This is a genomic window from Nonomuraea sp. NBC_00507 (assembly GCF_036013525.1).
Lineage (GTDB): Bacteria > Actinomycetota > Actinomycetes > Streptosporangiales > Streptosporangiaceae > Nonomuraea.
On the sequence record NZ_CP107853.1, the window covers coordinates 7076925 to 7189826 of the forward strand.

Here is a 112902-nt window from a genome sequence, read left to right on the forward strand (position 1 = left end):
AGTTGACCATCCCGTCCACGCCTTGGTCGCGGGCGTACGCCTCGGCCAGCCAGCCCGACGAGCCGGCCGTCAGCCGCTGCGCCGAGAAGAAGTCCTTCAGCTTCGGCGTGACCCCGGCCACCTGCTCGGCGCTGAGCGCGCCGTCGGCGTCCGACAGCGCCGCCGCCACGCCCACCAGGGCGGAGAAGCCCGAGTTGGAGGAGGCCGGGTTCGTCATGCCGAAGCTGAAGCGGCCGTCCTTGGCCGCCGCCGCGATGTCGGCCCACGTCACCGGCTTGCCGTCCCAGCCGAGCTCGGCCGCCTTGGCCGGCTTCAGCCCCAGCACCACAGGCGAGACCATGGTCTTGGTCTGGGTGGCCAGCTTGGCCTGCGCGCCGTCGATCAGCGACAGGTAGCGGTTGGAGGAGAACCAGATCGCGTCCACCCGTTCGGCGGCGCGGCCGCTCGCGACCTGCTCAGCGCCGTCGAGCGTGCCGGTGTAGGAGAGCCTCACCTTGACGCCGGCCTCCTGCTCGGCCCGGCGCAGCAGCGGCTCGAGGTCCTTGATCTCGCTGCCGGCCAGCACCCGCAGCACATCCGGGCCGTCAGCCGGCCCCTCGCCCTCGCCGCCGGCCCCGCACGCGGCCGCCAGCAGCAGCGCGACCGCGATCAGCGCCCGCCTCACTCGGAACCCTCCCTGGCCCGCTCCAGGTAGGTCTTGGCGTGGTCCAGCTCGGCCGACAGGCTGTCCACCGTGGTCGCCATGCTCTCGACCGCCTTCGCGCGGAAGGAGTCGATGAGGTCCATCGTGGCGTAGACGTTGTCGAACGCCTGCCGGAGCGTGTCCAGGTCCACAGTGGCCGAGGCCGCCTGGTTCTGGATCGCGCCCGCCTGCGTGCGCAGCATCTCACTGGTGGCCAGGATCAGGTCGCTGGTGGTGGCGTTCAGCGCGCTGATCTGGTCGAGCACCAGCTTCTGCCCGGCCAGCGCCTGCGCGACCGTCACCGCCGTGCGCAGCGCCGCCACCGTGGTCGTGGTGGCGCGGTTCACACCCTTGCTCAGCTCCAGGTTGTTCTTGCGCACCAGGTCCAGCGCCAGGTAGCCCTGCGCCGAGACGGCCAGCTGGGTGAGCAGGTCCTGGTGCTTCTGCCGCACCGCGAACAACGCGTCCGAGCGCAGCGCCGTGGCCCGCTGCTCGTCGGCCTGCGCGATCCGCTCCTCCAGGGCCGCGTCCATGGCCTGGGCCATGACGGCGTACTCCTGCAGGCGCGTCATCGCCTCCCACAGGTTCGCCTTCTCGCCCTCGATGGCCGCGTTGTCGCGCAGCAGCTCGTCCTGGCCGGACTTCAGCGCGCGGATGATGTCGTCGATGTGCTTCTGCGCGGAGTGGAACTTGGCGAAGTAGTCGCGCAGCCGGTCGCCGAACGGGATCAGCCCCAGCAGCTTGCGCGCCCCGCTCGCGGCCTGCTTCGGATCCAGGTCCACGACGGTACGGCGCAGCGCCACGAGGTCACCCGCGACCTTGGCCTGGGCGTCGGAGCCCTCACCCTTGGCCGCGTCGAGCGCGGCCACCGGCCGCTTGAGCATGCGGTTGGCCACCTGCGAGGCGGACCTGATCTCGGTGTCGCCCATCGAGGAGATGTCGTGCACCTTGCGGGAGAACTCCGGCGAGCGCGGGTCGAGCCCGCCGAGCTCCCCGGCGAACTCGCGCGCCTTGGCGGTCAGCTCGGCCGTGCGCTCGCCGGACATCGGCAGCATGCCTGCCGCCGTCTCGGCCGGCACCGGCGCGACCGGCGCGGGCGGCGTGAGCACCAGATCGGACAAAGGAACTCCTTGGTCAGGGCCGGGCGGCGTCGATGGTCGTGATCAGCTTGTCCAGCCGCTCGTACGCAGGCGGCTCGACGACGTCGACCAGGTCGGCCGCGGCCGGCGCCTTGGTCTTGGCCACCAGGTCGGCGAACGCCTGGGGGTCGGTGGTGCGAAAGCCGTACGCGGCCGCCAGGGCCAGCAGCTTCGGGTCCTTGGTCAGCAGCTCCCCGACCCGCGTGCCCTGCCCCGAGAGCGGAACCAGGGTGTGCTTGCTGAGCACGGTGGGCGACGGGTAGACCAGGCGCATGTCCGGCTTGATCGCGCCGTCGCCGGCGAAGACGTGCGCCAGATACTGCGCCTCGTAGACCACCAGCATCGGCGTCTTGCCGGCGCCCAGCGCCAGGTAGTCGTCGAACGACGCCTCGCTGGTCGACTCGGCGAAGCCCTGGTCGAGCACGGCCGGCGCGAGAAGGGGCGCAACCTTGGCGATCTGGGCGTCGGAGCTGATGACGTCATCGCCGTTGGCCACGTAACCGATCACCGACAGGTACATGGCGGCGGAGTTGGACGTGCGGATGTCGGTCGTGGTTAGCAGCACCCGTTTGCGAGCCTGGTAAGCCGAATTACCCGGAATTTGGTCCCATCGGGTGCCTTTGGCAACTAATTCCAGAAATTTCTTAATGTCGAGGGTTTGGTGGCCTTTGCCGGAATCGTGGAGCACGCCGGCCTTCGTCAGCAGCGCCGCGATCGGCTCGAACGTCGCCACCGCCATCGGCGAGTAGAACGGCGAGAACGTCGTCGTGGCCTTGCGGTCGCGCTTGATCCGCTCGGCCGCCGGAACGCTGGAGGGGAAGGCGAAGGCGTACCTGCTCAGGTCCACGTCGGTGACGATCTGCCGGGAACCGGCCGTGTCCACCTCGACGCGCAGGCCGTGCTCGGCGAAGGCCGCCTTGACCCGCGGATCGTCGAAGAACGGCTTCTTCTCCGACCCGATGACCCCCCGTACCAGGGCTAATTCCTGGCCCTTGTCCTCCCGGCCGCCCAGGAGGATCGCGACCACCGCCACCCCGGCCAGAACCACCGCCAGAATGACGCCGATCCAACGCTTCATCGCACCCCGTCTCGTGAAATATCCCCCATAACTGAAATTATGGAAGAGCGGCCGGGGGATGCGCGCGGGCGGAAAGCCGACCGTACGTCAGAATTCATGCGCCGTTCACGGAAGGCCGGGCCGTCCCGGTCGCTCCATCAGAAGATCGTTGACGTTCCGCGGCCACGCGCCTCTTGACGGTCAGCGCCTCCACGGTTAACACTCTCGCAACACCGATCACGCGCGGTGTGATGTTAGCGCTAACAATAAGGAGTCGCTGATGCGACGAGGTGCTCTGGCGTGCCTGGTGGCACTGGCCGCGACCACGCTGGTGGCGTTGCCCGCCCGGGCAGCGGCCGACGGTCCGGTGTTGTGGTACAAGCTCGACGAGCAGGCGGGAGCGGTGGCGGCGGACTCGTCCGGCAACGCCCGCCACGGCACGGTGCGCGGCACGCCAGGCTGGGGCGACGGGCTGACGTTCAACGGCGGCGACACCGACGTGAAGCTGCCGGACGACGTCATGAAGGGCATGGACTCGATCACCGTCTCCACGGACGTCCTCGTCGACCCCGCGCAGCGTACGCCGTACTTCATCTACGGGTTCGGCAACACCAGCGGCACGAGCGGCAATGGCTACCTGTTCGCGACCGGCAACCACCTGCGTGTCGCGGTGGCCAGCGGCAACTGGTCGACCGAGCAGAACACCCGCCTGTCGACCTCGTACAACCTGGCCCGCGGCGGCTGGAAGCACCTGGTCTACACCCAGACGGGCACCACCGGCGTCCTGTACGAGGACGGCGTGGAGATCGGCCGCAACGCCAACGTCACGATCACGCCGGGCTCCATCGGCGGCGGCACGACCACGGCCAACCATCTCGGCCGGTCGGTGTACTCGGCGGACCGGCTCTTCCAGGGCAAGCTGCGCGACTTCCGGATCTACGACCGGGCGATCAGCGCGGATGAGGTGAAGGCGCTGGCGCAGCCGACCGTCGCCGCCGCGATCGCGGCCGACAAGCAGGCCCTCACCCTCGGCGACACCAGCGCCGTCACCGCCGACCTGACGCTGCCGGCCGCCGCGCCCGGCGGCTCCAAGCTGACCTGGGCGACCAGTGACGCCTCGGTGGTCACCACTACCGGCAAGGTCACCCGGCCGGCGAACGGGCAGCCGCCCGCCACGGCCACGCTCACGGCCACCCTGGCCAGGGGCGCGCTCACCGACACCAAGACGTTCGACATCACGGTCATGCCCGAGCACGACGACGCGAAGATCGCGCAGGACGCCGCCGCCGCGCTGACGGTGCACGGCGCCGACGACGTACGCGGCAACCTCACGCTCCCCGTCACCGGCCAGAACGGCACCACGGTCTCCTGGGCCTCCGGCAAGCCGTCGGTCATCACGCCCACCGGAGAGGTCACCCGCCCGGCCCACGGCACCGGCGACGTCACGGTCACGCTGACCGCCACAGTCACCAAGAACGCCGCCACCGCCACCCGCGCGTTCACCGCCAAGGTGCGCGAACTGCCAGGTGAGCAGGACCTCAAGGGCTACCTGTTCAGCTACTTCACCGGCGAGGGGACCGCGGACGGCGAGCAGGTCTACTTCGCCCTCAGCCGCGGCAACGACCCGCTGCGCTGGCGCGAGCTCAACGGCGGCAAGCCCGTGCTCACCTCCACGCTGGGGGAGAAGGGCCTGCGCGACCCGTTCATCATCCGCTCGCCCGAGGGCGACAAGTTCTACCAGATCGCCACCGACCTGCGGATCTTCGGCAACGGCAACTGGGACGCAGCCCAGCGCACCGGCAGCAAGTCGATCATGGTGTGGGAGTCGACCGACCTGGTCAACTGGGGCGAGGGCCGGCTGGTGAAGGTCTCGCCCGACACCGCGGGCAACACCTGGGCGCCGGAGGCGTACTACGACGAGACCCTCGGCGCGTACGTCGTCTTCTGGGCCTCCAAGCTCTACGCCGCCGACGACCCGAACCACACGGGCAACACCTACAACCGGATGATGTACGCCACGACCCGCGACTTCCGCACCTTCAGCGAGCCCAAGGTGTGGGTGGACCCGGGCTACTCGGTGATCGACTCGACGGTCATCAAGCACGGCGGCACCTACTACCGCTACACCAAGGACGAGCGGAACAACTCCTCGACCACCCCGTGCAGCAAGTTCATCCTGGCCGAGACGTCCACCTCGCTGCTCAACACCACGTGGGACTTCCTTTCCGAGTGCATCGGCAAGGGCGCCATGAGCCAGGGCGAGGGCCCCACCATCTTCAAGTCCAACGACCAGGAGAAGTGGTACCTGTTCATCGACGAGTTCGGCGGGCGCGGCTACATCCCGTTCGAGTCGACGAACCTGGCCTCGGGCGCCTGGACGCCGTCGGCGAACTACTCGCTGCCCGCCAGGCCCCGCCACGGCACGGTCATCGGCGTCACGCAGGCCGAGTACGACCGGCTGCTGCGTGCCTACGCGCCCGGCCAGCTCGTCGAGAGCGCCGAGGAGGCCAAGGTCGTCACCGGCATCGGTGACGCGCCGATCCTGCCGGAGCAGGTGACCGCCACGTTCGCCGACGGCAGCACCGGCCCGGTCGCCGTCACCTGGGACGAGGTCCCGGCCTCCGCCTACGCCCAGGCGGGCACGTTCACCGTGCAGGGCACGCTGCCCGACGGCGCGTCGGTGCGGGCCAAGGCGACGGTGACCGTCTCGGCCGAGGGCGTGCCGGTGGAGAGCCTCACCGTCTCGCCCGCCGAGCTGCGGCTCGGCGTCGGCGTGAGCCGCCAGGTCAAGGCCGTCGTCGAGCCCGCGAACGCCACCGCCAGGCGGCTCACCTGGACCAGCGCCGACCCGTCCGTCGCGACGGTCAGTGCCACCGGCCTGGTGACCACGGTCAAGGCGGGCACGACCGAGATCACGGTCCGCACCGCCGACGGCTCCAAGACCGTCACCATCCCCGTCGAGGCCACCACCGAGATCCCCGCCGACCTGCTGCTGCACTACACCTTCGACGAGAAGGCCGGCACCGTCGTCCGCGACGCCTCCGGCCGCGGCAACGAAGGCTCCTACGAGCGCACCCCGGCCTGGAGCGACGGCGTGCACGGCGCGTCGTTCAAGATGGCGGGCGGCGCCGGCACGTCTGCGACCGCACCGTACGTCACCCTCCCGTACGGCGTGCTCAAGGACGTCTCCGACGTGACCGTGGCCTTCCACGTCAAATGGAACGCCTCCGCTACGGCCAACCAGTGGATCTACGGCCTCGGCCCGGACCGCAACAAGTACCTGTTCACCGGGCCCCGCAACGGCGCCGGCGTGCTGTTCTCGGCGATCACCACTGGCAGCTGGCAGGCGGAGTCGTCCATGCGGCACTCGGCGGCGCTGCCCGGCGGCGAGTGGAAGCACCTCGCGGTGACGCTCGACTCGGCCGCGAAGACGATGGTCATGTACCTCGACGGCGTCGAGATCGCCCGCGCGCCGAACATCACGGTCAAGCCGTCCGACCTCTATGACGCCGCCAAGACCTACGGCGGTTATATCGGCAGGTCGCTGTACGCCGAGGACCCGTACTTCGCCGGCGAGGTGGACGACTTCCGCGTCTACGGCCGCGCGCTGCCGGCCGCGGAGATCTACGAGCTCGGCGGCGACCCCGCCGCGATCATCGGCGTGACCCTGCCGCAGCTCAAGGTCGACGCCATCGTGGACGCCGACGGCGGCCGGATCACGCTGCCGCTGAAGGAGGGCAGCGACGTCACCAAGCTGGCGCCGCAGCTCACCCTCGCCCCCGGCGCCACCGTCAGCCCGGCCTCCGGCGCGGAGCGGGACTTCACCGAGCCCGTCACCTACACCGTGACCGGCGCGGACGGCACGAAACGGGAGTGGACGGTCACCGCGCTCGTCATGAAGAGCCCGGTGCTGCCCGGCCTGTACGCCGACCCCAACCTCGTGGTGTTCGGCGACCGCTTCTACCTGTATCCGACCACGGACGGCTTCGCGGGGTGGAGCGGGACCCAGTTCAAGGCGTTCTCCTCGACCGACCTGGTGCACTGGACCGACCACGGCGTCATCCTCGACCTGGGACCCGACGTGACATGGGCGGACAACAGCGCCTGGGCGCCGGCGATCGCCGAGAAGGACGGCAAATACTACTTCTACTTCAGCGGCGGCATGGCCACCGGCAACACGGCCAAGCACCTCGGGGTGGCCGTGGCGGACTCGCCGACGGGACCGTTCAGGGACGCGCTCGGCAAGCCGCTCGTCCCGGCCGGGACCTACTCCGGGCAGATGATCGACCCGTCCGTGTTCCAGGACGACGACGGGCAGCACTACCTGTACTGGGGGAACGGCAACTCCTACCAGGTGCCGCTGAACGCCGACATGGTCTCGTTCGACGCCGCGAAGGTGAAGACGTACAAGCCGGCCGGATACAACGAAGGCTCGTTCGTCATCAAGCGGGACGGCACCTACTACTTCATGTGGTCGGAGAACGACACCCGCAGCGAGGACTACCAGGTGGCCTACGCCACCGGCGAGACGCCGCTCGGCCCCTGGACCAAGCGCGGCGTCATCCTGCGCAAGAACCTCGCGCTCGGGATCAAGGGCACCGGCCACCACTCCGTGATCCGCGTGCCCGGCACCGATGACTGGTACATCGCCTACCACCGCTTCGCCATCCCCGGCGGCGACGGCACCCACCGGGAGACCACGATCGACCGGCTGGAGTTCGGCGACGACGGGCTGATCAAGCCCGTGACGCCGACGCTGGAGAGCATCGATCCCGTCGCGGTCGTGACCGCAGGGCCCGACGCCTCCGGCGCAGAAGGCTCACCGATCGCGCTGGCGGGCACGTTCTCCGGAGCGGGCACGCCCGCCTGGCGGTACGAGGCCGCCGACGGGGCCGAGGGCACCTGCTCCTTCGCCGACCCCGCCACGCCGCGCACCACGGTGACCTGCACGGACGAGGGCGTCTACCGGGTCACGCTCACCGCCGGGCGCAGCCGGGACACCGCGACCGTCACCGTCGCCAACGCCCGCCCCGCCATCACCCGCGTGTCGGGTCCGCAGGATCCCGTCGCGGCCGGTAAGACCGTGGAGCTGGCGGTCACGTCCAGCGACCCAGGGGTGGACACGCTCACCTGCGAGGTCGACTGGACGGACGGCGCCACCGGACCGTGCGCGGAGGGCCACGCCTATGCGAAGGCGGGCATCTACCAGCCGGTGGTCACGGTCGCCGACGGCGACGGCGGCACGGCCGTGGCGACGGCCGATCCCGTCGTGGTCTACGACCCGACGGCCGGGTTCGTCACCGGCGGCGGCTGGATCGGCTCGCCGGCGGGCGCGCAGCCCGGCAAGCCGGCGGCGACGGGCAAGGCCGTGTTCGGGTTCGTGTCGGCGTATCAGAAGGACGCCACCCGCCCGGCCGGACAGACCGCCTTCGCCTTCCCGGCGGGCGGCGTCACCTTCGTCGCCACCCGCTACGACTGGCTCGTAGTGACCGGCGGCGAGGTCCGCTACCGGGGCGTCGGCAAGGTCAACGGCAAGCCCGGGTACGCCTTCACGGTCACCGCCCTCGACGGGGCTGCCGACAGGTTCCAGATCAGGATCTGGAACGAGGCGAGCGGCGAGGTCCTCTACGACAACCGGGGCACCGACATCGGCGGCGGCGAGATCGTCGTCCATGAGAGGAGGTAAGGGCGGGGTAATGCGGTGAACGCGCTTTAATGCCGCCGCAATCGCGCCGACCGTGATCATGTAACAACCCGTGCGGACACTGGGTGCCATGAGCGATGCACCTCAGGTCATGAACCTACGTTCCGGACATGTCACCAAACAGGGCACCAAGCAAGGACGCTCGTGGCGGCGGGAGATCGCGGAGCTCGCCGCCCTGTTCCTCGCGGTGGGCCTGGCGCACCTGCTCGCGACGTTGCTCGGGCACGAGGACCCGGGGCCCGTCGTGCTGATCGGGCTCGGCGTGGCGTTGATCCTCGGAGCCGCGATCCACAAACGGATCGGCCGCCGCCCCGCACGCAGGAGCGCCGCGCTCCCGGTGGCCGAGGGAGCCGGCTCGCCGATGGCGTTGTGGCGCGTCCGCATGCGGGTGGTGGAGCGCCCGGGACGGCTGGCGACGGTGGCCGGCGCGTTCGGCCGGCTGGGCTGCAACATCCTGGCGTTGCACATCGCGCCGACCGGCAGCAGCGCCATCACGCCCGCCGGTTGTGACGCGCTCGACGAGTTCGTCATCGAGGCGCCCCGCGAGCTGGCGCTCGGCGTGCTCGCCCAGGCGCTGACCGACGCCGGCGGGCACGACGTCGTCCTCGTGCCCGCCCAGGTCAAGGACCTCACCGACCCCGGCGTGCAGGCGCTGGTCCTGGCCCAGCGGGTCAGCGCCGACCCCGACCGGCTGCCCGAGGCGATGGCCGAGCTTTTGCGGGTCTCACAGGTCGAGTGGCGGCGGCCCGGTGACACCGTGGACGAGGGCGCCGAGCTCAACACCACGATGGTGATCTCCGTCAACCCGGACCGGGCCCTGCTGATCAGACGGCCCGAACTGCCGTTCACCCCGACCGAGGCCGCCCGCGCAGCCGCCCTGACCGCAACCGCCCGCCAGGCCCGCTACACCCCCTCGCCCTGACCCACCACCGCCCCACCCCACCCGGCCGTCTCGCGCCCGCCCGGCCCGCCTGCGTTCGGTCGGGCGGCTGTGCCGAAGTGGGGCGGTGTGCGCCGGGTATCGGGCTGGCCAACATCCCGGCGTGGACGCGTATGCCCGGCCGGGTCCAGGCCCGAGATGGCCCGTGGGGCTATGAACGCGTGGGCAACTGGTCATCGTGAGTCGGTGAAGAAGGTCTGGAGGTGGCGGTTGACCGGTTCCGGGCAGTCCAGCTGAGGGGCGTGGCCACAGCCATCCAAGATCACGAGCTGTTCGTTCGGGAGCAGCTCGGCGAAACGGTGGGCGCGCTCGACAGGCTGGACGGTGTCCTGCTTGCCCCACAGCACCAGGGTCGGGGTATTGGTGGCGGGGAGGGCGCGTTCGGTCTGCGCCCAGTCCAGGCGGCGTTCCAGCAGGTAGGTGGCGCGGATGTTGTCATGGAAGGTCATCGGCGCCCACCACTCGTCCAGCAGTTGCTCGGTGACGCGCTGCTTGTTGACCATCATGCCCTCGGACAGGCTGCGGACGGTGGACTTGCCGGTGGACAGCTTGACGGCCAGCTCGCCGATGACGGGGATCTTCAGGGATTCCCACATCAAGGTCCCGGGCAGGTCCAGTCCGGTGGCGTCCAGCAGGGCGAGCTTGGTGACGCGGTCGGGATGGCGCTGGGCGAAAGCCAGGGCCCAGCCACCGCTCCAGGAGTTGCCCGCCAGGGCGGCCTGCCGTACCCGAAGGCTGTCCATGAACGCGCCGACGGCAGCCACCATGGCATCCAGGTCGAAGGCGAAGCCGGAGTCCTTCAGCTGGGTGTAGCCCTGGCCGGGAAGGTCGACCACGTACACGGTGTGGTCGCGGGCCAGCACGTCGAGTTGATCCTTCCAGCCGATGACCGAGGTGCCGCCGGGCGAGAGCAGGATCACCGGTGTGCCGGATCCGGCTTGGATGTAGTGGAAGCGGGCGATCGGGGTGTCGGCGTAGCGTGAGCCGGCCTGGGCCAGGTACGGCGAGCGGAATGCGCGGCCGTCCTCGGCCGGCTGCCAGCCGTACGCGCCGAACAGCAGTGCGGCGATCAGCAGCGCTAGCGCAGCCGCCGACCAGCGGCGCTAGCGCCGCTTGCGCGCCGGCTGGGCGGTGGCGCTCTGAGATGTGTTGTCCAGGCGAACCATGGTGACCCCTTGGCTTGGTCGGGGAGGTGTGCATACGTCTGGACGGGCGGGTGCGAGCAACCGTGACAGCCGCGGCACGTGATCCGGCTCACACAGAGAGGCCAGACGCACCTTCCCCTCGGGAGGCTGGAAGGATCAGCTCGATGGACTGGCCCGCGACCAGTCCACCGCCAAGTCAGTGCCGCGGCGAGTCATCGTCGAGGGCCGCCCCTTCGACCTCGATACCGCGGCCGTCCTCGCCGCGACGACCCCGTGACGTGCACGGATTGCGTGGAACCGGGACCGCGTCCGACCGACTGGTCGCGCCCGGCTGACCGGTCGGCCGGGGCAGGTCGCGATCGGGGCAGTAGCCAGGCGGGGATGAGGGCGATGAGAGCGAAGCCGACCGTCCACCAGAAGGTTTCGCCGAACGCGCCTTCCAGCGCGGCGGGGGTGCCGTTGCCAGCGGTGACCCGTTGGAGGACGACGGCCAGGACAGCGGTGCCCAACGAGCCGCCGACGCGCTGGACGACACTGGTCAGACCGGTGGCGCCGGGGATCTGGTCGGAACGCAGTCCGTGGTAGGCGCCGGCCATCATCGCCACGCCCGCCATGCCCAGTCCCATGCCCCGGACCAGCAGGGTGATGATCTGGAGCAGGTCGCCGGTGCCGGACAGGGCGAACGGGATCGTCGCCGCGACAGTGACGCCCAGCCCGACCAGGACCAGAGGGCGGGCGCCGATGTGGTCGGTGAGCCGCCCAGCGATCAGCAGCGACAGGGCGGTGCCCACCCCCTGGGGGGCGAGCATGAGCCCGGTCTCGACGGTCGTCAGGTCGTGGACCTGCTGGTAGTACAGCGGTAGCAGGAACATCGGCCCGAAGATCGAGGCTCCGGACAGGAACGTCAGGGTCGCCACAAGCGCGTACGAGCGGTGGCGGAAGAGCCGAAGATCGAGAAGGGAGGCGGTTCCGGTCCGCAGGGCGTGCCAGGCGAACGCCGCGACCAGGCTCACCCCGGCCACAAGGCTGATGATCGCCACGGTGCTGCCGAGGCCCCGGCCTTCCGCACCGTCCTCACCGCCGATCTGCGCGAGTCCGTACACCAGTGCGGCCAGGCCGGGTGACAGCAGGACGAGGCCCAGGACGTCCAGCGGCGGCCGGCCGTCCGGCCGGCCGGAGGGCATCGCGCGCCAGGCGAGCAGCAAGGCCAGACCGACCACCGGCACGTTGACGAAGAACACCCAGCGCCAGCCCGCACCGTCGATGAGCACGCCGCCCAGGATCGGCCCGATGATCGGTGCGAGCTGGCCCGGGATCGCCACCAGCGCCATGACCCGCCCGAACCGCGACGGCCCGGCGGCCTGAGCCAGGATCGTCTGCGCCAGCGGCAGGATCGTGCCGCCCGCCAGTCCCTGCATCACCCGAAAGGCGATCAGGCTCTCGATCGACCAGGCCAGGCCGCACAGCACCGATGCGACGACGAAGACCGACAGCGCCGACATCCACATCGCCTTCGCGCCGAAGCGCTGCACCGACCAGCCGGTGAGCGGGATCGCCATCGCCATGGCCAGCAGGTAGGCCGTGGCCACCCACTGCACCGTCGCCAGGGGCGCGTCGAACCGCCGCCCGAGTCCGTCGATGGCGACGCTGAGGATCGTGGTGTCCAGCAACGACGCCAGCGCGCCCACCACCACGACGCCGGCGAGCCTGAGCAGGGCGGGATCCAAGCGTGCGGGCCGGGCCGCCCGATTCGCCTCCGGGGTCACCGTCTCTGCTCCGGACGCCGCGCGTACGCTGGGGCGTGCTCGGGCCGGGGACCGAACGCGAGCAGCTTCGAGGGAATCTTCTTGAACGATGGGAAGTACCTGGCCAGGAAGACCAGCGGGCGCGGCGGCCTGGCGCCCTTGCCGGAGAAGGCGGGCACGAACATCGCGCGATGCAGCACCTGCTGGTAGCGCTGAACGAGCACAGTCGGCCACCAGCGACGCTTTTGCACCTTGGCCAGGTCAGCGGTGGAGAGCCGCCCAGCGCGCAGCGCTTCGATCAGAATCGTCGCGGCGGCGACCGCGTCCTGCACGGCGAGATTGATGCCCATACCGCCGGCTGGTGACATGGCGTGAGCGGCGTCACCGATGAGCAGCACACCCTCGGCATACCAGCGCTCCAGCCGGTTCAGCTTCACGTCGAGCAGATGCAGGTCGTCCATGCTCCGAAGGTGGTCCACTCGGTCGGCGAACTGCGGCAGCAGCCCGGCGATCCGCTCGCGGAAGCGTTCCACTCCCTCGGCCCGAAGCTGCGGGTCGGCGCCCTTCCTGGTGAAGTAGGCGATCTGGTAGTAGTCCTCCCGGGTGAAGCAGAGCGCGATCTGGTCACCTTTGAACTGTCCGTTGAGCCGCGCGATCTCGTCGCGTTCCTCCGGATGGCGGGGCAGCCGGAACCACCAGGTGTCGAAGGGCACCGGGAACTCGCGGGCCGCCATTCCCAGCTCATGGCGGATGGTCGAGTGCCGCCCGTCGCAGGCCACCGTCAAGTCGGCACGCAGCTCCAGATCACCGCAGCGCACACCGACGACCTTGCCGCCCTCCCTGAGCAGCCCGGTTACCGCCGTGTTCATCAGCAGGGTGAAAGACGGCTCTCGTGCGGCCTCCTCGGCCAGGAAGTTCAGCAGGTCCCACTGGGGCATCATCGCGACGTAGTTGTACGGCTCCGGCAGTCCGGCGATGTCGCTCAGTGCGATCCTGCTCCCGTCGGGCAGCGGGGCCTCCAGTTCTCCGAGGCGGCTCTGCGGCAGCCGGCGGAACTTCGCGCCCAGCCCGAGCTCGTCCATCAGCCGGATCGTCGAGGCGTGCACGGTGTCGCCGCGGAAGTCACGCAGGAAGTCGCCGTGTTTCTCCAGCACGGTCACCTCGATGCCGCCCCTGGCCAGCAGGAGCCCCAGCATCATTCCGGCCGGACCGCCGCCGGCGATGACAACGCTCATCTCGGGATCTCCTGGATGTGCTCGGGTCGGAAGCCGAAGGCGAGGAACCGCCCGGCCAGGTAGCGGGGGATGGCGGTGCGCTGGATCAGGAAGCGGGCCAGGGCGGGCAGCCGGCCGTCCTGGCGCTTGTCGTCGAAGGCCTGGCGCTGCAGGACTCCCTGCACCCGCTGGGTGAGGACGGTGGGCCACTCGCGGCGGTGCTCGACCGCGGCGAGGTGGGCGTCGTCGAGCGTGCCGTCCAGAAGCGGGCGGATGAGGATGTTGGCGGCAGCGATGGCGTCCTGGACCGCCAGGTTGATGCCCACCCCGCCGACCGGTGACATGGCGTGCGCGGCGTCGCCGATACACAACAGCCCGGGCTGGTGCCAGGTGTGCAGGCGGTTGACCCGCACCTCCAGGAAGCCCATCGCCTCGAAGGAGGCCAGTTCGCCGGTGCGGTCGGCGAACATCGGGGCCACCTCGGCCACGTCCCTGCGGAAGGCCTCGATGCCCTTGGCCTTCCAGGTGTCGAAGCCGCCCTTGCCGATGAGGTAGCCGCACTGCCAGAACTCGCCGCGGTCGATCGCGACCATGCCGCGGCCCCGGGCGAGCTGGAAGAGCAGGTTCTCCCGGTCACCGGCGTGTCTGGTCAGGCGGAACCAGATCACGTCGATGGGTGCGCCGAGCTCGTGCACCCGTATTCCGGCCGCCTGCCGTATCGCCGAATTGCGGCCGTCGGCGCCGACGACCAGATCCGCGTGGAACTCGCGCCCGTCGTCGCAACGGACCCCCACGACCTTGCCGACGCGGCGGATGACGTCGCGCACCGGGGTGCTCATGTGCAGGGTGAAATTCGGATATCGCAGGGCCTCCTCGGCGAGCAGATTGAGGAAGTCCCACTGCGGCACGAAGGCGATGTACGGAAATTTCACCTTCATCCCGGCGAACGCCTCGATGGGCGTCAGCCCGCCGTCGAGGGGCACGTTGAGCTTGGTGACCTTGCGATGGTCGAGCTGGTGGAAGCGCTCCGAAAGGCCCAGTTGGTCGAGCGCCTCGAGGGTGGAGGGATGCACGGTGTCGCCGCGGAAGTCGCGCAGGAAGTCCTTGTGCTTTTCGAGCACGGTGACCTCGATCCCGGCACGGGCCAGCAGCAGGCCGAGCATCATCCCAGCCGGACCTCCTCCGGCGATCACCACGCTCATGCGCCCTGCCTCGGCTGCGGGAGCAGCGCCTGCGCGGCGGCCCAGACTCGCGGCATGCCGAACTCGGCCACACCACGGAGCAGATCGCGCAGGGTCTCGTCGGTGGCCCCGGCCGACCTGGCCAGCTCGGCGTGCAGGCGCAGGGATTCGCCGAGCGTCTGGTAGAAGACGTCCACGACCAGGCAGGCGAGCGCGCGCTCGCGGACGCTGAGGTACGGGCGGGCCCAGCGCTGGGCGAACTGGTCCTCGGTGAAGGCGGCCAGGCCCGAGTCCACGTCCTCCAGGGCGCGTACGGCTCGCGCGAGCGGTCCGGTCAGCGGTGTGGGTTCGACGGGCTTGTCGTCCTGGGCCTGGGGTAGTCCGAGCTCGGTCAGGCGTTGGAGGGCGGTGACCACGATCGGGTAGCCCACGTAGGGCGCCAGGTGCCGGTAGAGCTCGCGGATCGCCTCGGAGTCGACCCCCTGGGCCAGGGCCATCTGAAGGTGCATGGCGAGGGGCAGGTCGAGGTGGGGGTGGCACAGGTCGGCGGTCAGGCAGATGAAGGCCTTCTCCCGCGTGGTCAGGTGGGGGAGGCCCCACAGGTTGTGGCCCGCGCCGACCGCGCACTGGGCGAAGACAGGGTCGAGCGCGGTCAGGGCCTCGGCTCCGGCGAGCTGGGTCATGGGGGTGCTCCGTTCAGGACAGTCCGAGCGCGCGCAGGCGCAGGCGGTCGAGGGTGTATTGGGGGACGATGCGGCCGAGCGTGCTCATCAGGCGTGACTTCTTGCCGACCGGGTAGCGGGAGCGGGGCTTGCGGGCGGCCAGGGCGTGCAGGACCGCCTGGGCGACCACGTCGGGGCTGGAGCCGGAACGCTCCTCCTCGAGCCCGGCTGTGGTCATGGTGCGGTAGGCGGTGCCGTACAGGCGCCTGCCCTCCTCACCGAGGGAGGCCAGGCGCGGTTCGACCTCGTCCTCCAGCTTGTCGACCGCGTCGGTGTGGATGGAGCCGGGTTCGATGAGGACTGCCGCCACGCCGTACGGCTTGAGCTCCATGCGCAGGGCGTCGTTCAGCGAGCGGATGGCGTGCTTGGAGGAGCACAGCGGCCCGCCGAAGGGCAACGTGATCCAGCTGCCCACCGAGCCGACCGTGATCACCCGCCCGCGTGAGGCCCGCAGCTTCGGCAGCATCGCCTGGGTGACCGCCACCTGGCCGAACACGTTGACCTCGTACTGCCAGCGCAACGCGTCCAGCGGGACGAACTCCACGGGCCCGGTGACGCCGATGCCGGCGTTGTTGACCAGGGCATCCAGGTGGCCCAGGCGCTCGGCGGCCGCGGCGATCTGGCGGGCGTCGGTCACGTCGAGAATGATCGGGGTGACGGTGGGGCCGAGCGCGGCGCCGTCGGCCTCCTTGCGAACTCCGGCGTGGACGTTGAAGCCCTCGCGGGCCAGCAGCAGCGCGGTGGCGCGCCCGATTCCGGTGGAGGCGCCGGTCACCAGGACGGTCTTCGACATGAAGGGCTCCCTAGGATTGTTGACATGTGGGCTCAGTAATAGGCACGCATCAGCTCGGTCGCCCACTCCGGCTGCACCGTCTCGCCCTGCGGGCCGAACTCGGTCATGTAGGGCTTGATGTCCAAGACCGGGCTGCCGTCGATGGCGTCCAGGCCGCGGACATGGATGTCCAGGCCGTCCACGGCAAGCAGTCGGCAGCGGGAGACGCCCAGCAGGTTCGGGCGGTTCTTGCCCCGCTGAGCGAAGATGCCGACCTTGGGCCAGTCCAGGTTGCCCCGAGGGTGACGGGCGGAGGTGTTGATCGAGGACGGGTCCACGAGATGGAACTGGAACACCACCTCCAGGTGCGAGAAGGCGTCCAGGCCGGCGAGCGCCTCCGGCGCGAAACGGGTCCCGTCGAGGCGGATCAGCGCCTTCTCGGTATTCCAGTCGTCGTCGAGCGCCTCAGCGCGTCCACCGACGACCGTTCCCACTGGCTGCACGACGATTCGTTCCATGTTGTCTTCCGTAGTCGAGTCAAGGTCATCGAGTGCCTTCTTCCCGGAGGCCGACGGCCGGCAGCAGCATCAGCGTCCGCCGAGCCGGGCCGACGCCCGCTGCATCACCGCGACGAGCAACTCGCGTCTTCTCTGCATGGCACGCAGCAGGTCCACCGGCACCGATCCACCACGCAAGAGGGCGCCGGACAGGATGTTGGACGGTCCGGCCGTGTCGCTACCTGACCAGCGACTGGATCGGGCGGGCCGCTCGCTCCTCGGCCTTGAGCAGGCGGTTCTCCTTGATGAGGAAGTAGATGAGTAGCCCGCTCATGATGAAGTGGCCGCCGGCGGTGTACAGGCCGGGGAAGTAGCCGCCCTTGATGATCGGAAAGACGAAGTGGGCGATGCCGTTGAGCAGGCCGGCGCCGAGGGCGTACCACCACAGGAAGAAGTTGGACACGCGGATCTGGTAGAGCGCGCCCGCGCCGGCGAAGAAGTACAGCGCGCCGAAACCGAAGACGAAGACGAGCAGGAACTCGTTCATCGGCCAGTCCCGAGGCGAGTCGAACAGCTCGACGATCTCGTGCGGGAAGCCGCCGGTGTACTCCTCGGCCATGTGGATGAGCTGGAAGCCCACCGCGCACAGGTAGACGGCGATCACCTTCCTGGATTTCACCGGGCGGGCGTAGCTGAAGGTCATCCAGCCGCTCCAGGCGAGCACGCTGGCCACCACGAGGACCATCGCGCCTTGAAGCGGGAGGGTGAGAAGCGCCCAGGCACAGAAGGCCGCGGCTAGGATCGCCATGATGGTCGCCGAGTAGGGTTCAGGTCGTTTGGTCATGGCTTGGACACTATGAAGATCGTGATGTGTGTCGCCTCTGTCACCTGACTGATGTGCATGCCGGTCACATCAGTCACCTGACGGAGGCGATGCCCCAAGGGCCATGGCTAGCGTCCCGCGACCGGGCCGCTACCTGGCCTGGCCCAGTACGCCACCGGAGACCGACTCGTGACGCGGCCCTTCACCGTGGAGGCGGCGGGGCATGCGGTACGCCGTCAGCGTGCTGCCCGCCGATCCAGTAGAGGTGCGGGTGACCTCCGGCGAGGCCGACACGGTCACGGTGGCGGCGGTCATGCCGAGCATGGGCCACGCCCTGCCGCCGGTCGGCACCGTCCAAGCCGATCCCGGCCACTTCGTCGCCGAGGAGAGGATGTTCGTCATGGACGGCGTGTGGGAGCTGTCTATCACCGTCTCCGGGGCTCAGGGACAGGAGACGATCAGCATCAGCACGGTAGTCGACCGGTGAACATCAGTCAGATGACGGAAGCGATCCTCGAGCGCCTCTGGCTAGCGTCGGCGCCATGAAGCTGATCAATGACCACTTGGCTGTCAAGGCCCGCGTGCTGCCCCCGACCGGCGACGGCTTTCTCATGCTAGCCGGCGAGGTCGGCTCCTGGCGTGGTCCCTTCGCGTCCCCTCCCGTTCAGCTGGCCGCCCACCTCAAGGCCCTGGCCGCGGGCAGCGAGGCGCGCGAGGGGAACGTGTTCCGCGCGGTCCTGCGGCCACCCGGCGAGGGCGACGAGCTGCTGGCAGCCCGGGGCATCCGGCCGGCCCGCTTCGACGTCGTCGTGCTGATCCGCACCGCGTCCGTGGAGGCGGCCCTGGAGTTGCGCGAGAGCGCCGCCTACAAGGAGCTCGCCCAGACGCTCCGCGCGGTCGCCCGCCGTACCCACGAGATCGTCGCGAGCAACGCCGGACGGCTCGGCGACGTGGACCACAGCCAGGACCATTGCTTCCTGTTCAACTACTTCTACGCCGACGACCGCGAGACCCTGCTGAAGGTATGGCAATACACCGCCGGGTGGTTCCAGGCCAAGACCGCGCTGCCCAACTCCGCGCTGATGCAACCGCTGGAGGGCGAGCCCGCCGACTACGGGCTCGTGAACCACGCCAGCTGGCCGAACTGGCGGACCTTCCTACCCAGCCTGATCTTCCGGCCCACCTTCCGCAGCTTCGTGCTGGCCAACTTCAAGGCCAACGGCATCGCCGCGCAGCCGATCATCTACCGCCAGGTGTGATCTACCCTCAGGTCAGTCCCGGGAGTCTGGTCAGCTCGGCACGCGAGGAGACGCCTAGCTTGGGAAAGGCCTTGTACAGATGAGAGGCGACCGTGCGCGGGCTCAGGAACAGCTGCGCGCCGATCTCGCGGTTCGAGGCGCCCGTGACGGCCAGCCGTACCACCTGGAGCTCCTGGGGGGTCAGCACGGCCAGTGGATCTCCGGCACGGGAGCGATCCGGTAGTAGGGAGAGCCCGGTGGCGCGCAGCTCGGCGGCCGCGCGGGCAGACCAAGGAGCCGCGCCGAGCCGGTCGAAGGCGTCCATGGCGGACTGGAGGTGGGTGCGTGCCTCGGCGCGGCTGTTGTGGCGGCGCAGCCACTCCCCGTAGACCAGGCGGGTGCGTGCCTCGTCGAAGGGTTGCTCGCCCTCGGCGTGCAGGGCCAGCGCCCTCTTGTACAGGCCCGGGGCGGCGCTGTCCGGAGCCACCAGCGCACGGAGTCGATGCAGGACGGCAAGCGGCCTGGCCCGCCCTGTGGCCCGCGCCCACTCCGCGTACCGGCGCAGCGGTTCCGTCGCGCGCTGGGGATTTCCCGCCCGCGCAGCGGCCTCGACGTAGTCGGGCCAGGCGTACCGCCAGAGGAAGGCGTGGCGTGTGGGCCCCGTCGCCGCCTGCTCGATCCGCTCGAGCACGGCCTCGTAGCGTCCCGCTCCGAGGTCGAGCATCAGCCGCGCGTACTCCGCCCAGTAAGCTCCCGGCATCCACCTGCGGTGGTCGGCGTCACGGATCGCCTGCTCGGCCATCGCCGCGCATTCCTCTTCCGCGCCGGCGACCGCGGACAGCCAGGCGTGCACGCCCGCCAGGTAGCTGCTCCACTGCGGCTGGCCGACGTCGGAGGCCAGGGCCAGGCCCGCGGCCACGGTGGCTCGCGCGGACCGGTGGTGTCCGCTGATGAGCTGGGCGATAGAGAAGATCGTCATGGCCTGGGGCATGCGTCCAAGTCGTCCCTCGGCCCGGCAGTCCTCGACGAGCCCGGTCGTGTCGTCCAGCATGCCGTCGTGATCGGCGCGGACGATGGCCTGGTAGGTGAGGATGAAGCGCACCTCGAACGGTATGCGATCAGACAGGTCCGGCATCGGGTAGGTCAGCGTGGTCACGGGGTCCCCCTCGAGGATCAGACGGAAGGCATGGTTGAACGTGCGCACGACAGCGGCCAGCCCGTCGCCGTCCGGGCACAGTTCCTCGGTACGGCGGGCCAACGCGAGCTGGTCGGGGTGCGTTGCACTGGCCCAGGTGTAGAAGCCCGCCATGCTCAGCAGCGACAACTTGGCAGTCATGTCGCCGACCGCCCCGGCTCCCTCGTGCAGCAGGCGAACACCCTCCAGGGGCCGGCCCGCCTCAATCTCCAGCTTCGCTCTCACCTGGGCCAGCTCGGCCAGCACGGCCACGGCCGGCGTTGTATCCTCCGCCAGCCGCCGCGCCCGGTCCACGAGTTCACGCGCGCGCTCCCATAAGCCCGCCTCGGCCGCGGCCTCGGCTGCGGCCGTCCACCGGCGCGTTGCCTCGGCGGGATCGGCCGACAGCTCGGCCGCCCGCGCGTAGGCCGCCGACACCGCCGTCTGCCCGCCGCGCTGCCGGGCGCGCAGCGCCAGGCACTCCATCTGGCCGGCCACCTCCTCGTCGGGCTGCAGGGTGACAGCAGCCAGGTGCCAGGCCCGCCGATCGTCGTCGACCGCCTCGGCCAGCGCCCGGTGCGCCGCCATCCGGGCGGCGAAGTCGCAGGCCAGCAGCACCGCGCTACGCACCAGCGGGTGGCGGAAGGCGACGCCCCCTGGGCCCACCCGGATCAGGCCGGCCCGTTCGGCTTCGGTGAAGTCGATCAGTGAGGCGCCGAGCAGGCTGACCGCCCGTGCGAGCACGCCCAGCTCGGCGCGGTCGTCGAGGGCCGCCACCAGCAGGCAGGAGCGGGTGGCCGCGGGTAGCGCCGCGATCCGGTCGCGGAAGCCGGTCAGCACCCGGTCGGTCACCAGCGTCGCCGTACCGAGGGAGAAGGACAGCGGGAGGAGGCCGCCCCTGCGCTGCTCGGCGGTGAGCATGCGGGGCAGCTCGATCAGCGCGAGCGGGTTGCCCCTGGCCTCGGCGACGAGCTGGTCGCGTACGGCCGGCGGCAGGTCAGCCGCCTGCTCGGCGAGAAGCCTCTGGGCGGCCTCGGCATCCAGCTCGCCCAGCCACAGCTCGGGCAGCCCCCGTGCGGGGAAGGTCCCGTCGCCCTCCCGCACGGCGAACAGGACAGCCACGGGCTCGGCATGCAGGCGGCGTGCGGCGAACAGCAGCGCGTCGGCCGACTCGCCGTCCAGCCACTGCGCATCGTCGACCAGGCAGACCACTGGGCCCGCCGCCGACAGCTCCACAAGGAGACTGAGCGTCGCCAGCCCGACGAGAAAGCGGTCCCCCCGGGTGGCGCCGCCGAGGCCGAGCGCGCCGCGTAACGCCTCCGCCTGTTGTGGTGGCAGCGCCTCGACATGATCGAGAACTGGGCAGAGCAATACGTGCAAGGCGGCGAACGGCAGGTCTGCCTCGGACTCGACACCGGTCACCCGCAGCACCCGCGCCCGCGCTTTCGCCGCGGCATAATCCAGGAGGCCCGACTTGCCGATGCCCGCCTCGCCACGCACCACCAGAGCGCCGGACCGGCCCTCCAGCAACTCGCCGATGACGGACTGCTCCGCTTGACGTCCGTACAACATGGCACTCCAACAACGCTTATCCGTCATGACGTGGGAAAAGGCTTCGCTCACCTTAGCGGCGCACCCTCTGGCGACGCCGTCCGACGTTCTCAGGTCGCGCTCGGTGTGGCGGCCGCGCGGGTGGGAGACAGGATTCGGTCGAGGTAGTCGGCCACGACCCGGGCGTCGTCGGTGCGCACGGCGATGTGGCCGTCGGGGCGGATCAGGACCAGGGTGCCGGGGCGAGCCCGGTAGAGCCGGGGTGCCTCCTGGCCGATGAGGGCTTGTGGGGAGCCGGTCCGGCCGGAGCCAGCGACCTGCAGGGCGCTGACGTGCGGGCCTTGGAGGGTGGCGAGGGGTTGGGTGGTCTCCGCGCCGAAACCCAGAAGGGTCCAGTGCGGACCGCGGGTGACGTCGAACAGGCGGAGCGGGGCGCCGTCGGGGGTGGTGCCGCGGGCGTCGGGCGCACGGTCACCAGCCTTGGGGCCGCGGCGCGGGCCGCCGGCCAGGGTGAGGGGCGAGTCGGGGTAGGCGATGTCGAGCTGGCTGGTCATGGCCAGCAGGCGGCTCATGACGGCAGGCCGCTTGATGAGCGGGAAGATCACATGATCGCGCAGGAACCGGCGCACGCCCTTGAGCGTGAAGACGGACTCGAAACCGCGGGAGCTGCCGGCAAGGACCTTGGCAGCGACAGGGATCCGCTCGGCGCCGTAGCTGTCCAGGATCGCCTCGGGCGCGCCGGCGAGGGCCGCGGCCAGCTTCCAGCCGAGGTTGTAGGCGTCCTGGATGCCGGTGTTCATGCCCTGGCCGCCCGCTGGGGAGTGCACGTGCGCGGCATCGCCGGCCAGGAAGACGCGGCCATACCGGTAGCTGCGGACCATCCGGGCGTTGAAGCGGTAACGCGACAGCCAGGTGGCCTCGCTCAGCGTCACGCCGGTGCGGCCGGACCGCTCGCCGAACAGCTCGCGGAAGAGCTTCAGCGTGGGCTCGGCAACCGCGCCGTCGGGGCCGGGAAGCACGCTGGCCTGGTACTGCCAGGCGCTGTCGGCGTTCGGCAGCGGCGCGACGGCCAGGTAGGAGCCGTCCTCGCCGAACCAGGCGTAGGAGGCGTCGCCGGCCAAGCCGTGGATCTTCACGTCGCCGACGAGGAAGACCTGGTCGGTGCGGGTGTGGCCGTCCATTGTCGTGCCGAGGAGGTGCCGGACGGTGCTGTGCCCGCCGTCGCTGCCGACCAGGTAGCGGGCCCGGACGGTCTGGCCGTTGGCCAGCGTGGCGGTGACGCCGCCGTCGTCTTGTGCGAAGGCGCTCAGCGCGGCGCCGTAGATCACCTGGCCGCCAAGGGCAGCCAGCCGGTCACGCAGGATCTGCTCCACGCGCCACTCGGGCAACATCACCAGGTCGGGGTACGGCACGCCCGGCCGTGGTCCCCCAGCGGTGGCGGTGGCCAGTTCCACGGCGAGCTCGTGTCCCTGGTAGACCCGCAGTGGCAAGCCCACGGTGCCGTTGGTCAGGATCTCATCGATCACGCCCAGGTCGTCCAGCACCTCCAGGCTGCGCGGCTGGAGCCCCTTGCCGCGCGATCCGATCGCGGGCGCCTGGCCGGCATCGACCAGCAGGTGATCGATGCCCCGGCGGGCGAGTTCGACGGACAACGTCAGACCGGTCGGGCCGGCGCCCGCTACCAGGACCTGAGTGGTGGTGCCGGTCGTCATCGGCGTTCCCTTCACCCGAAGCGATCTACTACATCGTAGTACTACGTTGTAGTACGACGCTGTAGTAGAGTCAAGGCGTGCCGAAGGAAAGTGATCGACGCGAACTGCTGGCCGACACCGCGATGCGGCTCATCGACGAGGTCGGCCTCGCCGGGGTGACCCACCGCGCCGTCGACGCGGCCGCCGGTGTCCCGGTCGGCACCACCTCCAACTACTTCCGCACCCGGGCCACCCTCTACGAGGCGATCGCCCACCGGATCCTGGACCAGCAGCTCGCCGCCCTGCAGGCCGCACCGGCGACGCCACCCGACCGCGAGAGCCTCGTCGACAGCCTCACCGCCGCCATCGACGACGGGACCGGCCCGGCACGCAACCGCTATCTGGCCCGGTTCGAGCTGTCCCTGGAGGCCGCGCGCAATCCCCGGCTGGCCGCCCTCATGCGCGAACTGCGCGCCGTGACCCTGCGCATCCGCGCCGCCCAGTTCCGCGCCATACATCCCGACGCGGCAGACGAGCAGCTCGACGCCCTCGGCTCCCTGCTGACCGGAGTGACCTTCGACCGCATCACCCTCGGCGTTCCCGGCATGGACACTCGGGCCCTCGTCCAGGCCCTGATAGCAGCGTTCCTGCCAGCAGAGGGCAGGAGTGAACCGTAGGACACCTCCGTAATCCGTCCCGGCGGGGGAGGGGCTGACAGTCGGGGGCAGCACCACTGAAAACCAGGCCAGCGGCGCAGCCGGCAGAAACGCACATCGGAAACGTGCTTTCCGTGTTTGGGTCGAGGCTCAGGTTGTCCCTGGCCCCCACATGTGCAAAAGGTACGTGTCCGAGGGGAGGGGCCTCGTGCGGTGGGCAGGGGCGAGGGGTCAGGAGCGTTCCTTGGTCCAGCGCTCCAGGCCCGGCGCGTCGATGGGCAGGGCGGCGGAGAGGATCTCCGCACCTGTCGCCGTGACCAGCAGGTCGTCCTCGATCCGCACCCCGATCCCGCGCAGCTCAGGCGGTACCGTGCGGTCGTGGGCGTGGAAGTACAGGCCGGGTTCGACCGTCAGCACCATGCCCGGCGTTATCAGGGCCCCGTGGTAGGCCTCCGGCCGGGAGCGGGCGCAGTCGTGCACGTCCAGTCCCAGATGGTGGCCGATGCCGCAGATCAGGTAGCGCCGATGGTGCTGACCCTGGTCGGACAGCGCCTCGTCCACCGAGACCGGCAGCAGCCCCCAGTCGTGCAGCCCCCGCGCGATGACCTCCATGGCGGCGTGGTGGAAATCGGTGAACGCCCGTCCCGGCGCGACCTGCGCCAGCCCGGCCCGGTGCGCTCGCTCCACCAGGTCGTGCACCTGCCGCTGGGCGGGCGAGAAGGCCCCCGACACGGGGAAGGTGCGGGTGACATCGGCGGTGTAGTGGCTGCGGACCTCCACCCCCATGTCGAGCAGCAGCAGCTCGCCCGCGCGCACCGGCCCGTCGCAGCGCACCCAGTGCAGGGTGGGCGCGTGCGGCCCGGCGCCCACGATGCTCGCGTAGCCGGGACCGTTGCCGTACGTCCTGGCGTACCGGTCGAACGTGCCCTGCAGCCAGCGCTCGCCCCCGCCCGCCACCGCCGCCGGAACCTCGGCGAGCACGGCCGCGAAGCCCTCGACGGTACGGTCGACCGCCTCGCGCAGCTGGGCGATCTCCCACTCGTCCTTGATCATGCGGAGCTCGGCCAGCGTCCGCGCCAGCTCCTCCGAACGCTCCTCCCATCCGGGACCCGCCACCAACGCGCCAGGGGGCGGCCCGGCGAAGGACGGCAGCGGACGCACCTCGATCCCAAGCGCGGCCGACCACTCCTCCAGCGACGGCGACGGGCCCACCCACAACTCGCCGTAAGCGGCGTCGGAGAAGAAACCCGGGTCGCCGGGGCGGGCCGGCGGCGGCAGGTACAAGGTGGCGTCACCGTCACGGACCACCGCCACCGCGTCCTCCACCGCGCAGCCGGTCAGCCAGAAGAAGTCGCTGTCCACGCGGAAGTCGTAGCCGGTGTCATTGCTGCGCACCGGCGCCCGGCCGGCCGCGACGACCACCGTCGCGCCGGGGAGCGCGGCGGCGAGGCGGGCCCGGTGGCCGGCGGCCGCCTCGGCGGCGCCCGGCACCAGGTCGGGGGTGCGGGCGGGGGTGTCCCAGCCCTGGGTGATGTACTCGGTGAACGCGGGGATCTCCGACAGTTTGGGCAGCCTGCCGTCACTCACCGGTGATTCCTCCTCCCATGTCGCGGACCAGCCCGGTCAGCCTGGCGAAGACGCGGTCCTCGCCGATGCCGTCGTGCTCATACTCGTTCGTCACCCACGCCTGCGCGTTGCCGACGCGGGCCGCCGTGTCCAGCTGCAGGCCGGAGTCGACGTACATGTCATCGAAGTAGACCGCGGCGGCCACCGGCACCTCGTTGGCGGCCAGCCGGTCCAGGTCGTACAGGCGTGGCCACTCCGCCCGCTCGGCGAGCAGCTCGACGGCGGCGCGGAAGGGCCGCAGTGCGCGGATCTCCTCGAACATCCAGGGATAGATCATCTCCCCGGTGAACAGCAGCGGCCTGGCCTCCTCGGCGAAGGCCGGATGCCGGGCCCGCTCCCGCTCCGCAGCCCACGCGGTCGCGCCCGTACCGGAGCCGTAGATGCTTTCCTGCAACGCCGCGAACAGCGGGTTGTCGGCGAACGACGTACGCGCCAGCACCTGGTGCAGGAACGTCTCCGGCAATCCCTCCGCTTCGTCCAGCAGCCAGTGCATCCGCTCGTAGCCCGGCTTCATGCCGAAGTCGAGACCGAGGGACTGCAGCCGCCGCACGGTCAGCACGTCGCCGTCCGGCAGCCGCACGTCACCCTCGGCCAGCCGGTCGGCGAGCCGGGCGACGGTCTCGGCGTGGTGCGGATAGCGGCGGTAGAACGCGGCGTTCTTGGCCGCCACCCGGGGATAGGTGCGCCGGTAGACCTCCACGGCGTCCGGCTCCAGCGCCGGCAGCCCGCCCGCCACGTAGCAGACGCTCAGCCCCTCCGGCGCCGCCGACAAGTACGTCAGCGTCAGGAAGCCGCCGTAACTCTGCCCCAGCGTCGACCAGCGTCTGCCGCCGAAGACGGTCTTCCGCAGGTGCTCGGCGTCGGCCACGATCGAGTCCGCGCGGAAGCAGGTCAGATAGCCGGCCCCTTCCCGGGCGCCGAGCGCGCTCATCACCCGCCCGTCGATCCGCGAGCTGCGGCCGGTGCCGCGCTGATCCAGCAGGATCACCCGGTACGTCTCCAATGCCTTGCCCAGCCACCCCGACGTACCCACCGGCCGCGGCCCCTTGCCGCCGGGCCCGCCCTGCAGGAACAGCAGGCACGGCAGGTCCTCGCGGTCGCGGTCCGGAGCCACCAGCTCCCGGGCGAACACCGTGATCGCGGCCCCCGGGTCCGACCAGTCGAGCGGCACCTCCACCACGTGGTCGCGCACCCGCATCCCGGGAATCGTGTACGTCGCGGTGATCAAGACTTCTCCCTCCTGCGGCGCTCCCACTCCGGGTTGATGCGGGGAATGGCCGCCAGCAGCGTCCTGGTGTACTCGTGGCGCGGGTCGCCGAACACCTGCCCGGTGTCGCCGAGCTCGACGATCCGCCCCTTGCTCATCACCGCCACCCGATGCGCGATCTGCCGGACGACCGCCAGGTCGTGGGCGATGAACACGTAGCTGAAGCCGCTCTCCCGCTGCAGCCGCCGCAGCAGCTCGATCACCTGCGCCTGCACCGACACGTCCAGCGCCGACACGGCCTCGTCGCAGATGACCAGCCTCGGGTTGACGGCCAGCGCGCGGCCGATGCCGATGCGCTGCGCCTGCCCGCCGGAGAACTGCGCCGGATACCGCAGCGAATGGTCCGGGTTCAGCCCAACCCGCTCCATCAGCTCCTTGGCGTGCGCTCGCCGGTTCCCGTTCGGCGCGATGCCCTGGTAGTCCAGCGGCGCCGTCAGGATCCGCTCCACCGTGTGGCGCGGGTTGAGGGAGGAGAACGGGTCCTGGAAGACGACCTGGACGCCGGCGCGGAAGTGGGCCAGCGCCGCCCCCTGGGCCCGGGTGACGTCCTCGCCCTCGAACTCCAGCGTGCCCGCGGTCGGCTCCATGAGCTTGGCGATCATGCGGGCGGTCGTGGACTTGCCGCTGCCCGACTCGCCCACCACGGCCAGCGTCTCGCCGGGCCGGACGTCGAAGCTCACCTGGTCGACGGCCATGAACTCGGCCTTCGCGCCCAGCGGGCCGCGCGAGACGAAGCGTTTGGTCAGGTCCCTCGCCCGCAACAACGTCATGCGGTCACCTCGTCGTCGATCGGGTCGTCGATGCGCGGGACGCTGTCCAGCAACATCCGCGTGTAGTCGTGGCGGGGCTCGGCGAACACCTGCTCGGCGGTGCCGTACTCGACCTGCTCGCCCTGCCGCATCACCAGCACGCGGGTGGCGATGGAGCTGATCACCGCCAGGTCGTGCGTGACGAACACCAGGCCCATGCCGCCGCTGCGGTCGGCGAGCAGGCGCAGGATCTGCGCCTGTACGGTCACGTCCAGCGCCGTGGTCGGCTCGTCGGCGATCAGCAGCGCCGGCGAGCACACCAGCGCCATCGCGATCATGACACGCTGCCGCTGCCCGCCCGAGAACTGGTGCGGGTAGAAGCCGGCACGCCGCTCCGGCTCCGGCAGCCCGACCTGCTCCAGCGCCGCGACCGCGACCTTCCTCGCCTCCTTCCTGGAACCGCCGCGGTGCTCGCGGTAGACCTCCTCGATCTGCAGGCCGACCGTGTAGTACGGGTTCAGCGACGACAGCGGATCCTGGAAGATCATCGACATGCGGTCGCCCCTCAAGCGCCGCAGATCCCGGTCCGGCCGCCCGAGCAGCTCCACGCCGTCCAGCCGCACGCTGCCACTCGCCCGGGCGCCCTTGGGTAGCAACCCCATGATCGCGAGGCTGGTCATCGACTTGCCGGAGCCGGACTCGCCGACGATGCCGAGGGTCTCGTCCCGGTCCAGGGTGAAGGACACGTCCTTGACCACGTCCACCGGCCCGCGCGTGGTCGGGAAGGTGACCGTCAGGTCCTCCACGACAAGCAGGTCGCTCATCTCGCCGCGATCCTCACTCTCGGGTCCAGCGCCGTGTACAGCAGATCCACCACCACGTTCCCGACCACCACGAAGAACGCCGCCAGCAACGTCACCGCCATGATCACCGGCTGGTCGTTCTTCGCGATGGAGTCGGCCGCCATCTTGCCGACCCCGTTCAGCCCGAACACCGTCTCGGTGATCAGCGCGCCGCCCAGCAGCGCCGCGAAGTCCATGCCGAAGATCGTGGCGATCGGCGTCAGCGCCGGCCGCAGCGCGTGCCTGCGCAGGGTCAGCGCCGGGTTCAGCCCCTTGGCCCGGGCCGTGCGCATGAAGTTCTCGGCCAGCGTGTCGATCACGTTGGCGCGGGTCAGCCGCGCGTACAGGCAGGCGTAGCCGGTGGCCAGCACGACCCACGGCATCAGGTACGACTGGAACCACACGACCGGGTCGTCGCCGAACGCCACGGCCTGCGGGAACGGCAGCACCTGCAGCTGCACCACCAGCACGTACTGCAGGGCCAGCGCCAGCACGTAGTTCGGGATACTGGAGCCGCCCAGCGCCAGCCCCATCGCCGCCCGGTCCCACCACGTGCCCTCCCTCACCGCGCTCACCAGGCCCGCGACGATCCCGACGAGCAGCCACAACACCGCCGCCCCGATCGCGACGGTCGCGCTGACCGGCAGCCGCTCCACCACCATGTCCCACACGGACTGGTTGGTCTGGAAGCTGTAGCCAAGGCACGGCGCCGCGCAGTGCACGAGGTTCGCACCCTCGCCGTAGTCCCGGCCGGCGAAGAGCCCGGCGAGGAACGACCCGAACTGCGTGATGAACGGCTCGTCCAGCCCCAGCACCGAGCGGATCTGGTCGATGCGCTCCGGCGTGCACGTCTTGCCGCAGATCATCACCGCCGGATCCGGCGACAGCGTGAAGAAGATGACGAACGTGAACAAGCACACCAGGAAAAGGATCACCACGACACCGGCGGCCCGCCCGGCCAGGTAACGCGCCATCACGAGGCCTCCCCGGCGTCCAAGGCGGCCCGCAGCCGGTCACCCAGCACCGTCAGCGACAACACGGTCAGGAACAGGAACGTGCCCGGGATCGCGAAGTACATCGGGTCCACGGCGTACCAGCCGACCGAGCTGGAGATCATCTGACCCCACGACGGCGTCGGCGGCGCCACCCCGACCCCCAGGAACGACAGGCCCGCCTCCGTGCCGACGTAACCGGGCACGGCGAGCGTGGTCATCACGATGAGGGAACTGCGCAGATTCGGAAGGATCTCCTTGAACACCAGCGCCGCGGTGGATGCGCCGGAGGCCCGCGCGGCCTCCACGAACTCCCTGGTCACCAGCGTCAGCGTCTGGCCGCGCACCACCCGCGCGAGGTACGGCCAGCCGAACCCGCTGATCACCACGACCAGCAGCACCTCCCGGTTGCCCTGCGGCAACGACGACAAGATCGCGATCATGAAGATGAGTGCGGGAAAGGCCATGAGGAAGTCCATGACCCGGCAGATCACCTGATCCACCCAGCCCTGGCGGAACCCGGCCAGCATGCCCAGCACCACCCCCAGCAGGGTGGTCAGCGCGGTGGCGGCCGCCGCGATCAGCAGCGACACGCGCGCGCCGTACGCGATGCGGGCCAGGATGTCGCGCCCGTTCTGCGGCTCGACACCCAGGGGATGCTCGGCGCTGATCCCGCCCAGCGCGCCGTGCGGCACCCCGCCCAGGTCGGTGTTGACGGCCGCGGTGTCGAAGTCGTTCGGGCCGTGCCCGGTGACGGCGCTGATCAACGGCGCGCAGACGGCCATCAGCACGATCAGGATCAGGAACGCGGCGCTGAGGACCGCGCCGCGGTCGCGCAGCAGCGCGCCCGCGACGCGGTGCGTGTGAGGGCGCGCAGAGGTTACGGCGGCCATCTACTTCGTCGGCTTCGCCAGTCCGACGGAGACCAGGTCGATGCCGGCGGAGTACGCGTTGGACAGGTACGCGCCCGCGATGTTGGCACCCGCGACGTTGACCACCTTCTCGTACGCCAGCGGCACCACCGGCGCCAGCTCCATGATCTGCTTGTCCAGCTCGCCGTAGGCGGCGTTGGCCTGCTGGACGTCCTGCATCGCGGCGATCTCGTCGATCCGCTCGTTGATCGCCTTGTCGTCGATCTGCGCGATGTTCGCGTTGCCCTTGGACGTGATGTTGCGGCCGTCGAACAGCGGCGGCAGGAACGTCGCACCCGACGCCCAGTCGGGGCACCAGCCGGTGACGGCGGCGTCGTTCTGCTGCGCCGGCGTGCCGATCACCTCGTAGAACGTCGACGTGTCGATGTTCTTGATCTTGACGTCGATCTTGACCTGCTTGAGCGCCTCCTGGATCGCCACCGCCACCGCCGCCATCTTCGGGGTCGTCCGGCTGTCCAGCGTCATGGTGAACCCGTCGGCCAGGCCCGCCTCGGCCAGCAGCTGCCTGGCCTTCTCGACGTCATAGGGGTACGGGTCGTAGTCCACCCGGCCCGCGACCGTGGGCGGCTGGATCGACGTGCCCTTCTGCGCCAGGGTGCCGCCGCCCATCCCCGCGACGATGGTGTCCTTGTTGATGGCGTGGTTGATCGCCTGGCGCACGCGCACGTCGCTCAGGTGCTTCTTCGTGGTGTTCAGGCCCATGTAGGTGGTGCAGCCGTTGAGCCCGGACAGCGTGCGCGCCTTGATCTGCGGCGTCTGCACCCGCGCCACCGTCTGCGCCTGGATGGACGCGGCGATGGCGTCGGCGTCGGCGCCCTGCCCGGCCAGCATGCGCTCGTCGATCGTCGCCAGGTCCAGCCCGAACGTCCACTCGAACGCGTCCGGCTTGGCCGCGCGCAGGCTGTCGGTCTCGCGCTTCCAGTACGGGTTGCGCACCAGCTTCAGCGACACGCCCCGCTGGTAGCTCGCCACCTTGTACGGCCCGCTCGCGATCGGCTTGGTGTCGAACGCCGCCGCCGCGCCGGTGCCCTTGGGGAACGGGGTGAAGTTGACCATCGCCAGCGCGCTCGGGAAGTCGGCGAACGGCTTCTTCAGGTGGAAGACGACCGTCTTGGCGTCGGGGGTCTCAATGGTGTCGAGATCCCCGGACAGGTAGGGGCCCTTGTAGTCCTTGGGCGCCTCCAGCAGCAGCCGCGCGTACGGCGAGCCGATCCCGGCCTCGGGGTCGAAGGCGCGCGAGAAGCCGAACTTCACCGCCTCGCTGGTGATCGGCGTGCCGTCCTCGAAGAACAGGTTGTCCTTGAGGGTGTACGTCCACGTCTTGGCGTTGTCGGACGGCTTTCCCGTGTCGGTCGCCAGGTCCGCCACGATCTTCGTGCTCTCGGCCCCCGGCCCCGCCCCGAACGTCGTCAGCCCCCGGTAGATGAGCCGGTAGAAGTTGTTCACACCGCCGTCCCAGCCGCGTGCCGGGTCCAGGTGCGAGAAGTCCGCGTTGGCCAGGAAGTGCACCGTGCCGCCGGTCGCCGCGGGCGCGCCGGGTCCGCCCGACGAGCCGGTGGCGGGAGCCCCGCCGCCCCCTCCGCAGGCGGTGAGCGCCAGCAGGACGGCCGTGGTGAGGCTCGCGAACGCCGCCGATCTCCTCATGTCACCTTCCCAGTAATGTGTGGCATTGCACTGGACCTTAGGTGTCAGGAAGGTGTTTGCCAAGGGTCAAGGGATCGACTTAAACAGAACGTAACCACGAAAACGGCCGCCCAGCTCTCGCCGGACGGCCGATGATCGAGTCTGCGGGGTTACCGTTCGATGAGGGTGACCTCGAGGGAGTAGAGGGAGGCGCGGTAGACGTGCGAGCCGTGCTCGACGGCGCGGCCCTGGTCGTCGTACGTGGTGCGGATCATGGTGAGCAGCGGGGCGCCGCGGCGCTCCTCCAGCAGCCGGGCCTCCGCCTGGGTGGCGGCCCGCGCCCCGATGCGCTGGTTGGCCACCCGCATCCGCACGCCGGCCCCGCGCAGCAGCTCGTACAGGCCGCGGTCCTCCAGGCCGGCGGCGGACAGCGGGGCCAGCCCCGGCGGCAGCCAGTTGTGCAGCACGGCCAGCGGCTCCCCGGCCGCGAAGCGCAGCCGCTCCACGTAGAGGATCTCGGCGCCGGTCTCCATGCCCAGGATGCGGGCGATCTCCTCCTCGGCCGGCCGCCGCTCCAGCGCCAGGACCTGCGTGGCCGGCTCCTGGCCCGCCCGGCGCAGGTCGTCGTACAGGCTCGTCAGCTCCACCGAGCGCTTGACCTGGCCGTGCACCACCTGCGTGCCGACGCCCCGCTTGCGGACGAGCAGGCCCTTGTCCACCAGGTATTGGATCGCCTGGCGGATCGTCGGCCTGGACAGGCCGAGCTTGTCGGCCAGCAGGATCTCGTTGTCCAGCCGGGCGCCGGGCGCCAGGTCGCCTCGCCGGATCGCCTCGGCGATCTGCTCGGCCACCTGGAAATAGAGCGGCACAGGGCTGGACCGGTCCAGGTCGATGGCGAGGTTCGCGGTCATGTGATCAGCTTAACCGGGGTCAGAATGTCCTGACAAACGGCTCCGACCCGCCCGCTGCCGCCGCGATCAGGGCCGCTAGGCTGGAAGCGAGATGGATGAGACACAGCTGCTCGACACCGCGACCGAGGCGGCCAGATCCGTCGGCCCCCGGCTCCGCAAGGCGTTCCGCTCCCGGCCCGAGGTGAGCACCAAGCGCGACTTCCACGACCCCGTCACCGAGCACGACCGGTCCGCCGAGGAGGCCATCCGCGCGGTCATCGAGGCGCGTGTGCCCGGCAGCGCGATCGTCGGCGAGGAAGTCGGCGCGACCGGCTCCGGCGACCTCACCTGGTATGTCGACCCCATCGACGGCACCGCCAACTTCGCGACCGGGCTGCCGTTCTTCTGCGTCTCCATCGCCGTCGCCGTGCGCGGCGAGCTGGTCGCGGGCGTCGTGTACGACCCGGTGCGCGAGGACGAGTTCACCGCCACCACCGCCGGCGCCTGGTGCAACGGCACCCCGATCCGCAGCCGCGGCGCGCGCGCCGACCGCGAGGCGATGCTCCTGTGCGCCTACCCCACGCCGCTCGACCTCGCCACCGAAGGGGAGGCGGCGCTGCGGCGCTACGGGCGGCTCCTGGAGTCGTTCTCCACGGTGCGGCGGCCCGGTAGCGCCGCGCTCAACCTCGCCCACGTCGCCGCCGGGTGGTCGGACGCCACGTACGGCACCGGGTCCCACCCGTGGGATGTGGCGGCCGGGGCGCTGCTGGTCCGCCAGGCGGGCGGCGTCTACGTGGGCGACCCGCTGGCGAAGGGCGACTATCTGGCGCACGTGGGCGGCTTCGACCTGGCCGGGTCGGTGCTGGCCGAGGTGAGCGTGCGCTCGTCCGGCTGAGCTGCGCTGGCGTGGGAACGGGGGTCAGCGGACCAGGCCGGGCAGGTCGGTCAGCGTCGTGATGCGGGGGAAACCCGGCGGCGCCGGCTCGACGCCGAGGCGGTCGAGCCAGACCGAGCGCATCCCGGTCGGCGCCGGCCCGGTCACGTCCTTGTCCACGTCGTCGCCCACCAGCAGCACCTCCTCCGGCGCCAGCCCGAGCGCGGCGGCCGCCCCGGTGTAGGCGGCGGGCGACGGCTTGAAGAAGCCGCCGAGCACCTCACCCGTCAGCACCGTCCCCAGCGGCCCGGCCAGCCCGATCGCGTGGACCTTCGCCTCCTGCATGCGCTGCCCGCCGTTCGTCAGCACGCCGAGCGCGAGCCCGGACAGCGCCGCCACGGCCTCGGCCGCGTCCGGGTAGGCGGCCCAGCCCTGACGGTAACGCTCGGCGAAGTCGGCGTAGGCCGCGTCCAGATCGCCCGGCTCGTCCACCAGCAGCTCCCGGCAGAGCGCCCGCAGACGGTGGCGCCGCTGCTCCTGCAGCGAGCACTCGCCCGCCTGCCACATCGCCAGATAGGGCCCCTCCAGCCCGGCCCAGAGCCCGGGCACATCGGCCAGGCGCGGGTGGCCGGGGGAGTGCGCCGACAGCCAGCCGGTGATCGCGGCGTCGGCGGCGGCCCGGTGGTCGAGCAGGGTGCCGTCGAGGTCGAACAGGATGCCATTGATCATGACCCTCCCAGCCTACCGGCTCACGCCATGGCCTCGGCGGCGATGCGGGCGGCGGTCTCGCCGGGCGGGTAGCCGAGGGTGAGGCCGCGTACCGACAGCGGGGTCTGCGCGAAACGGACCTCGCCGTCGTCGCCCAGGACGTAGTCCAGCGCGGGGGAGCGGTGGCGGTGCGCCTCCAGCGCCGCCACCTCCCGCTCCGCAGGCTCCGGCGGGAGCACGTCCCGGTAGTCGGCGATCAGCGCGTCCAGGTCGAACAGGTGCGCGTACGGCTCCGCCCGCCCCGCCACCACCCGGATCACCTCCCCGATCACCCGCGCCTGGTACACCAGCCCGGCGCCGCCGCATTCGGCGAGCCAGGCCAGCGCCTCCTCGGGCGGCAACGTGAACGCCCCGTACGGCTTGCGCCCGTACAGCAGCGCCTCGGCGATCCACCGGTCACACCAGAGCTCATCCGCGTACGGCACGGGCGCGGTGGGGTCGAGCGCCACCCCCAGGGACAGCACCGGGTTCCAGGGCGACACCATGGGGTTGCTGAAGCGCGGCATGCGTGGGCCGAGCCAGTGGCTGAGCGGGTAGCCGAACCAGACGGTCACGATCTCCGCCTGCCGATCCGGCAGGAGGCGCTCGTAAACGCCGTTCATGAGCTGGCCCCCGTCAGGGTGCCGCCAGGGGCCGGGCATGACACCCTGGGGGATCGGTGGAGTGCGGTAGTCGGGATGCAGGATCCACGCGTCCGCCACGGTCTCCGTCCTTCCGGGTCGCCGTCTGCCAGAGCACCAGAGTGGCACATGGGTCAGCGGTGGGCGCGGAACTCGCCGGCCTGGCGGACGTGGTCGATCATGATGCGCTCCGCGGCGTCGCCGTCGCCGGACTCCAGGGCGGCCAGGATGCCCTCGTGTGCCTCCAGCTGCACCTTGACCTGGGCGTCGTCCAGCCACAGCGACGCCTCGGCGGGCACGGGGAGGCTGTTGCGCACCGCCCTGGCGTGCGCGCCCAGGAACGCGGGCCCGCCGATGTCCACGATGCGCAGGTGGAAACGCCTGCTCTGCTCGCCGAGCCGGTCGTTGCCGCCCTCCGCCGCGTCGGCGGCCATCGCGGCGTGCAGCTCGCGCAGCTCCGCCAGCTCCTCCGGGGTGATCCGGGCCGCCGCCAGGCGCGCGCCGAGGCCCTCGACCACCGCGCGCAGCCCGTAATACTCCGCCAGCGCCTCGTCCCCCAGGTCCACCACGGTCGCCCCGTGATGCGCCTCGTAGCTGATCAGCCGGTCCTTCTCCAGCCTGCGCAGCGCCTCGCGCACCGGCGTCACCGACACACCGAGCCGCCTGGCCACGTGCCCGGCGCGCAACGCCGTGCCGCCGGGGATCCGCGCGCTGCGGATCTCGTCGAGCAGCACGCTGTAGACGTAGTCGGCCTTGCTCATGGGCGGCCGCGGCTCGGTGCCTGACATATCCCCAGTGTCCTGTATTACGGTCACATAGGTTGACCTATGACATATTTCTTATAAGTTATATACCCATGACGAGCCTCGGCGACCTGCGGGTCATCGACGCGGCGACGTTGTTCGCCGGTCCTTCCGCCGCGATGATGCTGGGCGACTTCGGCGCCGACGTGATCAAGATCGAGCATCCCCGGCGCGGCGACCCGTCGCGCGGCCACGGCGCCTCCGTGGACGGTGTGGGCCTGTGGTGGAAGACCCTGTCGCGCAACAAGCGCACCGCGGCCGTCGACCTGTCCGGCGCGGAGGGACAGGAGATCCTGCGCGGCCTGGCCGAAGGCTCCGACGTGCTGATCGAGAACTTCCGCCCTGGCACCCTGGAGCGCTGGAACCTCGCCCCCGACGAGCTCATGAAGCTCAACCCGCGGCTGATCGTGGCGCGGATGACCGGGTTCGGGCAGAGCGGGCCGATGGCCCGGCAGCCCGGGTTCGGGACGCTGGCCGAGGCCATGAGTGGGTTCGCGGCCATGACCGGGCAGCCTGACGGGCCGCCCACCCTGCCGCCGCTGGCCCTTGCCGACGGCATCGCGGGCCTCGCCATGTCGTACGCGATCATGGTGGCGCTGCACGCCCGTGACCGCACGGGACGCGGCCAGGTCATCGACATGGCGATCATCGAGCCCATCCTGGGCCTGCTGGGGCCGCAGATGACCGCCTACAAGGCCCTCGGCGTCGTGCCGCGGCGGACCGGAAACCGCTCGAGCAGCAACGCGCCGCGCAACACCTACCGCACCCGCGACGGCCGCTGGCTGGCGATCTCCACCAGCGCCCAGCCCATCGCCGAGCGCGTCGTCACCCTGGTCGGGCGGCCCGACCTGGTCGAGCAGCCGTGGTTCGGCACGGGGCACGGCCGGGTCCAGCACGTGGACGAGCTGGACGAGGCCGTCGGCTCCTGGATCGCCGAACGCGACGCCGCCGAGGTCATCGCCCGCTTCGAGGAGGTCCAGGCCGCGGTCGCGCCCATCTACGACGTGACCGACATCGCCGAGGACCCCCAGTACGCGGCGCTGGGCACGTTCGTCGAGCTGCCCGACGAGGAGCTCGGCTCGCTCACCATGCAGAACGTGTTGTTCCGCCTGTCGGACACGCCGGGCGAGATCCGCTGGCCGGGGCGGCCGCTCGGCCGGGACACCGACGAGGTGCTCGCCGAGCTCGGCTACTCCGGCGAGCGGATCGCGGCGCTGCGCGCGGCCGGGGTGATCGCATGAGCGTGCCCTGGTCGCCCGTGACCTGGTTGTACGTCCCCGGCGACCGGCCCGAGCGGTTCGCCAAGGCCGTCGCGTCCGGCGCCGACGTGGTCATCATCGACCTGGAGGACGCGGTCGCGCCCGCGCACAAGGACGAGGCCCGCGCCAACGCCGCCGCCTACCTGCGCGCGGGGATGAGCGACGTCCCCGTGCACGTGCGGATCAACGACCTGGCCACCGAGCGGGGGCAGGCCGACCTCGCGGCGGTGGGGGAGCTGGCCGCCGCCGTGCGGGTGCCCAAGGTGGAATCGGCCGCGGTGCTGGACATGGTCGCCGGCGGGCGTGCGTACGCGCTGCTGGAGTCGGCGGCGGGGATCGTCGCCGCCCGGGACATCGCCGCGCACCCGCGCGTGGCCGGCGTCGCGCTCGGCGAGCAGGACCTGGCCGCCGAGCTGTCCATCACCGACGAGAGCGCCATGAACCACCTCAGGCTGCAGGTCGTGCTCGCCGCCGCCGCGGCCGGCCTGCCGCCGGTCCCCATGTCCGTCTACCCGCACATCAACGACGAGGCCGGGCTGGCCGCCTCCTGCCGGGCCGGCCGCGCGCTCGGCCTGTTCGGCAGGACCGCCATCCACCCGCGTCAGATTCCCGCGATCAGGCGGGCGTTCCGCCCCACCGAGGAGGAGGCGGCCAGGGCCGCCGAGATCGTCGAGGCGGCCGAACGCGCCGAGCGTGCGGGGATCGGCGCGGTCGCGCTGCCCGACGGCCGCTTCGCCGACGCCCCGATCGTCGCCCGGGCCCGCCGCACCGTGGCCTTGAACCGACAGCTCGCGGACGATGACGGTGGCGGCCGGGGCCTGTTCCACCGGACGGGCGGCGAGGACTAGGACGGTTGCCACCAGCGGGCCGACAGCTCCTCGTCCTCCGGGGCCGGCCCCGGGAGCCCTCGGTGCGCCGGCGGTACGCGCAGCGAGTCCATCACGAGCGCCAGGTAGCGGTGGCGCAGCTGCGAGGTGCGTTCGTCGTCGCCGAGCTTGATCGAGGCGATCTGCTCGAACAGCAGCGCGATGTCCGCGGGTGTCACGTCCGGGCGCAACACCCCGGCCTCCACCGCCCGGTGGTGCATCTCGGTGGCCAGGCCGCCGGCCCTGACCGCCAGCCGGCCCAGCTCCTCCGTCGGGTGGAACGTCCCCGCCAGCTTGATCGTCAGGGAGTTGGTGTCGGCGTCCACGATGCCGCGCAGGTATCCGGCGAACGCCTCCCACGGGTCTCCTTCGTCGGCCAGCGCCCGCTCGGTCACCTCGATGTAGAGCTCGAGCCCGTCGCCGCACAACTTCTGCAGGAGGGCTTCCTTGCTGGGATAACGGCGGTAGAGTGCGCTGATCCCGACGCCCGCCTTCTCGGCCACGGCCGCGATGGGCGCGCCCGGATCGGCGGTGAAGACCGCGCGGGCCGCGTGGAGGATCAGCTCGTCGTTACGCGCTGCCTGGGCCTTGCGGCCGCTCATGGGAGTGGTGGTCATACCTCCAGTATACGGGAACGAATAATTCCGTTCTGCTAGTGAGGCTGCCGCGCCGCCACCATGCGGCTGTTTCGGCATGCTTGCGGGCCGCTTGCACGAGCACGGGCCGCACACGGCCTTTACCTGGGGGCGCGTGGGAGGACCATCCTGGCCGGGTTGACGAGGAGGAGGCCTGCGACGCCGACGATGGGGAGGACGGTGAGCTGCCAGAGGCCGGCGCCATCCCAGCCGAGGGCGCCTACCAGGCGGGCGAACAGGAGGCCGGAGAAGGCGGCGGCCACGTAGTAGGACAGGATGAACAGCCCGGCGCCCCGGCCGACGTGGTGCGGGCGGACGGCCCGCTGCATGGCGGTGGAGCAGTTGGTGAACAGGAAGCCGCTGGCGAACGTGCCCATGAGGAAGGACAGCAGATACTGGGCCTGCGCCGAGGTGGCGACCTGATACATCAGGTATGCGGTGGCCGAGGTGGCGACCATGGCGAACATCAGCAGGCGGGGCTGGTTGAGCCGGTCGCCCAGCCAGCCGGCCGGCAGGGCCATCATGGCGCCCAGGCCGCCCATGGACACGGCGAAGGCCGCCTGGTCGGGGGCGAAGCCGAGCCCGTCGCGCAGGAAGGTGGGGTAGAGGCCGAGGTAGCCGTAGAAGACCAGCCCGGACACGGCGCACGCGATGCCCATGCCGAGGGTGTTGCGGTTGTAGGGCGAGGCCGGCACATGGTCGTAGGACGCGGCGTCGCGTTCGGTGGTCGTGCCGGTGACCGCCTCGGTCATCGTGCGCGACACCGTGGCCGCGATGAGCAGGCTCATGACGAGACCGGCGGCGGCGAACAAGAAGAACGGCGCCCGCCAGGTCCCCCAGCTGCCTGCCACCGAGGAGCCGAGGAGCGGACCGAGGAAGACGCCCAGGCCGAAGGCCACGCCCACGACACCGGCGGCCAGCGCGCGGCGGTGGAAGAAGAACGCCCCGATCACCGCGTACAGGACGGTGGCCTGGACGCCCTCACCGACCCCGGAAACCAGGCGGTAGACGCTCATGTCGACGAAGCCCGCGGCCAGCGGGATGGCCAGCGTGCCGAGGGAGTAGACGAGCACGCTGACGAGGATGATGGCCTTGCGCGAAAGCCGGTCGGCCAGATAGCCGGCCGGAGGCCCGGCGAGCGCGAGTCCCAGCGTGAACCCGGTGGCCAGCAGCCCGCCCTGGTCAAGGGAGAAGCCGAGCTCGGCCCGGATCTCCGGCAAGAGGGGATAGAAGATCTGCCGGTCCATCGCGTTGAGCATGTACGAGGCGCACAGGACCGCGAACCCGATCGCGATGGAGGCCTTCGTCACCTGCTGGGAGCTCACGGGGGAAGTGCCGCCTGGGGGACGGTCGGTGGCGCTGCTCATGGAGTGCTCCTACGTGCGGGGGGAAGTGAGCCAGTGGCGGACAATCGTCCGTATGCCGGTCGCACGGCTGGCCCCAGAATGATGTGCGGCGCGATTGCTGTCAAGAGCTGGGCAAGTGTGACGGTACGCAGCGTCACCACATGCGCGGACAGTCGTCCGTACCATGGCGAGATGCCGGCCGAGCCGGCCACACGGTCGCGGGGGCGCCGAAAGCGCAAGGAGCCGGATGGGACGTGGGGTCCCATCCGGCTCCGGACGCACGCCGTGAAGGAGCGGACGTCAGAAGGCGAGCTGCCGCCAGTTCTTCACCTCTTCGGCGGTCAGCGTCCTGGCAATGATGGCGGCCCTGTCCAGCCCGCCGGTCAGTCGCTGGCCGCCGCCCTGGTCGGCGCCGAAGCGCAGCGGGCGCGAGGTGCAGCCGGTGATGCCGTCGGAGGTGGCCTGGCCGGTGGCCTTGCGCTCGCCGTCCACATAGGCGGTGAGGGCTCCGGTGCGGTCCAGGGTGACCACGAGGTCGATCCAGCGGCCGGTGGGCAGGGTGGTGTTCAGGGTGACGTTCACGCCCGCGCCGATGAAGCGCAGCGTGTTGCTCGGGGTCACGTCGAGGAGCACGCCGTCCGTGCCGGGGTCACCGGACCGCTGGGAGTCGAACAGCCGCCGGTAGCCGCTGCCCGCGATCTTGACCTCGGCGGCGAAGGTCGCCTCGCGTACCAGTCCGAGTGTGGTGTCCGCGGTGGTCAGGTAGGTGGTGCCGTCGAGGACGAGCCCGCTGCCCGATGGGGCGGTGGCGTCGTACGCGGCGGCGCCGGTCACGGTGGCGTTGCGGCCGTTGCCCGAGGCGTCGGCGACCGTGCTGCCTTCCTGCGGGTCCCAGGCGACCAGGACCGAGCCGCTCTCGGGCGGGGCGCAGGGTTCCAGGGCGAGCACGGCGGAGGCCGCGCCCTTCCAGGAGTCGCCGGTGACCGCCGTGGACAGCACCGCGCGGCGCGAGCCGTCGGCCGGTCCGGGCGTGACGGTGAAGGCGGCGGTACGCCTCTCGCCGGGCGCCACGGCCACCAGGTGCCGGGTGGCCGGCTCGACGGTCCAGCCCTGGGGCACGGTGAGCGTCACGGCGGCGGCGGGCACCGCACGCCGCCCGGTGGCGGTGACCATGACCTGGGCCTCGAAGGCGGTGCCCGGCCTGGCCGTGGCGGGCGTCTTCAGGGCGACGGCCGCCTCGTTCTGGATCGTGTACGCCTTGCCCGCGCGGGCGTTCCAGCTCAAGGTGTCGCCGTCGCGGTGCGGGCCGACCTCGTGGCCCTGCTCGTCGTGGACGCGGTAGCGGCCGGCGATGAACGGCGACCTGACCTTGATGGGCCCGGTCTTGCCCGGGCGCACGGTGACGGTGGCGGGGGCGCCGTCCTTCCAGGCGGCGTCCACGGTGACGTCGCCGCGGGCGCGCAGGCCGGACACCGAGCCGTCCCGCCAGGCGGAGGGCAGCGCGGGCAGCACGTGCACCACGTCGTGCTGGCTCTGCACCAGCATCTCGGCGATGCCGGAGGTGGCGCCGAAGTTGCCGTCGATCTGGAACGGCGGGTGGGTGTCCCACAGGTTGTCCAGCGTGGAGGCCTTGAGCTGCTCGGCGAGCATCTTGTGCGCGTGGTCGCCGTCCAGCAGCCGCGCCCAGAAGTTGATCTTCCAGGCCTTGCTCCAGCCGGTGCCGCCGTCGCCGCGCGCGGTCAGCGAGACCTTGGCCGCCTCGGCCTCCGGGGTGCCGGGGGTGATCTGGTTGCCGGGGTGGAGGGCGTACAGGTGGGAGACGTGCCGGTGGGTGTCGGTCTTGGAGTCCCAGTCGCTCTTCCATTCCTGGAGCTGGCCCCAGGAGCCGATGCGCAGGCCCGGGTCGAGCTTGGCCAGGGCGGCGCTCACCCTCGGCCTGGAAGTCCTCGTCCACGTTCAGCTTCTTGGCCGCGGCCAGGGCGTTGGTGAACACCTCGCCGACGATCTGCTGGGACATCGACGCCCCGGCTGAGAAGTCGCCGTGCTCGGGGGAGTAGCTCGGAGAGACGACCAGTTTGCCGTCGCGCGGGTCGGTGTGCAGGAAGTCGAGCCAGAACTCCGCCGCGCCCTTGATCACCGGGTACGCGGTCTCACGCAGGTAGTTCACGTCGCCGGTGAAGCGGTAGCTGTCGTAGAGGTGCTGGGTCGTCCAGGCGGCGGCGTCGGGGAACCAGAAGGCGGTGGCCCAGTCGTGTACGCCGGTGAAGCCGAACGGGTTGGTCTCGTTGTTGACCACCCAGCCGCGGGCGCCGTACATGTCCTGGGCGGTCTTGCGGCCCGGCGCGACCAGGGCCGAGATGTAGCGGTCGTACGGCGTGGTGGTTTCGTGCAGGTTGGTCTGCTCGGCGAGCCAGTAGTTCATCTGGAGGTTGATGTTGACGTGGTAGTCGGCCGACCAGGGCGGGCTGGTCGACTTGTTCCAGACGCCCTGCAGGTTGGCGGGCAGCAGGTCGTTCTCCCGGGAGGAGGAGATGAGCAGATAGCGGCCGTAGGCGAAGAACAGCGCCTCCAGCGCACGATCGTCTGGCGAGGCGCCGCCGGTGTAGTTCCTGCGCAGCTGGTCGGTGGGGATCGTCGGAGCGGTCTGGCCGAGGTCCAGCTTCACCCGGTCGAACATCTTGCGGTAGTCGGCGATGTGCGCGGCCTTGAGCTGGTCGTAGCCCTTCGCGGCGGCCGCGTCCACGGCGGCGGTGACCGTGGCGTGCGGGTCCTCGCCGCGGTAGGCGGGGTACGTGCCGGCGTAGTCGGTGCCGGCCGAGAGCACGAACACGGCGCTGTCGGCGCCGGTGACGATGACCTTGTCCCCGGCGTCGGTACGGGTGCCGCCCTGGGTGATCACCTGCACCTGGGCCTCGAAGGTCATCTTGTTGTTGCTGAGCTGCCCGCGGATGGTGAGCCGCCCGCCGGCGGCCGTGACCGTCTTGTCGTTGCGCGGCGAGGTGTGGCGCAGGGTGAACGACACCTTGCCGCCCTGGTCGGCGGAGAGCCGGCCGGCGATCACGTTGCCGGGGTTGCCGGCGAAGTACTCGCGCTCGTAGCGGACCCCGTCGGTGGTGTAGCCGACGCGGGCGACGGCCTCGCGCAGGCTTAACTCGCGACGGTAGCCGGCCGGGTTCTGGGGCGCGCCGGCGAAGTCGAGGTGGAGGTCGCCGAAGGTCTGGTAAGCGCCGAAGCCCGTCTTGGGCTGGCCCAGCTTGGCGGCCACGGCGCCCGGCGCCATCTTGCCATCGCGGTCGATCTGCTGCTGTACCTCGGCGATGGCGCCCGGCCGTGGGGTCTTCCAGTTGCCGAAGTCGTAGCCCGGGGAGCCGGGGCCGCCGGTCCACAGGGTCTTCTCGTTGAACTGGATCTGCTCCGACGCCACGCCGCCGAACACCATCGCGCCCAGGGGACCGTTGCCGATGGGCAGGGCCTGCGTCTCCCAGTCGGTGGCGGGCTTGTCGTACCAGAGCGTCAAGTCATCGGGTGTCCAGCCCGAACTGGCCGGCGGCTGCGGGCCTGGTCGCGCGGACGCAGGGGCTGAGAGCCCGGCTGCCAGGGCGAACGCGACGATCAGGCTGACGCTGATTCGTCGCCTTGGGGGGTGAGCCACGGAGTCCTCCGATCACATGGGACATCGATCAAGGAGATAGCACCGAAATGAGCTCGTAACAAGAGTTGACATCCGATGTTTTCGGCGCAGCTTCACGGGATCGGCGGGATCCCGCAGCAACAATGCACTATGCGGCCATATTGATCCGATGTCATGGCGACGCCGGGAACCCTGGCGACCCTTAGTCGAGCAGCGCGCGGGCCGTGGCGACGTCGGTGATGACGACGTTGACCCAGCCGCCGCTGATCGCCGCACGGATCGCCGCATGCTTGCGCTCGCCGCCGGCCAAGGCGATCCGGCGCGGAATCGCCCGGAAGACCTCAGGGTCGATCCCGACGACACGGCTGTTGAGGTCACTGCGGATCAGCTGACCGGCCGAGTCGAAGAACCGGTGGCAGACGTCGCCGACGGCGTGTGCGGCGAGCAACTGCTCCTGGTCGGCGGGCGCGATCGCGTTGCCGCTCTCCCGCAGCAACGGCGAGGGCTGCACACTGCCGACGCCCACCAGCGCCATCGTGAGGTGCCGCCACTCCTCGGCCACCGACTGCACCGCCGGATCCTTGACCAGGCTCCGGCGGATCGCGGCCGTGCCGACCAGGCCCGGCGCTTGGACGTAGATCGGTTCGGCGCCGATCAGCTCGGCGAAATGACTCAAAAGCCGGTTGGCCTTGGCCTGGACGGCACGCTCGCCGACGCCGCCGACGAGCTGCACGACCCGGTCGGCGCCCGCGACCCGCAACGGGTGCAGCCTGTCGACGACCGACAGCAGGGTCTGGCTCCACGACGAGATGCCGATCCGCTCGCCGCCGGCCAAGGTCGCCTCGAGGTAGGCCGCGCCGGCCGAGCCGATGCCGGCGATGATCTCGGACTCGTCGCCTTCGACATCCACGACGACCGCCTCCCGCAGGCCGTAGTGGCTCTCCAGGGCCTGCTCGAGCGCGATGTGGACGCCTTGGGAGACGACGACGACGGTTCGGACGATGCCGATCTCACCCGCCCGTTTCAGCAACCGCGACACCTTCGTCTGCGAGATGTGCAAGGCGTCGGCGATGTCGGCCTGGCGGATGCCTTGCTCGTGGTACATGTGCGCGACCTTGGTGATCAGCCGCACCCGTCCGTCGGGGGCGAACCGGCTGGAGCCTGCCGCGTGTACAGCCATCAGGATCCGGCCCCTTCACGATCGCCCGATTGTCGTCGCCCATCATTTTCCATCCCCTGGGTCACTGCCCGCGCGCACGAGCCCGGACCGCCGCCACTTCGGCGGCCCAGTCCGTACGCCGCTGAGCGCGCGCGGCGTCATCGACCTCGGGCTCGAAGACCCGGGCCGGGGTGCGACGGGCGGCCCAATCCGTGGGCGAGCCCAGGGATTTCCAGGCCAGTTCGGCCACCCCGAGTGCGGAGATCTCCGCGACGCCGGCGACCTCGACCGGCCGCCCGAGGAGGTCGGCCTGGGTCTGCATCAGCAGGCCGGACGCGCTCGCGCCGCCGTCGGCACGCAGCAGCCGCAGCGTGATGCCGGTGGCCTCGATGGCTTCGGCGAGGTCGCAGACCTGATGCGCGACGGCGTCGACGGCGGCGCGGGCCAGATGCGCGCGCGTCGTACCGCTGGTCATCCCGGTGAAGGCGGCGCGTGCGTTGCGTTCCCAGTGTGGTGCTCCCAGTCCGGAGAAGGCCGGGACCAGGGTCACACCGCCGCTGCCGGGGACCGTGGCGGCGGCGGCGACGAGCTCGCCGACGCCGTCCAGGCCGAGCGTCGAGGCGGTCCAGGCGAGCGCCGCGCCCGAGGACACGATGTTGCCCTCGCGGGCGAACAGCGGACGGTCGGTCATCCAGGCGAGCGTCACCGGTACGGCCGTATGGGCCGGGTCGAACTTTTCGACCGGCGTCATCACCGACGTTCCCGTGCCATAGGTCGCCTTCGCCATCCCTGTCCTCGTGCATCCCTGCCCGTAGAGCGCGGCATGCGAATCGGCCAGGACGGCCGTGACCGGAAGGCCGTCGCGCAGTCCAGGGACGCCTGACGTGGTGCCGAAGTCGCCGTTGGACGGGACGACGTCGGGCAGGACGCCACGTGGCACGCCGAAGGCGTCGAGCAGGGCGGGGGACCAGTCGTGGTCGATGACGTCGTACAGGAGGGTGCGTGAGGCGTTGCCCGCCTCGGCGAGATGCCTGCGGCCGCCGGTCAGTTTCCAGACCAGCCAGGAATCGACCGTGCCGACGAGGAGGTCCGCGCCGCCGGATTCCTCCAGCAACCAACGGATCTTGGGCGCCGAGTACATCGCGTCCACCTGCAGTCCGGTCCGCTCGCGGGCGAGGTCGCGGGTGGCGGCCGGCAGGGTCTCGCACCACGCGGCCGTCCGGATGTCCTGCCAGCCGATGATCGGACCCAGCGGGTGACCTGTGTCGCGCCGCCAGCCCACGACGGACTCGCGCTGGTTGGTCACCGCGACCGCGACGACGTGCGCGTCAGCGGCGCCGAGACAGTGGTGGACGGCGCTCAGCACACTCGACCACAACTCGCCGGCATCCTGCTCGGCCCAACCGGGCCGCGGTGTCGTGAGCCCGACCGGGGCGGAACCGGTCGCCAGCACGGCTCCGTCCTCGTCCACCAGGATCGCCTTGGAGTTGGTCGTGCCCTGGTCGATGGCCAGCACCGCGGCTCGCTTGTCGCCCATGAAACGGCTCCTCACTGTCGAGCGCCGCACGAAGTTATTGACAGCGCTCTCCCGATCGGACAACCTACCGGAACGGGATATTATGCGCTAGCGCATAATTATGCAACACAGGAGACCGCGATGCGCAGACGCAGAGTGATCATCAACAGTGACGCGAAGAACGAGGCGGACGACCAGTTCGCCCTGGTGCACGGGTTGTTGTCGCAGACCTTCGACGTGCGCGGGCTGATCCCGGCCCACTTCGGCACCCGCCGATCGCGGCGGAGCATGGAGGAGTCCCGCGAGGAGATCGACCTCCTGCTGGGTCTCCTCGTCCTCACGGGTTCCGTCACCGTCGCGGACGGCGCGGCGACGGCACTGCCGGACGAGCGGACCCCGGTGGACTCGCCCGGCGCGCGGCTGATCATCGAGGAGTCGAAGCTCGCGAGCGAGGACGACCCGCTCTATGTGGCGTTTCTCGGGCCGCTGACGGACATGGCCTCCGCGATCCTCCTGGACCCCGGCCTGGTACGCCGGCCGCTGATCGTGATCTGGATCGGGGGCCCCGGTTACCGCGGGTACGACGAAGGCTCGAGGATCGAGTTCAACCTCTCCAACGACATCCACGCCGCGAACGTCGTCTTCGGCTCCGGCATCGCCGTGTGGCAGGTGCCCAGAGACGTCTACACCAAGGTCTCGGTGAGCTACGCCGAGCTGGCGGAGAAGATCGGTGACGCCGGCCCCCTGGGTCGCTACCTGATCAAGCAGCTGCACGAATGGAACGCGACCCACCACCCTGAGCCGATCGAGTCCCGCTCCCTGGGCGACTCGCCGGCCATCGCGCTGATGCTCTTCCCGCAGAGCGGAAACTTTCGCGTGCGACCCGCCCCCAGATTCGGTGCGGACGGCTCCTGCCTGCCCGGGTCCAACCACCCGATCCGGGTCTGCGAGGGCGTCGACGTGCGGTTCCTGCTGGAGGACATGTTCGCCAAGATCCGGGCCTTCGGCCGCGAGCACGGCTGACGCACCCCCCACGTAAGGAGATCGACATGACTGCCAGGTCGTACACCCGCCGGGGATTCCTCGCCCTCTCATCCGTCGCGGTCACCGGGCTCGGTCTCACCGCGTGCACCGGAGCCTCCCTCAGCAGCGGTGGCGGAACGGCGCCGGCCTCGAACAAGCTGCGCCTGTTCACCTACGAGGACGATGAGACCATCGGCCTGTTGAAGGCCCAGGTGAAGAAGTTCGACGAACAGAACGGCACGACCACCACGATCGACAGCCTTCCCGGGTCGGGCGCCGCCCAGTATCCCGACAAGCTCCGGACGGAGCTGCTGGGCGGCAGCGGTCCCGACATCTGGCGCATCTGGGGCGGGCAGATCGGCGCGCCGTTCGCCAAGGCCAAGCAGGCGGCGGATCTCGCGCCGTACTACCAGAAGTACGGCTGGGACTCCTCGATCAACACCGCGGCGATCGCGGGCATGACCTTCGACGGCGTCAAGGCCGGCGTCCCGTTCACGGCACGCGGCCTGGGCGCCTGGTACAACAAGGAGCTGCTGGCCAAGGCCGGAGTCACCGCCCCTCCGACGACGTACGCCGAACTCGAGGAGATGAACGGCAAGCTCGTCGCCGCCGGCGTGACACCGTGCGGGCTGGGCGGCAAGTTCGGCTGGCACGTCATGCGCCTGTTCGAGTACCTGCTCGAGCACACGGCGGGTCCTCAGCTCCACGACAAGCTGCTGATCGGGCAGGAGAGCTGGGACCGGCCGGAGGTCGTCGAGGCGTTCACCCTGTTCAAGAAGTGGCAGGACGAGAAATGGCTGCCCGAGGGGGCGCTGGGCCTCGATCCCGCGGAGATCGGGCGGGCATATGTGGAGGGCGATACCGCCTACAGCATCGAAGGTCAGTGGACGGAGATCTCGGCCATCCTGGCGGCCAAGAAAGATCCCGCGCAGTTCGGGAACTTCCAGCTGCCCACCGATCACACCCCGGCCCGGCACTCCGGGTTCGTCGAGGGCTACATGATCAACGCCAGGTCGGGCAACAAGGACAAGGCCGCGGCCCTGCTCGACTTCATCATGAAGCCGGACAGCCAGAAAGCCATGCAGATCACCTCGTCCACGGTCAAGGGCGCCGAGCCCGATCCCCAGCAGATGCCGTTGTCGGCGGAGTGGGCCGAGAAGTACGGCGCGAGCGCCTTCTACACCATCCAGGACCAGGCATTCCCCAAGAAGGAAGCGGACCAGTACTTCAGCGTGCAGAGCGATCTTCTCCAGGGTTCGATGACGCCGGCCGCGGCGGCCAAGAAGATGCAGGAGATCGTCTCCGCCTGGGCCCGCAACTGACACGGGGCAGCTGATGACAATCCAGAGCGTCCACCCTGGCCGGCGGGGCCGATGGCGGCCGTGGCTGTTCGCCCTCCCCGCGTTGGCGGTCTACGTCGTCTTCCTCGTCTATCCCGCGGTGTCGTCCCTGTGGTTCAGCTTCACCGACTGGGACGGCCTCAGCCCGGCGTACAACGTCGTCGGGCTGGACAACTACGCGCGGATGTTCAGCGACCCGGTGGTGCTGACGGCGGCGAAGAACAATCTCATCTGGTCGCTGGTGACGATCGTCTTCCCGGTGACGATGGGCCTGGCGCTGGCGATGGCGCTGAACGGCAAGGTTCGCGGCAAACCCGTGCTGCGGTTGATCTTCTACGCGCCAGGTGTGCTGCCGCTCGTCTCGATCGCCTCGATCTGGGGGTGGCTCTACAACCCTCAGTACGGCGCCATCAACTCCTTCCTCAGTCTGATCGGCTTGGACGGCCTGGCCCAGCCGTGGCTCGGGCAGGACTCCACGGCGCTGTGGGCCGTGATGGTGCCGGCGGTGTGGCTGCGGACCGGGTTCCCGATGTTGCTCTATCTCGCCGCCCTGCAAGGCATTCCGTCCGAGCTCTACGAGGCGGCGAGAGTCGACGGGGCGAGCCGCTGGCACCAGTTCTGGCACGTCACCATGCCGAGCCTGCGGTCGGCGCACTACATCGTGCTGGCCCTGTCCCTCATCGACTCCTTCAAGGTCTTCGACATGGTCTACGCCATGACCTACGGCGGTCCGGGCACGGCCACCCAGGTGATGGGGACGTGGATGTACGCCAACGTCTTCCAGTACTACCAAGCCGGATACGGCACGGCCATCGCCGTCGTGATCACCATCGTGGCGATCGCGGTCGGCATCCCGTATGTGCTGTCGCAGACCAGGGAGCGTGCCGCATGACCTCGGTTGTCTCCGCCCCCACGACCACGGCCGTCGCCCCGGCCGAGCCGGCGCAGCCCGCCAAGGGCAAGGGCGGCCTCGGCCTGACGATCGTGCTGGCCGTGGTGGCGATCTTCTGGATCTCGCCGCTGGCGTTGCTCCTCGTCACCGCGGTCCGGCCGCTCGCGGACTTCATCTCCAACGGTCCGCTGTCGTGGCCGTCGGCGTTCACCTGGACGAACTTCGCCGACGCCTGGGACATCGGAAACTTCGCCACGACCTACGGCAACAGCGCCCTGCTGGCGATGCTCAAAGTGCCGCTCGGCGTGCTGATCTCGGCGATGCTCGGGTTCGCCCTGGCGAAGCTGCGGATGAAGTTCCGCCGGACCGTGATGTTCTCGGTCTTCCTCGGGCTGACGATCCCGATCTACATCGCGATCGTCCCGGTGTTCATCATGATGCGCACCGCCGGCGCGACGGACAGCGTCATCGGCCTGATCGGTCCGTACCTCGCCTTCGGCATCCCGTTCGAGGTCCTGGTCCTGCAGTCGTTCTTCCGGCAGATCCCGAACGAGATCATCGAGGCGGCGCGCGTCGACGGCGCCGGGGACTGGCGCATCTTCTGGACCGTCGTGCTGCCGCTGTCCGCGCCTGCCCTCGTCACGGTGGCGATCCTGGACGCCGTGGCCACATGGAACGAGTTCCTGTTCGCCTTGATTCTGCTGAACTCCGACGCGAACAAAACGCTGCCGGTCGGCCTGCTCAACTTCCAGGGTCAGTTCTCCAACAACAACACCGGTCTGGCCGCGGGGATCCTGATCGCGGTCGTGCCGATCCTCATCGCGTACACGCTGCTTCAGCGGTGGATCGTCGGCGGCCTGACCGCCGGGGCCACCAAGGGATGAATGACTAGGAGTGATCACCGTGACAGATATGCCGACCTTCGGCGCCGGAATCTGGCATTTCGCCACCTACAAGGACCGCTACGCCACCGACGGGTACGGCCCGCCGGTCGGCCTGCTGGAGCAGATCGACCGGGCCGGAGCCGTGGGTGACCTGTCGGTGGTGGACCTCAACTGGCCGTTCGTGGGTTTCGACGGCACGCTGGATGACGTCAAGGCCGCGCTGGACACCAACGGCCTGCGAGCCATCGCGATCACCCCCGAGATCTACACGCGGGACTTCATGAAGGGCTCGTTCACCAACCCGGACCCGGCGGTACGCAAGCGCGCTCTCGCGTTGATGCACGATGCCACCGACGTGGCCCTGGAATTCGGCTGCTCCTACGTCAAGCTGTGGCCCGGCCAGGACGGCTGGGACTACCCGTTCCAGGTGGACTACCACGACATCTGGCAATTCGCGCTCGACGGGCTGACAGAGCTGTGCTCCGCACATCCGGAGATCAACTACGTCATCGAGTACAAGCCACGCGAGCCGCGCGTGAAGATCATCTTCCCGAGTGTGGCCCGGACGCTGCTCGGCATCGAACGGATCGGCCTGCCCAACCTCGGCATCCTGCTCGACTTCGGCCACTCCCTGTACGGGCAGGAGACACCCGCCGACGCGGCGCAGCTGGCCATCGACTACGGGCGCCTGTTCGCGATCGACGTCAACGACAACCTGCGCGGCTGGGACGACGACCTGGTCGTCGGCTCCGTCCACCTGGTGGAGACCTTCGAGTTCTTCCACACCCTGCGCAAGAACGACTGGCAGGGGGTGTGGCAGCTGGACCAGTTCCCGTTCCGCGAGGACAGCGTCCAGGCGGCGAAGCAGGCGATCCGTTTCCTCAAGGCGGTGCACCGAGCGCTCGACGTGCTCGACGACGCGGCCCTCGCCGCCGCCCAGGCCGCGCACGACGCGATGGCCGCGCAACGGCTCGTCCAGAACGCCTTGCTGACCTCGATGGCGGGACTGGAGGACGCATGACGGCCACACACCCGCTGGAGATCGCCGGGCACGTCACCATGCCCGTGCTCGGCCGGCTCGACGCGCACGCGGGCCGCGCGGAACAGATCGCGCACATCGCCGAAGCCGCCCGGCAGATCCGCATCCAGGACCTCAAGCTCGTCCACCACGCGGGGGCCGGGCACATCGGCGGCGACTTCTCGGCGATCGACATCCTGGCCACGCTGTACGGCGCGGTGCTGGACATCAGCCCCGACCGGCTCGCCGATCCGGAGCGCGACCGGTTCATCCTCAGCAAGGGCCACGTGGCCGGCGCACTGTACACGACGCTGGCGGCGTTCGGTTTCCTCCCGGTCGCCGCCCTCGGCACCTTCCTCCAGCCGCTGTCGGCGTTGAACGGGCATCCCAACCGGACGAAGGTCCCGGGCGTCGAGGCCAACACGGGACCACTCGGGCACGGGCTTCCCGTCGCGGTCGGACACGCGTTGTCGGCCAAGCTGGATGTGTCCCTGCGCCGTACGTATGTGCTGGTCGGCGACGGTGAGCTGCAGGAGGGCAGCAACTGGGAGGCCATGATGGCGGCCGCGCAGTATCAGCTCGACCGGCTGACCGTGATCGTCGACCGCAACCGGCTGCAACAGGGCGCCACGGTCAAGGAGACCAACGACCTCGATCCGCTGCCGGACAAGGCGGCCGCCTTCGGCTTCGCCGTCGTCGAGGTCAACGGGCACGACCACGGCGAACTGCTGGAGGTGCTGTCGTCCGTGCCGTTCCGGCCCGGAAAGCCCACCTTCGTGATCGCCCACACGCACAAGGGGCATCCGATCTCGTTCATGAGCAACAGCGTCGCCTGGCACCACAAGGTGCCGAACACGGTGGAGTACCACCAGGCGCTGAGCGAGCTCGAGACGGTGCGCCATCCCCGATTCGGCAAGGAGCGTTGATGCCGCGAACCTCGGTCGCCGACCTGCCCCGCCACGACTGCCGGGACGCCTACGTCGCGACCCTGTCCGAGCTGGCCCACGAGGACCACCGGATCGTGGGCGTGGTGAACGACTCGATCGGTTCCAGCAAGCTCAACAGCTTCCGCAAGTCCTTCCCCGACAGGCTCATCAACGTGGGCATCGCCGAGCAGGACATGGTCGGCGTGGCCGCGGGCCTCGCCAACGGCGGCCGGATCCCGTTCGTGTCGGCGGCCTCCTGTTTCCTCACCGCGCGGGCGCTGGAACAGATCAAGGCGGACGTCGCCTACTCCAACCACAACGTCAAACTCTGCGGCATGAGCCCCGGAGTCGCCTACGGCGAACTCGGGCCGACGCACCATTCCATCGAGGACATCGCCTGGCTGCGGGCCATCGCCAACCTGACCGTCATCGTCCCGGCCGACCCCGTCGAGACCAGTGCCGCGCTGCGCTGGGCGGCCGCGGTCGACGGGCCGGTGTTCGTACGGGTCAGCCGGATGAGCGTGCCCCAGGTCAACGCGGACGACTACGCGTTCGTCCCCGGCAAAGCGGTGACGCTGCGCGAGGGGACCGACGTGACGCTGATCGCCAACGGGACGGTGCTGTGGCGCGCGCTGGTCGCCGCCGAGCAACTCGCGACGGAGGGGATCGCGGCGCGGGTGTTGTCGATGCCGACGGTCAAGCCGCTCGACGTGGAGGCGGTCGTGGCCGCCGCACAGCAGACCGCCGGCATCGTGACGGTCGAGGAGTCGACCACCGCCGGAGGCCTCGGCGGGGCGGTCGCGGAGACCGTCGTCCGGCACCATCCGACGCGGGTCACGATCCTCGGCGTACCGGAGTTCGCACCGACCGGATCCGCGGGATTCCTGCTCGACCGGTACGGGATGTCCCCCGAAGGCATCGCCGAATCCGCCCGGCACCTGGTGAACCGGTGATGGCACGGCCGGGCGAAAGGAGCACCACATGACGACGACGGCGCCGGACCGCCCCCGGCGCATCCCCACCCGCTGGATCGCGGCCGCGGCCATCGCTGTGCTGGTCGTTCTCATGGCGGCCAGCACCGAATACCGGACGGCCGAGACCGCGGCGGCCGCGGCGCCGAAGAAGTTCGACCCCGCCGCGTTCGGCGCCCAGAACTACGAGGCCAAGGTCGTGCCCGCCATCAAGAGCGCCGCCGTCGAGCTGCCCGTCCTGCTCGACGCCCTGGCCGCCGACAAGGATGCCGCGAGCCAGAAGTACGGCAAACGCCAGGGCACCGGCCCCTACACCTTCGCCGTCAGGGCGGCAGGCGAGGCGGGCGCCGCCAAGTCGGGGCTGCTGCCGGTCACCGTCAAGGACCTGCCGGACGACACCAAGGTCTGGCTGCAGATCGGTCCCGCCATCAACGGCACCGCGCTGCGCGACGCCGCCGGGTTCATCACGTTCGGCCAGTTCACCAACCAGGTGGAGTACGCCGACGCGGCCACCGCCCTGAACAACCAGATGCGCGACAAGCTGCTCAAGGGGCTGGACGTGGCCGCGCTGGAAGGCAAGGAGATCACCTTCACAGGGGCGTTCACGTTGCTGACGCCCCAGACGGTGACGATCACCCCGGTGGAGATCTCATGACCGCGCCAATGCTCAGGGCCGGCGAGGTCACCAAGGTCTACGGCGGCACGCACGCGCTGAAAGGGGTCGACTTCGCCGTCGCGCCTGGCCGGGTGACCGCGCTGTTCGGCGAGAACGGCGCCGGCAAGTCGACCCTGATGAAGATCCTGGCCGGGATCGAGCAGCCCACCACCGGCCATGTCGAGCTGGACGGGCGGCCCCTGCGCCTGCGCTCCTCCCGCGACGCGGCCGACCACGGCATCTCGATCATCCATCAGGAGCTCAGCCTGTGCCCGAACCTCAGCATCCAGGACAACCTGTTCCTGGCCCGCGAGGTCCGCACCGCGTACGGGTCCGTCGACCGCACGGCCCAGCGAGAGGCCACGGCCGCGGTCCTGCGCCGGCTCGAGGAGGACGTCGACCCCGACCGGCTCGTCGGCGACCTGCGGCTCGGCCAGCAGCAGCTGGTGGAGATCGCCCGCGCGCTGCTGCAGCGGGCCCGCGTCCTCATCATGGACGAGCCCACCTCCGCCCTGACCGCGCCCGAGGTCGAGGTGCTGTTCCGGGTGATCAGGGAGCTCACCGCCGCCGGCGTCGCCGTCGTCTACATCTCCCACCACCTGGACGAGGCCCTCGACATCGCCGACGACGTCGTGGTGCTGCGGGACGGGCGGCTGGTCGCCGCGGCGCGGGCCGGCGAGGTCGACATCCGCTGGATCGTCGAGCAGATGGTGGGCCGCGACCAGGACACGCTGTTCCCCAGCCGGGAGCCGGTCCTCGGCGAGGAGGCGCTGGCCGTCCGCGACCTCACCGTGGCCGATCCTGCGGTCCCTGACCGGCTGGTCGTGGACCGGCTGTCGCTCAGCGTGCGTGCGGGCGAGATCGTCGGCGTCTACGGGCTGATGGGCTCCGGGCGCACCGAGCTGCTCGAAGCGCTCGCCGGCCGGCTCCGGCCCGCCTCTGGCGAGATCCGGCTGTCCGGGACGCCGCTGACGCAGGCCCGCCGCGGCTCGATCCGCGACCGCATCGGGCGTGGCCTGGTGCTGGTGCCCGAGGACCGGCAGCGTGACGGCCTCGTACAGACCATGTCGGTCGGGCAGAACCTGTCCCTGGCCGCGCTCGGCGCGTTCGTCCGCGGCCTGTTCGTCTCCGAGGAGCGCGAGCGCGCCGCCGTCACCCGCACCATCGCCGACGTCACCGTCAAGACCAGCGGCGCCCAGGCGGCCATCGGCTCGCTGAGCGGCGGCAACCAGCAGAAAGTGATCATCGGCAAGGCGCTGCTGACCGGGCCGCGTGTCCTGCTGCTGGACGAGCCGTCCCGCGGCGTGGACGTGGGCGCCAAGGCCGACATCTTCGAGCTCATGGCGGCCCAGGCCAGGCGGGGCCTGGCCGTGCTGTTCACCACATCCGACGCAGAAGAGGCCCTGCACATCCCCGACCGGCTGCTCGTGCTCGCCCGCGGCGCCCTGGTCGGCGAGTTCCGGCGCGGCGAGCTGACCCGGGAGGAACTGATGCGCGTGTCCGACGGTGGAGCGACCCCCAGCAGCGAGGGCGGTGCGCGATGACGGCCACGGCGACCACCGCCACCAGCCAGGGCGGCGCGTCATGACGGCCACGGCGACCACCGCGCCTCCGGAGCAGGCCGCCGCCCGAGCCCGCCGCCTCTCGCTGCTGAACATCGCCTTCGAGCTGCGCGCCTTCATCGCCCTGGCCGTGCTCATCGTGATCTTCGGCCTGCTGTCGGACTCCTTCCTCACCGTCGCGAACCTGATCACGATGACCAAGCACGTCGCCATCAACGGCGTGATCGCGCTCGGCATGCTGCTGGTCATCCTCAAGGGCGGCATCGACTTGTCGGTCGGCTCCATCGTGGGGCTGTCCGGCGTGGTCGCCGGCGAGCTCCTGCAGGGCCTGCACGTGGGCGGCGTGATCGCCTACCCGCCCGTGTGGGTGGTGATCGTGCTGTGCGTCGCGGTCGGCATGGCGATCGGCGGGCTCAACGGGCTCCTCGTCACCCGCTTCAACGTGGCGCCCTTCATCGCCACGCTCGGCATGCTGTACGTGGCCCGCGGCGCGGCCATGCTCATCTCCAACGGCGCCACCTACCCCAACCTGGGCGGCAACCCGGCGCTCGGAAACACCGGCTTCGAGCTGCTCGGCAGCGGCCGCCCGCTGGGCCTGCCCACCTCCATCTGGATCATGATCCTGCTGGCCGTGGCGGTCGTGCTCCTGCTGGTCAAGTCCCCCTTCGGCCGCTGGCTCTACGCCACCGGCGGCAACGAACGGGCCGCGGATCTCTCAGGCGTACCGATCCGGCGCGTCAAGACCATCGTGTACGTGATCTCCGGCGCGTGCGCCGCCGTCGCCGGGCTCATCATCGCCTCGGAGCTCACCTCGGCCGCCCCGCAGGCCGGGGAGACGTACGAGCTCAACGCCATCGCCGCGGTGGTGATCGGCGGCGCCGCGCTCAGCGGTGGACGGGGCACCGTGCGCGGCACCCTGGTCGGCGCCTTCGTCATCGGCTTCCTCGCCGACGGCCTGGTGATCCTGGGCGTGTCGACGTTCTGGCAGATCCTCATCAAGGGCGCGGTCATCATCCTCGCCGTGATGCTCGACCAGGGCCAGCAGCGATTCAAGCGACGGGGCGCCGCCGCGGCGGCGGTCGCCGCAAGCAAGAAGCAAGATTGAACGACAAGGAGACACCGATGCCCCCCACACGCGTCGTCACCCTGGCCCTGTCCGTGCTGCTCGGTTGCTCCACGCTGGCGGCGTGCGGCAGCGGCGGCGACCAAACCGCGATCAGCGCGAAGCCCGCAAGCGGCAGTGCGGCGGCCGGCGGCCTGATCGCGATCATCACCCCGTCGCACGACAACCCGTTCTTCAAGGCCGAGGCGGAGTCGGCGAAGGCCCAGGCCGAGAAGCTCGGCTACCAGACGTCCGTGGCCTCCCACGACGACGACCCCAACAAGCAGAGCGAGCTGATCGACGCGGCCATCTCCCGCCAGGCGAAGGCGATCATCCTGGACAACGCCGGCGCCGACGCCTCCATCGGCCCGGTCCGCAAGGCCACCCAGAGCGGAGTCCCGGTGTTCCTGATCGACCGCGAGATCAACGCGACCGGCGTAGCCAAGGCCCAGATCGTCTCCAACAACTCCCAGGGCGCCCAGCTGGTGGCGCAGTCGTTCGTGGAGGCGATGAAGAGCAAGGGCAACTACGTCGAGCTGGTCGGCAAGGAGTCCGACACCAACGCCAGCGTGCGCTCCAAGGGCTTCGCCGACGTGATCTCCCAGTATCCCGACATGAAGGTGGTGGCCAAGGAGAGCGCCAACTGGGACCAGCAGGAGGCGTTCACCAAAATGGAGACCATCATCCAGAAGAGCCGCGACATCCAGGGCGTCATCGCCGGCAACGACACCATGGCCCTGGGCGCGGTCGCGGCGCTGAAGGCCGCGGGCCTGCTGAAGAAGGTCGTGGTGGTCGGCTTCGACGGCAGCCCCGACGCGATCGCCGCCATCAAGGCGGGCGAGATGCACGCCACCGCGCTGCAGCCCGCCGCGCTCGGCGCGACCAGCGCCGTGGATCAGGCCGACCAGTTCATCAAGACCGGCAAGACAGACAAGGAGGAGAAGCAGTCCATCGACTGCGAGCTGGTCACGGCCGGCAACGCTGACGAGTTCGGCGTGTTCGCCAGGAAGTGACCGGCGGTCACGGATCGGGCAGGGTGATCTCTCCGTGGCCGACGACGGTGGTTACCACCCACCGCGACACGGGTCACCTCGCCCTGCGCCGAGCGCAGGCCGGATCGGATCGAACCCGCGGCGGTGTCCTCCGGCATCTCCACGATCCCGGCCCGCATCGGGTAGCGGAGCGACGCCGGCACGCCGAAGATGACGGTGGAGGCATGCGCGGTAGGGAGGAGGCGCTGTCGTGGCGCGGAATGAATCCGAGGACGTGCGCCAGAAGAACGCAGCCGTTGTTCAGACGATCGAGGGCCTGCTCGCGCAGGCGCAATCGCGGTCACGGTGGAGCGAGGAAACCCTCGATAGTGCGCGAGAAGCAGTCATCAAGAGCCGCGACTTGGTGTATCGCTCTGAGGAGCATGTGCCGCTCCTGGCGCGCAGCCTCCGCACCACGGCCCGGCTCCTTCTTCGACGGGACCGCGCAGCGGAAGCGTTGCCCCACGCACAAGAGGCTGTAGCGATCACCCGTCTGATGGGGGGCGCCCCCCTCATCGTGTCACTGGCCTGTTTAGCAGAGGTCTTCGAAGCACTTCACCGCTACTCGGACGCTGCCGCGGCGATGAACGCGGCGGACGCAGCACGGACGACGAGAGACGCCCAAGGAGGTGGCGAGGCGGCGGCCGTCGTGTACATCCTCGGTGAGACGGACCGCGACCATGGGGGTAGCACTGACATCCGAAGCCCCGGCTTTCTCGATGTCCTGGACGCCGACACGTCGCCGCTGGAGATGTACCGCCACGGGGTGACCGCCTACGAGAATGGTGACCCCAGAACGGCAGGGGAATGGTGGCGACGTGTTGCCGACGCCGCCGACGCCGATGTCTCGCCGCGGGCGATGTATCGGCTCGGGTTGCTTGCCAACGAGAAGGCCGACGTGGACACTGCTCGCCTCTGGTGGGATCGTGCTGCGGAGTCCGGCCACGCAGATGTCGCTCCTCAGGCGATAAGACTCCTCATAGGCGACGTTCAAGCGCCCACCACCTTCCTGGAAGGCATCTTGTCGTCCTGGCTGCAGGAGCACCTCAGCGACCGGCCGTCGGCCGTGATCTACCTTGTGGACGAGTCTGGCTCGGACGAGGTCGAACGGGCCGCTGTCGGCGTGCTGCGCGCGTTCGGCATGGAGGTGGAGCAGCGGCTGCCGGAGATTCGCGGGTCATGGCTGCTGAGGCTGCGGCTGGCGGTCCGGGCATGGTCGGGCTCCGACGAGGCCAAGGCGCTCCTGGCGGAGCTCGAACATGCTGCTCGGGTGCGACTGCTCCATCAGCCGATCGCAGAGGTGGATGAGAAGAAGAGTGCCGCGGTCGCCGCGCTGATCACCGCGTTGGAGCCGCACCAGACGGCGGTCGTCATGCTGGGCTCCATCCTGATTCTGAAGGTGGACGGGGTGCTTGCCGTTCGCGACCTGTCCTCACGGGAGCTGGCGTTCATGGCACGCAACCCGGGCATGGTCAAAGACCCCGTCGCGCTGCTCTCGGGGTTGGACACGGTCGTCGGTGCGGAACGTGCGGTCTCACCTGCAGCACACGAGCCGGGTGTAGAGGCCTGAGCAGGCCTGGCGGGCTGTCGGCGCCATCGTGCACGACCAGCAGGCCCTCGGGGTAGGCGTGGCCGAGCGGGGCGCTGGTGGCCATCGCGCCGTCGCTGGCCTCGGCGCCGTCCGTGCGGTTGCCCGGGCCGACCCGGAACTGACCGAGGTAGGCGTTGCGCCCTGCGCGGTCGTAGACGGCGAAGGTGTCGTCCCCCTGGCTGGAGGCCAGCAGGTAGCCGCTGTCGCGGCCGGTCTGGTACACCGTCAGACCCTCGGCGTCGGCCGCCAGGTGCCGGCCGCCGTAGCCGCGGTCCTGGCCGGGCACGCACTCCTCGGTCGCCGGGTCGTAGGTGTCCTGCCTGCCGTACTCCTTGACGCGGTCCATCAGGACCGGACGGCCGGTCAGGTCCGCGCGCAGGCGCCAGATGCCGACGTCCTCCTGTGCCGCGTACAGCACGCCGTGGTCCACGACCATGCCCTCGACCTGCGGGAGTTCGCCCGGCTCCAGGCAGGGCGTCCACGTGGAGCCGTCAGGCAGGGTGAAGCTCGACGGAAGGTCGAGGGTGCGGACCTTGCGGTAGGTGACCTTGCCGCCGGGCGCGGCGACCAGCTCCAGCAGGCCGAGCCTGGTCTCGTGGCGGCGGCTGCCCCGCGGCGGCCTTCGCGGGGTCGATCGCGTAGACGCGCAGCTGGTCGCGCCCACGGTCGGAGGCCACGGCCAGGTCCACCTTCGCGCCTGTGGACAGGCGGAAGCCGCGGACGAGGTCGACGTTGTTGAGCCGGCCGGGCTCGTCGCCGTTGGCGTTGCCGCCCGCGTCGTCGTCGTACAGGGGCGGGGTCTCGGCGGTGGCGGTGTCGGTATTCGTCCTTATGTCTATACAAAGAGTTGACATTGAGGTACAACCAGGCCAAGCCCGTTGGTCTTGGAGGTGTCCTGTGAGACGTACCCCGATCGTGCTGGCCCTGCTCGGCGCCCTCGCCGTGACCGGCTGTTCCTCTGGAGGCCAGAGCGCGCAGAGCGCCTCTCCCGCAACCTCGGCGGCCCCGCAGGCGGGTGGCGCCAGGTTCGCCGTCATCACCCACGGCGCGCCCGGCGACTCCTTCTGGGACGTGGTCAAGAACGGCGCCGAGGCCGCGGGCAAGCAGTACGGGGTGAGCGTCACCTACCAGGGCGATGGTGACCCCGCCAAGCAGTCGCAACTCATCGACCAGGCCGTCTCCGGGAAGGTGGACGGCGTCGTGGTCTCCATGGCCAACCCTGACGCGCTGAAGGAGGCCATCGGCAAGGCCGTCGCCGCGAAGATCCCGGTGGTGACCATCAACTCGGGCGCCGACTCCTCCAAGGCGGTCGGCGCCATCACACACGTCGGCCAGTCGGAGGACGTGGCCGGTCGGGGCGCGGGGGAGCAGCTCAAGGCCGCCGGCGTCACCAAGCTGCTGTGCGTCATCCACGAGGCCGGCAACGTCGGTCTCGACCAGCGGTGCAAGGGCGCCGAGGAGACCCTCGGCGGGACCGTCGAGCGGCTGCAGGTGGACGTGAGCAACCTGGCCGACGTGACCTCCAAGGTCACCGCCAAGCTCCAGTCGGACCAGCAGGTCAACGGCGTGTTGTCGCTCAACCCTGCCATCGCGATCGCCGCCAGGGACGCGATCAAGGACTCGGGGTCGCAGGCCAAGCTGGCGACGTTCGACCTGTCGGCCGACGTCGTGGACGCGATCAAGGCCGGTGAGGTCCTGTTCGCCGTGGACCAGCAGCAGTACCTGCAGGGCTACCTGCCGATCACCTTCCTCAATCTGTACAAGGCCAACCTCAACACCGTCGGCGGCGGCCTGCCGGTCAACACCGGGCCGGGGTTCGTGACCAAGGACAACGCCGAGCAGGTGGCCAAGCTGGCCGAGGCCGGCACCCGATGACGGTCACGGCCGACGAGCGGGTCGCCCAGGTCGGGCTGGCCCGCCGCCTGCTGATCCGGCCCGAACTGGGCGCGGTCGTCGGCATGGTCGTGGTCTTCGTGTTCTTCGCCGCCCAGTCGCCGGTGTTCCGGTCGCCGGACGGCATCGCGAACTGGCTCGACCCGGCGGCCACGCTCGGCATCATGGCGGTCGCGGTCGCGTTGCTGATGATCGGCGGGGAGTTCGACCTGTCGGCAGGCGTGCTGACCGGCACGAGCGGCCTGATCCTGGTCACCCTGGCCACGCGCTTCGGGTTCAACGTGTGGATCGCCATGCTCGTCGGCCTGGTCGTGGCGCTGGCCGTGGGCCTCGCCAACGGGCTGGTCGTCACGCGGACCAAGCTGCCCAGCTTCATCGTCACGCTGGGCACGTTCCTGATGCTGCAGGGGATCAACCTCGGGGTCACGAAGGCCATCACCGGGACCGTGCAGGTCAGCGGCCTGCGCCGGGCCTCCGGGTTCGAGGGCGCGAACGCCGTCCTCGCCGGCACGATCCAGATCGGCGGGACGTCGTTCCGGGTGGCGATCCTGTGGTGGATCCTGGTCACCGCGGTGGCGACCTGGGTGCTCATGCGGTCCAAGGCCGGCAACTGGATCTTCGCGGTGGGCGGCAACGAGCAGGCCGCCCGCGCGGTCGGCGTGCCGGCCGTCCGTACGAAGATCGCCCTGTTCATGACGACGGCGTTCGCGGCGTGGCTGGTCGGCTCGATCCTGGCGCTGCGCTACACCTCCGTCCAGGCCAACATCGGCATCGGGCAGGAGTTCATCTACATCATCGCGGCCGTGATCGGCGGCTGCCTGCTCACCGGCGGGTACGGCTCCGCCATCGGGGCCGCCATCGGCGCGGTCATCTTCGGCATGGCCGACAAGGGCATCGTGTTCCTGGGCTGGGACGCCGACTGGTTCACGTTCTTCCTGGGCGGGATGTTGCTGCTGGCGACGCTGGCCAACCGCCTGGTCCGGCGCTACGCCGAGGAGGTGCGGCATTGATCCTCGAGACCCGGGGCATCGGCAAGACGTTCGGCTCGGTGCTGGCGCTGCGCGAGGTGTCGATGGGCGTGGCGGCCGGGCAGGTCGTCTGCGTGCTCGGCGACAACGGCGCGGGCAAGTCCACGCTCATCAAGATCCTCGCCGGGGTCCACCAGCACGACGCGGGCACGCTGCTGGTGGACGGGGCGGAGGTGCGCTTCTCCAGCCCGCGTGACGCGCTCGACCGCGGCATCGCCACCGTCTACCAGGACCTGGCGATGATCCCGCTCATGTCGGTGTGGCGGAACTTCTTCCTCGGCTCCGAGCCGACCAAGGGCCTGGCCTTCGACGTGGCCCAGGCCCGCCGGGTGGCCCGCGAGGAGCTGAAGGCGATGGGCATCGACATCCGCGACGTCGACCAGCCGGTCGGCACGCTGTCCGGCGGGGAACGCCAGTCGGTGGCCATCGCCAGGGCCGTGCACTTCGGCGCCCGCGTGCTCATCCTCGACGAGCCCACCTCGGCGCTGGGCGTCAAGCAGGCGGGCGTGGTGCTGCGCTACATCGCCCGGGCCCGCGACCGGGGGCTCGGCGTGGTGTTCATCACCCACAACCCGCACCACGCCTACCCGGTGGGGGACCGGTTCCTGCTGCTCAACCGGGGGACCAGCATGGGCGAGTACGCCAAGGCCGACATCACGCCGCAGGCGCTGACCTCGCTCATGGCGGGCGGGGCGGAGCTGGAGGAGCTGGCACACGAGCTGAAACGACAATGACCGGAATTTGAGGGTTTTGGGCGATACCTCGGACCTGCTCGGAGGTAGGAAGGGGCGTGAAGCGAGAGGCCGGGGAGGTGCGTTTGATCTACAACGTAAAGGCGTCCGGCGTGTTGCTGTTCGGACCGTTATTACCCAACGCCGAAGTCCGGAGGGGAGTGCCTTCTCCGGGCTTTGGCATGTCTAGCCTCGATAGCCTTGGCTCCGAGAATTGCAAACAGTTCTTCGCGAAGAGATCTTTGCGAAGAACTGTTTGCGGTTTAGTCTTCGAGGCATGACCGATCCCCGAGAGAGCGTGGTCGTCCTCGACGCCAAAGGGCTGCGGGCGCTGGCCCATCCGGTCCGCGTACAGCTCGTCGACCTGCTGCGCAAGCACGGCCCGTCCACCGCCACCCGCCTGGCCGAGCGGCTCGGCGTGAACTCGGGCACCGCCAGCTACCACCTGCGCAGGCTGGGCGCGGCCGGGTTCGTCGAGGAGGACACCGAGCGCGGCAACGCGCGGGAGCGCTGGTGGCGCTCCGTCCACCGGATCACTCGCCTCACCGACGAGGACGGGTTGCCGGATCGGGAGCCGGAGGCGGTGCTGACGTACATGCAGTCCATCGCCGCCCTCTACAACCTGCGGGTCCAGCAGGCGCTGAATGAGATGCAGACCATGCCGCGGCCGTGGCGCGGCGCGATGGACCTGAGCTCCCACACCCTCCGCCTCACCGTGGAGGAGACCCGGCGACTGCGGGAGGACCTGGGCGAGGTCTTGGCGCGCTACCGGCGTGACGGCGAGCAGGCGCCGCCGGGCGCGGCCCGGGTCTACCTGATGACGCAGGTCCTGCCCGAGCCGGACACCGCAGAGGAATCGTGATGGAGCCGCGCCGGTTCTTACGGCCGATGGCCGGAGTGCTGGCGGCCATGGCCGTGTCGCTGACCGGGACGCGGGTGTCGGCCATCGCGCTGCCCTGGTTCGTGCTGACGACCACTGGCAGCGCGGTGTGGACCGGGGTGGTGGCGTTCGCGGAGATGGCCCCGTACGTGCTGGTCAAGGCGTTGACGGGGCCGCTCGTCGACCGGATGGGACCGCGCCGGATCTCATGGGTCGCCGACGTCGTGAGCGCCTTGGCCGCCGTCGCGGTGGTTCTGCTGTTCATGCTCGGCCGGTTGCCGCTGGGCGTGATCATCGTGGCGGTCGCCGTGATCGGCGCGGCCCGCGGGCCGGGAGACCTGGCCAAGGAGGTCATGGTTCCGGAGGCGGCTGAGCGCGGGCGGGTGCCGCTGGAGCGGGCCACCGGGCTGATGGGTGTGACGGACCGGCTGGCCTCGACGGTGGGCCCCGCGGTGGGTGGCGCACTGGTGGCGCTGCTCGGCTCGCTGGGCGCCCTGGGCGTCAGCGCCGTCTGCTTCGCGCTCGGGTCGATGATCGTCGCGGTGGCGTTGCCGCGCGGCATGGGACATCGCACGCAGGAGCGGGAGGCGCGCGAGGGATACTGGCGGCGCTTCGGCCAGGGCTTCGTGTTCCTGCGCGGCGAGCCCATGCTGCGCGCGATGATCGTCATGGTCGCCGTCACCAACCTGTTGGACGCGGCCTACGGCCAGGTGCTCGCGCCCGTGTGGGCGAAGGAGTCCGGCCACGGGCCCGCCGTCCTCGGGTTGAACAACAGCGTGATCAGTCTGACCGCGGTCGGCGGCAGCCTGGTGGCCGCCGCGATCGCGCACCGGATGCGGCGCAGGCCGGTGTTCTTCGTGGCCTTCCTGCTGGCCGGGCCGCCGAAGTTCGTCATCCTGGCCGCGGACGTGCCGGTGCCGGCGGTGGTGGTGGTGCTCGCGGTGAGCGGGTTCTGCGGCGGGTTCCTGAACCCGATCCTGAGCGCGATCTCCTACGAGCGGATCCCCCGGCACCTGCTCGGCCGGGTGAACGCCCTGGGGAGCTCACTGGCGTGGGCCGGCATCCCGCTGGGCGGGGTGCTGGCGGGGGTGGCGGTGGCCGGCGCGGGGGTGGCGCCGGTGCTGCTGATCTGCGGCGTGGCCTACGCGCTCACCACGACCTTGACGGGATTGCGACCCGCCTCCCGCGACATGGACCGGCTCCGCGGCCATGGACCGCCTGTAGCGGAGCAGAGGGACGTCACCGAGGGGAGTCGATCCTCGGGTCGCCCTCCGTGACGAACAAGCCGCCGTCCTCGCCCCCGACGGGGACCGGCCGCTCCGCGATGACCCGGGGCAACATCGCGGCGACTTCGCGCGCCAGGAGAGGATCGGCACGGAACGCCGCCACGATCGCCAGCTTCAACGCCTTATGACTGGGCGCGTCGTCCGGCTTCGCCTCGGCCACCGCCTCGATCACCGCCTTGGAGGAGGCGTCGCCGCGGCCGAACACGCGCTGCAGGATGCGGGCGCCGCGGGCGACCGGGGTGTTGGCGGCCAATTCGCTGGTCTTGGCCAGCACGCTCACGCCGTAGGCGCCGATCGCGGAGATGACGAAGGGCATGACGTCGTTCGCAGTGTCCATGGAGACGCTCCCCGAGGTCTTATGGAATGAACGTGATGCTAGCCCGGATGGTTCCGGCGGCGACGGCATTACTCTGTCGGATGTGCCTGCTCCGTACCTCACTCTCACCACCACCGTCGAGCACGAGACCGAGGTGCGGCGATCGCGCTTCCTCTGCGCCGTGGCGCCAGCGCGGAGCGTGGAGGAGGCTGCGGCGTTCATCGCCGGGCGGCGGCGCGCATACGCCGACGCCACCCACAACTGCACCGCCTACGTCATCGGGCAGCGCATTCAGAAGGGCGACGACGACGGGGAGCCGGGCGGAACCGCGGGCACGCCGATGGTGCAGGCCCTGGTGGGGCGGGGGTTCAGCGACGTGGTGGCGGTGGTGACCCGCTATTTCGGCGGTGTGCTGCTGGGGGCGGGCGGGCTGGTGCGGGCCTACGGGTCGGCGGTGACGGAGACCCTGGACCGGGCCGAGCCGGTGCGGATGGTGCCGGCCAAGCGGGTGCGCGTCTCGGTGGCGCACGACCAGGCCGGGCGGGTGGAGAACGATCTGCGGGCCTCACGTTACGCGGTCGAGGACGTGGTGTACGCGAGCGACGTCACGTTCGCCGTCGCGGTGGGGGAGGACGAGGTGGCGACGTTCGCCGACTGGGTTGCCACGCTGACGGCCGGCCGGGCGCGCGTGGACGTGGGCGAGAACGTCCACGTCCCCGCCTGAGCGGCGTCGGCCGGGCCCCTGAGCGGCGTCGGCCGGGCCCCTGAGCGGCGTCGGCCCGGCCCCTGAGCGGCGTCGGCCCGGCCCCTGAGGGGAGCCGAGCCGGGCTCAGCCCTCCAGCGCGTACTGCATGACGCGGAACTTGGCCTGCGCCTCGGCCAGCTCGGCGGCCGGGTCGGAGTCGCCCATGATGCCGCCGCCGGCGAACAGGCGGGCGCGGCGGCCCTGGATGAGCCCCGAGCGCAGCGCGATGCCCCACTCACCGTCGCCGTGGGCGTCGATCCAGCCGACCGGCCCGGCGTATCCGGCCCGGTCCATGCCCTCCAGCTCGCGGATGACCTTGATCGCGGTGTCGGTCGGGGTGCCGCCGACGGCCGCGGTGGGGTGCATGGCGGCGACCACGTCCAGCACCGACGCCCCGTCGGCCAGCCGGCCGCTGACGTGGCTGGCCAGGTGCTGGACGTTGGGCAGCATGAGCAGCTCGGGCTCGTCCGGGGTGGTGAGCGATGAGCACAGCGGGGCGAGGGTCTGGCGGACGGAGGCGATCGCGCATTCGTGCTCGTGCCGGTCCTTCGCCGAGGCGAGCAGCGCGGCCCCGCGGGCGACGTCGTCGGCCGGTCCGGTGCCGCGCGGGGTCGTGCCGGCCAGCACGAGCGACTCGATCTCCTGCCCGGTGCGCCGGATCAGCAGCTCGGGGGTGGCGCCGACCAGGCCCGCGACGGAGAACGTGTAGCACTCGGGGTAGCGGCGGGCCAGCCGGGAGAGCAGCAGCCGCACGTCGATGGGGCGTTCGGCGGTGGCGACGAGGTCGCGGGCGAGCACGACCTTCTCCAGCTCGCCGTCGCGGATGCGCTGGGCGGCGCGGGCCACGACATGCTCCCACTCCGGGGCGGAGAGGCTGCCGTCGCCGTAGCTGATGCGGCCGGGGTTGCGCAGGGGCGAGAAGGTCTGCAGCGGCGCCTCCCCGATGGTGGTCAGCCAGGCGTGGCCGTCGCGGCGGGCGAGCACCGCCTGCGGCACGACCAGGACCGAGCCGTCGGCGTCCTCGTCGAAGGTGAAGCTGCCGAAGGCGACGGGACCCGAGCCGGGGGTGCGGACTGCGTCGTCGACGTGCGCGTCGCCGAACACGCCGGCCAGCCACTGCCGTGCCCAGGCGAACCTGCCCGGCCCCGGCGGCACGGCGACCCTGGCGGCCTCGCCCCAGCCGACGAGTCCCTCGCCGTTCCTGATCCAGGCGTACGGCGCCGTGCTTGGCAGAGAGGCTAGCCCAGCCGACAGATTGCCGGGGTCGACCACGGGGGTGGTGCGAACCGGCAGCGGGCGGATTGTTCCGAGCGCGACACTCACTCAAGACATGCTATTCGCGACCTGAACATGTTCGACTCGGACCCCCGTGAATGGCACGTTACGGCCAGCGAACTCGGAAAAAACCGGACGCCATGCGAGATTGGTCACAGCCTGATCATCTTCGGGCTGTCAAGCGGCCATATGAAGACGGTCCTGAAATGGCAGACCTTGCCTCAACGCCATAGTCCGCGCATGATCGGCTCTCTACCTTGGGGCCATGATCGCTCGCCTGGGCCCCATCCTCGCCGCGGCCGTCGTCCTGTCCGGTGCAGCTCCGGCGCAGGCCGCCGCGGAGCCCGTACCCGAGATCATGGCCGCGCTCGGCGACTCCGTCTCCAGCGGCTTCAACGCCTGCGGCTGGTACGTCTCCTGCACCTCCCGCTCGTGGTCGACAGGTGACCATCGGGAGATCACCAGCCACTACCTGCGCCTGTCGAGGTTGTCTGGAACGCTCCACAAGCACAACCTCAACTACGCCGTCCCCGGCTCCACCAGCGCCGACCTGCTCGGCCAGGTGAAGAAGGCGGTCGCGGCCAAGGCCGACTACGTGACGATTCTCATAGGCGCCCAGGACGCGTGCGCGCGCACCGAGCAGGCCATGACTCCGGTGGCGACCTACCGGCAGCGCCTGGAGGCGGCGCTGGCCGAGCTGCGGGCCGGCATGCCCAGCGCGCGGGTGCTCATCGCCAGCATCCCCGACCTGCGGCGCTTGTGGCAGGCGGGCTGGCGCAACCCGCTGGCCAGGACGTTCTGGACACTGGGCCGCATCTGCCCCACGATGCTGGCCAACCCGTCCTCCACCAAGCGGGCCGACACCGAGCGCCGCACCCGGGTGCGCGAGCGGGTGATCGCCTACAACCGGGCCGCCGCCCAGGCCTGCGCCGCTTACGGTCCCCGCTGCGACACCGACGGCGGCGCCGTGTTCACCTTTCCCTTCACCCTCGACCACGTCAGCAAGTGGGACTTCTTCCACCCGAGCGCGGCCGGGCAGCGGGCGCTGGCCGAGCTGACGTTCACGAACGGCTTCGACTGGATCGACCCGCGTTAGCGGCACTGCGCCAGCATCGTCTTCTTGTCGGCCGCGGTGACCGGCACGTTGTACTTGAACGCGACCTGCGCGAAGCGGGTCACGTACGCGCAGCGGATGCGCCGCTGCGGCGGCAGCCAGCTCGCCGGCCCGGAGGCGTCCTTCTCCTCGTTGGCCTCGCCGTCGACCGGCAGCAGGTTGAGCGGGTCCTGGGCGAAGTCGAGCCGCTTGGACATGGGCCAGCGCGGCGCGCCCATGCGCCAGCCGTAGTTCAGCGGCACCACGTGGTCGACCTGCACCTCGTCGGCGTTGTCCTGGTGCCAGAAGATGGTCCTGCCCGTGTAGGGGTCGTCCAGGGTCATCGACACGACCTCGCAGGCCGAGCCCTCCCGGTACGTCACGTCGCGGCCGTCGCGGGTCAGCAGGTCGTCGCGGGTGCGGCACCCGTTGCCCGCGTACGGCACGCCGGTCGCCGTGTCGGCCCAGTTCTCCCCGTACCGGGTGCGTTCGTAGCCGGTGTTGGGACCTAAGCTCTTGACGCGCAGCCGCTGGATGAGGTCGCGCGCCTTGGCCTTGTCGGCGTCGGAGACGATGGGGGCCAGGCCCGGCAGCGTGCCGCTGACGTTGCCCAGCGGGCTGGCGGCGGTGGCCGGCGGGGTCTTGGTGGTGCCGACGAAGGAAACGACGATGACGGCTCCCGCGAGAAGGGCGATGGCGTCCTTCGTGCTCAACCGGTCCTCCGTGAGCTTGCCAGTTGTCTAGAGAAATTCCCGGCTTCCACCGTTTTGACACGGGGAGAGTTGTGTGACTGATCGACTCGGACGCCGATCTTCACGTTCCCGCGCAGCGCCGGTGACGGCCGCCCGCCTGGCGGGAGGCGGAGTTAACGTGTAATCCTGTAAGCAAAGGAGGGCACGTGATGGCGGATCCCCTCGACGCCTACTCGCGCGTCGTCTCTTCCGTGGCGGCCGAATTGCTGCCGAAGGTGGCCAGCGTGCGGGCCGGCCGGGGCAGCGGGTCCGCGGTGGTGTTCACCGCCGACGGGTTCCTGCTGACCAATGCGCACGTCGTCGGTTCCTCCCGTGCCGGAACGGTCGCGTTCGGCGACGGCACCTCGGGTGACTTCGTGGTGGTGGGTCGCGATCCGCTGTCGGATCTGGCCGTGATCAGGGCGCAGACGGCCACGCCGGCGCCCGCCGTGCTCGGCGACAGCGACGAGCTGGTCGTCGGGCAGCTGGTGGTGGCCGTGGGCACGCCGCTCGGGCTGGCCGGGTCGGTGACGGCCGGGGTGGTGTCGGGGCTGGGCCGGTCGTTGCCCGCACGCAGCGGGTCCAACGTGCGGCTGATCGAGGACGTGATTCAGACCGACGCGGCGCTCAACCCGGGCAACTCCGGCGGGGCGCTGGCCGACTCGCGGGCACGGGTGGTCGGGATCAACACGGCCGTGGCGGGGATCGGCGTGGGGCTGGCCGTGCCGATGAACAGCACGACCCGCTCCATCATCGCCGCGCTGATCAGGGACGGCCGGGTCAGGCGGGCGTTCCTCGGGCTGGTGACGTCACCGGCGCCGCTGCCCGAGCAGCTGCGGCGGCGTACCGGGCAGGACGGGGCGCTGCGCGTGGTCGAGGTGGTGCCGGGCTCGCCCGCCGACCAGGCCGGGCTACGGGCGGGCGACCTGGTGCTGAGCGCGGGCCGCAGCCCGGTGGGCGACGCGCAGAGCCTGCAGCGGCTGATGTTCGCCGACGCGATCGGGCGGCCGCTGCCGATCACCGTCTATCGCAACGGGGCGCTGGTCGACGTCATTGCCGAGCCGGTGGAGCTGACGGGCTCCGGGGTGTGACGTCGGACATGCCGGACTCGAGCACGTCGGACATGCCGGACTCGGGTGCGTCGGACCTGGTGCCGGACTCGGGCTCGGCCGGTGGCTGGGGCCTGACGTAGGTTCCGTTCCGGCGGGCCAGGAGCTCGGCCAGCAGCGCGTCCCACTTCTGCCCGATCACGTCCGGGTCGTAGGCGTGCGCCGTCTCCAGCGCCCGCGCGGCCAGGTCCCTGCGCAGTTGCTCGTCCTCGATGACCCGGTTGATGGCCTCCGCCAGGTTGGCGTTGGTACGCGGCTTGACCAGCAGCCCGTCCACCTCGTGCGTGATCATCTCCTTGGGGCCGTGCGGGCTGTTGAAACTGACGATCGCCAGCCCCTTGGCCATGGCCTCGAGGATCGTCATGGGGAAGCCCTCGTGGCGGGAGCTGAGCACGTAAATGGAGGCCTTCTCGAGTTCGGCGCCCACGTCGGAGGTGGGGCCGGGCAGCTCGACCTTGCCCTCGAGCCCGGCGTCGATGATCTGCTGGCGCAGGTTGTCCTCCTGCGGGCCGGCGCCGAAGATCCGCAGCTTCCAGTCCGGGTGGGCGGCGGCGATGCTCTCCCAGGCGGTGATGAGCCGATGGAAGCCCTTGATGCGGGTCAGGCGGCCGACCGCGATGGCGACCTTGGCGTCGAGCTTGGCCACGTCCCCCGACATGGGTGGCACGGCGTTGGGGATGCGTGTCAGCTTGCGAGGCTTCTTCGGTAGCGTCTCACGGTAGTCGCGCAGGTCGGCCTTGGTGAGGGTGACCAGGGCGTCGAGGCGGCGGTAGCGCCACTTGATGAGCTCCTGGATCGGCTCGGCCTGGGTGCGCAGCGCCACGTGCTCCTGCCCGATCGTGATGACGCCGGGCGGCGCCAACTGGGCCATCGCCAGGTTGAGCCCCGGCCGGGTGGCCATCAGCACGCCGCTGTCGAGGGAGCGGATGTAGCGGGCCAGCTTGAGGTCGGTCCACAGGTTGAAGCGGTGGAAGGCCGACTCCTCCTTGGGGATCAGCCTGCTGGGCAGCTTCGACAGCACCGCGCGCAGCGGGTCGGGGCTGGGACTGAGCCGGTCGTCGAGGAAGTGGAACCTGACCCGCGGGTCGATCGGGAAGAACGGCTCCTCGGCCTCCTTCAGGATGCTCACGATCTCCACGTCGTGCTCTTTGGCCAGATAGCTCGCCAGGTTGAACACGGTCCTGATCGTGCCGCCCATGCCGTAGGCGTGCAGCAGCAGGATGCGGATGCGCTGCGTGGAGGGCGGCGGCGCGTTGCGCGCCCTGCGCCGGTTGTACCCCCGATAGAGCCGGACCGCGGCCGACTTTCCCTTGCGTGCCAGTGCGCGCACCTGACATGTCCCCCTTTAGGACCAAGAAGTGAACAACACACGTGGCCGGCGACAAAAGTCATGCCCTTTGCCACCGGCCATTGTCTCGCGTCGGCGGAGTGCACCGTTCATCCCCTATGCGCTTTCCCCACCTCTGATCGTTAGACGCCCGCTACGCGCCTAAGGTTGCATTCGCGGCCTATGTGAGGGATCGGGAGTGTGCGGGGGTCGCTCGGCCAGCAGCTCGAGCGCGATGTCGATGGCCTGCTCCAGCTGCGTGTCCACGCCCCGCGCGTAGTCCTGCGGGGTGATGTCGACCTCGATGTCCGGGTCGGTGCCGTAGTTCTCCACCTGCCAGCCGACGTCGTCGAAGGCGAAGGAGAACTCCGGCTGCGTCGTCACGGTCCCGTCGGCCAGCTGGTGCCGCGGCCAGATCCCGATGACTCCGCCCCACGTGCGCTTGCCGACCAGCGGGCCCAGCTTCAGCACCTTGAAGGTGTGGCTGAAGATGTCGCCGTCGGAGCCCGCCCATTCGTTGGTGATGGCCACCAGCGGACCGCGCGGCGACTGCGGCGGGTACGGCTCCGTCGCCCCCCACCTCGGGTAGTCGTAGCCGAGCCGGCGCCGCGACAACTTCTCCAGCAGCAGCGCCGACACATGCCCGCCGCCGTTGAACCGCACGTCCACGATGAGCGCGTGGCGGTCGTACTCGGCCAGGAACCCGCGGTGGAACTCGCCGAACCCGTCCGTCCCCATGTCGGGCACGTGCAGGTAGCCGACCCGGCCGGCGGAGCGCTGGTGGCATCGGGCGCGATTGAGGTTGACCCAGTCGCGATAGCGAGCCGGCTGCTCGTCGGCGATCGCCCGCACGGTGACCGTGAAGACCCGCTGCTCGCGGCGCAGGGTCAGCTCGACCTCCTCGCCCGCCTGGTTCACCAGGCGCTCGTTCGGCGTGGCCGCCGCGCCGATGGGCGCGCCGTTGATCGCCAGGACCGCGTCGCCCGGGCGTACGTCCACGCCGAGCCGGCGCAGCGGCGAGGTGGCCGCCGGATCCCACGGGTCTCCGGTGACGACGGCGCGGATGTGGTAGACGCCGTCGCGGTAGTCCCAGTCGACGCCGAGCTTGCCCTGGGTGTACTCGGGGCCGGGCCGGTATTCGCCGCCGCTCTCGTAGGCGTGGCTGGTGGCCAGCTCGCCGTGCAGCTCCCACAGCAGGTCGGAGAACTCGCCCCGGGTCGTGACCCGGTCGACCAGCGGATGGTAGCGGTCGTACACGGCCGGCCAGTCCACCCCCGCCATGTCCTCGCTCCAGAAGTTCTCCCGCTGCAGCCGCCACGCCTCGCGGAACATCTGCCGCCACTCCGTCTCCGGGCACACCGACACCTTGACGCGCGACAGGTCGACCCAGCCGCTCGCGCGCCCCGGGCGCTCGTCGTCCCCCTCCGGCGCCTCGCCGGCCTTGACCACCCGCAGCCTGGAGCCCGCCCGGTACAGCAGCGTCTTGTGGTCGCGGCCCAGCTCGAAGTCGGTGACGCCGTCGGCGAAGGTCTCCTTCTTGCCCTTGGCGAGGTCGTACAGATGCAGCGTGTTCTCACCCTCCGGGTGGCTGGCGAGGATCAGCACCTTGCCCTTGAGCCCGGCCAGCCGCTCATAGCGGCCTTCGGGCAGGGGGAACGCCGTGACGCGGCGGGCCAGCCCGTCGACGTCCACATGCAGCGGTCCTGGCTCCTCGCCGTCGTCCTCGTCCTCCTTCTGCTCCAGCGGGTGCGGCTCGCGCACGAACGGGTCCGGCGCGTCCGCGCGCAGCGCCACCGCGTACGGGCGGGTGCCCAGCGGGAAACCCAGGTCGAACTGGAGCTGGTCGTAGACGGGGGAGAAGGTCCGCTGGCCGATGAAGTACAGGTAGCGGCCCCGTGGGTCGAACGCCGGCCGTGAATCCTTGAGCACCGGCTCGGTGGCCTGCACGGTCAGCCCCGTCTCCGGGTGGTGCAGCTTGATCGCGGTGGTCTGGGCGTTGAGCGGGGCCGCGTAGGCCAGCCACCGGCCATCGTGCGACCAGGCCAGGTCCTCGGGCGAGCCGTGCGGGTTGGCCTCGACCAGGTCGGAGCGGCCTGTGACCAGGTCGAGCAGGTGCAGCTCGAGACGGTGGTTGACGATCGCCATCCGGTCGTGCGCCGGGTCGGGGACGAGGGCGTTGATCCGGCCCAGCCGGGCGACCTCCGTGCCGGGGCCGCCCTCGCCGCCCTCGAGGATCACCAGTTTCTCCTCGTCGCTGTCGTCGCTGGCCGCCGCGATCAGCCGCGCGCCGTCGTTGAGCCAGGTCAGGCACCGGTAGCGGACGCCGTCCTCCGCGCCGTGCTGGTGGACCGGGCCCTCCCAGTTCGCCATCGCGTACGCCTTGCCGCGCGCCGTGATCGCCAGCGCGCTGCCGTCCGGACTGAGCGTGGCGTTGTCGAGGTAGTCGGCGGCCTCCACGAAGCGGCGGTTGCGCTGCGTGCGGGAGCTGGCCAGCCGCACGTCGAGCCGGCGCGGCCGCTCGCCGGGGTCCAGCAGGTACAGCTCCGCGCCCGCGTGGTAGACCAGCCGGTGCCCGTCGCCCGACAGGTTGCGCGCGTAGTAGTCGTCGTGGTGGGTGTGCTTGCGCAGGTCCTGGCCGCGGGGGTCGCAGGAGTAGACGTTGCCCACGCCCTCGTGGTCGGAGAGGAAGCACACCCGGCCGTCGCTCCAGCAGGGCGAGGCGAGGTTGCCGGGCAGCCTGATCAGCCGCCGGAACTCGCCCTCGCCGTCCGGGTCGATCCACAGGTCGCCGACGGTGCCGCCGCGGTAGCGCTTCCAGCGGGCGGGGTCGGCGGTGTTGCGGCCGAGCACGATCATCCCGTCGGGACCGTACGCGATCGAGTTCGCCGGGCCGTACGGCAGCCGCTCCGGCACCCCGCCGGGCGCCACCCGGTGCAGCCACTTACGGCCCTCGAACGGCTGGGCGGCGTCGCTGGCGTACAGGACACGGCCCTCGGGGTCCCAGCCGGTCACCGTGCAGCGGGCGCCGTGGAAGGTCACCCGGCGGGCCGCGCCGCCGTCGGCCGGCATGACGTACACCTCTTCCGGGCCCTCCTCCCGGCCGACGAACGCCAGCTGGTCGCCGCGCGGCGAGATCCGCGGATAACCGGCCTCGGCGAGCCCGGCGGTCAGCCGGAAGGCCCGCCCGCCCTGGGCGGAGACCATCCACAGGTCGTCTTCGGCGGCGAAGACGACGACGTCGTGGAAGACAGCGGGGAAGCGCAGGTAGGCGGACATGGCAGCGGCTCCACGGTCGATCGGACAGCTAGGGGCGCCCCCCGGTTGTCCGATCATGTCACCCGGCGGGCGGGCGGCTCGCGCCGCCCGCCCGCCGGTTCCAGGATCATCCCTCGTCCGAGGGCTTCCTGGTCTCCTTCTTCGTCTCCTTGGCCTGCCTGCTCGTCTTGATGGCCTGTCGCTTCGACTTGCCCGACTTGGCGGCGGGTTTCTTCTTCGTGTCTGCCATGGGAATTCCCCCCTGTACGGACGAGGTGCCCAATTGGTACACCAAGCTCGTTAATACCCACCTAACGTCGAAAATCGACCGTCTAGCGGCGAAAAGCGACATACCGCCTATCTGGTGGGCCGGTCGCCGGCCGGCTCCGACCACCACACGCCCTCGCCGTGCGACAGGCCCGGCAGCCGCTGCTCGAACGCGTGCACCACGGCCGCCGGGATCTCACCCGTGATCACCCAGGAGTCCTCGCGTCGCGCCGTGCCGTCGAGCTCGCCGCCGAGCGCCGCCAGCGCGCCCGTCACCGCGCTGAACGCCTCCAGCGGGATCTCGACCTCGAAGCGATGGCACGGCTCGTACACCGTGGTGCCCGACCGGCGCAGCGCCCGCATGAGCACGAGCGGGGTGCGGCCGCGGAAGTCGGCCGCGACGGTGGTCGGCGCGTCGTAACCGGTCCTGGTCAGCGTGACCATGACGTCGGTCACTGGCCAGCCGTGCGGGCCGGCGCGCAGCGTCAGGCGTACGCTCTCCTCGATCGCCCGGTGGAAGGCCTGCGGCAGCGATCCGAGATCGACCTCGAGCCGGTAGCCGACGCCCGATCCCGGCGCGGCCGGCTCCACCCGCAGGCCGACGGTCGCCATGAACGGGTTCGGGCCGTGCCGCTGGATCTCCTCGACGGCCTCGCCCGTGCCCGAAGGGCGCTCGAAGTAGACGGGCCGGCTCGGCTCGAACACCGCCTCGACGCCGAACTCCCTGGCCAGGGTCTCGCCGATGACCTCCTTCTGCACCTCCCCGTACAGCAGGACGGACGTCTCGCCACCCGCCAGTGTGCGCGTGCTGATCAACGGGTCCTGCTCGGCGAGGGTCACCAGAGCGGCATGCAGGCGGGGCTCGTGGCCGGGCACGCGCGGGCGCACGACCGTCTCCAGGCTGGGCGGGCTGAAGTGCGTCGTCCCGCCGGTGCGGGGTGGCTCGCCGACGTGGTCGCCGACGCGGATCTCCGGCACGCCCCACACCTTGACGATGTCGCCCGCCCTCGCCTGGCGCTGCTCCGGCGCGCCGGCGACCGTCAGCGCGGTAAGACGGCCCTCGTAGGCGCCGCCCTGCTGCCGGGCGCGGTGGAAGGTGAGGTGCTCGCGCGGCCGCAGCACCCCGGCGCGTACCCGCAGGTAGGCGGCCTTCTCGCCGGACGGGGCGCGCTCGATCGCGAACACGGTCGCCGTCCCTGGACGGTCGTCGTCGCCGTCCGGCCGGCGGACGGGCGGCAGCAGGCCGGCGATGGCGTCCAGGAGGTCGCCGACGCCTTGGCCCGTGATCGCCGATCCGTACACGACCGGATGCGCCACCCCGTCGGCGCACTGCCGGGCCAGCGCCGCGCGTAGCTGCGCCAGGTCGGGGGTCTTGCCGTCGACGAGCGACTCCAGCAGCCCGTCGTCCCGCTCGGCCAGGACCTCCGCCGCCTCCTCCACCCGCTCGGCCGGCAAGGCGTGCGTGGTGGCGGCCGCGCGGCTGATGTCGCGCACGGTGTTCAGCGCGACGCTGTACGGCGAGAGCCGCCGGCGGATGTCGGCGAGCACCTCCCGCTCTCTGGCGCCCATCCGGTCGATCTTGTTCACGAAGATCAACGTGGGCAGGCGCATCTTGCGCAGGGTCGTCATCAGGACCCGGGTGTGCGGCTGGACGCCCTCGACGGCCGACAGCACCAGCACGGCGCCGTCGAGGACGCCGAGCGCCCGCTCCACCTCGGCCACGAAGTCGGCGTGGCCGGGCGTGTCCACCAGGTTGACCCGCAGGTCACCGAGGCGGAAAGAGGCGACGGCCGTGCGGATCGTGATGCCGCGCCGGCGTTCGATCTCGCCGGTGTCGGTCTGCGTGCTGCCGTCGTCGACGCTGCCGAGCCGGGGGATGACGCCGGTCTCGAACAGCAGCCGCTCAGTGAGACTGGTCTTGCCCGCGTCTACATGCGCGAGGATGCCGATGTTGAGGATGTGCATGGATGCTGGAGCCCTCGAGAACTCTCGTGCCAATGGGGCGCTGGGAGAATCCGGGGCGGCCTCGCATCACATGCTCCTGGTAGTCGGGCCTGTAGGTCCCGGCCATCGTGCCATCGGTGGGCTCGTGGATGCGAGCGATTTAAGCCCGGCGCGCGTGTCGGCCCTCAAGGGGGACCGCCCGACCGGCCCGGGTGCCGGCCGGGCGGACGGCGTCACAGCAGGCGGAGCTGCTCCGGGGCCGGCGCGGCCGGGGCGGGGCGGGGCGGGAGGCGGCGGGCCATGGCCGGGGTGGCGCGGCCGACGCCGAAGCGCTCGGCCAGCTCCTTGACCTGCGACGTGATCCGCTGCTGGTACGCCTTCGGCGCGTAGGCGCCCCGCCCGTAGAGCTCCAGGTAACGCGGCACCAGACGGGGGTGCTCCCGCGACAGCCAGGTCAGCCACCACTCCCGCGCCCCCGGCCGCAGGTGCAGCACGATCGGGGCGATGTGGGTGGCGCCCGCGTCGGCGATCTCCTTCACCGTACGTTCGAGCTGAGCGGGGGAGTCGGTGAGGTAGGGCAGGATCGGCGCCATCAGCACCCCGCACGCGATGCCGTTGTCGTTGAGCGTGGCGCAGACCTCCAGCCGCCGGCGCGGGTTGGGCGTGCCGGGCTCCACCGCCCGCCACATCTCCGGATCGACGAACCCGGCCGACACGCTGGCGCTCACCTCGGTCACGCCGGCCGCCTCGGTGAGCAGGTCGAGGTCGCGCAGGATCAGCGTGCCCTTGGTGAGGATCGAGAACGGGTTGGCGGCGTCGCGCAGCGCGGCCAGGATGCCCCGCATCAACCGGTAGCGGCCCTCGGCACGCTGGTAACAGTCGACATTGGTGCCCATGGCGATGTGGTGGCCGCCCCAACGGGGCGAGGCCAGCTCCTTGCGGGCCAGCTCGGCGGCGTTGACCTTGACGACGATCTTGGAGTCGAAGTCCGCTCCGGCATCCAAATCCAGATATTCGTGCGTTTTTCGGGCAAAACAGTAAATGCAGCTATGGCTGCATCCGCGGTACGGGTTGATCGTGTACTCGAACGGCACCCGGCTTGCGGCCGGGACGCGGTTGACGATGGACCTGGCCCGGATCTCGTAGAAGGTCATGCCCGTGAACTCGGGCGTGTCGAAGGTGCGGGTGACCGCGCCGCGGGCGAAGAGCGGCGCGGCAGGATCGTCCTCGGCAGGCCCTGTCAGGCGCAGGTTGTCCCAGCGCATGCCATGATTAGAACAAAAGTTCGAGCTTGATCGCAAATGGAAAAGAGGGTGCAATTACCTAGTCAGGCTGGGGCTAATGATCTTCATGGTTGGGCAGAAAGACGCCACAGAGCTTGCGTTCCGGAGGTGCACCCATGGCCTGGTCGCAGGACGAGGAGCGGATGCTGGCCCAGATCGAGCAGCACCTCGTCGAGGACGATCCGCGACTCGTCGCACGGCTGGAGTCGTTCAACGAGCGGGTCCGTCGCAGCGAGGCGAGGTCGACAGGGCAGTCCGAAGGCCGGCGACGGCCGCGCCGCTCGACGGTCATCATCCTGATCAGCTGGTTGCTCATCGCCACGCTGGTCGCCACTCTTCTGATCATGGTTCTCCGTCACGACGCCGCCGCGCTCGCCTTCGCGCTCTGAGCGTCACCCCGTCGTCCATGCGCGCTGGATGACGTCGTAGCCGATCACGGTGATCCCTTCTCGCCGCAGCAGCTCGCGCGCCTGGGGTGAGGTGAGGAACGCGTAGTCGCTCCGGCGCACCCGCCATCCGTGCGGATCGACCGTGCGCGACTCCTCGCCGCCCAGGGCGGGATGCACGGCCCACTCGCTCAGGCCCGGCGGCAGGTCGCGAAGCAGCCGGGCGTACGCGGCCGCCTTGCCGTCCAGGTCCAGAGAGAAGCTGTCGACGAAATCGTGGTCGAGGACCGGCAGGCCGCGGGCGCGCAGCAGCGCGCGGGCGGGGTCCAGCCAGGCCCGCACCGCCAGACCGTACTCGACGGCCAGGGTCGCGGTCAGCTCGAACACGTCCTCGCGCCCGCCGTCGGCCAGGCAGTGCCAATCCAGATGGGAAGGCGCCAGGCCCGCGTCCAGCACGGCGTGGATCTGGGCGCGGAACTCGGCCTCGAGCTCGTCGATCCGGGCGCGGGCGAGCAGCTCGGGGATGCGGTCAGGGGTGGAGAACCCGCCCGACTCGTCGAGCAGCGACGGCACCTTTTCCCGGTCGGTGAGCGGTCCCCACGAATGGCCGGGCAGGTCGCACACCAGGGTCAGGTGGATGCCGAAAGGCAGCTCCGGCCGGTCGCGCAGCAGGGCCATGGCGTGGCCCGCGGCCGGGCACGGCGTCATCAGGCTGCACGAGGCGGCGATGCCGTCCTCGATCGAGCGGACGACGGCCTCGTTGACGTCCCGGTACATGCCGAAGTCGTCGTTGTTGACGATCAGCAGGCGTGCGTCCGGCGGAAATCCCAGCAACGCGCTGGAGGATTGTGCAGGCATGTCCTCAGCGTGATCACCGTGAAGGATTTGCACAAACGATTTTCAGTGGAGCCCGCGCTTGCCCGGCGTCCAGAACGGCTTGACCTTGATGGATGTACGTGCCCAATTGCGCTCCCGTACGAGATAGTCCCTGATCATCTGGCACGTCCGTGCCTCACCGGCGAGGTAGGCGGCGCCGGCGTTGCCCGGAAGGGCCAGGGAGGCGACCGCGGCGAGCAGCGTCCGTGAGGAGGCGGCCGGCGCCCCTGCCCGATGCACCCGGTGCAGCTCGTGCGGCCCCGGCATGGGCGGGTCGTGCTCGGGGGAGTCGCTCTCCAGCACGCCGTGCACGCGCGCCCGCGGCCCCAGGGCGCGGATCATCGGGCCGAACGCCGCGCTCGCCGTCTCGTCGCCGGCGAACAGGTGGAACGGCGCCTCGTCGCGGGTGAAGAAATCGCCGCGCGGCCACCAGAAGGTCACCGGATCGCCGGGCGCCACCTCGCGCGCCCAGCGCAGCCCGATGCCGTCCCCGCCGTACAGGTGCGCCCGCAGCTCCAGGCCCCGCCGGTCGGGATCCAGCTCCCAGATCGTGTACGTGCGCAGCGTGTCGGCGGGGCGCAGGATCCCCTGCACGGACAGCGGGTCGTTGAGCTGCACCCTGATGTGCTGGCCCGGCCGGTAGGGGAAGGCGATCGGCACGCCGGTCGCCAGGCGGATGCGGCGCATCGTGGGCGTGACGAGCTCGGCCTCGGTGACCGTCGCCGTCATGACGTACTTGGCGAAGGCGCCCGCGAGCGGATTGCACGTCCTGCTCATCCCGAGATCTCCTTTATGCCAGTAGATTTGCTTAGAGGCATTAAGGAAACATAGATGCCCTAGGATGTCAACGGACGGGTCGGGAAGGGAGAACGATGGTCGCGCAGGGCAGGCGTGCGAGAGTCCGGCAGGCGACGCTGGCGGAGATCCGCGCGACCGCGCGCAGGCTGCTGATCGAGCAGGGGTCGGCCGCCGTGACGATCAACGCCGTGGCCAGGGAGATGGGGATGAGCGGGCCGGCCCTCTACCACTACTACGCCGGTCACGAGGAGCTGGTCGGGGCGGTCACCGTGGACTTCATCCGCGAGCTGACCGAGGTCATGGAGGCGGCGCGGGAGGCGTGCCCGCCGGGGGATCACGGCCGGCGGCTGCTGGCGACCTGCCGGGCGATGCGGACGTGGGCGATCACGCACCGGGCGGAGTTCGGCTGGGTGTTCGCCAGCCCGATCACCGGCGAGCGGCGGCCGGACTCCCCGCGCGAGCTGGCCGGCCACGACTTCGGGCAGGTCTTCCTGGAGGAGGTCGCGGCGTTGTGGAAGAGCCGGCCGTTCCCCGTGCCCGCCGAGCTGGACCCGTCCATCAGGGAGCAGCTCCGGGCGTACACGGCCTCGCCCGGGCACGAGCTGCCCGTGGAGGCCGTGCACGTCGTCCTGTCGTGCTGGATCAGGCTGTACGGGCTGCTGTGCATGGAGGTGCTCAACCAGCTCGACTTCGCCTACACGGACCTGGAGCCGGTCTTCGAGGAGTGCCTGCGGGAGATTGCCCCCAGGCTCGGGCTGGACTACGAGGCCCCGGCGTCCTGAACGCGAACGACCGGCTCGTGGCGCACCGGGAAGTTGACCGAGGAGGCGATGAAGCACGCCTTGTGGGCGTCGGCGTGCAGGCGGGTGGCGGTCTCGGCCATCTCCGGCGCGGCCACGGTGACCTCCGGGCGCAGGACGACCTCGGTGAAGTGGCCGCCGTCCGCGGTCTCGGCCATGGTGCCCACGGCGCGGTCGACGTACGCGGTGACCACGACGCCCGCCACTGAGCACAGGTGCAGGAACCACAACATGTGGCACTGCGACAGCGAGCCGACCAGCAGCTGCTCCGGGTTCCAACGCGCCGGGTCGCCGCGGAAGGCGGGGTCGGAGCTGCCCGGGAGGGCCGGCGGGCCGTCGGCCGACAGCTCGTGGTCGCGGCCGTAGTCGCGGTAGCCGCTGGTGCCGGTGCCCTTGTTGCCGGTCCAGGTCACGACCGTCGGGTACGTGTGCAGGCGTGTCATGCGTGATCTTCCTTGTCGCGTCGGGTGGTGGTGCGGGTGTCGAGGACGTGGTCGCGGGCGATGGCACCGGCGTCCTCGGGGCGCCCGCCGGCGATCGCGGTCACCAGCCGCTCGTGCTGAGCGGACACGTGCGCCGGCCGGGACGGCGGGACGAGCGAGTGCAGGGTGGACACCTGGATCTGGTCCCAGATCCGCTCCAGCGCCCGCAGGGCCATCGTGTTGCCCGCCAGCTCCGCGATCGTGCGGTGGAAGCGCCGGTTGAGCCGCACGGCGTCGGCCAGGCGCCCTTCGGCCGTGGCGGTCGCGGTCAGCGTCGCGACCTCGCGTAGTGCCCGCAGGTCCGCGGGGGCGATGCGGCCTTCGCGCTGGCGCGCGGCGGCCAGCTCGGCGGTGAGCGCCTCCAGTGCGGCCCGCACCTGGTAGGCCTCGTCCAGGTCGTCTGCTTCCAGCGCCACGACCACCACGCCGCGGCCGGCCGGGCGGACGAGGCCGTCGGCGGCCAGCATGCGCAGGGCCTCGCGCACCGGGGTACGGCTCATCTCCAGGGTCGCCGCGGCCTCCATCTCGGTGAGCCGTGCGCCGGGCGGGTAGGAGCCGTCGAGGATGAGCTCCCGCAGGCGGCTGCATGCGACGTCGGTCTGCATGCGCGAAAGCTTTGCATACATTGCATACAAAGTCGACTCGCTTGACCTCAAGCTTGGTTGAGTTCCTACGGTCGGGACTATGACGGAAAACGTGGTTATCCGAGCGGGACGCCGGGAGTGGGCCGGTCTTGCCGTGCTCATCCTGCCGACCCTGCTGCTGTCCATTGACGTGACCGTGCTGCATCTGGCCGTGCCGATGCTCAGCGCCGACCTGCGGCCCAGCGCGTCCCAGCTGTTGTGGATCAACGATGTGTACGGGTTCCTCATCGCGGGGTTCCTCATCACCATGGGCGCGATCGGTGACCGGATCGGGCGCAAGCGGCTGCTCTTGATCGGCGCGACCGCGTTCGCCGTGGCGTCGGCCCTGGCCGCGTACGCGCCGAGCGCCGGCCTGCTCATCGTCGCCCGCGGCCTGCTCGGCATCGCCGGCGCGACGCTGATGCCGTCCACGTTGTCGCTGATCCGCACCATGTTCCGCGACCCCGCCCAGCGGACGGTGGCCATCAGCCTCTGGATGACGGGGTTCACCGGCGGCATGGTGATCGGCCCGCTGGTGGGCGGAGCCTTGCTGGAGAGCTTCTGGTGGGGGTCGGTGTTCCTGCTGGGCGTGCCGGTGATGGCCGTGTTGCTGGCGGCGGGGCCCTGGCTGCTACCGGAGTACCGGGACCCGGCCCCGGGGCGGCTGGACCTGGTCAGTGTGGCGCTCTCGCTGGCCGCCGTCATCTCGGCCATCTACGGGATCAAGGAGATCGCCGCGTACGGGCCCGGCGCGGGACCCGCGGCGGCCGTCGTGGCCGGTGTCGTCCTGGGCGCGGTGTTCGTCCGGCGGCAGCGGCTGCTGGCGGACCCGCTGCTGGACCTGAAGTTGTTCGCCGAGCGCCGGTTCAGCGCCTCGCTGGGCGTTCTGATGCTGGTCATCCTGGTCGGGCCGGGGATCATGCTGCTGACGGCGCAGTACATGCAGCTGGTGGCCGGCCTGACGCCGCTGCAGGCGGGGCTGTGGTCGCTGCCGCAGGCCGCGTCGCTCGTTCTGGGGTTCACGGCCGCGCCGGCGCTGGCCCGGCGGATCAGGCCCGCGTCGGTCATGGCCGGGGGTCTGGTGGTGTCCGCGGCCGGAATGGGCCTGCTGGCGGCCGCGGGCGGGACGTCGGGTCTGGCGTTCGTCGTGACCGCGCAGGTGCTGTTCTTCTTCGGCGCGGCGCCTCTCATGGTGCTGGGCACCGACATGGTCGTCGGCTCCGCCCCGCCCGAGCGCGCGGGGGCGGCCTCCGCCTTGTCGGAGACGGTGCAGGAGTTCGGCGGTGCTCTGGGGCTTGCGGCGTTCGGCTCGATCGCGGCGGCCGTGTATCGGGCGCGGATGACCGTGCCCGAGGGGGTGCCGGCCGGGATCGGTGAGGAGGCCCGCGACACGCTCGGGGCCGCGGCCGCCGCGGCCGCGCGGCTGCCCGATCCGGCCGCCACCGCGCTGCTGGACTCCGCGCGGGCCGCCTTCACCGGCTCCCTGCAGGTCACGGCCGTCGTGGGGGCGATTCTCGTGGCCTTCACGGCGGCTCTGACAGCCGTCGTCATGCGCCCGCTGTCTGCCGCGCCCCCGCCTACCCCGCAGGAGCAGAAGGTGGATCAGGCGGTCTGATCCGGACCCTTGCGTCCTCATATTCGCTCGCGTATATTCGTAGACGAGTATTCGTGAGCGGAGGTGAAGGGGGATGGCGAAGCGGCGGCCGGTCGCGAACCTGCTGGCTCTGGCCGTGCTGACCGTGGTCGTCCAGCGCCCCATGCACCCGTACGAGATGGCCTCGGTCCTGCGAGCACGCGGCAAGGACCAGGACATGCCGATCAAATGGGGATCCCTCTACACCGTCGTCCGCAACCTGGAGAAACACGGCCTGCTGGAGGCGGTGGAGAGCACCCGGCAGGGCGCCCGCCCCGAGCGGACCGTCTACCGCATCACCGACGCCGGGCGGGAGGAGGCCGAGGACTGGACCCGCGAGCTGCTGTCCACCCCGCGGCCCGAGCCCTCGTCCTTCGAGGCCGGCCTGTCGGTGATGGGCGGTCTCGGCCCCGACGAGGTGGCGCCGTTGCTGCGGCAGCGGCTGGAGTTGCTGGAGCGGCGGATCGAGGCCGACCGGGCGGACCTGGAGCGGGAGCGGCGCGAGATGCCGAGGCTGTTCTTGCTCGAATCCGAGTACGCCCTGGCGGTGCGGGAGGCGGAGGCCGGTTGGGTGCGTTCGCTGCTGGCCGAGCTGGAGGCAGGCACGTTTCCCGGCCAGGACGCCTGGCGGGCCTATCGCGAGACCGGCCGGCTGCCCGCCGACGTGGAGCACCTCGCGGAAAGGGGCCGGCCGAGCGAATGAAAGACCCGGCGGCGGGTGCTGGCACACCGGCCGCCGGGTGGACCTCGTAGCGACAGACCCGCGGAGCGGACCCCGGCCACGAGATGGCACTGGCAACGATAGCCGGGCTCCCTCCACGGACCGAACCCAAGGGAGCCATCATGATCACTCTCGACACCGTGACGTCGTCGAAGGACGGCACCACGATCACCTACCACCGGCTGGGCACCGGCCCGGGGCTCGTGCTCCTGCACGGGGCCATGCAGACCGGCCACAGCAACATCGAGCTGGCCCAGGCCCTGTCGACCGACTTCACCTGCTACGTCCCCGACCGCCGGGGCAGGGGTCGCAGCGGCCCGGCGGGCCCGGACTACGGCCTCCAGCGGGAGGTCGAGGACCTCGACGCGCTGCTCACGGCCACCGGCGCGCACCACGTCGCCGGCGTCAGCTCGGGCGCGATCATCGCGCTGCGCACCGCGCTCGCCCGGCCCGAACTGCGCAAGGTCGTCGCCTTCGAGCCGCCGCTGGACATCGACGGCTCCAACCCGACCGGGTGGCTGGACCGCTTCGACCGGGAAATCGCCGCGGGCCGCATCCCGGCGGCGCTGGTCACCGGCATGCGCGCCACGCGGATGGGGCCACCGATCTTCAACGTCATGCCGCGGGCGTTACTGGAGCTGCTCACGGCCATGATGGTGAAAAATCAGGACAAGGCCGCCAATGGTGGGGAGCCGACGTTCCGTGACCTGGCGCCGACGCTGCACAACGACGCCCAGATCGTGGCGGAGACCTCCGGCGACCTCGAGGTCTACGGCGCGGTGAGTGCCGAGGTGCTGCTGCTCGGCGGCACGAAGAGCCCGGCGTACCTGAGGTCGGCGCTCACCGCGCTGCAGAGGGTGCTGCCGCGGGCCCGGCGCGTGGACCTGGCCGGGCTCGGCCACAGCGCCACCTCGAACGCCGCGATGCGGGGCAACCCGGAGCGGGTGGCGGAGGAGATCCGCCGATTCCTCACAACCCCTTGAGGAAAGCCGCCGCCACGGGGGCGGCCACCTTGCCGCCCCCGCCGCCGCCCTCCACGACCACCGCGAACGCCACATCCCCCTTGAACCCCACGAACCAGGCGTGGCTGTCGAGCTTCTCCCCGGTGCCGTATTCGGCCGTGCCGGTCTTGCCGTGCGTGCCGGCGGGCAGCCCCGCCGACTTGGCGGTGCCCTTGGTGACGACGGCCGCCATCATGGCGTGCAGCTGCTCCTTCACCCCGCCGGGCAGCTCCCGCTCGGTGGTCTTCTGCTTCAGCGAGGGCACCAGCGTCGGCGGCCGCCAGGTGCCGTCGGCGATGGCGGCGGCCACCGAGGCCATCGACAGCGGGCTGGCGGTGATCCTGGCCTGCCCGAACGCCTCCGCCGCCAGCTCGGCGTCCGACTCCGCCCTGGGGAAGCTCGCCTTGGTGGCCGGCACCCCGATGTTGAGCGGCTGGTTGAAGCCCACGCCCTCGGCCACGTCGAGCAGCTTGTCCGCGCCCAGCTTCGACTGGGCCAGCGGCGCGAACGTGGTGTTGCACGAGTGGGCGAAGGAGTCCAGGAACGACAGCGATCCGAACTCCTCCTTGTCCGAGTTGCGGATCTTCAGGCCGCCGACGGTGGCGTACATGGGGCACGTGACCGTGTCCTGCGGCGACACCCCTGCCGTGAGCAGCCCGATCGCGGTGACGGCCTTGAACGTCGAGCCCGGCGGATAGCGGCCGTCCAGCGCCCGGTTGAACCCGCCCTGGTTGTTGACCACGGCCAGGATCTCGCCGCTCGACGGCCTGATCGCCACCATCGACGTCGGCTTGTCCATGTCCTTGACCGCGCCTACCGCGGCCGCCTGCACGTGCGGGTCGAGCGTGGTCTGCAGCGGCTCGCCGGCTGCGCCCTCGATGGTCTTCAGTGTCTTGCCGCCGAGCTGGATGTCGGTCGCAGGCGTGCCGGCCAGCCGCTTCTGGAACGTCTCCTGCAGCCCGCCCCGGCCGACCGCCTGCCCCACCTTGTAGGCGGAGCCCAGCTTGGCCACATCCTTCTTGGTGGCCTTGTCCAGGTAGCCGACGAGCTGCTGCACCGACCCGCCCACCGTGCCGTCGTCGATGCGGCCGCCGTCGGCGTCGGTGATCTCGGCCCGCTGCTGCCAGCGCGTCTTGATGCCGAAGGTCGCCCCGGCCGCCATCGACGGGTGCAGGGCCGCCGGTTTCCAGTCGACCTTCCAGGTGCGGTCGGCCACGACCAGGTCGATGTGGCCGTCGTAGGACCAGTCGCCGATGTTCTTCAAGGTCAGGGTCGCGGTGTAGGGGACGCGCGCCATGTCGTCGCCTTCGGTGACCTTGCCCAGCCGGATCGAGGTCCGCTCCACCGACAGCGCCGTGCGCTGCTGGTCATAGCCGCCCAGCTGCTGCGCCGTGGCCAGCTCCTTGCCCATGGCGGGCCAGTCGCCGGCCTGCCACGCGGCGGCGAAGCGCTGCGCGGTCTCCGCCGGGGTGCCCCGGGTGTGCAACACGTAGTAGGCGCCACCGGCCGCGGCGCCCACCGCGAGCACGGCGGCGCTGGACACGATCGCGATCGTACGGCCCCGCGCCACTGATCAGCCCCCTGATTGTCTAGCTCGACCCGTTGGATGCCTTGACGCTGGCAGCATAAACCGGGACGTACTCCTGCCCGGACAGCTTCTGGATCGCGGCCATGATCTCGTCGGTGACCCTGCGCCGGTCCTGGGCCTTGGTGTGGTCGCCGGTGAAACGCAGCGGCTCGCCGATGGTGATGCCGATCTTGGCCGGCCGCGGCACCGAGGCGCCGACCGGCAGCACCTTCTCGGTGCCGCTGAGCGCCACCGGCAACACCGGCGCGCCCGTCTTGAGCGCCAGCCACGCCACCCCGACCTTGCCCCGGTAGAGCCGGCCGTCGGGGGATCGGGTGCCCTCGGGGTGGATGCCGAACAGCTCGCCGCGCTCCAGCAGCGCGGCGGCCTCGTCGAGCATGGTCTGCGCGGCGTGGGCGCTCTCGCGGTCGATCGGCAGGCTGCCGCCGAGCTTCATGAAGAACCCGGAGACAGGGTTGCCGGAGAAGTATTCGTTCTTCGCGGTGAACGTCACGTGCCGCGGCAGCAGCGCGGGCAGCAGGAACGAATCCAGCATCGACAGGTGGTTGGCGGCCAGGATCGCGGGCCCGCTCCTCGGCACGTGCGCCGCACCGGAGATATGCGGCCGGCACATCGCGTGGGCGAGTGGTGCAGCGGCGAACTTGACCACTTGGTACAGCAACAGGCTCTCCTGGTTGATCGGGCGGTCGGCCACCCCACCATAAGGCAGGCGCCCCGCCGGTGAGCGGAGCGCCTGGCAAAGCCGTTAGGCCGATGTGGCGGTCGCCTCCTCGGCGAGATGCACAACACGGCTCCAGCCGAACGGTATTCCGTGAAGGCGGTAATTTGCGGCCCGGGGGACACTAACCACATCGGCCACTCGATGCTAACGGACATCCGGGGGTGCTATTCCATCCGCCCCCAAGAATTCGGTCAGGTTCTGGTCCAGTGTGGCTGGGGCACGTCGAAGACCCGCTGCTCGCGGCCCCGCAGCGCCACTTCGGCGAACTGCCAGAGGATGGCCCCCGTCGGCGCGTGGATCACGATCGACGGTCCCAGCGGCATCTGCAGCTGCTCGCCCTCCCAGCGCGGCACTCCGGGCGCCAGGAACCGCTCCAGCGGCACCGCGTGCACCGAGGCCACCTCCCGCGGGTCGGCCACCGGCTCCTGCCGGCCACCGAACGCCACCACCGGCGTGATCACGAAGCCCGAGTCGGTGACGAAGTCGTCGAGCAGCCCGGCCACGTCCACCCCGGTGACGCCGGTCTCCTCGGCCAGCTCCCGCAGCGCCGCCTCGACCGGCAGCTCACCGTCGTCCAGCCGGCCGCCGGGCAGTGCCCACTGCCCGGCGTTGCGCCCCCTCGGCGCGCGCTTGATCAGCACCGTGTAGGGGACGCTCTCGGCGTCCTCCAGCACGCACACGGTGACGGCGGCCCGGCGTATCCCTCCGGCCGGCGGCACCTCGCGGCGGTCGAAGGCGGCCAGCCGGGCGGTGATCTGCGCACGCAGCGCTTCCATGGGCGACGACAGCACGTTCTCAGGATCTCACGGTGCTCCCGCCGCGCCGTGGCAGGGCTCAGGGCGTCTCGCACGGCAGCGTCACGGTGACCCGCAGCCCGCCGTCCCGGCGCGCCACCGCCTCGACCTCGCCGCCGTGCGCCGCCACGATGGCCCGGACGATCGACAACCCCAGCCCGGCTCCCTTGTACGAGCGCACCCGATCCCCCTGCATCCGGCTGAACGGCTCGAACAGGTCGTCCACCTCATACGGCGGCACCGGCGGCCCGGTGTTCTCCACCGTGATCACCGCGGAGTCGCCCTCCCGCCGCAGCGCGAGCCAGATCTCTCCGTCGCGCACGTTGTACTTCGTGGCGTTCTCCAGGAGGTTGAACAGGCACCGCTCCAGGAAGAGCGGGTCCCCCTCGACGAGCACGGGCCGCAGGTCCTGGTGCAGCGTGACGGGCCGCTTGCGGGACTGCAGGTCGATCTGCTCCAGCACCGCCCGCACGACCTGCTCCAGGTCCACCGGCCGGCGCACGGTCAGCTCCTGCTCCGACTGCGCGAGCAGCAGCAAACCCTCGATGAGCCGCTCGTAGCGGGCGTTCGTGCCCAGCAACGCCCTGGCCAGCGCCTTGAGGTCCTCCGAGGCGGCCGGCTCCTCCAGCGACACCTCCAGCACCGTACGGTTGATCGCCAGCGGCGTGCGCAGCTCGTGGGAGGCGTTGGCGATGAAGCGGCGCTGCGCGTCGAACACGCGGTGCAGCCGGCCCAGCATCGCATCGAACGTGTCGGCCAGCCGCCTGACCTCGTCCGGCGGGCCCCCGAGCCCGATGCGCTCGTGCAGCGTGCTCTCCGACAGCCGCTGCGCGGTCTCGGTCACCCGTTCCAGCGGCCGCAGCGCCCGGTCGGCGACCACGTAACCGAGCACCAGCGCGACCACGCCGACCAGGATCATCACCAGCACGGACGAGTGCACCATCTGGCTGAGCACGTTGTCGGCCCGGTTCTCGATGTCGCCGACGAACCGGACCTCCTCCACCGCCGGGCGCCGCACGATCACGTCCGGAGGCGGGTTCACGATCTTGGCGGCCCCCATGACGAACTGCTGCTCCAACGCCTCGGCGAGGATCAGGTAGGTGAGCCAGAGCAGGATCGAGCCGGCCAGGATGAACAGCCCGCCGTACAGCAGCGTCAGCCGCAGCCGCAAGCGCCTGCTGCGCCACCAGGAGATCACAGGCGGTACCCCTTGCCTGGCACGTTCTGGATGGCCGGGGGCAGGCCGAGCTTCTTGCGTAACGACGTGATCGTGACCCGCAGCGCGCCCGTCGTGGCGTCGGCGTACTCGTCCCACACGCTCTTGCGCAGCTCGCCGGAGGTGACCAGCTCGCCGCCCGCCGACAGCAGCGCCCGCAGCACGTCGAACTCCTTGCGGTTCAGCGACACCGGCCGCCCGTCCCTGATGACCGTACGGCGGGCCGGGTCGAGCCTGATCCCGGCCCGCTCCAGCGGCGGCGCCGACGAGCGCGGCGCGCGCCGGGCCAGCGCCCTGATCCTGGCCACCAGCTCGGCGAACGCGAACGGCTTGACCAGATAGTCGTCCGCGCCCAGCGCCAGCCCGTCCACCTTGTCGCGGATCTGGCCCGCCGCGGTCAGCATGAGCACCCGGCCGCCCCCGTTCTCGCGCAGCCGCCGGCACACGTCGTCGCCGTGCACCTCGGGCAGGTCCCGGTCGAGCACGACGACGTCGTAGTCGACGTACGCGGCCATGTCGAGGGCGTCCTGCCCGTCATAGGCCACGTCCACGGCGATCGCGTGCAGCCTCAGCCCGTGCGCGACCGCGTCCGCCAGCCGTTCCTCGTCCTCGACGACAAGCACCCGCATCGCCGCCCCCTCTCTCGGCCACGAGCGTGACGGATCACGTGTTAGCCGCGGGTAAGCGCAGTTCCTGCTGCTTGTGGCGGGCTGTCGGACGCAGCCCGCCATAAGGGCTTATCCGGTTTTAGCACCCGGTCGGCTGGAGTAGGGCCGCGCCGGGGGCGACGGACCCGCGGCGCTGAGGAGCGAAACCATGACCCCAAGGTTGTTACTGGTCGCCGTCCCCCTTGCGCTGGCGCTGGCCGCGTGCGGTGGCACCGCTGCCAAGGACGACGGCGTCGCCAGCGCGAACGGCGGCGCCGCGTCCGCCGATCCCACGGCGTCCCCGTCGGCCAAGACGGACCCACAGCAGGCGGCGCTGAAGTTCGCCAAGTGCATGCGCGAGCACGGCATCGACATGCCCGACCCCAAGATGGACGAGGGCGGTCTCCAGATCAGCCTCCCCCGTGGAGTGACCCCGGAGAAGGCCGATAAAGCGCAGAAGGCGTGCGAGCACCTCATGGAGTCCGCCATACCGGAAGGCGAGAAGCCCAGCGCGGAGGACTACGACCAGATGGTCAAGTTCGCGCAGTGCATGCGGGAGCACGGGATCGACATGCCCGACCCCAAGCCGGGCGAGCCGATGCGCATCAAGATGCAGGGCGGCTCGAAAGAGAAGATGGACGCCGCGCACGAGGCCTGCAAGGAGCACGCACCGGGCGGCAAGGGCGGGTTCGTCAACCGCGGGGGCAAGCCGTGAGCAAGGGCCTCCTGCTGGGTGGCGGCGCCGTCCTGGCGGTCGCCGCCACGTGGACCGCGGTGGCGGTCTTGAGCGACGCCGGCACCGGCGCGGCCGCGCCGACCGCGTCCCCGGTGCCGGCGACCGCCGAGATCACCAGGCAGGACCTGGTGGAGACCAAGACCGTGAGCGGCTCGCTCACGTACGCGGGCGAGCGGCAGCTCGCCTCCGGCGCCTCCGGCACCGTGACGTGGGTCGCGGGCCAGGGCACGGTGGTCCGCCGTGGCCGCCCGCTGCTCAAGGTCGACCGCAGGCCCCTGGTGCTGATGTACGGCAAGCTGCCCCTGTACCGGACCCTGCAGCGCGGCATGTCCGACGGCCCCGACGTGGAGCAGCTCGAACGCAACCTCAAAGCGCTCGGCTACGGCGACTACCTGACGGTGGACGACCACTTCAGCTACGCCACCGCGCAGGCCGTCAAGGAGTGGCAGGAGGATCGCGGGCTGGCCGAGACCGGGCAGGTGGACGCCGCCCAGGTCGTGTTCCAGCCCGCCGCCGTCCGCGTCACCGAGGCCAAGGCCGAGGTCGGCGCCAAGACGGCGCCGGGGCAGCAGGTGCTCACCGTCAGCGGCATCCGCCGGCTCGTCCACGTCGACCTCGACACCGGCGATCAATCGCTGGCCCGCAAGGGCGCCAAGGTCGGCGTGACGCTGCCCGGCGGCGAGCAGGCGAGCGGCACGATCACGTCGGTCGGCACGGTCGCCGAGACCTCCGGCCAGGACCAGGACGCGAGCACGACCATCGACGTCGACATCACGCTGGCCACCACGCCGAAGACCAAGCTGGACCAGGCGCCGGTCGAGGTGGAGATGCAGAGCGAGCGGCACGCGAACGTGCTGGCCGTGCCCGTGGAGGCGCTGCTGGCGCTGCGCGAGGGCGGGTTCGGCGTCGAGGTCGTCGAGGGGCCGGCCACCAGGATCGTGGCGGTGGAGACCGGGGCGTTCGGCGGCGGGATGGTGGAGATCGACGGCGAAGGGCTGGCCGAGGGCATGAAGGTCGGGGTGCCCGCCTCATGACCGCCATCGTGGAACTGGCCGGCGTGACCAAGACCTACCCCGGCGACGTGCACGCGCTGCGCGGGGTGGACCTGACCATCGCCCGTGGTGAGCTGCTCGCCATCATCGGGCCGTCCGGGTCTGGCAAATCGACCATGCTGCACATGATCGGCACGCTCGACCGGCCCACCACCGGCACCGTACGCGTCGCCGGCCACGACGTCGCCGCCCTGTCCGACCGCGAGCTGTCCGCCCTCCGCTCGCGTCACATGGGCTTCGTCTTCCAGCAGTTCCATCTGGCGCCCGGCGTCAGCGCTCTGGACAACGTGGCCGACGGCCTGCTCTACACCGGCACGAACCGGCGCGCCCGCCGCGAGCGCGCAGCCGCGGCGCTGGAACGCGTCGGGCTCGGCCACCGGCTGCGGCACACACCGTCGGAGTTGTCCGGAGGCGAGCAGCAGCGGGTGGCGGTCGCCCGCGCGGTGGCCGGGGACCCGCCGCTGCTGCTGGCCGACGAGCCCACCGGCAACCTGGACTCGAGGGCCGGCGCCGACGTGCTGTCCGTCCTGGCCGGCCTGCACGAGTCCGGCACCACGATCGCCGTCATCACCCACGACGCCGAGATCGCCGGCTGGTGCCACCGCCAGGTGCGCCTGCGCGACGGCCTGGTCGTCGACGGCCACGACCACGACGACCGGGGACCGGTCGAGCTGCTGAAGGGAACCGGGCGATGAGGCGCCGCGACGGGCGGCCGGCAACGGGCGAACGGCTCGCCCCCGGGCGGCTCAGCCCCGGTGACGTGCTGCGGGTCGGCGCGGCCGGGCTGCGCGCCCGTCCCACCCGGGTGATCCTGTCCGCGCTCGGCATCGCCATCGGCATCGCCACCATGATCGCCGTGATCGGGATCTCCTCGTCCTCCCGCGAGCAGCTCCTGCGCCAGCTCGACCGGCTCGGCACCAACCTGCTGACCGTCACCCCGGGCCGGACCATGTTCGGCGAGGACGCCAAACTCCCCACCACTGCGCTGGCCATGGTCCAGCGCATCGGCCCGGTCCGCACGGCGGCCGCCACGGGCAGCGTGGAGGCCAGCGTACGGCGCACCAACCACATCCCCGAGTCGGTCACCGGCGGCATCTCCGTCCAGGCGGCCAGCACCGGCCTGCTGACCACGCTGGAGGGCGCCGTGGTGAAGGGCACCTGGCTGAACGACGCCACCGCCGGACAGCCGGCCGTCGTGCTCGGCGCCGCGGCGGCCGAGCGGCTCGGGCTGGCCAGGACCGGTGTCCAGGTGTGGATGGGCGGGCGCTGGTTCACCGTGATCGGGATACTCGGACCGATGCCGCTCGCGCCGGAGATCGAACGCTCGGCCCTCGTCGGGTTCCCGGCCGCCGAGGAACTGCTCGGGTTCGACGGCTACCCGACGACCATCTACGAACGTTCCTCCGACGAGTCCGTGGAGTCGGTGCGGGCGGTGCTGCCGCGGACGGTCAACCCGTCGAACCCCGAGGAGGTCTCGGTCAGCAGGCCGTCCGACGCGCTGGAGGCCAAGGCCGCCGCCGCGGGCGCGTTCACGAACCTGCTCCTGGGGCTGGGCGCGGTCGCGCTGCTCGTGGGCGGGGTGGGCGTGGCCAACACCATGGTCATCTCGGTGCTGGAACGCCGCAAGGAGATCGGCCTGCGCCGCTCGCTCGGCGCCACCCGGGGCCAGGTGCGGCTGCAGTTCCTGTCGGAGTCGCTGCTGCTGTCGGCGCTCGGCGGGGTGGTGGGCGCGATGCTCGGCGCGCTGGCCACCGCGGGGTACGCCGTGTCGCGGGACTGGCCGCCGGTGGTGCCGCCGTGGGCGATCGGCGGCGCGATCGCGGCGACCCTGCTCATCGGGACGGCCGCGGGCATCTACCCGGCCATGCGGGCGGCCCGCCTGTCGCCCACGGTCGCCCTGGCCACGACCTGAGCCGGCGCGCCTGTCGCCCACGGTCGCCCTGGCCACGACCTGAGCCGGCGCGCCTGTCGCCCACGGTCGCCCCGGCCACCACCTGAGCCGGCCTGGCCGGCGCTCCCGTCACGTTTCGGGGGTCACCGGCCGAGTGCCTCCTGGGCCGTGGCCCGCCGCGAGCGCAGGAACTCGCGCTCCGGCGTGGTCCCCACCAGGTCCAGCGCCCGGCCGTACTCCGCCACCGCCTCCTCCATGCGGCCCAGGCGGGTCAGCAGGTCGGCGCGGGTCGCGGGCAGGAGGTGGTGCCGGGGCAACGCGTCGTCCAGGCCGGCGAGCAGGTCGAGGCCGCGCTCGGGCCCGTACGCCTCCGCCACGGCGACGGCCCGGTTCAGCCGCACCACGGCCGAGCCCGTCAGCAGCTCCAGCAGCTCGTACAGCTCGGCGATCTCGATCCAGTCCGTGTCCTGCGGGCGGGCGGCCGCCGCGTGCTCGGCGGCGATGGCGGCCTGCAGCAGGTAAGGGCCGGGCGGGCCGGGGGTCAGGACCGCCAGGCCCTCGGCGATCTCGTCCTGCCGCCACCGCGAACGGTCCTGATCGGGCAGCCGGACGAGCCGGCCGTCGGCGTCCACGCGGGCGTCCCTGCGGGCGTGGTGCAGCAGCATCAGCGCCAGCAGGGCGCGTACCTCGGTGTCGGCGGGCATCAGCTCGGCCAGCATCCGGGCCACGGCGATGGCCTCGGCGGCCGGCTCGTCGCGGATCAGCCGCTCGCCCTCGGTCGCCGCGTACCCCTCCGTGAAGATCAGGTAGATGACCGCCAGCACCCCGTCGCGGCGCTCGGCCAGCTCCGCTTCCGACGGCACCCGGTACGGGATGCCCGCGTGGCTGATCTTCTTCTTGGCGCGGGTCAGTCTGGCCGCCATGGTCGTCTCGCTGACCAGGAACATGCGGGCGATCTGCCGCGTCGTGAGACCGCCGACGCAGCGCAGCGTCAGCGCCACTCTGGCCTCCATCGACAGCGCGGGATGGCAGCACGTGAAGATCAGCCGCAGCCGGTCGTCCGGCGGCGCCGGCCCCTCCTCGACGATCAGCAGCGGCAGCTTGCGCGCCGCCACCTCCGCCCGCCGCAACCGGTCCACCGCCCGCCGGCGCGCCGTCGTGAGCAGCCACGCCGGCGGATTGTCCGGCACCGGCGGCCACGCCGAGACCGCCGCGGTGAACGCGTCCTGCAACGCCTCCTCGGCCAGGTCCAGATCGCGCAGCTCGGCGGTGAGCAGGGCGAGCAGGCGCGCCCATTGCCGCCGGTACGCCTGCTCGACCGCGTTCATCCTGTGTACTCGGCCACCGGCCGCACCTCGACGATCCGCTCCGGGCACTGCTTGGCCAGCTCGATCGCCTCGTCGAGGTCACGGGCCTCGATCAGGTAGAAGCCGCCCACCTGTTCGGTCGTCTCGACGAACGGCCCATCCGTGCGCAGCACCTCGCCGGCCTTCTTACGCAGGCTGACCGCCCGGCCCGGCCCGGACAGCTCCTCCCCGTGGAGGTAGGCGCCACGCGACTTGAGCAGCTCGATGAAGGCGCCGTGGGCGGCGTACTGCTGCTCGGCCGGGCCCGACCCGTCGGTCTCGTCGCCGTACATGAGCAGGACATACCTCATGACGCCTCCTCAGGAACGGGGCGGATCTCGACGTCGGACGGCATCGCGGTGGCCAGCTCGATCGCCTGGTCCAGGTCCGCGGCCTCGACCACCATGTAGCCCGAGATCTGCTCGACGGTCTCGGCGTAAGGGCCGTCGGTGATCAGGATTCGGTCGCCGTCCTTCCTGATCGTGGTGGCGGTCGAGGAGTGGGCCAGCTCGTTGCCGTACAACCCGGCGCCCCGCTCCCTCAGGAGCCGGTCGAACTCGCCCCACTTCTCGTAGATGCGCTTGCGCTCTTCCGGCCCGGCCTCGGCCCAGGGGCGTTCGTCTCCCGCGACGAACAGCACGTACTTCATGGTTTCCTCCTCTTGGGTCGCAACCATGACGCACGACCCGGGCCGGAATCGACACCGCCTCGGAAATTCTTCCGAGAAATCAGGACACGATGCTCTCGAGGGCGAAGCTGAGGACGGTGCCGATGACCATGCCCACGCCGGCCGCCACGGCGGCCCACTTGCCCAGAGGCTCGCCCCTCGCATGGCCGACGACGCCCAGCACGATGCCGGCCAGGCCGAACAGGACCGGGGTGAACAGCACGGCCACCGCTGCGCAGACGAACCCGACGATCGACACGACCTGATCAATGGCCCGCTGACCGGAGGGCGGACGTGGCGGCCGCTGCGCGTCGGCGTGCCGATCGTCGCCTCCGGGCGAGTCCTGGGGCGAGGTCACGGACGGCTCCTCTCGGCGGGAACCACATCACACACCGGAGCGGGCCGCCATGTCGAGCCGCGTCCGCCCAGGTGTAGCGTCTGGATTGCCCGAGCCGCGAGACTTGCCGCGCTGATGCACGGCGGAGGAGACGCGACATGCTCAGATGGACGGCGGCGGACGTCCCCGGCCAGCACGGGCGCACGGTGATCGTCACTGGCGCGAACAGCGGACTCGGCGCGGAAACGACCCGCGTCGGTGCGCGCCTTTGCCGATGGCCTCGACGTCGCTGATCAACCACGTGCGCGAGCGGGTCGTCACCGTGTCCAGCGGCCTGCACGTGCTCGGCAGGATCCGCGGCGACCTGAACTGGGAGCGCCGCCGCTACCAGCGGTGGCTGGCCTACGCGCAGTCCAAGCCGGCCAACCTGCTGTTCGCCTACGAGCTCCAACGAAGGCTGTCCGCGGCGGGATGGCGGACCATTTCGGTGGCGGCTCACCCCGGCGTCGCTGGTCCGCTCAAGCCGCACCTCGTGCGACACCACGCTCGCCGCTCAGCTGTGGGAGCGGTCCGAACGCCTCACCGGCGTCCCCTACGTCATCGAACCGCTCTGACGTCAGCCGCGGGTACTGGTGTTGCCGGGCGCGGCGGCGTTCCGGGTCAGGCGAGGGGGCGGGCGGTGGGGAGGCGGAGGCGGTCGACGGCGTCGCGGCGGGTGCGTTCGGGGCGGCGGTCGTAGCGGGCCGTGGTGGCCGGGGATGAATGGCCGACCAGGGCCTGGGCCGTGGCCAGGTCCACCCCCGCGTCCAGCAGCTCGCCGATGAACGTGCGGCGGAAGTCGTGCGCCGTACGCCGCGCCGCCCCCGCCGCCCCCAGCCGCCGCGCCAGGATGTCGGCGATGCCCTGCCCGGTCAGGCCCACCGGACGGCCGTCGCGCTCCCGCACGCGTCCTGCCGTGCTGATCGGGCTGAACAACGCCCCCGGCATGGCCCCGCGGACTGCCAGCCACCGCTCGACCAGCCCGATCGCGTCGGTCGTCAGGTAGACCAGGCGCTCCTTGTCCCGCTTGCCGCGCACCCGCAGCGACCGCGCCCCCGGATCGTAGTCGGCCAGCGCGAGCCCGCCCAGCTCGGCCCGCCGGCATCCGGTGGAGTACAGCACGGCGATCAGCGCCGCGTCCCGCACCCCGGCGGGCGAGTCGTCGCACGCGGACAGGGCCGCGCCGACCACCTCCGGCGGCACGTGGTGCCCGGTCGGCAGCCGGCTCTGCCGTACCGGAGCCAGGTCGGAGGCGCGGGCGAAGTCCTCGGCGCTGGTCTGCCCCAGCCGCCACGCCTCCTTCAGCACCCGGCGCAGCGCCACCAGGTGCTTGTTGACGTACGCCGCCGACCACCCCTGATCGGTGAGCATCGTACGGATGCGCACCGTGTGCTCGTAGCGCAGCAGATGCCACGGCTGCCCCGCGCCCGTGGCGGCGGTGTCGCCGGTGAGCAGGCGGGCCAGCCGGTCGAGGCAGCCGCGCATGGTGCGGCGCGACTCCAGGCTGGTCAGCGAGTCGAGGTAGACGTGGTAGGGGTCGCGCGCCGGCTCGACCGGCGGCGCCGCCAGATCAGGGACGGCAGGCAGGCTCACCCCGACGATCTTAGAGCGTCGACGCCTTCGAGGAGCCGGTCCACGTCGGAGCGGTCGTTGTAGTGGACCAGCCCGGCGCGCACCGCGTCGCCCGAGTCGCGGATGCCGAGCGCGCCGGTCAGCTCCCAGGCGTAGTTGTGCCCGTTCCAGACGTTCACCCGCAGCCCCGCCAGGTGCTCGGCAACCTGGCGCGGGGTGTGCCCGGCCACGGTGAAGTACGCGGTGGCGGTGCGCCTGGCCGGCTTGCCGTACACCGTGACGTGCGGCATCGTCTCCAGCCCTGCCAGCAGCACCGCGAACAGCTCCAGCTCGTGCTCCTCCGCCGCCGTCATCGAGGTGAGCAGGCGCTCGCGGCGGGTGCCGGCGCCCGGGACCATGGCCGCCAGGTGGTCGACGGCCGCCGTCACGCCTTCCAGGTCGGCGAACGCCGCCGTGCCCCGCTCGAACCGCTGCGGCACCGTGTCCGGCGACGAGGCCAGCTTGTCCGGCCGGAGCGTCTCCAGCAGCGCCGGGTCGGCCACCACCGCGCCGATGTGCGGGCCCGACCACTTGTAGGCGCTGGTGGCGTAGAAGTCGGCGCCCAGCGCCCGCATGTCCACCGGGCCGTGCGGGGTGGCGTGCACGCCGTCCACGTACATCAGCGCGCCCGCCCGATGCGCCAGCTCGGCGATGGCGGGCACGTCGGGGCGGGTGCCCAGGATGTTGCTGGCCGCCGTCACCGCCACCACCCGGGTACGCTCGCCGATCAGGCTCGCGTACTGCTCGACCGGGAGCTCCCCGGTCACCGGGTCCACCTCGGCCCAGCGGACGGTCGCGCCGGTCTGGGTCCAGGGGCGGACGTTCGCGTCGTGGTCGAGCCTGGAGACCACCACCTCGTCGCCGGGGCCGGCGATCGCCCTGGCCAGGTTGTAGGTCAGGGTGGTCATGTTCGGGCCGAGGATCACGCCGCCGGGGTCGCCGCCGACCAGGTCGGCCACGGCCGCGCGGCAGGCGGCCACGATGGCGTCGGAGCGGTGACTGGCGGGGAAGGCGCCGCCCACGTTGCCGATCCCGCTGCGGTAGGCGTCGGAGATGGCCTCGATCACGGATCGGGGGGTTTGGGTGCCGGCCGCTCCGTCGAGGTAGGCGTAGCCGTCGGTCAGAGCGGGGTAAGAGGCGCGCACCGAATTAATGGGGAAAGGCATGATATGTAGATGCTCACCCTCCGCGACCTCAACCGTGCCACCTTGGCCCGGCAGCATCTCCTGGAACGTCACAAAGGGGATGTTACCGACATCGTGCAGCGTCTGGCCGGGCTGCAGGCGCAGGAGCCGCGCCCGCCTTACCTCGGGGTGTGGTCGAGGCTGGAGGGGTTCGAGCGCGATCATCTGCACGCGGCGCTGCACGCCCGCACGGTGGTGCGCGCCACCATGTGGAGGGCCACGCTGCACCTGGTGACGGCCACCGACTTCGCCGCGTTCCGGCCGCTGCTCACGCCCATGCTGGCCGCCGCGGCGCGCCGCTTCGACGAGATCGACTTCGACGCCGTCGTGGCCGCCGCCGACCGGCTGCTCGCCGCCGGTCCCATGACGTTCAATGAGCTGCGGCCGCGGCTGCAGGAGGAGTTTCCCGACGCCTACGACCGGGCTCTGGGGTATGCGGTCCGCATGCTGACGCCGCTGGTCATGGTGCCCACCGAGGACCGGTGGAGCTACCCGCGTGAGTCGGCTTTCGGGCTGCCCGGCATCGAGCCGGACCCGGCCGGCCCCGAGACGCTGATCGAGCGGTACCTGGCCGCCTTCGGACCCGCCACCCCCGCCGACGTGCAGACCTGGTCGGGGCTGGGCGGCCTGAAGCGGGTCATGTCGGGAATGAATCTGGACCGGCTCGCCGGACCGGATGGCAAGGAGCTGTTCGACCTGCCCGGCGCGCCCAGGCCGGGCGGGGACGTGCCCGCGCCCGTGCGGTTCCTGCCCGACTTCGACACGCTCGTCCTCGGCTACGCCGACCGCACCCGGGTGGTCCCTGATGCATACAAGGGCCTGGTCACCACCAAGAATCTGCGGGTCAGGGCCGTCTACCTGGTCGACGGGTTCGTGGCCGGCACCTGGCAGATCAAGCGCTCGGGCAAGAAGGCCAGGCTGCTCCTCAGCCCGTTCACCCCGACGCCGCTGGAGCCGCTCGAGGAAGCAGGACTGCGGATGCTGGCCTTCGCCGAGCCCGAGGCGGGCACGCTGTCCCTTGAAGTGACGGGCGGAGTCTGATTGGTTCGGGGCGGAGGTGTCCCCATGCCGCAGCTTTCCGCCCTGGACGCGCAGTTCCTCCATTTCGAGACCGCGACGAACGTGGCCAACATCGCCGGCCTCGCCATCCTCGACGGCGACCTCAACCGTGCCGACCTGCAGGACCTGCTCGAACGGCGGCTCCCGTACGTGCCCGCCCTGCGGCGCAAGCTGGCCCCGGTGCCCTTCGGTCTCGACCACCCGTACTGGATGGAGGAGGACGATCTCGACCTCGACTACCACGTACGCGAGATCGGCCTGCCGCCGCCCGGCGACGACCGGCAGCTCGCCGAGCAGGTCTCCCGCCTGCACGCCCGCCGCCTCGACCGGGGCCGCCCCCTGTGGGAGATCTACCTGATCCACGGCCTGTCCGGCGGTCGCATGGGCCTCTACACCAAGATCCACCATGCGGCCGTGGACGGGATCGGCGGCGCCGATGTGCTGGCCGCGCTGCTCGACGTCAGCCCCGAGCCCGCGCCGCCGCCCGCGGTCCCGCCCGAGCGGGACGAGCCGCCGCCCGGGCGGGCGGAGATGATGGCACGCGGGCTGGCCAGGCTGGCGCTCAACCCTGCCCAGGCGGTGCGGTTCGCGGCCCGGGCAGTGCCGCACCTGGACGAGATCCCCGTCGTGTCCCGGCTCCCGGGCAGCCATCTCGTCTCCGGGCTCGCCCGCAAGCTCGCCGGCGCCGGGCAGGCGCCGGAGCTGCCGATGCTGCCCGCCCCCAGGACCCCGTTCAGCGGCCCCGTGTCCCAGCACCGGCGCTTCGCGTTCGTGTCGCTGCCGCTCGATGAGATCAAGCAGGTGCGCAAGGCGTTCGGGGTCACGGTCAACGACGTGGTCATGGCCGTGTGCGCGGGCGCGCTGCGCAGGTGGCTGGCCGCGCACGGCAGCCTGCCGAGCCGTCCGCTGGTGGCGGGGGTGCCGTTCTCGCTGCGGGAAGCCGGCGTCGAGGGACGCGGCAACCAGGTGGCGATCATGACGGCCCCGCTCGCGGTGCACGTCGCCGACCCCGTCGCCCGGCTGCACCAGGTGCGGCAGGCCATGCACCGGATCAAGGACAGGTTCTCGCTGGCGCCCGCGCGGTGGCTGCGCGAGTTCAGCGAGTCGATGCCGGCCGCGCTCATGGGGCTGGCGTCGAGGTCGGCGTTCGGGCTGGTGGGGGAGACCGCCCCGCCGATCAACGTCATCGTCTCGAACGTGCCCGGCCCTCAGTTCCCCCTGTACGTGTGCGGCGGGCGGCTGCTGACCCACTACCCGGTCTCCGTGATCACGGACGTGAGCGGCGGCGTCAACATCACCGCGTTCTCCTACGACGGCTCGCTCGACATCGGCGTCGTCACCGACCGGCGCATGGTCCCGGACGCCTGGGAGCTGACCCGGCACCTGCGCGACGCCCTCCAGGAACTCCGCGAGGCCGAGGCGGCCTTGCCACACTGACCTCGAATCGCGGAATCAACCTTGCCGCATTGGTCCCTAGGCTGGACTCATGATCCTGAATCGCCGGGTGCTCAACCGCACCACGCTCGACCGCCAGCTCCTGTTGCGCCGTGCCGACATGAAGCCCGTTCAGGCCATCGAACGGCTGGTCGCGGTGCAGGGGCAAGAGATCGACGCGCCGTACATCGGTCTGTGGACGCGCCTGGCCGCCTTCACCCAGGACGACCTGGCCTCGCTGCTGTACGGCAAGCAGGTGGTACGCGGATCGTTGCTGCGCGGGACCCAGCACCTGGCGCTGGCCGGCGACTACGTGTGGATCCGGCCGCTGATGCAGGTGATCCTGTCCAGGGGCAGGCAAGCGGCCTTCGGACGGGTGACGCGCGGCGTGGACCTCGAGGAGCTGGCCCGGCTGGCGCGCGAGCACCTGGCCGGGCGTACGCTCACCCGTCCCCAGCTGCGTGACCTGCTGCGCGAGCGGTGGCCCGAGGCGGATCCGATGGCGCTGAGCTGGTCGGCACAACTGCTGCTGCCGATCGTGCACACGCCGCCGAACGGGATCTGGGGGAAGGGCGGGGCCACGCCGTTCACGCTGGCCGAGGAGTGGCTGGGGCGGCCGCTGGACGGCACCGCACCGGTGGAGCGGCTGGTGGAGCGGTATCTGGCCGCGTACGGGCCGGCGAGCGTGATGGACGTGCAGATGTGGTCGGGGCTGACGCGGCTGCGGGCGGTCGTGGAGGGCATGTCCCACTTACGGAAATATCAGGACACCGAGGGTCGCGTCCTCTACGACCTGCCCGACGCGCCCCTCGCCGAGGAGGACGTGCCCGCCCCCGTACGGTTCCTGCCCTGGTTCGACAACCTCGTCGTCGCCTACGCCGACCGCGGCCGCCTGATGACCGCCGAGCAACGCAAGGCGGTGTGCGTGGGCGCGGTCATCTACCCCACCTTCCTCGTCGACGGAACTGTCGGTGGCATGTGGGACCTTAAGGACGGCGTGCTGACAGTCGAGCCCTTCCACCCGCTGTCCGACGGCGTGATGGAGGAGCTGGCCGCCGAAGCAGCGCGCCTGATGGCCTTCGCGGGTGTCGAGGATGGGAGCATCGCATGGCTAGCGCCCAGGAGCTCTACGACGACCTAGTCGCCGAGCACCTCGCCAGGCCCGACGTGAGCATGGGGCGCATGCTCCACGCGGACGGGCTCAAGGTCGGGGGGAAGGCGTATGCGTTCTTCTCCCGGGACCGGGTCGTGCTCAAGCTGCCGGCCGCGCGGGCCGGGGAGCTGGTGGGTGAAGGGACGGCCGAGGTCCTTCGGATGGGGTCACGGCAGATGCGGGAATGGGTCGCGTTACGCGAGCCTGACGAGGTGGTGTGGCGGCGGCTGATGGCGGAGGCGGCGACCTACGTCGAGAGCCTGGGCCGCTGACGGGGCACGGCGTTTCAGGGGCTCTTGCGCCGCCTGCTCCACCAGGCCTTCGGCCCGCCCCGGCGGCGCCATGGACGGACCGGCCGCGTGGTGGTGCGCATGCCGGTGGTGCTGCGCCGTGTCGCGTGTGCCCGGCGCGGTTCCGCACCCTGTCGCGCGTGCTGGCGGTGCTGCGCTGTGTTGCGCCTGCTGGCGGTGCCGCGTCTTGCGCGTGCCGGCGGCGCCGTGTCGTGTTGCGCATGCTGGCGGTGCTACGTCACGTTGCTTGTGCTGGCGATGGTGCCGTGTTGCTCGTGCTGGCGGTGCTGTGTCGTGTCGCGTGTGCCCGGCGTGGTGCCGCACCCTGTCGCGCGTGCTGGCGCGGTGCTGCGTCATGTCGTGGGTGCCCGTCGCCAGGACTCGGCGCACGCGGAGCGCCACGGACGACGGTTCGCGTGGCTCTATGGCGCACGCGCCTGCGCGGTGCCGGGCGCTCAAACGGCGAGTTCAAACGGTGAGGGCCGGGCACTCAAAACGGCGAGCTCGAACGGTGACGGCCGGGCACTCAAAACGGCGAGCTCAATCGGTGACGGCCGGGCGCTCAATACGGCGAGGGCCGGGTGTGGTGGCCTGAGGGCTCAGACGATGAGAGCCCGGAACGCAGCAGTGGGGCGTGGCGGGTCAGCGGCGAGCATACTCGCCGATGGCCGGTTCGAGGAGGGTGAAGACATGCTGGGCGGATTCCGCGAGGGCGGCGGCGATCGTGTCGTCGTCATCCCCGGCCAGGGTGCGGCTCTGCAGCTCACGGAAGAGCAGCCGATCCGCCGCCGCGAGCTGCGCGGCCACGGCCCGTGCGGCGAGCTGGCTGCCCCCGTCGTCCATGGTGGCCGACGTGGCCAACGTGGCCGGAGTGGCCAAAGTGGCCGCAGTGGTCAGCGTGGCAGGGGTGGCCAGCGTGGGGGTGGTGGCCGGGGTGGCCATGGTAGGCGGCTCGGTGGCGAGCTGGGCCGCGAGGGCTTCTTCGCGCTGGTCGTGGAGGTCGCGAAGGCGGGCGACCAGCGTCGGGCTGTCGGCGATCATCCGGGCGAAGTCCTGCCCGGTGAAGCCGATGACCGGATCACGCCGCTCCAGCGCCCCCAGGTATGCCCGCCGCACCGCATCCAGCGCCGATTCGCCCGGTGCGCGCCCCGCCACGGTTTCGGCCAGCCCCGCCACGAAAGCCTCGTGGTGGTCGAGCGCCAGATCCTCCTTCCGGGGGAAGTAGTTCGTCACCGTCATCTTCGCCACCCTGGCCGCGGCGGCGATGTCGGCGATCGTCGTCCGGTCGAAGCCACGTTCCAGGAACAGTTGGGTAGCGTGGTCAGAGATGGCCTGCCTGGTCTCTCGCTTCTTCTGTTCCCGCAAGCCCAAGGTGTCGATGCTCATAGCCACAGTCTTCCATAAATTTTTAGGTTCGACCTTATTTTAGGTTGACCAAGGCGAAGGTTCAACCTAAAGTTAGGCGCGACCCAAACTTAGTGCGTCCATCCAACGCGAGCGAGGAGTGAGTTTTGTCCGAAGCAGCAGAGGTTCTCGAAGTGGACGACAACACTGCCGACGGTGGCGGGACCGTCGGCGCGGACTCGGTCAAGGCATACCTGAAGGAGATCGGGCGCGTCCCGTTGCTGACTGCCGAGCAGGAGATCGACCTGGCCAAGCGCATCGAGGCCGGCCTGTTCGCCAGGGAGCGGCTGGACACCGAGCCGGGGCTGCCCGCCGAGCTGCGTGCCGATCTGGAGTGGATCGCCGACGACGGCGAGCGCGCCAGGAGCCGCATGCTGGAGGCCAACCTGCGGCTGGTGGTCTCCATCGCCAAGCGTTATACCGGCCGCGGCATGCTCTTCCTGGACCTGATCCAGGAGGGCAATCTAGGCCTGATCCGGACGATCGAGAAGTTCGACTACCGGCTCGGCTTCAAGTTCTCCACGTACGCGACCTGGTGGATCAAGCAGGCCATCACCCGGGCCATGGCCGACCAGGCCCGTACGATCCGCATCCCCGTTCACATGGTGGAGCTGATCAACAAGGTGGCCAGGGTGCAGCGCCGCCTGCAGAGCGACCTCGGCCGCGAGCCCACCCCGGAGGAGATCGCCACCGAGACCGAGCTGGAGGTGGCACGGGTCATCGAGGTCCAGGGATACGGCCGCGAGCCGGTCTCCCTGAGCACGCCGCTGGGTGAGGAGGGCGACAGCGAGTTCGGCGACCTCATCGAGGACACCGAGGCCGTCTCCCCGGCCGACGCGGTCTCGTTCACCCTGCTCCAGCAGCAGCTCAACTCCCTGCTCGACCAGCTCTCCGAGCGGGAGGCAGGCGTGATCAGCCTGCGGTACGGCCTGGCCGACGGACAGCCGAGGACGCTGGACGAGATCGGCAAGGTCTACGGCGTCACCCGCGAACGCATCAGGCAGATCGAGGCCAAGACGATGTCCAAGCTTCGCCACCCGTCGCGTTCGCTGGCGCTGCGCGACTATCTCAGCTGATCTTCTTCGACGATCGGGTTGATGATCCGATCGAATGCCCCGGGTGCCGCACAAGTGATCAATTTGGGGGTGGCGGCACCTTTCTGGGGCGGCTGATCGGGAAATGTCCGCTGGTCGGGAGAAAGGCTGCGTAAACGAAAACCCAAGAGTGTCGCATGGGGCCTTTGACCGGCACGGCGGCTGGCCTAGATTCCAAGGGTGAAACGCACCCGCTCCAGTGTCGTCCACCAGGCGGCCTACGCGTTCAAAAATCCCCACAAGATCGCCCCCCATCTGCGGCGGCTGGCGCGTGACACGTGGTTCCGGCTGCGTACCCGCGATCATGTCGGCTACTACCGGGCGGTCATGAAGTCCGACACCGCGCGCGACCCCGAGGGCGCGGTCGGCTCGCACACCCACAAACGCTGGCTGGCGCTCGGGCGCATGCAATTCGACTACCTCGTCGAACACGGGCTCAAGCCGGAATGCCGCATGCTGGAAATCGGCTGCGGCAACCTGCGCGCGGGGCATTTGTTCATCGACTACCTGCACGATGGAAACTACTACGGAATCGACATCTCGCCCGACATCCTCATGGCGGCGCAGGACACCATCGTCCGGCACGGCCTGCGCGACAAACTGCCGTATCTGACTCCGGTACGCGATCTGCGTTTCGCGTTCCTGCCCGACCGGCATTTCGACGTCGTGCACGCGCACAGCGTCTTCTCGCACTCGCCGCTGCACGTCATCGAGGAGTGCTTCGCGCACGTGGGCCGCGTCATGAAGCCGAACGCCTGGTTCGACTTCACCTTCGACCGGACCGAGGGCAAGGAGCACCAGGTCCTGCGGGAGGACTTCTACTACCGCACTGAGACGCTCGCGGCCCTGGCCGAGAAGCACGGATTCACGGCGACGTTCATGGAAGACTGGGAACGGTTGCCGCACAAGCAGTCCAAGATGCGCCTCACCAAGAAGACCGCCACGTGAAAACGGAGTGCGCGCGGGCGGGGCGGGTTTCTAAGGTTGGGGCGTGAGAGACGTACGGTCACTGCCCAAAGCCCACCTGCACGTGCACCTCGAAAGCACCGTACGCCCGGAGACGGCGCGTGAGCTGGGCGGATCGCGCGAGCCCGAGAACGGCTTCCAGAGCTTCAGGGAGTTCGGCGACGCGCGGGCCCGGGTACGGGAGCTGCTGCGCACGGCCGAGCACTTCAGGCGGATCGCGGTGGAGTTCTGCGAGGACGAGGCCGCGCAGGGCACCCGCTACGTGGAGGTGACCTTCACCGCCGCCTCCCACGGCGAGCGGCTGGGGGCGCCGGAGATGCCGCTGGAGGCGGTGCTCGACGGGCTGACCGAGGGCGGGGCCAGGCACGGGATCGAGTGGCGGGTGCTGCTCGACCACTCCAGGCGGCGGCCGGTCGAGCGGATGTGGCGCACACTCAAGCTGGCCACCCGCTACGACGCCGTCATCGGCCTGGGGCTGGCCGGCGACGAGGCCCACCCGCTCGCCCCGTTCGCGGCGGTGTGCGACGCCGCCAGGGACGCGGGGCTGCGCCTGACGCACCACGCGGGGGAGGCGGCCGGCGCGGCCAGCATCCGCGAGGCGCTCGACCTGGGGCACGCCGAGCGGCTGGGGCACGGGATCCGGGTGCTCGACGACGACACGCTGGTGGCGGAGGTGCGTGAGCGCGGGATCCCGCTGGAGGTCTGCCCTACGTCCAACGTCCTGCTCGGGTTCGTCCCCTCGCTCGCCGCCCACCCGCTGCCGCGGCTGCGGGCCGCCGGGCTGGCGGTCACCGTCAACACCGACGGGGAGACGGCGCTCGCCGACGAATACGCCCGCCTGCGCGACGTCTTCGGCTACGACGACCACGACCTGGCCGATCTGGCCCGGGCCTCGATCGACGCCTCGTTCGCCCCCGAGCCGCTCAAGTCCCGCCTACGCACCGAGGTGGACGCCTGGCTCGAGCCGTCCCCGTGACCGACCGGCCTCCTCCGGGCGACTGCCACGCCGCAGTCCCCGCCTACGGAGGGGCGTTGCGACGGTGGAGGTCGGCTGCCCGCTCCCACCAAGGGCTGCCACGCAGAAGGTGACGCGCCCGCTGACGGTCGCGGTGCCGTGCCCGCTCATCCGTGCCCGCTGAGGCTTCGTTGCGCCGGAGGTTTCGCGCCGGTGCTCGCTGACCGGGCGTCGCGCCGGAGGTCGGGCGCGCGCGCCTGCCGGGGGCTGTGGCACCGGGAGGCCATGTTGCCTGCTGAACGTTCCGGACTCGGCCGCGCGCCGACGAGTCAGAGGCGCTTGGCCGCGCGCCAAGTTCGGTCATAGAGCGTGCCGTCGTCGAGCAGCGACGGCCCTCCCCGATCGCCCAAGGTCGGGCCGTCGACGACCTTGCGGCTGGACAGGAAGCGGTGCCCGCCCTCAGAGTCGATGCCCAGGAAGATGCCCACATGGTCGATGTCGGCGCCGTCATCGGTGCTGGCATCCCAGAACAGCAGGTCACCCGGCTGCAGGTCGGCGTAGGAGCCCGGCTTGGCGGTGCCGCCGTCGGCCACGCCCACGCCAAGGGCGGAGGCGTGCATCTGCACGGCTCGTCGTGGCAGAGCGGTGCCTGCCGGGGTGCCGATCGCCACCGGGTAACCGCCGCGGTAGCCGTACACCATCCGGACGAATCCCGAACAGTCGAGCGCACCCTTCTGCTCCGGCTCGGCCCGATCCACCTTCTCGCCGTACGTCCAGTCCAGCCCCAGGTAGTCGTTGAAGTCGGACCCCTCGTTGGGGCCGTCTTCGCCGACCGGGCCGTAGTGGGCATCGCCGGCGTATCGCTGCCCCTCCTTCGTCTGGTCGCGTGCCCCCGTGATGTACTGCGTGGCGATCTCGAGCAGATCGTCCTGCGTGCTGCCGATGGTGGCGGACAGCCAGGAGGACGCCCAATCGGCCGACGGCGTCCAGGGCTCGGGGAGCAGGCGTACCCATGCTCGGGTCGAGACGGTGGCGTCAGTGGTGCTTTCGGCGAACTTGCGTGGCGAGCCGTACAGAATCGCGGTACGGGCGCGGAGAGTGAGCACCGCGCCGGCCTGCCCGTCCTGGTAGTAGATCGTCTGTCCATGCTTGCCAGCGGCGTAGCCGGTGAAGGAACTGGCCGAACACGAGGCGTCGCCCGCGAACACGGCGGTGAAGCCGCTCCAGCCACTGCCCACCTGGCGGCGCGCCTGCCACACGGGTGCGCCTGCCCGCGGGTCGGCGTGCCGTTCCCACCAGAGCCTGCCGCTCGGGTCCACCGCGTAGAAGACTCCGGCACCGGCGCCGGCCAGGTCGCGGTAGCCGCCCCAGCCTTCACCGGTCACCAGCCCGGTGCCGGTGCTGAAGGACGGACCGCCGCCTCCAGGGTCGGCGTGGCGGTACCACCGCATGTGTCCTTTGGTGTTGACGCCGAAGAGCACGCCATCGCCTCCGGTCATCAGTCGCGTGATCGCGTTCCATCCGGAGCGGATGATCTTGCCGCTGCCCTCGGCCCAGGCGTTGCCGCCCCGCACCGGCGACAGGTGCCGGTGCCAGTGCAGGTTTCCCTGCCTGTCCAGGGCGTAGAGCACGCCCGAGCCGTCGGTGGTCACCTCGACGTAGCCGCCCCAGCCTTGTCCGATCACCCTGCCGGAGCCGGGCGCCCACTGCTCGGCGCCGGTTGCCGCGCCGAGATGCCGATACCACCGCAGGTAACCGGATCCGTCGACCGCATAGATCACGCCGTCCCTGCCGGAGACGATCGAGACGAAGCGCCCCCACCCATGACCGACCTTCCTGCCGCTACCAGGCGCCCACGATGCGCTGCCGTCGGCGCCGTCCCGATGGCCATGCCACGTCAGGTCCCCGCCCTGATCGACCCCGTAGAGCGGAACCGTGGGCAGGCAGGTCAACGGGGATGCGGCTGACGCCTGTCGCGCCGGCAGCGAGACCAGCAACGCCGCACCCACCAAGGCCGCAGCTGCCGCGGCCCCGAGACGTCTACGAACCCCCGTCATGGCTGGAATGACTCCGATGAACCTTCGGTCCTTGATCAGACCGCTGCGAAGCGGCCATGTCCTGTCCTTGCTGTGTAGCCCTCACCAGCGAGGATAGGTGGCGATGCGGGGTGCACGTCTGATTCGGCCGTCAGGCGCCAAGGAGGTGCAGCAGGATGCCCGTCGCCAGGACGGCGTAGGTGACTGCGGTGACGAAGGTCGTGGAGATCAGGGTGGGGACCACCGGTTGCCGGACCAGGTGGTACGCGATCAGACCCGGTACGAGGAAGACGAGTGTCTCGTGACTGAGCAGCAGCGGGAACCGCCTGAGCACGAAGGCGAACAGCGTCACCTGCAGGAAGATGCCGAGCATGAGGGCGCCGGCGAACAGCCGTTTGCCGTAAAGGATGACGAACCGTTGGACCACCACGGTGCCCGCCCAGGTGAGCGCCACGACGCAGGCGATCACGATGATGCGGCGCCAGTCCTCGACGAGCGTGATCGCCAGCCCGGCAGGGCTGATCATTCCGCCCGGAGAGAGGTTGGTGGTCAGGTAGCAGATCAGGGCGAACAGCAGACCGATCGCGAACCCCAGGGCCGCCGTCTCGGGGGTGAGCACGGAGCTGGCGGCGGGGCTCATCGGGCCGCTCCGGCCGGGGCGGCGGCGGTGAGCAAGTGCGTGAGCAGCCTTTCCCCCTGACCGTGGATGTTGCCGATGGCGACCACGGAGGCGTCGCTGTCGATGCGGGAGCAGATCTGGCTCCAGATCTGCTCGGGTTCGCGGTGAGGGCCGCCGAGGTCGACCAGTTCTCCGTTCCAGCCCGCGGGGACTGCGGCGCGGGCGGATCGGGTGGGGTGGCCGATGAGGAACAGCCTGGAGGTGCCGAGCTCCGGGACGATCTCGGCCATCTGGGCGTTGCGTTCGATGCGGTCCGGCCGGCAGTTGATGAGGGTGAGAATCGGCGGTCGGATGTGGCCGTGGTCGAGGAGCTGATGGAAGTTCATGACCGTGGAGCGGGGGTCGTTGGCGGCGAAGATGTTGGCGAAGCGCAGGGTCGCGCCCCGCACGTCGTACTGCTCGACCGTCAGCACGCCGGGGTCGAGTTGCATGGTGTACATGCCGTGCAGGGCGTCCCGGCGGGAGACCCCGACCTGGGCGGCCACCGTGAGCGCGATGGCGACGTTCTCAGGAAAGGTGAAGTGCCGGAACCCGGCCATTTCCTCCTCGCTCACCTCGCCGGCGTCGGTGACAAGGAGCCGGCAGTCGCGGCGCCCGGCCTCCTGCTCGAGCACCGTTCGGCGGTCATGTTCGGCGGTGACGCAGATGCCGCCGCGGGGCATCGTGCGCGACATCGACCGCGCGACATCGTCCAGCGTGGGGCCCATCTCCGCCAGGTGGTCCTCCCGGACATTGCTCAGCACGCCGATGGTGGAGCGGATGAGCTTGTCCTGGTAGGTCTCCTGCAACGGCGGCTTCACCGCCATGCACTCGATGACCAGCGCGTCCGGGTGCTCCGCGACAGCGCGGCGCACGATGCCGATCTGCTCGGCGATGTTGGCGATGCCGAACTTGCGATGCACCGGCTCCTCGGTGGCGTCCGTGTGGATGAAGCGCGCGGCGCTGCCGGTTGTCTTGGCGATCACGCGCAGCCTGCCGCCGCGCAGGGCTCCGGCGATCAGCCGGGTGATGGAGCTTTTGCCGCGGATGCCATTGACCAGGATCCGCACCGGGATGCGGTCCAGGTTGGCGTCGTGCCGGCGTTGTTCCGCCACACCGAGCACGAGGAGTACCAGCAGGGACAGGCTGAAGATCACATACAGATAGAGCATCTACACGTCCCCCGCCCCGAGTTGGGTGCGCTTGATCGTGTGCCCGATCAGCTCGGGTTCGTTGTACCTGCGTTCTGGACTATTTCGGTGCACAATCCCGCGCGGGGGGCGCCCCGCGAGGATGTTTCTCGCGGGGCGCCGGAATGTGCCGGCGGGATGAGTCACCAGCGGCTACTTGCCTTCGTCAGATCGACTTGCAGTATGACAGCCTCCATCCGCCGTACTTGTAGCAGAACTTGCACCATTTGCCGTACCTCTCCTTCCAGCGGCACTTGACCGCGGCGGGTGCCGGCACGGCACGCTGTTCGGCGGTCGTGCAGAGTGTGTCGGCGGCGCTGGCGGCTTGTGTGGTGATCGGGCCGCTGATGACGAGTGCGGACGCGGCCACGGCGGTGGCTGCGAGAAGTCGCTTCAGCATGAGATCGCTCCCGATTGGAGGGGAGGAGTCCAGGACCGGCCTGGGACTCGCCGAAGCGTCGTGCACGGCTCCCGGATTCACCATGACGGCGCCACGGTTTCCCGGGATACTCCATGACGGCGCTGTGGACAATTCCCACCGTAGCGACGGCCGCCCGCTTGTTCTCCCCAGCAGCGGCAAAGGCCTTTTCTCCACAAAAAGCCATGTATCGCATTACGGATCGGCGACTATTCGACATAGTCGGAAGTTCCGGCATTTCGAATCGGGCCGCTACGTCGTGTACGCGCAGCGACACGGATGCGCGTAACAGCGCTGTAACCTGCGGCGATCCGGCCTTCCCTGGTCTGGTCACCGCAGCGTCAGGATTTCGGAATGGCTGGAGAAAAGGGCGCGAGGTGACGGGCGGCGCCCGGAGAAGCCCGCCGTGGGGCGCGGCCACGGGGCGGCCGGAGATCCGTCCCGGTGGACGCCTGGTCAAGCACGCGCCATCAGGAGGATCCCTTGCTGCCACCGGTTCCCCGCCGCTCGGCAATGCGGCCTTCCGTCTTCCCTCTCCGATTGATGGGTCTCGACCGGGCGGGTCGTTACGGCGTGGCGCGCCGGATCACCGCCGCCCCCAGGGGTTCC

At 70.7% G+C, this 112902-nt stretch carries 102 protein-coding genes and 3 pseudogenes (2 of these 105 running past the window's edge); 44 read left to right on the forward strand and 61 right to left on the reverse strand.

The genetic code is table 11. From position 1 onward, the window contains the following. The 3 genes in view from OHA25_RS34080 to OHA25_RS34090 are tightly spaced (at most 13 nt apart) and all read right to left on the reverse strand, a layout consistent with a single transcriptional unit that may run on beyond the window. Positions 1 to 664 carry the 5' end (the start) of a vWA domain-containing protein gene (locus OHA25_RS34080; protein ID WP_327581015.1) on the reverse strand. It extends 890 nt beyond the left edge of the window, so 664 of the gene's 1554 nt are visible here — the first part of the coding sequence; its start codon is at positions 662 to 664; its stop codon lies beyond the left edge, outside the window. Continuing rightward, positions 661 to 1803 (reverse strand): toxic anion resistance protein, encoded by a 1143-nt coding sequence (locus tag OHA25_RS34085; RefSeq protein WP_327581016.1) that lies wholly within the window; start codon positions 1801 to 1803, stop codon positions 661 to 663. The genes OHA25_RS34080 and OHA25_RS34085 overlap by 4 nt, the downstream gene beginning before the upstream one ends. A gap of 13 nt (positions 1804 to 1816) precedes the next feature. After that, entirely contained in the window at positions 1817 to 2899 is a 1083-nt protein-coding gene (locus tag OHA25_RS34090; RefSeq protein ID WP_327581017.1) for a hypothetical protein, read from the reverse strand. A 259-nt stretch (positions 2900 to 3158) separates the two neighbouring features. Here OHA25_RS34090 and OHA25_RS34095 point away from each other — a divergent pair, with 259 nt between their 5' ends. Next, entirely contained in the window at positions 3159 to 8564 is a 5406-nt protein-coding gene (locus OHA25_RS34095; RefSeq protein WP_327581018.1) for a family 43 glycosylhydrolase, read from the forward strand. 88 nt (positions 8565 to 8652) lie between these two features. Beyond that, complete coding sequence (locus tag OHA25_RS34100; protein ID WP_327581019.1) at positions 8653 to 9504, forward strand: ACT domain-containing protein; 852 nt, start codon at positions 8653 to 8655, stop codon at positions 9502 to 9504. A gap of 191 nt (positions 9505 to 9695) precedes the next feature. Here the strand turns inward: OHA25_RS34100 and OHA25_RS34105 are convergent, their stop codons facing one another. From OHA25_RS34105 to OHA25_RS34140, 8 genes are all read right to left on the reverse strand, one after another. Beyond that, a complete protein-coding gene (locus tag OHA25_RS34105) occupies positions 9696 to 10442 on the reverse strand; it encodes an alpha/beta fold hydrolase (RefSeq protein WP_327581020.1) in 747 nt (248 codons plus the stop codon). Positions 10443 to 10879: 437 nt separating this feature from the next. Continuing rightward, positions 10880 to 12433, reverse strand: a complete 1554-nt coding sequence (locus OHA25_RS34110) for an MDR family MFS transporter (protein ID WP_327581021.1) — start codon at positions 12431 to 12433, stop codon at positions 10880 to 10882. Next, on the reverse strand, positions 12430 to 13647 hold the full coding sequence (locus OHA25_RS34115; protein WP_327581022.1) for an FAD-dependent oxidoreductase: 1218 nt from the start codon (positions 13645 to 13647) through the stop codon (positions 12430 to 12432). Before OHA25_RS34115 ends, OHA25_RS34110 begins: the two co-directional genes overlap by 4 nt. Next, positions 13644 to 14828: an FAD-dependent oxidoreductase gene (locus OHA25_RS34120; RefSeq protein ID WP_327581023.1), complete on the reverse strand. Its 1185-nt coding sequence runs from the start codon at positions 14826 to 14828 to the stop codon at positions 13644 to 13646. Before OHA25_RS34120 ends, OHA25_RS34115 begins: the two co-directional genes overlap by 4 nt. After that, positions 14825 to 15490 carry a carboxymuconolactone decarboxylase family protein gene (locus OHA25_RS34125; RefSeq protein WP_327581024.1) on the reverse strand — a complete coding sequence of 222 codons (666 nt, stop codon included), beginning with the start codon at positions 15488 to 15490 and terminating at the stop codon, positions 14825 to 14827. The genes OHA25_RS34120 and OHA25_RS34125 overlap by 4 nt, the downstream gene beginning before the upstream one ends. Positions 15491 to 15503: 13 nt before the next feature. Further along, positions 15504 to 16322: an SDR family oxidoreductase gene (locus tag OHA25_RS34130; RefSeq protein WP_327581025.1), complete on the reverse strand. Its 819-nt coding sequence runs from the start codon at positions 16320 to 16322 to the stop codon at positions 15504 to 15506. Positions 16323 to 16354: 32 nt separating this feature from the next. Then, entirely contained in the window at positions 16355 to 16819 is a 465-nt protein-coding gene (locus tag OHA25_RS34135) for an SAM-dependent methyltransferase (RefSeq protein WP_327581026.1), read from the reverse strand. A 217-nt stretch (positions 16820 to 17036) separates the two neighbouring features. Continuing rightward, positions 17037 to 17642: an HXXEE domain-containing protein gene (locus OHA25_RS34140; RefSeq protein ID WP_327581027.1), complete on the reverse strand. Its 606-nt coding sequence runs from the start codon at positions 17640 to 17642 to the stop codon at positions 17037 to 17039. Positions 17643 to 17844: 202 nt separating this feature from the next. Between OHA25_RS34140 and OHA25_RS34145 the strand changes: the two genes are divergently transcribed. Together OHA25_RS34145 and OHA25_RS34150 are read left to right on the forward strand one after the other, a co-directional pair. Beyond that, complete coding sequence (locus OHA25_RS34145; RefSeq protein WP_327581028.1) at positions 17845 to 18108, forward strand: hypothetical protein; 264 nt, start codon at positions 17845 to 17847, stop codon at positions 18106 to 18108. Positions 18109 to 18163: 55 nt separating this feature from the next. Next, the gene (locus OHA25_RS34150; RefSeq protein ID WP_327581029.1) at positions 18164 to 18880 is read left to right on the forward strand and encodes a hypothetical protein; all 717 of its coding nucleotides are present in this window, start codon (positions 18164 to 18166) and stop codon (positions 18878 to 18880) included. Positions 18881 to 18887: 7 nt separating this feature from the next. On the opposite strand, the gene OHA25_RS34155 is transcribed toward OHA25_RS34150, so the two are convergent. Further along, positions 18888 to 21605, reverse strand: a complete 2718-nt coding sequence (locus OHA25_RS34155) for a LuxR C-terminal-related transcriptional regulator (RefSeq protein ID WP_327581030.1) — start codon at positions 21603 to 21605, stop codon at positions 18888 to 18890. A gap of 89 nt (positions 21606 to 21694) precedes the next feature. Next, entirely contained in the window at positions 21695 to 23296 is a 1602-nt protein-coding gene (locus OHA25_RS34160) for an FAD-dependent monooxygenase (RefSeq protein ID WP_327581031.1), read from the reverse strand. Between the two features lie 77 nt (positions 23297 to 23373). Between OHA25_RS34160 and OHA25_RS34165 the strand changes: the two genes are divergently transcribed. Further along, the gene (locus OHA25_RS34165) at positions 23374 to 23952 is read left to right on the forward strand and encodes a TetR/AcrR family transcriptional regulator (protein WP_327581032.1); all 579 of its coding nucleotides are present in this window, start codon (positions 23374 to 23376) and stop codon (positions 23950 to 23952) included. Between the two features lie 210 nt (positions 23953 to 24162). Here the strand turns inward: OHA25_RS34165 and OHA25_RS34170 are convergent, their stop codons facing one another. The 8 genes from OHA25_RS34170 to OHA25_RS34205 all read right to left on the reverse strand — a co-directional run bounded on the left by OHA25_RS34170 (position 24163) and on the right by OHA25_RS34205 (position 32873). After that, positions 24163 to 25518, reverse strand: a complete 1356-nt coding sequence (locus OHA25_RS34170) for an aminopeptidase P family protein (RefSeq protein ID WP_327581033.1) — start codon at positions 25516 to 25518, stop codon at positions 24163 to 24165. Further along, positions 25511 to 26785, reverse strand: coding sequence for an alpha/beta fold hydrolase (locus OHA25_RS34175; protein WP_327581034.1), 1275 nt, complete (start codon positions 26783 to 26785; stop codon positions 25511 to 25513). Before OHA25_RS34175 ends, OHA25_RS34170 begins: the two co-directional genes overlap by 8 nt. Then, positions 26782 to 27594, reverse strand: coding sequence for an ATP-binding cassette domain-containing protein (locus OHA25_RS34180; protein ID WP_327581035.1), 813 nt, complete (start codon positions 27592 to 27594; stop codon positions 26782 to 26784). Before OHA25_RS34180 ends, OHA25_RS34175 begins: the two co-directional genes overlap by 4 nt. Further along, complete coding sequence (locus tag OHA25_RS34185) at positions 27591 to 28397, reverse strand: ABC transporter ATP-binding protein (protein WP_327581036.1); 807 nt, start codon at positions 28395 to 28397, stop codon at positions 27591 to 27593. Before OHA25_RS34185 ends, OHA25_RS34180 begins: the two co-directional genes overlap by 4 nt. Next, on the reverse strand, positions 28394 to 29389 hold the full coding sequence (locus OHA25_RS34190; protein ID WP_327591081.1) for an ABC transporter permease: 996 nt from the start codon (positions 29387 to 29389) through the stop codon (positions 28394 to 28396). Before OHA25_RS34190 ends, OHA25_RS34185 begins: the two co-directional genes overlap by 4 nt. Continuing rightward, the gene (locus OHA25_RS34195; RefSeq protein ID WP_327581037.1) at positions 29389 to 30300 is read right to left on the reverse strand and encodes an ABC transporter permease; all 912 of its coding nucleotides are present in this window, start codon (positions 30298 to 30300) and stop codon (positions 29389 to 29391) included. Before OHA25_RS34195 ends, OHA25_RS34190 begins: the two co-directional genes overlap by 1 nt. After that, on the reverse strand, positions 30301 to 31983 hold the full coding sequence (locus OHA25_RS34200) for an ABC transporter substrate-binding protein (RefSeq protein WP_327581038.1): 1683 nt from the start codon (positions 31981 to 31983) through the stop codon (positions 30301 to 30303). Positions 31984 to 32132: 149 nt separating this feature from the next. Beyond that, positions 32133 to 32873 carry a GntR family transcriptional regulator gene (locus OHA25_RS34205; protein WP_305921490.1) on the reverse strand — a complete coding sequence of 247 codons (741 nt, stop codon included), beginning with the start codon at positions 32871 to 32873 and terminating at the stop codon, positions 32133 to 32135. Positions 32874 to 32964: 91 nt separating this feature from the next. Here OHA25_RS34205 and OHA25_RS34210 point away from each other — a divergent pair, with 91 nt between their 5' ends. Then, complete coding sequence (locus tag OHA25_RS34210; protein WP_327581039.1) at positions 32965 to 33747, forward strand: inositol monophosphatase family protein; 783 nt, start codon at positions 32965 to 32967, stop codon at positions 33745 to 33747. A gap of 24 nt (positions 33748 to 33771) precedes the next feature. Here OHA25_RS34210 and OHA25_RS34215 read toward each other — a convergent pair whose 3' ends face one another. Genes OHA25_RS34215 through OHA25_RS34225 form a run of 3 tightly spaced genes read right to left on the reverse strand, consistent with a single transcriptional unit; the run spans position 33772 to position 35902 of the window. Next, the gene (locus tag OHA25_RS34215; protein ID WP_327581040.1) at positions 33772 to 34455 is read right to left on the reverse strand and encodes an HAD family hydrolase; all 684 of its coding nucleotides are present in this window, start codon (positions 34453 to 34455) and stop codon (positions 33772 to 33774) included. Positions 34456 to 34475: 20 nt separating this feature from the next. Then, entirely contained in the window at positions 34476 to 35195 is a 720-nt protein-coding gene (locus OHA25_RS34220) for a hypothetical protein (RefSeq protein ID WP_327581041.1), read from the reverse strand. A gap of 53 nt (positions 35196 to 35248) precedes the next feature. Continuing rightward, on the reverse strand, positions 35249 to 35902 hold the full coding sequence (locus OHA25_RS34225) for a GntR family transcriptional regulator (RefSeq protein WP_327581042.1): 654 nt from the start codon (positions 35900 to 35902) through the stop codon (positions 35249 to 35251). Between the two features lie 68 nt (positions 35903 to 35970). On the opposite strand from OHA25_RS34225, the gene OHA25_RS34230 reads away from it, so the two are divergent. Then, on the forward strand, positions 35971 to 37158 hold the full coding sequence (locus OHA25_RS34230) for a CaiB/BaiF CoA transferase family protein (RefSeq protein WP_327581043.1): 1188 nt from the start codon (positions 35971 to 35973) through the stop codon (positions 37156 to 37158). Next, on the forward strand, positions 37155 to 38024 hold the full coding sequence (locus OHA25_RS34235; protein ID WP_327581044.1) for an HpcH/HpaI aldolase/citrate lyase family protein: 870 nt from the start codon (positions 37155 to 37157) through the stop codon (positions 38022 to 38024). The genes OHA25_RS34230 and OHA25_RS34235 overlap by 4 nt, the downstream gene beginning before the upstream one ends. On the opposite strand, the gene OHA25_RS34240 is transcribed toward OHA25_RS34235, so the two are convergent. From OHA25_RS34240 to OHA25_RS34265, 6 genes and pseudogenes are all read right to left on the reverse strand, one after another. Then, positions 38021 to 38659, reverse strand: a complete 639-nt coding sequence (locus tag OHA25_RS34240; RefSeq protein ID WP_327581045.1) for a TetR/AcrR family transcriptional regulator — start codon at positions 38657 to 38659, stop codon at positions 38021 to 38023. The two genes, OHA25_RS34235 and OHA25_RS34240, sit on opposite strands and share 4 nt — an antisense overlap. Before the next feature lie 119 nt (positions 38660 to 38778). Next, entirely contained in the window at positions 38779 to 40044 is a 1266-nt protein-coding gene (locus OHA25_RS34245) for an MFS transporter (protein WP_327581046.1), read from the reverse strand. Between the two features lie 279 nt (positions 40045 to 40323). Then, positions 40324 to 41952, reverse strand: coding sequence for a glycosyl hydrolase family 95 catalytic domain-containing protein (locus tag OHA25_RS34250; RefSeq protein ID WP_327581047.1), 1629 nt, complete (start codon positions 41950 to 41952; stop codon positions 40324 to 40326). Between the two features lie 55 nt (positions 41953 to 42007). Continuing rightward, positions 42008 to 43675: pseudogene (locus OHA25_RS61530) on the reverse strand (glycoside hydrolase family 95 protein); the annotation flags it as partial. Positions 43676 to 43856: 181 nt separating this feature from the next. After that, a complete protein-coding gene (locus OHA25_RS34260; RefSeq protein ID WP_327581048.1) occupies positions 43857 to 44834 on the reverse strand; it encodes a sugar-binding transcriptional regulator in 978 nt (325 codons plus the stop codon). A 61-nt stretch (positions 44835 to 44895) separates the two neighbouring features. Beyond that, on the reverse strand, positions 44896 to 46350 hold the full coding sequence (locus OHA25_RS34265) for an FGGY family carbohydrate kinase (protein WP_327581049.1): 1455 nt from the start codon (positions 46348 to 46350) through the stop codon (positions 44896 to 44898). A gap of 120 nt (positions 46351 to 46470) precedes the next feature. Between OHA25_RS34265 and OHA25_RS34270 the strand changes: the two genes are divergently transcribed. The 12 genes from OHA25_RS34270 to OHA25_RS34325 all read left to right on the forward strand — a co-directional run bounded on the left by OHA25_RS34270 (position 46471) and on the right by OHA25_RS34325 (position 59303). Further along, positions 46471 to 47352, forward strand: coding sequence for a nucleoside hydrolase (locus tag OHA25_RS34270; protein WP_327581050.1), 882 nt, complete (start codon positions 46471 to 46473; stop codon positions 47350 to 47352). A gap of 26 nt (positions 47353 to 47378) precedes the next feature. Further along, positions 47379 to 48674: an ABC transporter substrate-binding protein gene (locus OHA25_RS34275; RefSeq protein ID WP_327581051.1), complete on the forward strand. Its 1296-nt coding sequence runs from the start codon at positions 47379 to 47381 to the stop codon at positions 48672 to 48674. Positions 48675 to 48687: 13 nt separating this feature from the next. Further along, positions 48688 to 49584 (forward strand): carbohydrate ABC transporter permease, encoded by an 897-nt coding sequence (locus OHA25_RS34280; RefSeq protein WP_327581052.1) that lies wholly within the window; start codon positions 48688 to 48690, stop codon positions 49582 to 49584. Beyond that, entirely contained in the window at positions 49581 to 50468 is an 888-nt protein-coding gene (locus tag OHA25_RS34285) for a carbohydrate ABC transporter permease (protein WP_327581053.1), read from the forward strand. The genes OHA25_RS34280 and OHA25_RS34285 overlap by 4 nt, the downstream gene beginning before the upstream one ends. A 28-nt stretch (positions 50469 to 50496) precedes the next feature. Continuing rightward, positions 50497 to 51489, forward strand: a complete 993-nt coding sequence (locus OHA25_RS34290) for a sugar phosphate isomerase/epimerase family protein (protein ID WP_327591082.1) — start codon at positions 50497 to 50499, stop codon at positions 51487 to 51489. Then, the gene (locus tag OHA25_RS34295; RefSeq protein WP_327581054.1) at positions 51486 to 52412 is read left to right on the forward strand and encodes a transketolase; all 927 of its coding nucleotides are present in this window, start codon (positions 51486 to 51488) and stop codon (positions 52410 to 52412) included. Before OHA25_RS34290 ends, OHA25_RS34295 begins: the two co-directional genes overlap by 4 nt. Then, positions 52412 to 53365 carry a transketolase family protein gene (locus tag OHA25_RS34300; protein ID WP_327581055.1) on the forward strand — a complete coding sequence of 318 codons (954 nt, stop codon included), beginning with the start codon at positions 52412 to 52414 and terminating at the stop codon, positions 53363 to 53365. Before OHA25_RS34295 ends, OHA25_RS34300 begins: the two co-directional genes overlap by 1 nt. 28 nt (positions 53366 to 53393) lie before the next feature. Beyond that, entirely contained in the window at positions 53394 to 54038 is a 645-nt protein-coding gene (locus tag OHA25_RS34305) for a DUF2291 family protein (RefSeq protein ID WP_327581056.1), read from the forward strand. Beyond that, complete coding sequence (locus tag OHA25_RS34310) at positions 54035 to 55582, forward strand: sugar ABC transporter ATP-binding protein (protein ID WP_327581057.1); 1548 nt, start codon at positions 54035 to 54037, stop codon at positions 55580 to 55582. Before OHA25_RS34305 ends, OHA25_RS34310 begins: the two co-directional genes overlap by 4 nt. Further along, positions 55572 to 56705: an ABC transporter permease gene (locus OHA25_RS34315; RefSeq protein WP_327581058.1), complete on the forward strand. Its 1134-nt coding sequence runs from the start codon at positions 55572 to 55574 to the stop codon at positions 56703 to 56705. The genes OHA25_RS34310 and OHA25_RS34315 overlap by 11 nt, the downstream gene beginning before the upstream one ends. A 17-nt stretch (positions 56706 to 56722) precedes the next feature. Continuing rightward, on the forward strand, positions 56723 to 57715 hold the full coding sequence (locus tag OHA25_RS34320; RefSeq protein ID WP_327581059.1) for a D-ribose ABC transporter substrate-binding protein: 993 nt from the start codon (positions 56723 to 56725) through the stop codon (positions 57713 to 57715). A gap of 229 nt (positions 57716 to 57944) precedes the next feature. Further along, a complete protein-coding gene (locus OHA25_RS34325) occupies positions 57945 to 59303 on the forward strand; it encodes a hypothetical protein (protein WP_327581060.1) in 1359 nt (452 codons plus the stop codon). Here the strand turns inward: OHA25_RS34325 and OHA25_RS34330 are convergent. Both OHA25_RS34330 and OHA25_RS61535 read right to left on the reverse strand, forming a co-directional pair. Beyond that, the gene (locus tag OHA25_RS34330) at positions 59206 to 59988 is read right to left on the reverse strand and encodes a phytase (protein ID WP_327581061.1); all 783 of its coding nucleotides are present in this window, start codon (positions 59986 to 59988) and stop codon (positions 59206 to 59208) included. The two genes, OHA25_RS34325 and OHA25_RS34330, sit on opposite strands and share 98 nt — an antisense overlap. 13 nt (positions 59989 to 60001) lie before the next feature. Next, positions 60002 to 60178: pseudogene (locus OHA25_RS61535) on the reverse strand (hypothetical protein); the annotation flags it as partial. Positions 60179 to 60221: 43 nt separating this feature from the next. On the opposite strand from OHA25_RS61535, the gene OHA25_RS34335 reads away from it, so the two are divergent. The 5 genes from OHA25_RS34335 to OHA25_RS34355 all read left to right on the forward strand — a co-directional run bounded on the left by OHA25_RS34335 (position 60222) and on the right by OHA25_RS34355 (position 65133). Further along, a complete protein-coding gene (locus OHA25_RS34335; RefSeq protein WP_327581062.1) occupies positions 60222 to 61199 on the forward strand; it encodes a sugar ABC transporter substrate-binding protein in 978 nt (325 codons plus the stop codon). Then, a complete protein-coding gene (locus OHA25_RS34340) occupies positions 61196 to 62227 on the forward strand; it encodes an ABC transporter permease (RefSeq protein ID WP_327581063.1) in 1032 nt (343 codons plus the stop codon). Before OHA25_RS34335 ends, OHA25_RS34340 begins: the two co-directional genes overlap by 4 nt. Then, complete coding sequence (locus tag OHA25_RS34345; RefSeq protein ID WP_327581064.1) at positions 62224 to 62979, forward strand: ATP-binding cassette domain-containing protein; 756 nt, start codon at positions 62224 to 62226, stop codon at positions 62977 to 62979. The genes OHA25_RS34340 and OHA25_RS34345 overlap by 4 nt, the downstream gene beginning before the upstream one ends. Before the next feature lie 274 nt (positions 62980 to 63253). Continuing rightward, positions 63254 to 63838 carry an ArsR/SmtB family transcription factor gene (locus OHA25_RS34350; RefSeq protein ID WP_327581065.1) on the forward strand — a complete coding sequence of 195 codons (585 nt, stop codon included), beginning with the start codon at positions 63254 to 63256 and terminating at the stop codon, positions 63836 to 63838. After that, positions 63838 to 65133, forward strand: a complete 1296-nt coding sequence (locus OHA25_RS34355) for an MFS transporter (protein WP_327581066.1) — start codon at positions 63838 to 63840, stop codon at positions 65131 to 65133. Before OHA25_RS34350 ends, OHA25_RS34355 begins: the two co-directional genes overlap by 1 nt. Here OHA25_RS34355 and OHA25_RS34360 read toward each other — a convergent pair. Next, a complete protein-coding gene (locus tag OHA25_RS34360; RefSeq protein ID WP_327581067.1) occupies positions 65096 to 65479 on the reverse strand; it encodes a hypothetical protein in 384 nt (127 codons plus the stop codon). The two genes, OHA25_RS34355 and OHA25_RS34360, sit on opposite strands and share 38 nt — an antisense overlap. Positions 65480 to 65561: 82 nt before the next feature. On the opposite strand from OHA25_RS34360, the gene OHA25_RS34365 reads away from it, so the two are divergent. Beyond that, the gene (locus tag OHA25_RS34365) at positions 65562 to 66182 is read left to right on the forward strand and encodes an IMPACT family protein (protein WP_327581068.1); all 621 of its coding nucleotides are present in this window, start codon (positions 65562 to 65564) and stop codon (positions 66180 to 66182) included. Between the two features lie 105 nt (positions 66183 to 66287). Here OHA25_RS34365 and OHA25_RS34370 read toward each other — a convergent pair whose 3' ends face one another. Further along, positions 66288 to 67526 (reverse strand): isochorismate synthase, encoded by a 1239-nt coding sequence (locus OHA25_RS34370; RefSeq protein ID WP_327581069.1) that lies wholly within the window; start codon positions 67524 to 67526, stop codon positions 66288 to 66290. A gap of 217 nt (positions 67527 to 67743) precedes the next feature. Between OHA25_RS34370 and OHA25_RS34375 the strand changes: the two genes are divergently transcribed. Beyond that, a complete protein-coding gene (locus tag OHA25_RS34375; RefSeq protein ID WP_327581070.1) occupies positions 67744 to 68574 on the forward strand; it encodes an SGNH/GDSL hydrolase family protein in 831 nt (276 codons plus the stop codon). Here OHA25_RS34375 and OHA25_RS34380 read toward each other — a convergent pair. Then, positions 68571 to 69284, reverse strand: coding sequence for an HNH endonuclease family protein (locus tag OHA25_RS34380; RefSeq protein ID WP_327581071.1), 714 nt, complete (start codon positions 69282 to 69284; stop codon positions 68571 to 68573). The two genes, OHA25_RS34375 and OHA25_RS34380, sit on opposite strands and share 4 nt — an antisense overlap. A 188-nt stretch (positions 69285 to 69472) precedes the next feature. Between OHA25_RS34380 and OHA25_RS34385 the strand changes: the two genes are divergently transcribed. Next, on the forward strand, positions 69473 to 70393 hold the full coding sequence (locus OHA25_RS34385) for a S1C family serine protease (protein WP_327581072.1): 921 nt from the start codon (positions 69473 to 69475) through the stop codon (positions 70391 to 70393). On the opposite strand, the gene OHA25_RS34390 is transcribed toward OHA25_RS34385, so the two are convergent. The 5 genes from OHA25_RS34390 to OHA25_RS34410 form a co-directional block, all read right to left on the reverse strand. Continuing rightward, a complete protein-coding gene (locus OHA25_RS34390; protein WP_327581073.1) occupies positions 70353 to 71741 on the reverse strand; it encodes a glycosyltransferase family 4 protein in 1389 nt (462 codons plus the stop codon). The genes OHA25_RS34385 and OHA25_RS34390 overlap by 41 nt on opposite strands. Positions 71742 to 71900: 159 nt before the next feature. Further along, on the reverse strand, positions 71901 to 75014 hold the full coding sequence (locus OHA25_RS34395) for a S41 family peptidase (protein WP_327581074.1): 3114 nt from the start codon (positions 75012 to 75014) through the stop codon (positions 71901 to 71903). A gap of 106 nt (positions 75015 to 75120) precedes the next feature. Further along, the gene (locus tag OHA25_RS34400; RefSeq protein WP_281287126.1) at positions 75121 to 75243 is read right to left on the reverse strand and encodes a hypothetical protein; all 123 of its coding nucleotides are present in this window, start codon (positions 75241 to 75243) and stop codon (positions 75121 to 75123) included. 107 nt (positions 75244 to 75350) lie between these two features. Then, entirely contained in the window at positions 75351 to 77225 is a 1875-nt protein-coding gene (locus OHA25_RS34405; protein ID WP_327581075.1) for a translation factor GTPase family protein, read from the reverse strand. Positions 77226 to 77437: 212 nt separating this feature from the next. Then, complete coding sequence (locus OHA25_RS34410; RefSeq protein ID WP_327581076.1) at positions 77438 to 78469, reverse strand: Rv2578c family radical SAM protein; 1032 nt, start codon at positions 78467 to 78469, stop codon at positions 77438 to 77440. A 134-nt stretch (positions 78470 to 78603) separates the two neighbouring features. Here OHA25_RS34410 and OHA25_RS34415 point away from each other — a divergent pair, with 134 nt between their 5' ends. Continuing rightward, positions 78604 to 78876: a DUF3040 domain-containing protein gene (locus OHA25_RS34415; protein ID WP_305917238.1), complete on the forward strand. Its 273-nt coding sequence runs from the start codon at positions 78604 to 78606 to the stop codon at positions 78874 to 78876. Between the two features lie 3 nt (positions 78877 to 78879). Here the strand turns inward: OHA25_RS34415 and OHA25_RS34420 are convergent, their stop codons facing one another. Further along, positions 78880 to 79731, reverse strand: coding sequence for a polysaccharide deacetylase family protein (locus OHA25_RS34420; protein ID WP_327581077.1), 852 nt, complete (start codon positions 79729 to 79731; stop codon positions 78880 to 78882). A 42-nt stretch (positions 79732 to 79773) separates the two neighbouring features. Then, the gene (locus tag OHA25_RS34425) at positions 79774 to 80526 is read right to left on the reverse strand and encodes a siderophore-interacting protein (protein WP_327581078.1); all 753 of its coding nucleotides are present in this window, start codon (positions 80524 to 80526) and stop codon (positions 79774 to 79776) included. Between the two features lie 95 nt (positions 80527 to 80621). On the opposite strand from OHA25_RS34425, the gene OHA25_RS34430 reads away from it, so the two are divergent. Then, positions 80622 to 81329: a TetR/AcrR family transcriptional regulator gene (locus OHA25_RS34430; RefSeq protein ID WP_327581079.1), complete on the forward strand. Its 708-nt coding sequence runs from the start codon at positions 80622 to 80624 to the stop codon at positions 81327 to 81329. Here OHA25_RS34430 and OHA25_RS34435 read toward each other — a convergent pair. Together OHA25_RS34435 and OHA25_RS34440 are read right to left on the reverse strand one after the other, a co-directional pair. Continuing rightward, complete coding sequence (locus tag OHA25_RS34435; RefSeq protein ID WP_327581080.1) at positions 81308 to 81790, reverse strand: OsmC family protein; 483 nt, start codon at positions 81788 to 81790, stop codon at positions 81308 to 81310. The two genes, OHA25_RS34430 and OHA25_RS34435, sit on opposite strands and share 22 nt — an antisense overlap. Further along, positions 81787 to 82434, reverse strand: a complete 648-nt coding sequence (locus OHA25_RS34440; RefSeq protein WP_327581081.1) for a GntR family transcriptional regulator — start codon at positions 82432 to 82434, stop codon at positions 81787 to 81789. Before OHA25_RS34440 ends, OHA25_RS34435 begins: the two co-directional genes overlap by 4 nt. Before the next feature lie 79 nt (positions 82435 to 82513). Between OHA25_RS34440 and OHA25_RS34445 the strand changes: the two genes are divergently transcribed. The 3 genes from OHA25_RS34445 to OHA25_RS34455 all read left to right on the forward strand — a co-directional run bounded on the left by OHA25_RS34445 (position 82514) and on the right by OHA25_RS34455 (position 85789). Beyond that, complete coding sequence (locus OHA25_RS34445) at positions 82514 to 84067, forward strand: MFS transporter (RefSeq protein WP_327581082.1); 1554 nt, start codon at positions 82514 to 82516, stop codon at positions 84065 to 84067. A 73-nt stretch (positions 84068 to 84140) separates the two neighbouring features. Further along, complete coding sequence (locus tag OHA25_RS34450; RefSeq protein WP_327581083.1) at positions 84141 to 84788, forward strand: PadR family transcriptional regulator; 648 nt, start codon at positions 84141 to 84143, stop codon at positions 84786 to 84788. A gap of 140 nt (positions 84789 to 84928) precedes the next feature. Then, the gene (locus OHA25_RS34455) at positions 84929 to 85789 is read left to right on the forward strand and encodes an alpha/beta fold hydrolase (protein ID WP_327581084.1); all 861 of its coding nucleotides are present in this window, start codon (positions 84929 to 84931) and stop codon (positions 85787 to 85789) included. On the opposite strand, the gene OHA25_RS34460 is transcribed toward OHA25_RS34455, so the two are convergent. From OHA25_RS34460 to OHA25_RS34480, 5 genes are all read right to left on the reverse strand, one after another. Next, positions 85776 to 87350 (reverse strand): penicillin-binding transpeptidase domain-containing protein, encoded by a 1575-nt coding sequence (locus OHA25_RS34460; protein WP_327581085.1) that lies wholly within the window; start codon positions 87348 to 87350, stop codon positions 85776 to 85778. The two genes, OHA25_RS34455 and OHA25_RS34460, sit on opposite strands and share 14 nt — an antisense overlap. A 46-nt stretch (positions 87351 to 87396) precedes the next feature. Then, a complete protein-coding gene (locus OHA25_RS34465) occupies positions 87397 to 88089 on the reverse strand; it encodes a lysophospholipid acyltransferase family protein (protein ID WP_327581086.1) in 693 nt (230 codons plus the stop codon). 218 nt (positions 88090 to 88307) lie between these two features. Then, on the reverse strand, positions 88308 to 88907 hold the full coding sequence (locus tag OHA25_RS34470; RefSeq protein ID WP_327581087.1) for an NUDIX hydrolase: 600 nt from the start codon (positions 88905 to 88907) through the stop codon (positions 88308 to 88310). A 43-nt stretch (positions 88908 to 88950) separates the two neighbouring features. Next, on the reverse strand, positions 88951 to 90108 hold the full coding sequence (locus OHA25_RS34475; RefSeq protein WP_327581088.1) for a sensor histidine kinase: 1158 nt from the start codon (positions 90106 to 90108) through the stop codon (positions 88951 to 88953). Next, complete coding sequence (locus OHA25_RS34480; protein ID WP_327581089.1) at positions 90105 to 90755, reverse strand: response regulator transcription factor; 651 nt, start codon at positions 90753 to 90755, stop codon at positions 90105 to 90107. Before OHA25_RS34480 ends, OHA25_RS34475 begins: the two co-directional genes overlap by 4 nt. Positions 90756 to 90942: 187 nt before the next feature. On the opposite strand from OHA25_RS34480, the gene OHA25_RS34485 reads away from it, so the two are divergent. The 4 genes from OHA25_RS34485 to OHA25_RS34500 are packed head-to-tail and all read left to right on the forward strand — an operon-like array spanning position 90943 to position 94473. Beyond that, the gene (locus OHA25_RS34485) at positions 90943 to 91488 is read left to right on the forward strand and encodes a hypothetical protein (protein WP_327581090.1); all 546 of its coding nucleotides are present in this window, start codon (positions 90943 to 90945) and stop codon (positions 91486 to 91488) included. Next, complete coding sequence (locus tag OHA25_RS34490; RefSeq protein WP_327581091.1) at positions 91485 to 92543, forward strand: efflux RND transporter periplasmic adaptor subunit; 1059 nt, start codon at positions 91485 to 91487, stop codon at positions 92541 to 92543. Before OHA25_RS34485 ends, OHA25_RS34490 begins: the two co-directional genes overlap by 4 nt. Next, complete coding sequence (locus OHA25_RS34495; RefSeq protein WP_327581092.1) at positions 92540 to 93256, forward strand: ABC transporter ATP-binding protein; 717 nt, start codon at positions 92540 to 92542, stop codon at positions 93254 to 93256. Before OHA25_RS34490 ends, OHA25_RS34495 begins: the two co-directional genes overlap by 4 nt. Continuing rightward, the gene (locus OHA25_RS34500) at positions 93253 to 94473 is read left to right on the forward strand and encodes an ABC transporter permease (RefSeq protein WP_327581093.1); all 1221 of its coding nucleotides are present in this window, start codon (positions 93253 to 93255) and stop codon (positions 94471 to 94473) included. The genes OHA25_RS34495 and OHA25_RS34500 overlap by 4 nt, the downstream gene beginning before the upstream one ends. 122 nt (positions 94474 to 94595) lie before the next feature. On the opposite strand, the gene OHA25_RS34505 is transcribed toward OHA25_RS34500, so the two are convergent. The 6 genes from OHA25_RS34505 to OHA25_RS34530 all read right to left on the reverse strand — a co-directional run bounded on the left by OHA25_RS34505 (position 94596) and on the right by OHA25_RS34530 (position 99675). Next, a complete protein-coding gene (locus tag OHA25_RS34505) occupies positions 94596 to 95780 on the reverse strand; it encodes an RNA polymerase sigma factor (RefSeq protein WP_327581094.1) in 1185 nt (394 codons plus the stop codon). Beyond that, positions 95777 to 96109: a YciI family protein gene (locus tag OHA25_RS34510; RefSeq protein WP_327581095.1), complete on the reverse strand. Its 333-nt coding sequence runs from the start codon at positions 96107 to 96109 to the stop codon at positions 95777 to 95779. The genes OHA25_RS34505 and OHA25_RS34510 overlap by 4 nt, the downstream gene beginning before the upstream one ends. Next, on the reverse strand, positions 96106 to 96447 hold the full coding sequence (locus tag OHA25_RS34515; RefSeq protein WP_327581096.1) for a YciI family protein: 342 nt from the start codon (positions 96445 to 96447) through the stop codon (positions 96106 to 96108). The genes OHA25_RS34510 and OHA25_RS34515 overlap by 4 nt, the downstream gene beginning before the upstream one ends. A gap of 79 nt (positions 96448 to 96526) precedes the next feature. Further along, on the reverse strand, positions 96527 to 96823 hold the full coding sequence (locus tag OHA25_RS34520) for a hypothetical protein (RefSeq protein ID WP_327581097.1): 297 nt from the start codon (positions 96821 to 96823) through the stop codon (positions 96527 to 96529). Between the two features lie 639 nt (positions 96824 to 97462). Further along, complete coding sequence (locus tag OHA25_RS34525) at positions 97463 to 98434, reverse strand: tyrosine-type recombinase/integrase (RefSeq protein WP_327581098.1); 972 nt, start codon at positions 98432 to 98434, stop codon at positions 97463 to 97465. Beyond that, complete coding sequence (locus OHA25_RS34530; RefSeq protein ID WP_327591083.1) at positions 98431 to 99675, reverse strand: cysteine desulfurase-like protein; 1245 nt, start codon at positions 99673 to 99675, stop codon at positions 98431 to 98433. The genes OHA25_RS34525 and OHA25_RS34530 overlap by 4 nt, the downstream gene beginning before the upstream one ends. Between OHA25_RS34530 and OHA25_RS34535 the strand changes: the two genes are divergently transcribed. From OHA25_RS34535 to OHA25_RS34550, 4 genes are read left to right on the forward strand one after another with little or no spacing between them, the layout of a single operon-like run. Next, positions 99628 to 100677, forward strand: a complete 1050-nt coding sequence (locus OHA25_RS34535) for a winged helix DNA-binding domain-containing protein (RefSeq protein ID WP_327581099.1) — start codon at positions 99628 to 99630, stop codon at positions 100675 to 100677. The genes OHA25_RS34530 and OHA25_RS34535 overlap by 48 nt on opposite strands. 24 nt (positions 100678 to 100701) lie before the next feature. Continuing rightward, positions 100702 to 102132, forward strand: a complete 1431-nt coding sequence (locus OHA25_RS34540; protein WP_327581100.1) for a WS/DGAT/MGAT family O-acyltransferase — start codon at positions 100702 to 100704, stop codon at positions 102130 to 102132. 49 nt (positions 102133 to 102181) lie between these two features. After that, positions 102182 to 103270 carry a winged helix DNA-binding domain-containing protein gene (locus OHA25_RS34545; protein WP_327581101.1) on the forward strand — a complete coding sequence of 363 codons (1089 nt, stop codon included), beginning with the start codon at positions 102182 to 102184 and terminating at the stop codon, positions 103268 to 103270. Then, positions 103237 to 103554, forward strand: a complete 318-nt coding sequence (locus OHA25_RS34550; RefSeq protein ID WP_305917210.1) for a hypothetical protein — start codon at positions 103237 to 103239, stop codon at positions 103552 to 103554. Before OHA25_RS34545 ends, OHA25_RS34550 begins: the two co-directional genes overlap by 34 nt. Positions 103555 to 104214: 660 nt before the next feature. Here OHA25_RS34550 and OHA25_RS34555 read toward each other — a convergent pair. Further along, on the reverse strand, positions 104215 to 104958 hold the full coding sequence (locus tag OHA25_RS34555) for a TetR/AcrR family transcriptional regulator (RefSeq protein WP_327581102.1): 744 nt from the start codon (positions 104956 to 104958) through the stop codon (positions 104215 to 104217). A gap of 143 nt (positions 104959 to 105101) precedes the next feature. Here OHA25_RS34555 and OHA25_RS34560 point away from each other — a divergent pair. The 3 genes and pseudogenes from OHA25_RS34560 to add form a co-directional block, all read left to right on the forward strand. Further along, positions 105102 to 106052, forward strand: a pseudogene (locus tag OHA25_RS34560) (RNA polymerase sigma factor); the annotation flags it as partial. 198 nt (positions 106053 to 106250) lie between these two features. Continuing rightward, positions 106251 to 107018 (forward strand): class I SAM-dependent methyltransferase, encoded by a 768-nt coding sequence (locus OHA25_RS34565; protein ID WP_327581103.1) that lies wholly within the window; start codon positions 106251 to 106253, stop codon positions 107016 to 107018. Between the two features lie 43 nt (positions 107019 to 107061). Beyond that, the gene (add, locus tag OHA25_RS34570) at positions 107062 to 108012 is read left to right on the forward strand and encodes an adenosine deaminase (protein WP_327581104.1); all 951 of its coding nucleotides are present in this window, start codon (positions 107062 to 107064) and stop codon (positions 108010 to 108012) included. Between the two features lie 308 nt (positions 108013 to 108320). On the opposite strand, the gene OHA25_RS34575 is transcribed toward add, so the two are convergent. The 5 genes from OHA25_RS34575 to OHA25_RS34595 form a co-directional block, all read right to left on the reverse strand. Next, complete coding sequence (locus OHA25_RS34575) at positions 108321 to 110048, reverse strand: tachylectin-related carbohydrate-binding protein (protein WP_327581105.1); 1728 nt, start codon at positions 110046 to 110048, stop codon at positions 108321 to 108323. Between the two features lie 130 nt (positions 110049 to 110178). Then, positions 110179 to 110667: a poly-gamma-glutamate biosynthesis protein PgsC/CapC gene (locus OHA25_RS34580; protein WP_327581106.1), complete on the reverse strand. Its 489-nt coding sequence runs from the start codon at positions 110665 to 110667 to the stop codon at positions 110179 to 110181. Continuing rightward, positions 110664 to 111857, reverse strand: coding sequence for a poly-gamma-glutamate synthase PgsB (pgsB, locus tag OHA25_RS34585; RefSeq protein ID WP_327581107.1), 1194 nt, complete (start codon positions 111855 to 111857; stop codon positions 110664 to 110666). The genes OHA25_RS34580 and pgsB overlap by 4 nt, the downstream gene beginning before the upstream one ends. 184 nt (positions 111858 to 112041) lie before the next feature. After that, the gene (locus OHA25_RS34590) at positions 112042 to 112275 is read right to left on the reverse strand and encodes a hypothetical protein (protein WP_327581108.1); all 234 of its coding nucleotides are present in this window, start codon (positions 112273 to 112275) and stop codon (positions 112042 to 112044) included. A gap of 584 nt (positions 112276 to 112859) precedes the next feature. Further along, a protein-coding gene (locus OHA25_RS34595) for a Beta-galactosidase C-terminal domain (protein WP_327591084.1) crosses the window boundary here: on the reverse strand, positions 112860 to 112902 show its 3' end. 191 nt of this gene lie beyond the right edge of the window; only the last 43 of its 234 coding nucleotides appear in the window; its start codon lies off the right edge, out of view — the gene reads right to left on this strand; its stop codon occupies positions 112860 to 112862.

What these genes read in the sequence shown, in the direction of transcription:
- OHA25_RS34130 (WP_327581025.1), bottom strand. Translation starts at nt 16,322, where the DNA reads ATGTCGAAGACCGTCCTGGTGACCGGCGCCTCCACCGGAATCGGGCGC.
- pgsB (WP_327581107.1), bottom strand. Translation starts at nt 111,857, where the DNA reads ATGCTCTATCTGTATGTGATCTTCAGCCTGTCCCTGCTGGTACTCCTC.
- OHA25_RS34190 (WP_327591081.1), bottom strand. Translation starts at nt 29,389, where the DNA reads ATGGCGCGTTACCTGGCCGGGCGGGCCGCCGGTGTCGTGGTGATCCTT.
- OHA25_RS34115 (WP_327581022.1), bottom strand. Translation starts at nt 13,647, where the DNA reads ATGAGCGTTGTCATCGCCGGCGGCGGTCCGGCCGGAATGATGCTGGGG.
- OHA25_RS34215 (WP_327581040.1), bottom strand. Translation starts at nt 34,455, where the DNA reads ATGATCAATGGCATCCTGTTCGACCTCGACGGCACCCTGCTCGACCAC.
- OHA25_RS34310 (WP_327581057.1), top strand. Translation starts at nt 54,035, where the DNA reads ATGACCGCGCCAATGCTCAGGGCCGGCGAGGTCACCAAGGTCTACGGC.
- OHA25_RS34480 (WP_327581089.1), bottom strand. Translation starts at nt 90,755, where the DNA reads ATGCGGGTGCTTGTCGTCGAGGACGAGGAACGGCTGGCGGACGCGGTC.
- OHA25_RS34280 (WP_327581052.1), top strand. Translation starts at nt 48,688, where the DNA reads ATGACAATCCAGAGCGTCCACCCTGGCCGGCGGGGCCGATGGCGGCCG.
- OHA25_RS34295 (WP_327581054.1), top strand. Translation starts at nt 51,486, where the DNA reads ATGACGGCCACACACCCGCTGGAGATCGCCGGGCACGTCACCATGCCC.
- OHA25_RS34375 (WP_327581070.1), top strand. Translation starts at nt 67,744, where the DNA reads ATGATCGCTCGCCTGGGCCCCATCCTCGCCGCGGCCGTCGTCCTGTCC.
- OHA25_RS34540 (WP_327581100.1), top strand. Translation starts at nt 100,702, where the DNA reads ATGCCGCAGCTTTCCGCCCTGGACGCGCAGTTCCTCCATTTCGAGACC.
- OHA25_RS34385 (WP_327581072.1), top strand. Translation starts at nt 69,473, where the DNA reads ATGGCGGATCCCCTCGACGCCTACTCGCGCGTCGTCTCTTCCGTGGCG.
- OHA25_RS34485 (WP_327581090.1), top strand. Translation starts at nt 90,943, where the DNA reads ATGACCCCAAGGTTGTTACTGGTCGCCGTCCCCCTTGCGCTGGCGCTG.
- OHA25_RS34420 (WP_327581077.1), bottom strand. Translation starts at nt 79,731, where the DNA reads ATGCCTGCACAATCCTCCAGCGCGTTGCTGGGATTTCCGCCGGACGCA.
- OHA25_RS34270 (WP_327581050.1), top strand. Translation starts at nt 46,471, where the DNA reads ATGCGCAGACGCAGAGTGATCATCAACAGTGACGCGAAGAACGAGGCG.
- OHA25_RS34575 (WP_327581105.1), bottom strand. Translation starts at nt 110,048, where the DNA reads ATGACGGGGGTTCGTAGACGTCTCGGGGCCGCGGCAGCTGCGGCCTTG.
- OHA25_RS34235 (WP_327581044.1), top strand. Translation starts at nt 37,155, where the DNA reads ATGAGCGTGCCCTGGTCGCCCGTGACCTGGTTGTACGTCCCCGGCGAC.
- OHA25_RS34290 (WP_327591082.1), top strand. Translation starts at nt 50,497, where the DNA reads ATGCCGACCTTCGGCGCCGGAATCTGGCATTTCGCCACCTACAAGGAC.
- OHA25_RS34415 (WP_305917238.1), top strand. Translation starts at nt 78,604, where the DNA reads ATGGCCTGGTCGCAGGACGAGGAGCGGATGCTGGCCCAGATCGAGCAG.
- OHA25_RS34150 (WP_327581029.1), top strand. Translation starts at nt 18,164, where the DNA reads ATGAAGCTGATCAATGACCACTTGGCTGTCAAGGCCCGCGTGCTGCCC.
- OHA25_RS34580 (WP_327581106.1), bottom strand. Translation starts at nt 110,667, where the DNA reads ATGAGCCCCGCCGCCAGCTCCGTGCTCACCCCCGAGACGGCGGCCCTG.
- OHA25_RS34340 (WP_327581063.1), top strand. Translation starts at nt 61,196, where the DNA reads ATGACGGTCACGGCCGACGAGCGGGTCGCCCAGGTCGGGCTGGCCCGC.
- OHA25_RS34195 (WP_327581037.1), bottom strand. Translation starts at nt 30,300, where the DNA reads ATGGCCGCCGTAACCTCTGCGCGCCCTCACACGCACCGCGTCGCGGGC.
- OHA25_RS34550 (WP_305917210.1), top strand. Translation starts at nt 103,237, where the DNA reads ATGGCTAGCGCCCAGGAGCTCTACGACGACCTAGTCGCCGAGCACCTC.
- OHA25_RS34155 (WP_327581030.1), bottom strand. Translation starts at nt 21,605, where the DNA reads ATGTTGTACGGACGTCAAGCGGAGCAGTCCGTCATCGGCGAGTTGCTG.
- OHA25_RS34160 (WP_327581031.1), bottom strand. Translation starts at nt 23,296, where the DNA reads ATGACGACCGGCACCACCACTCAGGTCCTGGTAGCGGGCGCCGGCCCG.
- OHA25_RS34275 (WP_327581051.1), top strand. Translation starts at nt 47,379, where the DNA reads ATGACTGCCAGGTCGTACACCCGCCGGGGATTCCTCGCCCTCTCATCC.
- OHA25_RS34245 (WP_327581046.1), bottom strand. Translation starts at nt 40,044, where the DNA reads ATGAGCAGCGCCACCGACCGTCCCCCAGGCGGCACTTCCCCCGTGAGC.
- OHA25_RS34285 (WP_327581053.1), top strand. Translation starts at nt 49,581, where the DNA reads ATGACCTCGGTTGTCTCCGCCCCCACGACCACGGCCGTCGCCCCGGCC.
- OHA25_RS34125 (WP_327581024.1), bottom strand. Translation starts at nt 15,490, where the DNA reads ATGACCCAGCTCGCCGGAGCCGAGGCCCTGACCGCGCTCGACCCTGTC.
- OHA25_RS34510 (WP_327581095.1), bottom strand. Translation starts at nt 96,109, where the DNA reads ATGAGGTATGTCCTGCTCATGTACGGCGACGAGACCGACGGGTCGGGC.
- OHA25_RS34180 (WP_327581035.1), bottom strand. Translation starts at nt 27,594, where the DNA reads ATGACGTTGTTGCGGGCGAGGGACCTGACCAAACGCTTCGTCTCGCGC.
- OHA25_RS34230 (WP_327581043.1), top strand. Translation starts at nt 35,971, where the DNA reads ATGACGAGCCTCGGCGACCTGCGGGTCATCGACGCGGCGACGTTGTTC.
- OHA25_RS34145 (WP_327581028.1), top strand. Translation starts at nt 17,845, where the DNA reads ATGCGGTACGCCGTCAGCGTGCTGCCCGCCGATCCAGTAGAGGTGCGG.
- OHA25_RS34515 (WP_327581096.1), bottom strand. Translation starts at nt 96,447, where the DNA reads ATGAAGTACGTGCTGTTCGTCGCGGGAGACGAACGCCCCTGGGCCGAG.
- OHA25_RS34445 (WP_327581082.1), top strand. Translation starts at nt 82,514, where the DNA reads ATGACGGAAAACGTGGTTATCCGAGCGGGACGCCGGGAGTGGGCCGGT.
- OHA25_RS34545 (WP_327581101.1), top strand. Translation starts at nt 102,182, where the DNA reads ATGATCCTGAATCGCCGGGTGCTCAACCGCACCACGCTCGACCGCCAG.
- OHA25_RS34305 (WP_327581056.1), top strand. Translation starts at nt 53,394, where the DNA reads ATGACGACGACGGCGCCGGACCGCCCCCGGCGCATCCCCACCCGCTGG.
- OHA25_RS34435 (WP_327581080.1), bottom strand. Translation starts at nt 81,790, where the DNA reads ATGACACGCCTGCACACGTACCCGACGGTCGTGACCTGGACCGGCAAC.
- OHA25_RS34300 (WP_327581055.1), top strand. Translation starts at nt 52,412, where the DNA reads ATGCCGCGAACCTCGGTCGCCGACCTGCCCCGCCACGACTGCCGGGAC.
- OHA25_RS34100 (WP_327581019.1), top strand. Translation starts at nt 8,653, where the DNA reads ATGAGCGATGCACCTCAGGTCATGAACCTACGTTCCGGACATGTCACC.
- OHA25_RS34500 (WP_327581093.1), top strand. Translation starts at nt 93,253, where the DNA reads ATGAGGCGCCGCGACGGGCGGCCGGCAACGGGCGAACGGCTCGCCCCC.
- OHA25_RS34530 (WP_327591083.1), bottom strand. Translation starts at nt 99,675, where the DNA reads ATGCTGCCGGGCCAAGGTGGCACGGTTGAGGTCGCGGAGGGTGAGCAT.
- OHA25_RS34210 (WP_327581039.1), top strand. Translation starts at nt 32,965, where the DNA reads ATGGATGAGACACAGCTGCTCGACACCGCGACCGAGGCGGCCAGATCC.
- OHA25_RS34555 (WP_327581102.1), bottom strand. Translation starts at nt 104,958, where the DNA reads ATGAGCATCGACACCTTGGGCTTGCGGGAACAGAAGAAGCGAGAGACC.
- OHA25_RS34425 (WP_327581078.1), bottom strand. Translation starts at nt 80,526, where the DNA reads ATGAGCAGGACGTGCAATCCGCTCGCGGGCGCCTTCGCCAAGTACGTC.
- OHA25_RS34095 (WP_327581018.1), top strand. Translation starts at nt 3,159, where the DNA reads ATGCGACGAGGTGCTCTGGCGTGCCTGGTGGCACTGGCCGCGACCACG.
- OHA25_RS34360 (WP_327581067.1), bottom strand. Translation starts at nt 65,479, where the DNA reads ATGGACACTGCGAACGACGTCATGCCCTTCGTCATCTCCGCGATCGGC.
- OHA25_RS34350 (WP_327581065.1), top strand. Translation starts at nt 63,254, where the DNA reads ATGACCGATCCCCGAGAGAGCGTGGTCGTCCTCGACGCCAAAGGGCTG.
- OHA25_RS34205 (WP_305921490.1), bottom strand. Translation starts at nt 32,873, where the DNA reads ATGACCGCGAACCTCGCCATCGACCTGGACCGGTCCAGCCCTGTGCCG.
- OHA25_RS34140 (WP_327581027.1), bottom strand. Translation starts at nt 17,642, where the DNA reads ATGACCAAACGACCTGAACCCTACTCGGCGACCATCATGGCGATCCTA.
- OHA25_RS34505 (WP_327581094.1), bottom strand. Translation starts at nt 95,780, where the DNA reads ATGAACGCGGTCGAGCAGGCGTACCGGCGGCAATGGGCGCGCCTGCTC.
- OHA25_RS34450 (WP_327581083.1), top strand. Translation starts at nt 84,141, where the DNA reads ATGGCGAAGCGGCGGCCGGTCGCGAACCTGCTGGCTCTGGCCGTGCTG.
- OHA25_RS34240 (WP_327581045.1), bottom strand. Translation starts at nt 38,659, where the DNA reads ATGACCACCACTCCCATGAGCGGCCGCAAGGCCCAGGCAGCGCGTAAC.
- OHA25_RS34200 (WP_327581038.1), bottom strand. Translation starts at nt 31,983, where the DNA reads ATGAGGAGATCGGCGGCGTTCGCGAGCCTCACCACGGCCGTCCTGCTG.
- OHA25_RS34265 (WP_327581049.1), bottom strand. Translation starts at nt 46,350, where the DNA reads ATGGGCGACAAGCGAGCCGCGGTGCTGGCCATCGACCAGGGCACGACC.
- OHA25_RS34410 (WP_327581076.1), bottom strand. Translation starts at nt 78,469, where the DNA reads ATGCGCTGGGACAACCTGCGCCTGACAGGGCCTGCCGAGGACGATCCT.
- OHA25_RS34225 (WP_327581042.1), bottom strand. Translation starts at nt 35,902, where the DNA reads ATGTCAGGCACCGAGCCGCGGCCGCCCATGAGCAAGGCCGACTACGTC.
- OHA25_RS34355 (WP_327581066.1), top strand. Translation starts at nt 63,838, where the DNA reads ATGGAGCCGCGCCGGTTCTTACGGCCGATGGCCGGAGTGCTGGCGGCC.
- OHA25_RS34135 (WP_327581026.1), bottom strand. Translation starts at nt 16,819, where the DNA reads ATGGAACGAATCGTCGTGCAGCCAGTGGGAACGGTCGTCGGTGGACGC.
- OHA25_RS34495 (WP_327581092.1), top strand. Translation starts at nt 92,540, where the DNA reads ATGACCGCCATCGTGGAACTGGCCGGCGTGACCAAGACCTACCCCGGC.
- OHA25_RS34320 (WP_327581059.1), top strand. Translation starts at nt 56,723, where the DNA reads ATGCCCCCCACACGCGTCGTCACCCTGGCCCTGTCCGTGCTGCTCGGT.
- OHA25_RS34430 (WP_327581079.1), top strand. Translation starts at nt 80,622, where the DNA reads ATGGTCGCGCAGGGCAGGCGTGCGAGAGTCCGGCAGGCGACGCTGGCG.
- OHA25_RS34440 (WP_327581081.1), bottom strand. Translation starts at nt 82,434, where the DNA reads ATGCAGACCGACGTCGCATGCAGCCGCCTGCGGGAGCTCATCCTCGAC.
- OHA25_RS34400 (WP_281287126.1), bottom strand. Translation starts at nt 75,243, where the DNA reads ATGGCAGACACGAAGAAGAAACCCGCCGCCAAGTCGGGCAAGTCGAAG.
- OHA25_RS34260 (WP_327581048.1), bottom strand. Translation starts at nt 44,834, where the DNA reads ATGGCTGTACACGCGGCAGGCTCCAGCCGGTTCGCCCCCGACGGACGG.
- OHA25_RS34090 (WP_327581017.1), bottom strand. Translation starts at nt 2,899, where the DNA reads ATGAAGCGTTGGATCGGCGTCATTCTGGCGGTGGTTCTGGCCGGGGTG.
- OHA25_RS34535 (WP_327581099.1), top strand. Translation starts at nt 99,628, where the DNA reads ATGCTCACCCTCCGCGACCTCAACCGTGCCACCTTGGCCCGGCAGCAT.
- OHA25_RS34395 (WP_327581074.1), bottom strand. Translation starts at nt 75,014, where the DNA reads ATGTCCGCCTACCTGCGCTTCCCCGCTGTCTTCCACGACGTCGTCGTC.
- OHA25_RS34455 (WP_327581084.1), top strand. Translation starts at nt 84,929, where the DNA reads ATGATCACTCTCGACACCGTGACGTCGTCGAAGGACGGCACCACGATC.
- OHA25_RS34120 (WP_327581023.1), bottom strand. Translation starts at nt 14,828, where the DNA reads ATGAGCGTGGTGATCGCCGGAGGAGGTCCGGCTGGGATGATGCTCGGC.
- OHA25_RS34185 (WP_327581036.1), bottom strand. Translation starts at nt 28,397, where the DNA reads ATGAGCGACCTGCTTGTCGTGGAGGACCTGACGGTCACCTTCCCGACC.
- OHA25_RS34590 (WP_327581108.1), bottom strand. Translation starts at nt 112,275, where the DNA reads ATGCTGAAGCGACTTCTCGCAGCCACCGCCGTGGCCGCGTCCGCACTC.
- OHA25_RS34405 (WP_327581075.1), bottom strand. Translation starts at nt 77,225, where the DNA reads ATGCACATCCTCAACATCGGCATCCTCGCGCATGTAGACGCGGGCAAG.